At 58.3% G+C, this 101,593-nt stretch carries 86 protein-coding genes (1 of these 86 running past the window's edge); 39 read left to right on the forward strand and 47 right to left on the reverse strand.

All coding sequences use genetic code 11. The features are described 5' to 3' along the window. Together ACQR3R_RS11410 and ACQR3R_RS11415 are read left to right on the forward strand one after the other, a co-directional pair. Positions 1 to 563, forward strand: the 3' portion of a protein-coding gene (locus ACQR3R_RS11410; protein ID WP_428272257.1) for a LysE family transporter. The gene continues 49 nt to the left of window position 1, outside the view; 563 of the gene's 612 nt are visible here — the last part of the coding sequence; the start codon falls outside the window, past its left edge; its stop codon occupies positions 561 to 563. 54 nt (positions 564 to 617) lie between these two features. Continuing rightward, positions 618 to 1,181, forward strand: coding sequence for a hypothetical protein (locus ACQR3R_RS11415; protein ID WP_428272258.1), 564 nt, complete (start codon positions 618 to 620; stop codon positions 1,179 to 1,181). A 127-nt stretch (positions 1,182 to 1,308) separates the two neighbouring features. Here the strand turns inward: ACQR3R_RS11415 and ACQR3R_RS11420 are convergent, their stop codons facing one another. From ACQR3R_RS11420 to ACQR3R_RS11440, 5 genes are all read right to left on the reverse strand, one after another. Further along, positions 1,309 to 2,061 (reverse strand): COG4705 family protein, encoded by a 753-nt coding sequence (locus ACQR3R_RS11420; RefSeq protein WP_428272608.1) that lies wholly within the window; start codon positions 2,059 to 2,061, stop codon positions 1,309 to 1,311. A 455-nt stretch (positions 2,062 to 2,516) separates the two neighbouring features. Further along, positions 2,517 to 3,872 (reverse strand): ATP-binding protein, encoded by a 1,356-nt coding sequence (locus ACQR3R_RS11425; protein WP_428272259.1) that lies wholly within the window; start codon positions 3,870 to 3,872, stop codon positions 2,517 to 2,519. Next, positions 3,848 to 4,513 carry a response regulator gene (locus ACQR3R_RS11430; RefSeq protein WP_428272260.1) on the reverse strand — a complete coding sequence of 222 codons (666 nt, stop codon included), beginning with the start codon at positions 4,511 to 4,513 and terminating at the stop codon, positions 3,848 to 3,850. The genes ACQR3R_RS11425 and ACQR3R_RS11430 overlap by 25 nt, the downstream gene beginning before the upstream one ends. 96 nt (positions 4,514 to 4,609) lie before the next feature. Next, positions 4,610 to 5,047, reverse strand: coding sequence for a hypothetical protein (locus tag ACQR3R_RS11435; protein ID WP_428272261.1), 438 nt, complete (start codon positions 5,045 to 5,047; stop codon positions 4,610 to 4,612). 28 nt (positions 5,048 to 5,075) lie between these two features. Then, positions 5,076 to 5,840 carry a COG4705 family protein gene (locus ACQR3R_RS11440; protein ID WP_428272263.1) on the reverse strand — a complete coding sequence of 255 codons (765 nt, stop codon included), beginning with the start codon at positions 5,838 to 5,840 and terminating at the stop codon, positions 5,076 to 5,078. Positions 5,841 to 6,103: 263 nt separating this feature from the next. On the opposite strand from ACQR3R_RS11440, the gene ACQR3R_RS11445 reads away from it, so the two are divergent. The 6 genes from ACQR3R_RS11445 to ACQR3R_RS11470 all read left to right on the forward strand — a co-directional run bounded on the left by ACQR3R_RS11445 (position 6,104) and on the right by ACQR3R_RS11470 (position 14,558). After that, a complete protein-coding gene (locus ACQR3R_RS11445; RefSeq protein WP_428272264.1) occupies positions 6,104 to 6,622 on the forward strand; it encodes a sigma-70 family RNA polymerase sigma factor in 519 nt (172 codons plus the stop codon). Further along, on the forward strand, positions 6,619 to 7,602 hold the full coding sequence (locus tag ACQR3R_RS11450; RefSeq protein WP_428272265.1) for a DUF4880 domain-containing protein: 984 nt from the start codon (positions 6,619 to 6,621) through the stop codon (positions 7,600 to 7,602). Before ACQR3R_RS11445 ends, ACQR3R_RS11450 begins: the two co-directional genes overlap by 4 nt. A gap of 98 nt (positions 7,603 to 7,700) precedes the next feature. After that, complete coding sequence (locus tag ACQR3R_RS11455) at positions 7,701 to 10,160, forward strand: TonB-dependent siderophore receptor (RefSeq protein WP_428272266.1); 2,460 nt, start codon at positions 7,701 to 7,703, stop codon at positions 10,158 to 10,160. A 385-nt stretch (positions 10,161 to 10,545) separates the two neighbouring features. After that, the gene (locus ACQR3R_RS11460) at positions 10,546 to 11,052 is read left to right on the forward strand and encodes a sigma-70 family RNA polymerase sigma factor (RefSeq protein ID WP_428272267.1); all 507 of its coding nucleotides are present in this window, start codon (positions 10,546 to 10,548) and stop codon (positions 11,050 to 11,052) included. Then, complete coding sequence (locus ACQR3R_RS11465; protein ID WP_428272268.1) at positions 11,049 to 12,020, forward strand: FecR domain-containing protein; 972 nt, start codon at positions 11,049 to 11,051, stop codon at positions 12,018 to 12,020. The genes ACQR3R_RS11460 and ACQR3R_RS11465 overlap by 4 nt, the downstream gene beginning before the upstream one ends. A gap of 102 nt (positions 12,021 to 12,122) precedes the next feature. Continuing rightward, positions 12,123 to 14,558: a TonB-dependent siderophore receptor gene (locus ACQR3R_RS11470; protein WP_428272269.1), complete on the forward strand. Its 2,436-nt coding sequence runs from the start codon at positions 12,123 to 12,125 to the stop codon at positions 14,556 to 14,558. Positions 14,559 to 14,703: 145 nt separating this feature from the next. Here the strand turns inward: ACQR3R_RS11470 and ACQR3R_RS11475 are convergent, their stop codons facing one another. The 17 genes from ACQR3R_RS11475 to ACQR3R_RS11555 form a co-directional block, all read right to left on the reverse strand. Further along, entirely contained in the window at positions 14,704 to 15,414 is a 711-nt protein-coding gene (locus ACQR3R_RS11475) for an FCD domain-containing protein (protein WP_428272271.1), read from the reverse strand. A gap of 71 nt (positions 15,415 to 15,485) precedes the next feature. Continuing rightward, positions 15,486 to 16,508: a proline racemase family protein gene (locus ACQR3R_RS11480; RefSeq protein WP_428272272.1), complete on the reverse strand. Its 1,023-nt coding sequence runs from the start codon at positions 16,506 to 16,508 to the stop codon at positions 15,486 to 15,488. Between the two features lie 10 nt (positions 16,509 to 16,518). Further along, the gene (locus ACQR3R_RS11485) at positions 16,519 to 18,000 is read right to left on the reverse strand and encodes an aldehyde dehydrogenase family protein (RefSeq protein WP_428272273.1); all 1,482 of its coding nucleotides are present in this window, start codon (positions 17,998 to 18,000) and stop codon (positions 16,519 to 16,521) included. Further along, positions 17,997 to 19,295 carry an FAD-dependent oxidoreductase gene (locus ACQR3R_RS11490; protein ID WP_428272274.1) on the reverse strand — a complete coding sequence of 433 codons (1,299 nt, stop codon included), beginning with the start codon at positions 19,293 to 19,295 and terminating at the stop codon, positions 17,997 to 17,999. The genes ACQR3R_RS11485 and ACQR3R_RS11490 overlap by 4 nt, the downstream gene beginning before the upstream one ends. Beyond that, a complete protein-coding gene (locus ACQR3R_RS11495; RefSeq protein WP_428272275.1) occupies positions 19,292 to 20,335 on the reverse strand; it encodes a 4-hydroxyproline epimerase in 1,044 nt (347 codons plus the stop codon). The genes ACQR3R_RS11490 and ACQR3R_RS11495 overlap by 4 nt, the downstream gene beginning before the upstream one ends. A gap of 57 nt (positions 20,336 to 20,392) precedes the next feature. Beyond that, positions 20,393 to 21,274, reverse strand: coding sequence for a dihydrodipicolinate synthase family protein (locus ACQR3R_RS11500; RefSeq protein WP_428272276.1), 882 nt, complete (start codon positions 21,272 to 21,274; stop codon positions 20,393 to 20,395). Between the two features lie 36 nt (positions 21,275 to 21,310). Beyond that, entirely contained in the window at positions 21,311 to 21,976 is a 666-nt protein-coding gene (locus tag ACQR3R_RS11505; RefSeq protein ID WP_428272277.1) for an ABC transporter permease subunit, read from the reverse strand. Between the two features lie 10 nt (positions 21,977 to 21,986). Beyond that, on the reverse strand, positions 21,987 to 22,658 hold the full coding sequence (locus ACQR3R_RS11510; protein WP_428272278.1) for an ABC transporter permease subunit: 672 nt from the start codon (positions 22,656 to 22,658) through the stop codon (positions 21,987 to 21,989). 11 nt (positions 22,659 to 22,669) lie between these two features. Next, positions 22,670 to 23,491 carry an ATP-binding cassette domain-containing protein gene (locus ACQR3R_RS11515; RefSeq protein ID WP_428272279.1) on the reverse strand — a complete coding sequence of 274 codons (822 nt, stop codon included), beginning with the start codon at positions 23,489 to 23,491 and terminating at the stop codon, positions 22,670 to 22,672. A gap of 52 nt (positions 23,492 to 23,543) precedes the next feature. After that, on the reverse strand, positions 23,544 to 24,386 hold the full coding sequence (locus ACQR3R_RS11520) for a transporter substrate-binding domain-containing protein (protein ID WP_428272280.1): 843 nt from the start codon (positions 24,384 to 24,386) through the stop codon (positions 23,544 to 23,546). A 283-nt stretch (positions 24,387 to 24,669) separates the two neighbouring features. Beyond that, the gene (locus ACQR3R_RS11525) at positions 24,670 to 25,437 is read right to left on the reverse strand and encodes a class II aldolase/adducin family protein (RefSeq protein WP_428272281.1); all 768 of its coding nucleotides are present in this window, start codon (positions 25,435 to 25,437) and stop codon (positions 24,670 to 24,672) included. A 114-nt stretch (positions 25,438 to 25,551) separates the two neighbouring features. After that, positions 25,552 to 26,256, reverse strand: a complete 705-nt coding sequence (locus tag ACQR3R_RS11530) for an FCD domain-containing protein (protein ID WP_428272282.1) — start codon at positions 26,254 to 26,256, stop codon at positions 25,552 to 25,554. Positions 26,257 to 26,434: 178 nt separating this feature from the next. Then, complete coding sequence (locus ACQR3R_RS11535) at positions 26,435 to 27,772, reverse strand: purine-cytosine permease family protein (RefSeq protein ID WP_428272283.1); 1,338 nt, start codon at positions 27,770 to 27,772, stop codon at positions 26,435 to 26,437. A gap of 102 nt (positions 27,773 to 27,874) precedes the next feature. Next, positions 27,875 to 28,432 carry an HD domain-containing protein gene (locus ACQR3R_RS11540; protein ID WP_428272284.1) on the reverse strand — a complete coding sequence of 186 codons (558 nt, stop codon included), beginning with the start codon at positions 28,430 to 28,432 and terminating at the stop codon, positions 27,875 to 27,877. A 51-nt stretch (positions 28,433 to 28,483) separates the two neighbouring features. Further along, on the reverse strand, positions 28,484 to 28,660 hold the full coding sequence (locus tag ACQR3R_RS11545) for a hypothetical protein (protein ID WP_428272285.1): 177 nt from the start codon (positions 28,658 to 28,660) through the stop codon (positions 28,484 to 28,486). Between the two features lie 2 nt (positions 28,661 to 28,662). Further along, positions 28,663 to 30,345 (reverse strand): hydantoinase B/oxoprolinase family protein, encoded by a 1,683-nt coding sequence (locus ACQR3R_RS11550; protein ID WP_428272286.1) that lies wholly within the window; start codon positions 30,343 to 30,345, stop codon positions 28,663 to 28,665. Positions 30,346 to 30,359: 14 nt separating this feature from the next. Further along, a complete protein-coding gene (locus tag ACQR3R_RS11555) occupies positions 30,360 to 32,408 on the reverse strand; it encodes a hydantoinase/oxoprolinase family protein (RefSeq protein ID WP_428272287.1) in 2,049 nt (682 codons plus the stop codon). Between the two features lie 411 nt (positions 32,409 to 32,819). Here ACQR3R_RS11555 and tspO point away from each other — a divergent pair, with 411 nt between their 5' ends. Further along, positions 32,820 to 33,260, forward strand: coding sequence for a tryptophan-rich sensory protein TspO (gene tspO, locus ACQR3R_RS11560; RefSeq protein ID WP_428272288.1), 441 nt, complete (start codon positions 32,820 to 32,822; stop codon positions 33,258 to 33,260). Then, entirely contained in the window at positions 33,260 to 34,234 is a 975-nt protein-coding gene (locus ACQR3R_RS11565) for an alpha/beta hydrolase fold domain-containing protein (RefSeq protein ID WP_428272290.1), read from the forward strand. The genes tspO and ACQR3R_RS11565 overlap by 1 nt, the downstream gene beginning before the upstream one ends. Before the next feature lie 14 nt (positions 34,235 to 34,248). Here ACQR3R_RS11565 and ACQR3R_RS11570 read toward each other — a convergent pair whose 3' ends face one another. From ACQR3R_RS11570 to ACQR3R_RS11590, 5 genes are all read right to left on the reverse strand, one after another. Then, a complete protein-coding gene (locus ACQR3R_RS11570; RefSeq protein WP_428272291.1) occupies positions 34,249 to 35,247 on the reverse strand; it encodes a 3-hydroxybutyryl-CoA dehydrogenase in 999 nt (332 codons plus the stop codon). Beyond that, a complete protein-coding gene (locus tag ACQR3R_RS11575; protein WP_428272292.1) occupies positions 35,247 to 36,353 on the reverse strand; it encodes an NAD/NADP octopine/nopaline dehydrogenase family protein in 1,107 nt (368 codons plus the stop codon). Before ACQR3R_RS11575 ends, ACQR3R_RS11570 begins: the two co-directional genes overlap by 1 nt. Before the next feature lie 95 nt (positions 36,354 to 36,448). Continuing rightward, on the reverse strand, positions 36,449 to 37,423 hold the full coding sequence (locus tag ACQR3R_RS11580; protein WP_428272293.1) for an AraC-like ligand-binding domain-containing protein: 975 nt from the start codon (positions 37,421 to 37,423) through the stop codon (positions 36,449 to 36,451). An 85-nt stretch (positions 37,424 to 37,508) separates the two neighbouring features. After that, the gene (locus ACQR3R_RS11585) at positions 37,509 to 38,864 is read right to left on the reverse strand and encodes an MFS transporter (RefSeq protein WP_428272294.1); all 1,356 of its coding nucleotides are present in this window, start codon (positions 38,862 to 38,864) and stop codon (positions 37,509 to 37,511) included. A gap of 281 nt (positions 38,865 to 39,145) precedes the next feature. Continuing rightward, on the reverse strand, positions 39,146 to 39,289 hold the full coding sequence (locus ACQR3R_RS11590; RefSeq protein ID WP_428272296.1) for a hypothetical protein: 144 nt from the start codon (positions 39,287 to 39,289) through the stop codon (positions 39,146 to 39,148). A 43-nt stretch (positions 39,290 to 39,332) separates the two neighbouring features. On the opposite strand from ACQR3R_RS11590, the gene ACQR3R_RS11595 reads away from it, so the two are divergent. Beyond that, the gene (locus ACQR3R_RS11595; protein ID WP_428272297.1) at positions 39,333 to 40,607 is read left to right on the forward strand and encodes an MFS transporter; all 1,275 of its coding nucleotides are present in this window, start codon (positions 39,333 to 39,335) and stop codon (positions 40,605 to 40,607) included. 39 nt (positions 40,608 to 40,646) lie between these two features. On the opposite strand, the gene ACQR3R_RS11600 is transcribed toward ACQR3R_RS11595, so the two are convergent. The 3 genes from ACQR3R_RS11600 to ACQR3R_RS11610 form a co-directional block, all read right to left on the reverse strand. Beyond that, entirely contained in the window at positions 40,647 to 42,848 is a 2,202-nt protein-coding gene (locus tag ACQR3R_RS11600; protein ID WP_428272298.1) for an OsmC domain/YcaO domain-containing protein, read from the reverse strand. Positions 42,849 to 43,026: 178 nt separating this feature from the next. Continuing rightward, entirely contained in the window at positions 43,027 to 45,315 is a 2,289-nt protein-coding gene (metE, locus tag ACQR3R_RS11605; RefSeq protein ID WP_428272299.1) for a 5-methyltetrahydropteroyltriglutamate--homocysteine S-methyltransferase, read from the reverse strand. 260 nt (positions 45,316 to 45,575) lie between these two features. After that, positions 45,576 to 46,460, reverse strand: a complete 885-nt coding sequence (locus ACQR3R_RS11610) for a LysR substrate-binding domain-containing protein (RefSeq protein WP_428272300.1) — start codon at positions 46,458 to 46,460, stop codon at positions 45,576 to 45,578. 150 nt (positions 46,461 to 46,610) lie between these two features. On the opposite strand from ACQR3R_RS11610, the gene ACQR3R_RS11615 reads away from it, so the two are divergent. From ACQR3R_RS11615 to ACQR3R_RS11640, 6 genes are all read left to right on the forward strand, one after another. Beyond that, on the forward strand, positions 46,611 to 48,062 hold the full coding sequence (locus ACQR3R_RS11615; protein WP_428272301.1) for an aldehyde dehydrogenase family protein: 1,452 nt from the start codon (positions 46,611 to 46,613) through the stop codon (positions 48,060 to 48,062). Beyond that, positions 48,059 to 49,141, forward strand: coding sequence for a membrane dipeptidase (locus tag ACQR3R_RS11620; protein WP_428272302.1), 1,083 nt, complete (start codon positions 48,059 to 48,061; stop codon positions 49,139 to 49,141). The genes ACQR3R_RS11615 and ACQR3R_RS11620 overlap by 4 nt, the downstream gene beginning before the upstream one ends. Before the next feature lie 88 nt (positions 49,142 to 49,229). After that, on the forward strand, positions 49,230 to 50,789 hold the full coding sequence (locus ACQR3R_RS11625) for a BCCT family transporter (protein ID WP_428272304.1): 1,560 nt from the start codon (positions 49,230 to 49,232) through the stop codon (positions 50,787 to 50,789). Continuing rightward, positions 50,790 to 52,484: a hypothetical protein gene (locus tag ACQR3R_RS11630; RefSeq protein ID WP_428272305.1), complete on the forward strand. Its 1,695-nt coding sequence runs from the start codon at positions 50,790 to 50,792 to the stop codon at positions 52,482 to 52,484. Then, positions 52,465 to 53,118 carry a DUF3726 domain-containing protein gene (locus tag ACQR3R_RS11635; RefSeq protein ID WP_428272306.1) on the forward strand — a complete coding sequence of 218 codons (654 nt, stop codon included), beginning with the start codon at positions 52,465 to 52,467 and terminating at the stop codon, positions 53,116 to 53,118. Before ACQR3R_RS11630 ends, ACQR3R_RS11635 begins: the two co-directional genes overlap by 20 nt. Positions 53,119 to 53,150: 32 nt before the next feature. Beyond that, on the forward strand, positions 53,151 to 53,510 hold the full coding sequence (locus tag ACQR3R_RS11640; protein WP_428272307.1) for a Rid family hydrolase: 360 nt from the start codon (positions 53,151 to 53,153) through the stop codon (positions 53,508 to 53,510). Positions 53,511 to 53,577: 67 nt separating this feature from the next. Here the strand turns inward: ACQR3R_RS11640 and ACQR3R_RS11645 are convergent, their stop codons facing one another. Next, positions 53,578 to 53,853 carry a hypothetical protein gene (locus tag ACQR3R_RS11645; protein ID WP_428272308.1) on the reverse strand — a complete coding sequence of 92 codons (276 nt, stop codon included), beginning with the start codon at positions 53,851 to 53,853 and terminating at the stop codon, positions 53,578 to 53,580. Between the two features lie 242 nt (positions 53,854 to 54,095). On the opposite strand from ACQR3R_RS11645, the gene ACQR3R_RS11650 reads away from it, so the two are divergent. Further along, positions 54,096 to 54,626 (forward strand): glyoxalase superfamily protein, encoded by a 531-nt coding sequence (locus ACQR3R_RS11650; protein ID WP_428272309.1) that lies wholly within the window; start codon positions 54,096 to 54,098, stop codon positions 54,624 to 54,626. 276 nt (positions 54,627 to 54,902) lie between these two features. Here ACQR3R_RS11650 and ACQR3R_RS11655 read toward each other — a convergent pair whose 3' ends face one another. The 4 genes from ACQR3R_RS11655 to ACQR3R_RS11670 all read right to left on the reverse strand — a co-directional run bounded on the left by ACQR3R_RS11655 (position 54,903) and on the right by ACQR3R_RS11670 (position 61,391). Then, on the reverse strand, positions 54,903 to 56,054 hold the full coding sequence (locus ACQR3R_RS11655) for a porin (protein WP_428272310.1): 1,152 nt from the start codon (positions 56,052 to 56,054) through the stop codon (positions 54,903 to 54,905). Positions 56,055 to 56,152: 98 nt separating this feature from the next. Further along, positions 56,153 to 58,891: a glycoside hydrolase family 3 C-terminal domain-containing protein gene (locus tag ACQR3R_RS11660; RefSeq protein WP_428272311.1), complete on the reverse strand. Its 2,739-nt coding sequence runs from the start codon at positions 58,889 to 58,891 to the stop codon at positions 56,153 to 56,155. Positions 58,892 to 58,913: 22 nt separating this feature from the next. Then, entirely contained in the window at positions 58,914 to 60,200 is a 1,287-nt protein-coding gene (locus ACQR3R_RS11665) for an MFS transporter (RefSeq protein WP_428272312.1), read from the reverse strand. A 12-nt stretch (positions 60,201 to 60,212) separates the two neighbouring features. Further along, complete coding sequence (locus tag ACQR3R_RS11670; protein ID WP_428272314.1) at positions 60,213 to 61,391, reverse strand: amidohydrolase; 1,179 nt, start codon at positions 61,389 to 61,391, stop codon at positions 60,213 to 60,215. Positions 61,392 to 61,500: 109 nt separating this feature from the next. On the opposite strand from ACQR3R_RS11670, the gene ACQR3R_RS11675 reads away from it, so the two are divergent. Further along, positions 61,501 to 62,454, forward strand: a complete 954-nt coding sequence (locus tag ACQR3R_RS11675; protein ID WP_428272316.1) for a LysR substrate-binding domain-containing protein — start codon at positions 61,501 to 61,503, stop codon at positions 62,452 to 62,454. 116 nt (positions 62,455 to 62,570) lie between these two features. On the opposite strand, the gene ACQR3R_RS11680 is transcribed toward ACQR3R_RS11675, so the two are convergent. The 5 genes from ACQR3R_RS11680 to ACQR3R_RS11700 all read right to left on the reverse strand — a co-directional run bounded on the left by ACQR3R_RS11680 (position 62,571) and on the right by ACQR3R_RS11700 (position 67,330). After that, positions 62,571 to 63,053, reverse strand: a complete 483-nt coding sequence (locus ACQR3R_RS11680; RefSeq protein ID WP_428272318.1) for an AAA family ATPase — start codon at positions 63,051 to 63,053, stop codon at positions 62,571 to 62,573. A gap of 22 nt (positions 63,054 to 63,075) precedes the next feature. Beyond that, the gene (locus tag ACQR3R_RS11685) at positions 63,076 to 63,546 is read right to left on the reverse strand and encodes a YfcE family phosphodiesterase (RefSeq protein ID WP_428272320.1); all 471 of its coding nucleotides are present in this window, start codon (positions 63,544 to 63,546) and stop codon (positions 63,076 to 63,078) included. A 32-nt stretch (positions 63,547 to 63,578) separates the two neighbouring features. Beyond that, positions 63,579 to 64,286, reverse strand: a complete 708-nt coding sequence (locus ACQR3R_RS11690; RefSeq protein ID WP_428272322.1) for a glycosyltransferase — start codon at positions 64,284 to 64,286, stop codon at positions 63,579 to 63,581. Positions 64,287 to 64,481: 195 nt separating this feature from the next. Next, entirely contained in the window at positions 64,482 to 66,719 is a 2,238-nt protein-coding gene (locus ACQR3R_RS11695) for an ATP-binding protein (protein WP_428272324.1), read from the reverse strand. Beyond that, positions 66,716 to 67,330, reverse strand: coding sequence for a biliverdin-producing heme oxygenase (locus ACQR3R_RS11700; protein WP_428272326.1), 615 nt, complete (start codon positions 67,328 to 67,330; stop codon positions 66,716 to 66,718). Before ACQR3R_RS11700 ends, ACQR3R_RS11695 begins: the two co-directional genes overlap by 4 nt. Positions 67,331 to 67,685: 355 nt before the next feature. Here ACQR3R_RS11700 and ACQR3R_RS11705 point away from each other — a divergent pair, with 355 nt between their 5' ends. The 5 genes from ACQR3R_RS11705 to ACQR3R_RS11725 all read left to right on the forward strand — a co-directional run bounded on the left by ACQR3R_RS11705 (position 67,686) and on the right by ACQR3R_RS11725 (position 73,593). Further along, entirely contained in the window at positions 67,686 to 68,864 is a 1,179-nt protein-coding gene (locus ACQR3R_RS11705; RefSeq protein ID WP_428272328.1) for a diguanylate cyclase domain-containing protein, read from the forward strand. A 124-nt stretch (positions 68,865 to 68,988) separates the two neighbouring features. After that, positions 68,989 to 69,447, forward strand: a complete 459-nt coding sequence (locus tag ACQR3R_RS11710) for a hypothetical protein (protein ID WP_428272329.1) — start codon at positions 68,989 to 68,991, stop codon at positions 69,445 to 69,447. Positions 69,448 to 69,565: 118 nt separating this feature from the next. After that, positions 69,566 to 70,102, forward strand: a complete 537-nt coding sequence (locus ACQR3R_RS11715; RefSeq protein WP_428272330.1) for a sigma-70 family RNA polymerase sigma factor — start codon at positions 69,566 to 69,568, stop codon at positions 70,100 to 70,102. Then, a complete protein-coding gene (locus ACQR3R_RS11720; protein WP_428272332.1) occupies positions 70,099 to 71,058 on the forward strand; it encodes a FecR domain-containing protein in 960 nt (319 codons plus the stop codon). Before ACQR3R_RS11715 ends, ACQR3R_RS11720 begins: the two co-directional genes overlap by 4 nt. A gap of 99 nt (positions 71,059 to 71,157) precedes the next feature. Beyond that, positions 71,158 to 73,593, forward strand: a complete 2,436-nt coding sequence (locus ACQR3R_RS11725) for a TonB-dependent siderophore receptor (RefSeq protein ID WP_428272333.1) — start codon at positions 71,158 to 71,160, stop codon at positions 73,591 to 73,593. Between the two features lie 14 nt (positions 73,594 to 73,607). Here ACQR3R_RS11725 and ACQR3R_RS11730 read toward each other — a convergent pair whose 3' ends face one another. After that, positions 73,608 to 74,462 carry a LysR substrate-binding domain-containing protein gene (locus tag ACQR3R_RS11730; protein ID WP_428272334.1) on the reverse strand — a complete coding sequence of 285 codons (855 nt, stop codon included), beginning with the start codon at positions 74,460 to 74,462 and terminating at the stop codon, positions 73,608 to 73,610. 74 nt (positions 74,463 to 74,536) lie between these two features. On the opposite strand from ACQR3R_RS11730, the gene ACQR3R_RS11735 reads away from it, so the two are divergent. Both ACQR3R_RS11735 and ACQR3R_RS11740 read left to right on the forward strand, forming a co-directional pair. Next, on the forward strand, positions 74,537 to 75,472 hold the full coding sequence (locus ACQR3R_RS11735) for an EamA family transporter (protein WP_428272335.1): 936 nt from the start codon (positions 74,537 to 74,539) through the stop codon (positions 75,470 to 75,472). Positions 75,473 to 75,610: 138 nt separating this feature from the next. Then, the gene (locus ACQR3R_RS11740; protein WP_428272336.1) at positions 75,611 to 76,582 is read left to right on the forward strand and encodes a helix-turn-helix domain-containing protein; all 972 of its coding nucleotides are present in this window, start codon (positions 75,611 to 75,613) and stop codon (positions 76,580 to 76,582) included. Between the two features lie 167 nt (positions 76,583 to 76,749). Here ACQR3R_RS11740 and ACQR3R_RS11745 read toward each other — a convergent pair whose 3' ends face one another. Then, complete coding sequence (locus ACQR3R_RS11745) at positions 76,750 to 78,669, reverse strand: tyrosine-protein phosphatase (RefSeq protein ID WP_428272337.1); 1,920 nt, start codon at positions 78,667 to 78,669, stop codon at positions 76,750 to 76,752. A 165-nt stretch (positions 78,670 to 78,834) separates the two neighbouring features. Here ACQR3R_RS11745 and ACQR3R_RS11750 point away from each other — a divergent pair, with 165 nt between their 5' ends. Both ACQR3R_RS11750 and ACQR3R_RS11755 read left to right on the forward strand, forming a co-directional pair. Then, positions 78,835 to 79,311, forward strand: a complete 477-nt coding sequence (locus ACQR3R_RS11750; protein WP_428272338.1) for a GNAT family N-acetyltransferase — start codon at positions 78,835 to 78,837, stop codon at positions 79,309 to 79,311. A gap of 16 nt (positions 79,312 to 79,327) precedes the next feature. Then, positions 79,328 to 79,798: a GNAT family N-acetyltransferase gene (locus ACQR3R_RS11755; protein WP_428272340.1), complete on the forward strand. Its 471-nt coding sequence runs from the start codon at positions 79,328 to 79,330 to the stop codon at positions 79,796 to 79,798. 22 nt (positions 79,799 to 79,820) lie between these two features. On the opposite strand, the gene ACQR3R_RS11760 is transcribed toward ACQR3R_RS11755, so the two are convergent. Beyond that, entirely contained in the window at positions 79,821 to 80,453 is a 633-nt protein-coding gene (locus tag ACQR3R_RS11760; RefSeq protein ID WP_428272341.1) for a TetR family transcriptional regulator, read from the reverse strand. A gap of 71 nt (positions 80,454 to 80,524) precedes the next feature. On the opposite strand from ACQR3R_RS11760, the gene ACQR3R_RS11765 reads away from it, so the two are divergent. The 4 genes from ACQR3R_RS11765 to yghU all read left to right on the forward strand — a co-directional run bounded on the left by ACQR3R_RS11765 (position 80,525) and on the right by yghU (position 86,245). After that, a complete protein-coding gene (locus ACQR3R_RS11765; RefSeq protein ID WP_428272342.1) occupies positions 80,525 to 81,391 on the forward strand; it encodes an oxidoreductase in 867 nt (288 codons plus the stop codon). A gap of 273 nt (positions 81,392 to 81,664) precedes the next feature. Further along, the gene (locus tag ACQR3R_RS11770) at positions 81,665 to 84,637 is read left to right on the forward strand and encodes a PAS domain-containing protein (RefSeq protein WP_428272344.1); all 2,973 of its coding nucleotides are present in this window, start codon (positions 81,665 to 81,667) and stop codon (positions 84,635 to 84,637) included. A gap of 62 nt (positions 84,638 to 84,699) precedes the next feature. Further along, on the forward strand, positions 84,700 to 85,320 hold the full coding sequence (locus ACQR3R_RS11775; protein ID WP_428272346.1) for a LysE family transporter: 621 nt from the start codon (positions 84,700 to 84,702) through the stop codon (positions 85,318 to 85,320). Positions 85,321 to 85,405: 85 nt separating this feature from the next. Continuing rightward, positions 85,406 to 86,245, forward strand: coding sequence for a glutathione-dependent disulfide-bond oxidoreductase (yghU, locus tag ACQR3R_RS11780; protein WP_428272347.1), 840 nt, complete (start codon positions 85,406 to 85,408; stop codon positions 86,243 to 86,245). Positions 86,246 to 86,345: 100 nt separating this feature from the next. Here yghU and treS read toward each other — a convergent pair whose 3' ends face one another. The 3 genes from treS to ACQR3R_RS11795 form a co-directional block, all read right to left on the reverse strand. After that, entirely contained in the window at positions 86,346 to 88,412 is a 2,067-nt protein-coding gene (gene treS / locus ACQR3R_RS11785) for a maltose alpha-D-glucosyltransferase (RefSeq protein WP_428272348.1), read from the reverse strand. Positions 88,413 to 88,517: 105 nt separating this feature from the next. After that, the gene (locus tag ACQR3R_RS11790; RefSeq protein ID WP_428272349.1) at positions 88,518 to 88,751 is read right to left on the reverse strand and encodes a hypothetical protein; all 234 of its coding nucleotides are present in this window, start codon (positions 88,749 to 88,751) and stop codon (positions 88,518 to 88,520) included. A 193-nt stretch (positions 88,752 to 88,944) separates the two neighbouring features. Further along, on the reverse strand, positions 88,945 to 89,853 hold the full coding sequence (locus ACQR3R_RS11795; protein WP_428272350.1) for a LysR substrate-binding domain-containing protein: 909 nt from the start codon (positions 89,851 to 89,853) through the stop codon (positions 88,945 to 88,947). 94 nt (positions 89,854 to 89,947) lie between these two features. Here ACQR3R_RS11795 and ACQR3R_RS11800 point away from each other — a divergent pair, with 94 nt between their 5' ends. From ACQR3R_RS11800 to mug, 5 genes are all read left to right on the forward strand, one after another. After that, positions 89,948 to 90,934, forward strand: a complete 987-nt coding sequence (locus ACQR3R_RS11800) for a DMT family transporter (RefSeq protein WP_428272351.1) — start codon at positions 89,948 to 89,950, stop codon at positions 90,932 to 90,934. A 66-nt stretch (positions 90,935 to 91,000) separates the two neighbouring features. Next, positions 91,001 to 92,749, forward strand: a complete 1,749-nt coding sequence (locus ACQR3R_RS11805) for a caprolactamase subunit beta (RefSeq protein WP_428272352.1) — start codon at positions 91,001 to 91,003, stop codon at positions 92,747 to 92,749. A gap of 36 nt (positions 92,750 to 92,785) precedes the next feature. Next, a complete protein-coding gene (locus ACQR3R_RS11810) occupies positions 92,786 to 94,876 on the forward strand; it encodes a caprolactamase subunit alpha (protein WP_428272353.1) in 2,091 nt (696 codons plus the stop codon). Between the two features lie 221 nt (positions 94,877 to 95,097). Beyond that, complete coding sequence (locus ACQR3R_RS11815; protein WP_428272354.1) at positions 95,098 to 96,060, forward strand: AraC-like ligand-binding domain-containing protein; 963 nt, start codon at positions 95,098 to 95,100, stop codon at positions 96,058 to 96,060. A gap of 21 nt (positions 96,061 to 96,081) precedes the next feature. Further along, a complete protein-coding gene (mug, locus tag ACQR3R_RS11820; RefSeq protein WP_428272355.1) occupies positions 96,082 to 96,615 on the forward strand; it encodes a G/U mismatch-specific DNA glycosylase in 534 nt (177 codons plus the stop codon). Positions 96,616 to 96,730: 115 nt separating this feature from the next. Here mug and ACQR3R_RS11825 read toward each other — a convergent pair whose 3' ends face one another. Further along, positions 96,731 to 97,888 carry an MFS transporter gene (locus ACQR3R_RS11825; protein WP_428272356.1) on the reverse strand — a complete coding sequence of 386 codons (1,158 nt, stop codon included), beginning with the start codon at positions 97,886 to 97,888 and terminating at the stop codon, positions 96,731 to 96,733. Between the two features lie 53 nt (positions 97,889 to 97,941). On the opposite strand from ACQR3R_RS11825, the gene ACQR3R_RS11830 reads away from it, so the two are divergent. Together ACQR3R_RS11830 and ACQR3R_RS11835 are read left to right on the forward strand one after the other, a co-directional pair. Then, positions 97,942 to 98,856 carry a LysR substrate-binding domain-containing protein gene (locus ACQR3R_RS11830; protein ID WP_428272357.1) on the forward strand — a complete coding sequence of 305 codons (915 nt, stop codon included), beginning with the start codon at positions 97,942 to 97,944 and terminating at the stop codon, positions 98,854 to 98,856. A gap of 141 nt (positions 98,857 to 98,997) precedes the next feature. Further along, positions 98,998 to 100,713 carry an amidase gene (locus tag ACQR3R_RS11835; protein WP_428272358.1) on the forward strand — a complete coding sequence of 572 codons (1,716 nt, stop codon included), beginning with the start codon at positions 98,998 to 99,000 and terminating at the stop codon, positions 100,711 to 100,713. The last annotated feature ends 880 nt before the right edge of the window (positions 100,714 to 101,593 follow it).

The following is a 101,593-nucleotide window of genomic DNA, read 5'->3' on the forward strand; positions in this document are numbered from 1 at the left end:
CGGCAGCCATTCCCGGCCCTGCTCAGGGCGCTCTTCTGGGGCAAGTGGTGTCACGCGGCGCTAGGTCTACCCTGCCCTTCATCGCGGGTATGGTTCTGGGCAATGCTGTGTGGCTGTTGGTCGCCACACTGGGTCTTGCGGCATTGGCACTGCAGTTCGAATATGTGTTCATCGCGGTGAAATGGCTTGGTGTTGCCTTTATTTTATTCATCGCGTGGAGCCTGTGGTCGAAGAGCACTGAGCACGCTCCAGCGCTGCCCGAACGCTCGGCCAGTCGTGGGATTCTTTCAGGCGCCGTTCTGACCCTGAGTAATCCGAAGGCTGTTGTGTTTTTCGGTGCGGTATTGCCCCAGGCATTTGATCTGACAGCCTTGTCCTGGTCCGAAATCATCTTTATTACCGCACTCGGCGTCGGGATCGACCTTTGCATCCAGTTGGCTTATCTCGTGACTGCATCGCGAATCAAACTCGCCATCCAGTCACCCAAGGCAATGAAGCGTCTTAACAGAACGTCGGCGGGCGTAATGACGGGCTGTGCGGGCTGGATGGCCGTTTCGCACTGACCGCATGAGACAAGGCGTAGTATTCAACACCGTTTTATATTCATGGAGAGAACATTGCGGATCTACATTACGGGCGCTTCGTGTGCGGGCGTGACGACGTTGGGTCACACCCTGGCAACTTTGCTTGGCGTACAACATGTCGATGTTGACGACTTTTACTGGCTGCCCACGAATCCACCCTATACGACCAAGCGATCCCCCGATGAACGCGTTTGTTTGATCAATCAAACACTCGATGACGAAGGCTGGATACTGACCGGGTCTTTTGATGGCTGGGGCGATGCGCTGATAAGCAATGCCGACCTGATCATGTTCGTGACGACCACAACGCCTGTTCGCCTTGAGCGGTTAGCCAAAAGAGAAGCTCAGCGTTTTGGAGATCGCTTAGCACCCAGTGGCGACATGCATGACATACACATGGCGTTTCGTGAATGGGCCTCGCAGTATGACAACCCGCATTTTTCCGGACGCAACAGACAGCGGCACGAAGCCTGGCTTTCAGAGCAGACGGCGACAGTGTTGCGAATTGACGGGGAAAGCACCGCTGAAATAATGGCTGCAGATGCCATCCAGGGGATATCACAGATGCAGCGACGGATTGAGGCCGGGACGGCATGAGTCGTTCGTAACGCGATGCTGGAGATCGGGCGGAACCCGATAACTGAAGATCGAAACCCTTTATGTCGATAACGATTGGCTTGAGTCTGCCAAAATACAAAGCCCGCGTGTGCGGGCTTTGTGCGCGTTAGCCGTACACTTTTTCCACTCGGTGTTCTTTTGCGGCAAAGGCCACCAGAACGACCAAGATCGCGCCAAGCACTAACGAAGCACCGACGGTGCCAAAGTCCAGGCCACCTTTTTCAAGCGGTTTGGTCAGGAAGTCACCGAGGGTTGCACCGAATGGCCGGGTGAGAACAAACGCCACCCAGAACAACAACACCCCGGAAATACGAGTGTAAATCCTGGTAACTACCACAGCCATAATCGCCGAACCAATTAGCAGTGCACCACCGGCAAAGCCCAAGCCGGAATCATCCGCCAAATAGTCACCTAGCGCAGTGCCCAAGGTATTGGAGATCAGAATAGCGACCCAGTAGAACAGCTCGCCCTTAGTAGTATGGATATTGTTAACTGACAGGCTTTTTTCGCTAACACGCCAGATAGCGAACACCGTAATCAGCAGACTGATCAGAACCAGAGAACCCGAGGCATAACCAAGGCCGAGAGTGCGGTCCATGAAATCCGAGATTGTTGTGCCTGCGGTACTGGTGGAGAGAATTACGATCCAGTAAAGCACCGGGTTATAACGCTTGGAAAACAGCTGCAAGACGAGCGTCACCAGAAAGGCGCTGATCAAAATCAGCGAACTCATGGCATACCCCACATTCAGGGTCATAGACAGCAGGTCACCTGCGGTTTCGCCAAGGGTGGTGGCACAAATTTTCATCACCCAGAAAGCCAGGGTTATTTCTGGCAATTTGTTTAGTTTGACAGGCATGTTCATGAAGAAGACGCGTTCCTGATCAGGTAAAAGTGTGTGGGCATCGCGCTGAATAAACAGCAACGGGTCATGTATGAAAATAGCCAGCGAGCTAAGCCCCCCTATTGCGGGCGGTCGCAGCTTGCACAGCGGAAGGTCAAAAAACCGTTAAAACGAAATCAAAACTCTATTGAGTAAGCATGACTGCGAGGGCTGAGCACGCATGATTATTTAATTGAAGTTAAACCTAAACTTTAAAAACCATGTCGCGTAACTATTTATTCCACGCATTACCTCGCCCAACACCTCGACAGATAATGCGCAAATACCTTTCGGCAGCTCATATTTAATGGCAGTGCAACGCTGATAGCGCCCCTAAAACTTCCTGTCGAGCGCGCAACTTACACCTCAGCATCATCCCTGATATCAATAATTATCTTGTTATTACCGATACCATCCTTCGGTTACCAAACTTAAATTGCATGCTTTTTCAACAAGACCGAAACACACAATCCACGTTGGTTCATCTCGTCCGAAAAACTCAATCGGATACTTGCCCCGGTACGATCCGCTATCGCAGTAACGATCGACAAACCGAGCCCGGAACCTGCCTCATTAGTTCCCAGAGTGCGGTAAAACGGATCAAACACCAGAGGTTGCTCTTGCACGCTGATACCAGGGCCCGAGTCCTTGATTTCCAAAATCACCGTCTCCCGATCCAACTCGACCCTCAAGTCGACTCGTCCGCCCGCGGGGGTATACCGGATCGCGTTGTCCACCAGATTTTTGACCAGGATAAACAAGTCCATTTCGTTGAGGGTGACTTGCACGTCTTCGGTACTTTCAACACCGATGTCGATACCCTTGTGCTCCGCCAATGGCAACAAATCTTCCAGCACCCGACGAAAAACTTCATGGACTGACACGGATGTCTGCGATCGCTGAGCGATCGATTGTGCAGCCGCCAGGGTCAACAATTGCTCGATCAGTTTTCTGCTGCGCTCGATGCCCTCGGATAACGGCAAAAAGCATTCGTGGGCCGATGCCGACATTTCTTTGGACGACAACCGCTCTGCTTGCAATGACAGAGCCGTCATGGGAGAGCGCAGTTCATGAGCAGCATCGGCGATGAAACGTCGCTGCGTTTCCATGGCTTGCGCGACGCGCTTGAGCAACCGATTGATGGCCACGACGAAAGGCCGGATTTCGGTCGGCAAGTGATTTTCGTCGATTGGATGCAGCGCCTGCTGATCGCGTTGATCGATTTCGGCCGAGAGAGTCGCTATGGGGCGGAACAGCTTACGCACCAGATCACCCACCACCAGCAGCAGTACCGGAAACAGGATCAGAAAAGGCAACAGGCTGCGCCAAGCGCTTTCGCGCGCTTCTTTGTCACGCACGTCTGCCTCTTGAGCGACAACGATACGCTCGCCCCCAGCCAACGTTCTGACGAGTGCCCGGTACTGTTCACCAGCGATATTCACCGTGGACAAACCATCGGCCAGGGTTGAGGGAAAGGGAAACGGTAGTGTTATGTCGTCATTGCCAGTCGCTTTCCCACTATCAGCCAGGTATTGCACGATGACCCTGGATTCTTCATCGTCGCCAACCAGGCGTTCCTCAGTGGGATAACGCAGGGACATCTGCTGTCGATCAAACAACACCGCGACTTGACGCAGGGTGTCGTCCTGCATTTCGTGCACCTCGTTGAGTGAGGACACGAAAGCGAATACTCCAGCCACTAACGCGACGATCAGGATGGCCAGCGACAGCGTTACAGAAAGCCTTGACTGGACCGAGTCGCTCAAGCGCCCTTTGAAACCATCCATCCCATCCCCCTGACGTTTTTGATGACATGACTCCCCAGTTTTCGCCGTAGTGCATGGATCAGAAATTCCACCGCGTTGCTTTCCACTTCATTGCCCCAGCCGTAAATACGATCTTCAAGTTCGCTACGCGAGAGAATGGCGCCAGGGCGCATCAACAAAGCTTGCAACAGCGCGAACTCGCGACTGGAAAGCTGGATGTCAACGGTGTGCGTGGTCGAGGCTTGCTTAGAGAGCAGGTCCAACGATACCTCACCGTTATCCAGTACCGATTGGGCATTGCCGCCGCGACGGCGCAGTACGGCCCGCATGCGTGCCAGCAATTCCGCCATGACGAAGGGCTTGAGCAGGAAGTCATCGGCGCCGCCATCGAGGCCACGCAGGCGATCATCGAGGCCATCGCGTGCGGTGATGATCAGTAACGGCACCGGGTTGTTGCGAGCGCGAATGGCATCAAGCACATCGAGTCCGTCTTTCCCCGGCAGCCCGAGGTCCAACAACAGCAAGTCATAAGCCTGGGTGTCCACTGCCGCCAAGGCAGTGAGGCCATTTTTCACCCAATCGGTGGCGTAACTCGCATCGTTCAGCGCACTTTGAATGGCATCACCAATCATCAGGTCATCTTCGACCAGCAGAATCCGCATTTTGCGCTCCGGTTGAAAAGGCACGACGGTCATGACTGTCGTGCTTGCATTGAAACACCGGAATCGGAGTTTGTCCGCCGTCGACACCATGCCGATTCACTGTTTGCCTTTCATCGCATCGAAAGCGCTGAGCAAGTCGCCCATCGCCGCCTTGCATTCATCCTGCTTTGGCGAGCTGGCTCGAAGCGCGTCGAGCGCCCGGTCGATGGCCTTGTCCAGCACATGCCAGTCACTGGCGGCACGAGGTTTGATGCCCGCTTCGGCGGAGTCCCAAGAGGTTTCGAGATCCTTGATACGGGTCTTCGCCCCGGGCAGATCGTTTTTGTCGACGAGTACAGCCACCTCTGCAGCAATGGTCCGGAACTCACTCAGATCGCCTAGCTTAGAACCAGACTGAGCGGGCGCACTGATCGAGGTGGCGGTCTTGCCCGCGCCGGGTTTGTCCAAAGGTTTCGAGCAACCCGCTATGCTGCCGAACAGCATGAGGGACAAGACGATGGCGACGTGACGGAGTGCGGGTTGAAATAAACGCATGTGGATTCCTTGATAGGTTGCTGAAAGGTTACTGAGTGACAGCTTTACGGCTGCCAACGCTGAATTGAGCGACTGCCACCAACAGCACGATGACAATCAGGAAGATCGCGCTGGTCCAGGCAGCGCCCATGCCCAAGCCACCGTAAGTCTTCGCCTGGGTCAGCAAGTCACCGAGAGAGGCGCCAAACGGGCGGGTCAGGATGTAGGCGATCCAGAACGTCAACACCACATTGGCGCCCAGACGCCAGGCCAGCAGTGTTGCGGCAATCAGCACGCCGAAAATAATCGCACCGACGGTGAATCCCAGACCCAGCGCTTCAGTCGCCAAATCACCGGCGGCTGTGCCTAGGGCAAAGGTGCAGAGCACGGTTGACCAGTAAAAAAGCTCGCGGCGCGGTGTGTCGATTTCACGGATCGACAGGTTGCGTTCCACTCGATACCAGAGCAAAAAATTGATCGACAGCAGAACGGAGAACACCGCAGTGCTGACATACAGACTGATATCGAGCATGTCGGTCATGATGTCGGTGATCTGTGTGCCCACGATGCTTACCAGCACCACGTTCAACCAGTAGATCGAGGGTGAGCAAGCTGTTTTGCGCAGTTGAAAGAACAGCGCACACGCCAGTAACAGCGCCATGCCGATGCTGGTCCAGCCTGCACCGAAACCCGCATCTACCGCTAGAAAGTCGGCACCGGTTTCACCCACAGTTGTCGATAGAATCTTGATCACCCAAAAGGACAGTGTCACTTGCGGCACTTTATTGAGCCATTCGGCTCTTTCGGGATTCATGTTCGGTAACCTCTTATAAGCGACGCTGAACTGCGTAAATCGAAAGATACAGCGCAATACTTAGCGCAGACTGAGGGCTACCGATGTGCCTGCCAAAGGCGCCTTGCGGGATACAACGGCGACGTTGAGATCGATTCAACCGCTTGCTGATGCCCGGATGCGCAGTAGCAGCGCAAGCCACAGGCAATTAGCCATCCTCGCCACTTGCAAACCCCGACACACTTATTGAGAATGCGAATAGTTAATATTCATATGGCTGTCGCATGCCGAATCACAGCACCACCTCACGAGACAGCTTTCAACGACTCTACGTTGACCACCATCGCTGGCTTCAATCCTGGCTGCTGAGGCGTTTGGGGTGTCATGCCAACGCCGCCGACCTTGCTCAGGACACGTTCGTGCGCACGCTCAAATCGCCGCATCTGGGTGAGATTGATGAGCCAAGGGCATTCCTGTGCCTGATCGCCAAGCGTGTGCTGTGTTCCTTCTGGCGTGGCAATGAACTGGAGCGTGCTTACCTCGAAGCGCTTGCTGGCCTGCCCTGTTCGGTGGTGCCATCGGAGGAAGAATTTGCCCTTCTGCGCGAGGCCATCGAGGCGGTAGCCCTGATGCTCGAGGGCTTACCGGATAACGTTCGTCACGCCTTTGTGCTCAATCGGCTGGAGGGTATGACTCACCCCGAGATAGCCCGTGAACTGGGGGTTTCTGTTGCCACCATCGAGCGCTGGATCAGGCGCGCGGTCACCCAGTGCTACCTCGCCACCCTGAGGCTGGAAGGATGACGTCCTCTAGCGCCTCGCAACTGACCCCGGCGATACAAGCGGCCATCGACTGGGTGGTTCGGCTCGACTCCGGCACCGCAACGCCTGCTGACCGCGAGGCTTTCCAGAACTGGCTGGCATCGGCCGAAGAACATCGCGCGGCCTGGCAGTCGTTGAACAGCGTGATTGGCCTGCCGTTCAATCAGCTGACCGATGCCCAGCGGCATGTTCCGGGCAGCGCGCGAATCGCCACCCAGGTGTTACGTCAATCGGCGACAACCTTGAACAGACGCAGACTGCTGCGCGGCAGCGCGTTACTGATGCTTGGTGGCCTGATCAGCGCCTTCATGCTTGAGCGGCGCATGCCGCTGGAAGGTCTGTTCACCGATCTGTACAGCGCAACCGGTGAACGAAAACGTGTGTCGCTGGCTGACGGTAGCGTGCTGACACTCAACGCCCGCACCACCGTGGACGTGCAATTGAGCGCCGAAAAACGCCTGCTCCGGCTGCATCAGGGCGAGGTGTGCGTGCAGGTAGCTGCCGAGACCCGCAGGCCTTTCGAGATCATCACCGCTCAAGGCAGCGTCCATGCATTGGCGGCGAGTGTTGTGGTGTGGCAGCAGCCCGAGCAGAGTCTGGTCAGTGTTCAACAACAGAGTGTGCAAGTGCGCTCTCGAAACGCTCAGACCGTGGCGCTGCTCACCGGGCAGACGCTGCTTCTACGCAGTGATGCGCTGCACATGGTGACCGGTCAGACACGCAAGGTCGACGCCTGGATGGACGGCCTGCTGGACGTTACGGACGAATCCCTGGGCGCCGTCGTCGACGCTCTGCGCCCCTATCGTTACGGCATGCTGCGAATCTCGCCGGCAGCGGCTCGGCTGCGGGTATTTGGTGTATTCCCTCTCGACGACAGCGATCAGACGCTGCAATCGCTCGCGCAAGTCTTGCCGATTCGAGTGGAGCGTTATGGCCCGGTGACCTTGATCGATGTGAGCTGAAAATAATCGAAAAAATCCATGAGGTGAGTGAGGGGTTTTTCGCGCTCGTTGGACATAGCAGGAAACACTCAACCGATCCTGCAAGGAAAACCTCCCCAATGCGCGCAAAACTATCGCCTTCCGCGAACCTGGCCGTGGCCATCACCACGGCGCTCACCTGCGGCCTGACATCACTCTGGGCCCTCCCCGCGCTGGCGGCAGATGCCATCCAACACTACGAGGTGGCCTCGATTTCTCTCGAACAGGCACTGCGCCAGATCGCCCGGCAAAGTGGACGCAGCATCGTCGCCGACCCGGTATTGGTTCGCGGACGTACCAGCGGTCCGGTGAGCGGCGACTTCAGCGCTGAAGTTGCCGCGCAACGAGCATTGGACGGCAGTGGCCTGTCATTGCGCATTACTGAAAACGGTACGCTGACGGTCGAAAAAATCGAGGTACCGCCCGGTGCCGTGCAACTCGGCACCACTAACGTCAATGGCACGGGCCTGGGGGTCAATACCGAATACACCCGTTCCTACACCACAGGTGCGGTGACCATTGGCAAGAGCGAGCGCAGCCTCAAGGAAATCCCGCAGACAATCACGGTGCTGACCGCGCAACGGCTCAAGGACCAGAACATCACCACCCTGAACGACGTCTACAACAACGTTCAAGGGGTCGTCACCTACGGCGCGCTCAATGGCGACAACCAGCCTTACGCCCGAGGGTTCGAGATCGACAACTTCCAGATCAACAGTATTCCGATCCCGGCGGGCACCAACACCGGGATCACCTCGCTGAATTGGTCGGATCTGATTGCCTATGAACGGGTGGAAGTGCTCAAAGGCTCCGCAGGCCTGTATCAAGGGGCGGGCTCGCCGGGCGGAGCAATCAACCTGGTGCGAAAACGCGCCGGCGCCGACTTCAAGATCGACACCACCACTCAGGCCGGAACGTGGGACAACTACCGACAGGAAGTCGATATCCAGGGAGCGCTGAACGAGGAGAAAAGCGTGCGTGGCAGGCTGGCGACGTCATACGGCTCTCGTCATTACTTCTATGATGGGGGTAAAAGTGAACGGGCCTCGACCTTCGGCGTACTCGAGTTCGATTTGTCTCCCGACACCTTGCTCAGCACTGGCTTCACCTATCAAAACGCCGATAACCGCTCGACGATGGACTGGGGCCTGCCCAGCTACAGCAACGGCTCGAAGATCGACTTCAAGCGTTCCACCAACCTCAGTTCGCCGTCGGACTACAACGACGTCGAGTCAACACAGTACTTCGTCGACCTCAAGCATCAACTCAACGACGACTGGAAGATCACCCTCGCCGGCAACTACACGCGTTTCAACCTGGATGCGCTGTACAGCAACACCGGTGGTTTGATCGACCCGGTCGACAACTCCGGCGCCTACAACTGGGCCGAGGGCCGGGGCGAAAACAACTATCAGTACGACACCGACCTGTTCCTCAACGGTAATTTCGAACTGCTCGGGCGACGCAGCGAAACCATCCTGGGCGGCAACATTTCCCACAGCAAACGGATTGCGGGGCGCTACGACGTGACGAATTACGACGGGGCGTACGACTTCATTCCCGACATCCTGACGTTCGTCCCGCCCAAGTACGACCGGACCGACAAATATCGCACCACCACCTCGACGCTCGATCAGCGTGGCCTGTATGGATCGCTGCGCGTCAATGTGTTCGACCCGCTCGATGTGATCATCGGTGCGCGCGTCAGTTGGTGGGATTACGACCAGGACCAGCTCAACGAACTGAATGGCGTGCACAGCAAAACAAGCCAACAGACCAACGCGAAGGTCGTGCCCTTCTATGGGCTGGTCTACGCGCTCAACCAGGACTGGTCGGCCTATGCGAGCTACGCGGAAATCTTCACCCCTCAACTCAACTATGAAACCGCCTCGGGGAGCACGCTCACGCCTCGCTCGGGCGAGACGTACGAATTGGGCCTCAAGGGCGAGTTCTACGAGGGCACTCTCAACACCAATTTCGCGATCTATCGCACCCTTTACTCCGGCCGCGCCCAGACTGACCAAACACAACCTGCCACCTGCCGTTGCTACGTCGCCGGCGGCAAAGTGCGCACCGAAGGCTTTGAGGCAGAAATTTCCGGCAGGGTCATGACGGGGCTGGAGCTGAGCGCCGGTTACACCTACAACCGCAGCAAGTACCTCAAGAACCCGGATAACGTCGATCTGGAAGGCACCGCATTCCTGACGTCCATGCCAGAACACATGCTGCGCCTGTGGGCCAATTATCAACTGCCGGGCGAGTTGTCGAACTGGCAGGTGGGTGCAGGCAGCAATATCCAGAGCGGGGTTTACGGCCGCTACGTGGGGACGGCGCCAAGTGCGGGCATCAAGAACGAAACCGGCGGCTACGCAATCTACAACGCGCGCCTGGGTTACGACTTGAACAAGAACGTCAACCTGTCGGTCAACGTCGAAAACCTCTTCAACCGCGTGTACTACTCGCAGACCGGCACCCTCGAAAACAGCACCTACTACGGCAACCCGCGAAACCTGATGTTCACGATGCGTACCCGTTTCTGAGGCCGCTGATAAACGGCCCGACACCGACCAGTCAAGGGCACCTCTGGAGTTGTAGAGCTGAAGAACTGTAGAACTGTAGAACTGTAGAGCTGTAGAGCTGTAGAGCTGTAGAGCTGTAGAGCTGCAAAACTGTAGAGCTGAGGAGCTGTGAAGCCATAGAACTGTGGCGAGGGAGCTTGCTCCCGCTGGGCAGCGCAGCGGCCCTAAAATCAGGCCTGCGATGCAGTCCAACGCGAGCAAGCTCCCTCGCCACGGATTATTCGTCCGGGGGCGTTCAGCCTCTCCAGACTCGAGGCGGTCTGATCTGTGCCAGACACGATTGCACTGTCGCTCATCGCAAAGGTATTATTGAGAACGATTCACACTAAGATCTGGAAAACCGACAGTGCAATCTTCTCCGTCCAGCAAGCTGGGATTCTTCTTCAGCGATCATCACCGTTGGCTGCTGCAGCATGTTCATCGACATCTGCGCAATCACGCGGACGCAGAAGACACCGCCGCCGATACGTTTTGCCAGATGTTGGCGGCCAGTGTCGATCCCGACACCATCGAACAACCTCGTGCTTACCTTTCGACCATCGCTCGCCGACTGATCTTTGACCGTCATCGCCGGCGCAAGCTGGAACTCGCCTACCTTGAACGCTTGTCCATTCTGCCCGAGGCGCTGGCACCCTCCCCGGAAGAACAATTGCAGCTGATTGAAGCCCTGGTGGCCATCGACCGGGCTATCGACGGCTTGCCGATGGTCGTCAAGGCAACGTTCCTGTACAGCCAACTGGACGGCATGAGCTATGTGGCGATTGCGCAGAAACTTGGGCTGTCGGAACGCACCGTCAGTCGCTACATGAAACAGGCTTTGCGCCAGTGCTACCTGTGCGAAGTATCGCCATGAGCAAGTCGCGCCTGGACCCTGTCAGTGAGCAGGCCATCGACTGGATGGTAAAACTTCGCGCCGGCACGCCCGACGCTGCATTGCAGGAACGTTTCAACGCGTGGCTGGCGAAGGACCGCGCCCACAGCCAGGCCTGGGCAACGTTGCAGGACCGTCTCGGCGATTCGTTCAACACGGTCCGTGCGCTGGATCGACGCCTTCCCGGTCACGCCAACGAAGCTCGCCAAGTGCTCTTGCAGCCTCATCATGGCTCGCGCCGCGATGTCCTGCGGGCAATCGCAGGTTTGGGTCTGCTCGGAGGTGGCCTGTGGCTGGGCGCCGGGAGTCAGTTGGGTGATTGGCTACTGACTGATCTGCACACCGGGCGCGGCGAGCGTCAAAACTTCAATCTGGCAGACGGCAGCACGTTGAGTTTGAACGCCAACAGTGCGGTGGATCTGCGCTTTGACGACACGCAGCGGCTGGTGATCCTGCGCCACGGTGAACTGGTGATCGATGTCGCGCCAGACCCTCGCCGTCCGCTACGCGTGCGCACGGCCCAAGGCGAAATGCGCGCACTGGGCACACGATTCCTCGTCGCCCAAGAACAAGATGCCAGCCGATTGGTGGTGTTAAAGCATTCGGTTGAAGCACGACTGTTCGACGGCACGGTGCAGGTTGTGCAGGAAGGCCAGTCGGCTGTGCTGCACGCCGGGCAAATTGCCCTGGTCAGCGGCGATCAACGCCAGCGCGCTGACTGGCTGAATGGACGGTTGAACGTGCTGGACGAATCCCTCGAGCACGTCATCGACAGCCTGCGTCCGTACAACCGTGGTTTTGTGCGCGTGGCTCCCGAAGTTCGAGGTTTGCGCGTTCAGGGCGTGTTCCCGCTTGACGATCCGGATCGAGCCTTCCGTGCTTTGGCGGAAACCCTGCCGATACGCGTGGATCGCTACAGTCCCTGGGTGACACTGATTGGCTCGAAGTAAAACGCTGAACGTCTATTTTTTGATAAATAATCTTATTTGTGTCTGGTTTTCATTTCTCATCCCACCTATCTCCTGACACTTCCACACAATCAGGAGAATGTTGTGTTCAACCCTTGGCCTCATGCCCTTTGCGTCACCGCTGCCCTGGCAACTCTTTCGAGCCCTGCCATGGCGCAAAACCTGACCTTCAACCTGGCGGCCGCGCCTCTCGCCAGCACGCTCAATGCGATCGCGGGCCAAAGTGGGCACATCATTTCGCTGCAGCCATCGCTGGTACAGGGCAAACAGGCACCCTCGGTGATCGGCTCGATGGCGGTCGAGGAAGCGATGCGCAGGGCATTGTCGGGCAGCGGCCTGCAATTACGCGTGACCGACCAAGGTAACTTCAGCGTAGAGCCGATCACGGATGGCAACACGGCCATGCAACTGACTGCCACCCACATCGTTGAACGCAGCAACGAAGCCACTACAGAAGGCTCGGGTTCCTATACTGCCCGAGCAGTGACCCTCGGCAAGGGCACGCACACGCTCAAGGAAATTCCCCAATCGGTCACCGTGATGACCCGCAAGCAGATGGACGACCAGGATCTGGTCGACCTCAAGGACGCGGTCAACCAAACCACTGGCCTGGTGGGCCTGCAGGGTGTCGGCAAGGGCATGATCCTGTCTTCGCGCGGTTTCCAGATCGACGACTGGCAGTACGACGGCGTTCCCATCCCGCGTAACACCTACGCGCTGGGCAACTGGGCGACCCAGGACCTGATTTTCTTTGATCGCCTGGAAATTTTGCGCGGCGCCTCTGGCCTGCTGCAAGGCGTGGGCAGCCCGGGCGGCGCGATCAACCTGGTGCGCAAACGCGGGCAGACTGCACCGACCGTGACCGTGACCGGCAAGGCCGGCTCCTGGGATCACTACGGTCTGCAGGTGGACGCGGGCGGCCCGCTGAACCAGGCCGGCAACATCCGCGGCCGCTTCGTCGCTGACCAGGACCAGAGCAACTCCTTCATCGACCACGACTGGAGCAAGACGCTCTCGCTGTACGGTGCGCTGGACTTCGACCTGAACGAGGACACCACACTCGGGGTGGCGATCAGTCAATCCGATGGCGATTCGCGTCCGATGATCCGCGGCCTGCCACGTTACGCAGACGGTTCGATGCCCGACGTCTCGCGTTCGACCTTCACTGGCGCGCGCTGGAACCGTTCAGACATCGATGTCACTACCCTCTACACCGATCTTGAGCACCGCTTCAACGACGACTGGGCTTTCAAGGCCGGTGCCGTGCGCATGACCGAAACCAACACGTCGAAAAACCAACGTGTGCAAAGCAGCGGCGACGGTCTAGAGCCAGATGGCAGCGGTGTGCAATACGCCAACTTCGTCACCGATTTCGACTCCACCAAGGTCGGTCTCGACATGAACCTGACCGGCAAGTTTGAAGCGCTGTCGATGCAGCAGGAAGTCATGCTGGGTGGCAACTATTCCCAGCTGACCACGGACGACAGCCTCGCCCGGACCTTCACTAACAACGACGACACGATCTTCGGCGTGAATTACGACCGTCCCAAAGTCAACTATGACACCTTGATCAACACCGCAGGCGGGCGCGGCACCCTCAGCAAATACGACATTCGTCAGAAGGGTCTGTACGGCACCTGGCGGGTCAAGCCTGTCGATGACCTGACATTGATCGTGGGCTCACGGGTCAGTTGGTACGACTACAACTACAAATCCAAGACCCAATTCGCCTTCAGTGACACCGCGACTCCCGATGATCCAAGCACCGCGAAGGAAACCGGTGAGGTCACGCCCTACGCCGGTATCGTCTACGACCTGAGCCGCGAATGGGCGGTGTACGCCAGCTACACCGACGTATTCCAGCCACAGACCGTGCGTGACACAAGTGGCTCGATACTCAAGCCGGTGATTGGCAGCAACTACGAAATCGGCCTCAAGGGCGAGCTGATGGAAGGTCGGGTCAATACGTCCCTGGCGGTGTTCCGCTATGACCAGAAAAACCGTGCGGTGAATGATATTGCCGGAGGCATGGAGTGTGACGGTTGGTACTGCTCCACGGCCGCGGGCAAAGTGCGTAGCCAGGGCATTGATGCGGAAATCAGCGGTGAACTCGTCGACAATCTGCAATTGTTCGCCGGCTACACCTACAACACCACCCAATACCTTGATGACCCGGTCAACGAGGGCAAGGTGTTCAGTACCTGGACGCCAAAACACATGCTGCGGGTGTGGGGCAACTATCAGTTCAGCGGTGACTGGAGTCGTGTCAGCACGGGCCTGGGCTTTACCACGCAAAGCCATACGCTTGGTTATGAACACACCTACGATGTGCCGGGTTATACCGTATGGAATGCGCGTGTCGGCTATCAGTTGACCCCGGAGATCGGTTTGGCCGTAAACGCCAACAACCTGTTCGACAAGCAGTACATCACGGCGGCCTACAATCAGCTCAGCGGCAATAACAATTTCGGTGACCCGCGCAACCTGATGTTCACCGTGAAGTACACCCCGTCGTTCTAATCCTCAACAACGGGATTCGCTCACGATCGTTTGGGCTAACACTGCCGGAATTCGTTTCCGGCAAGTGGGGCATTAGTGTCGACAATCAAGCCCCTTCCACCACCCACCTTCGATAGCGTCAGCGTGTCTTCATCCGCAAGAACGTTCAGCCTACAGACATCTTCGCCGTCAGGTTCTGTTGCAGGTACGCCAGGAACCGGCGCTGGAACAGCATCGTGTGTTCGTGCGCTGCGTTCTCCGCTTCATCGGCATTGCGCGCCTGTATGGCGTTGACGATTTCATCGTGGTCTCGACCGATGGGTGAAGCGGTGCTGGCCGTACTGATGATGTAGTCGAAGTGCAGGTGCAGCAGACGCTGGCCTTCACCCAGCAGCTTCTCGTAGTAGCTGATGAAGTACGGATTTTTCCCAGCCTCGGCAATGGCCATGTGCAGTGCCTTGTTGGTTTCGGACATTGCCTGGAAGTCCCCGGTGCTGACCGCGTCGAGGTAGGCCGCATCAGCACCACGAATGCGCACCAGGTCTTCATCGGTGCGGTGCAGGGCTGCCAGACGCGTCACTGCGCGCTGGATCAGGTCGAGGGCCGAGATGTAATTGGGGAATTCCTCGATTTCGAAAGGGGTCACCAATAGCGTGCGATTCGGCAGGATGGTGACCAGGCCTTCACTGATCAAACGAGCAAGCGCATCACGCACCGGCGAGCGGGAAAGACCGAACTGTGCAGCCAGGGACACTTCGTCCAGCGGCATGCCGGGCTTGAGCTTCAACGTCAGGATCTGCTTGCGCAATTCTTCGTAGATGTAGCGACCGCCATGGCGTTTGGCACCACTGGCAGGTTCAGTCGTTTCTTTGCTCATAGGGTCATGCTCTCGGCAGTGCAGGCCGGTCATCCGGCCAGCCCACAACTTTAACATCTGCCCGGGGATAGTTAAAAACCCTCACCCCAGGTATCACTCAGCATGAAACCGGCCGCCAAAGGATCATCCGGGTCGACCCCGATCTGGTGCAGCCCATAGACCCACGCGCGCCCGGTAACCCTGGGCAGCACCGCCGGTTTGCCGGCTCCTTCCGTCAGCCCCAGCAACTCGACCTTAAACTCGCCGCCAATGGTCGAGCGCGAGGTGAGTTTGTCCCCCACCTTCACCAGATTGCGTGCACTCAAGGTCGCCAGATTCGCTGAACTGCCAGTGCCGCAGGGCGAGCGGTCGACCCGACCTGGTGGCAGCGTGGTGCATGTCTGGTAGGTGTACTGATCGACACGGTGGCGGAACATCACATACGCCACCTCGTTGAGCTCCTTGAACAACGGGTGGCACACCTTCACCTGTTGGTTGATCAGGCCTTTGAGGCGAACACCCAGAGTGGCCAGTTGCCGCGCATTCTCTGGAGCGATGGCCAAGCCAACCTGGTCAACATCGACCAAAGCGTAATACACACCGCCAAAGGCAATGTCTGCCTTGATCATTCCGAAGTCCGCGGTATCGATCGGTGCGTCCAGTTGCTCGACGAAGGACGGCACCATGTCCAGCGAAACGCTCACGCAGCGCCCCTCCGCACACTGGGCCCGGGCGGTCACCAGACCTGCCGGTGTATCCAGCACCACCGTGGTCAGGGGCTCGACCATTTCCAGCATGCCAAGCTCCAGCAATGCGGTGACCACACAGATGCAGTTGCTGCCGGACATGGGGTGAGCCTTGTCCGCCTGCAACACGATGAACCCGGCCTGAGCCTCGGGCCGCGTGGGCGGCACCAGCAGGTTCACCGACATTTGCAGGCAACCGCGTGGCTCCAGAATCACCAGGCGCCTCAGGCTGTCGTCGACTTCGTTGATGTAATTCATCTTGTCGAGCAAGGTCTTGCCGGGGATATCAATCACTCCGCCGATGATGACCTTGCCGATCTCACCTTCACAGTGCACATCAACCATTTGCAGCGTCTTTTTCCAGCGCATGACCGGCCCCTTATTTGATGTACCAGGCCCAAGGCTGATCACTGTCGTAGCGGGTGATCTGCTTGGTTTCCAGGTAATTGTTCAAGCCCCAGACGCCCAGTTCACGCCCGATACCACTTTGCTTGTAGCCGCCCCAAGGGGCTTCGGTGAAAGTCGGTTGCGAGCAATTGATCCAGACGATGCCTGCACGCAATCGACGGGCGACGCGTTCGGCACGGGCAACGTCTCGGGACATCACCGCCGCTGCGAGCCCGAAGCGTGAGTCATTGGCGCTGCGCACAGCATCGGCTTCGTCATCGAACGGGCGTACACACACCACCGGACCGAAAATCTCTTCCTGCCAGATCCAGCTGTGCTCCGGCACATCGGCAAAAATCGCCGGCGTCATGAAATAGCCTTTGTCACAATGAACCGGACGCGTACCGCCAGAGAGCAGTGTCGCGCCCTCCTCCTGACCACGGGCGATGGCCGCCAGTACTTTGTCGTATTGGCCGCGACTGACCAATGGGCCGAGCAGCACGCCGTGGTCCATGCCATTGCCGATGCTCACGCGTTGCGTCTGTTCCACCAGCCGCTTCAGCAGGGGTTCATACAAGTCACGCTGTACCAGCACCCTTGAGGTTGCCGAACACACCTGGCCCTGGTTCCAGAAAATGCCGAACATGATCCATTCAACCGCAGCATCGATATCGCTGTCGTCGAAGATAATGAAAGGCGACTTCCCCCCCAACTCCAAGCTGATGTTTTTAATGTCACGAGCGGCGGCCTGCATGATCCGCGTGCCGGTTGGCACGCTGCCGGTGAAGGCCAGTTTATCGATACCGGGATGCTCGCTCAGTGGTGCGCCAGCCTGCGGGCCGAGGCCGGTCACCACATTGAGTACGCCCGCCGGCAAACCGGCCTGATGCGCGATGTCCGCCAGTTCCAGTGCAGTCAACGAAGTCAGTTCTGACGGTTTGAGCACCATGCAGCAACCGGCGGCCAATGCCGGGGCGACTTTCCAGGCCGCCATCAACATCGGGAAGTTCCAGGGAATGATCGCCCCGGCGACGCCCACCGGCTCCTTGCGCGCAATGGACGTGAAACGTTCGTCGCCGAGGACGATGGTCTGCTCACGATGGCCGTCCAGCTCATCGGCAAGGGTGGCGTAATAGTCGAAGCAACCTGCGGTATCGGCGATGTCCCACTGCGCTTCCGGCAACGGCTTGCCGTTGTCGCGCACCTCAAGCTCGGCCAGCATATCCTGACGCTCGCGGATGCCATTGGCGATGGCCCGCAGCACAATCGCGCGTTCGGCGCCGCTCATCTGTGGCCAGGGGCCCTGATCAAATGCACGGCGTGCAGCGCTGACAGCCAGGTCTATATCAGGCGCCGTGGCGGCAGCTACCTGGGTGATGACCGATTCATTGCTGGGGTCAATCGTGTCAAAAGTGCCGCCATTTTTCGGGCGAACCCATTGGCCGTCGATGTACAGCTGGTCATAGGATTTCATGCGTGGCCTCCAATAAGGGCGAAGCGCTGAGCGCTAAAAGGGGTCAGGTCCTGAGCGGGTGTTCGCCCCACAACCAGGTCTGTGATGAGTCGTCCAGTGGTCGCACCCAATGTCAGGCCGAGCTGGCCGTGGCCGAATGCCAAAAACACATTCGACAATCGGGTGCTTCGGTCAATGACCGGTTTGGTGTCAGGTAAGAACGGCCGATAGCCGACGCCGTACTCAACATTTTCCAGCTGCAACCGGGGAAGAATTTTTCGTGCTTTTTCGAGAATGATGTCGGCACGCTTGAAGTTCGGTTCGGCATTCGGGCCGGCGAATTCGATGGTGCCGCCAATCTGCAAACCACGCGTCATCGGGCTGAAGCAGAAACCTCCATCGGCATAAATCACCGAGTGACGAATCTCCACGCCGGGATTGGGCAGCAACACCTGATAACCGGCGATCCCGGCCAGTGGAACCTGCGCGCCCAACTGTTGGAAAAACTGTCGCGAGCCTGTGCCTGCGGCGATCACCACATGTTCTGCCGGGTAACGTTGGCCATCGCCAAGCGTGACGCCACTGGCACGGTCAGCCACTTCGTCGATGCGCTTGACCTGGCCGCGCACACGAATGCCGCCCTGATCAAGAAAACTGTGGGTCAACGCTGCGATAAACCCCTCGGTATCGCTGACCGAGCGCCAGTCTGAAAACAGCAAGCCATGCTTGAATCTGCCCGCCAGCGACGGTTCAAGGTCCGCGATTGCAGCGGTGTCCAGCACCTCGGACTTGAAACCCAGCGCCTGGCGCAGCGCCAGATGCTCACGTTCGTGTTCAACGCCCGAGGGTGTGTCGAACACGTCGATAATCGGCCGTTCACCCATCAATGCCTTGTCCGGGCACGCCGCCAACAACGGCGCGTAGTCTTCATAGACATGATGCGTCAGGGTCGCCAGGTCTTCGGCGATTTCAACGATTTTCGAGTGCCGGGCACACGCCAAAAACCGAAGGAACCACGGCAGGATACCGGGCAACGCTCCCGGCCTGAGCGCGAGCGGCCCCTTCTGATCGAGCAGCCATCCAGGGATTTTTTTCAGGATGCCCGGTTTGGACAGCGGAATGACTTCGCTGATTGCCATTTGCCCGCAACTCCATTTAGCGGTGCTATCGCCCGCAGCCGCCGGGTCGATCAGGGTCACCGCATAACCTTCGCGTTGCAGATAAAGGGCACAGCACACGCCGACGATACCGCCGCCGACCACGATTGCCTTCTCTGCGCGAGCAGGTGTTTGTGCAGCGGATGGCGCAGGTGTCATAGGGAAGTCTCTTGAGTAGAGGCGCAAGCGGCGTAATTTTCCAGACTGAAGCCGTCCCACCAGGGTTGGGTATCGTCGACAATAAACTCGGCGCGTCCGGTGATCCATGCCCGGCCTTCAATACTGGGGCGAATCGCGGGGCTGCCGTCCTCCAATTGCAGCGTTTGCGCCACGCGACCGACGAAAAAGCTACCGATCAGGCTTTCGTGACGATAAGCACCCGCCTCAGTCAACCAACCACGAGCAAACCGCTGGGCCACGCGGGCGGAACTGCCGGTGCCGCACGGCGAACGATCTATCAGGCTGGAACCTGCGATCACTACCGCCCGCCCCTGTGATTCCATTGATAACGGCGCGCCGGTCCACATGCAATGTTTGACGCCCCTGATGGCCGGATTTTCCGGATGCACCACGTCTAGCGTGCGGTTGACCAAGGCTTGTATTTCCCGGCCCCATTCCAGCAGTTGCTGTGGGCTGAAATGCTCGCACCCCGGGAAGTTGTCTTGCACCTCGATGATCGGATAAAAGTTGCCACCGTAGGCAATGTCGATCTTGAGCAAGCCCAATGGCGCAAAATTTAGAATCAGGTCACGGTGCAGCAAGAAAGAGGCAACGTTGGTGAAACGTACCGAGCTGACTTTGTCGCCATCGCGTTCGTACGTCGCATGGATCTGCCCCGCCGGCACATCCACCACTACGAGGCCAGGCACTTTCGGCTCGATCAAACCAGCCTCCAGCGCAAAAGTAATCGAACCCAGCGTGGCATGGCCGCACATTGGCAAACAACCGGACGTCTCGATAAACAACAGGCTGAAGTCACTGTCATCACGTATCGGCGGGTAAAAAATAGTGCCCGACATGTGCGAATGCCCACGGGGTTCAAGCATCAGGCTACGGCGAATCCAGTCGAAATCAGCCATGAAGTGTTCACGCCGCTCGCTCATGGTTTTGCCTTTGAGCAGGGGTGCTCCGGCAATCACCATGCGTACGGGCATGCCTTCGGTATGGCCTTCGATAGTGTTGAAAACGTGTCGGGTCATCTCATTCACTCCGTCATGCTGCATCGGCCACGGCGGCGACCGATGCAGCCAATGCCTTTAGCCCAGCGCCACTTCAAAAGCCTTGCGGAAACTGGCCTTCTCCTCGGTCGTCAACGGTTGCAGCGGCATGCGCGCGGCGCCCGCATCGAAACCTGCCAGCTCACAACCATATTTGACCTTCTGGATAAACTTGCCGGACTCCATGTCCGCGAGTACCGGGAATAACGACCGGACGATGGCCTGTGCACCACTCAGATCGCCTGCGGTGTATTTGGAGTAAAAGTCACAGACCTGCTGCGTCAGGCAGTTGGCCGGACCGCAAATCCAGCTGCTGGCGCCCCACAGGAAGAAATCCAATGCCTGGTCGTCCGAACCGCACGAGAGCTGATAGTTGTCCTTGTAGGTGTTGCCGATTTCGATGGCTCGCAGCAGGTTGCCACTGCTTTCCTTGATCGCGATCACGCGGGCGTTGTCCTTGAAGGCATCAAGCACCCCAAAACCGACTTCGACGTTGGTGCGTACCGGGTAGTTGTACAACACCAGACTGATGTCCGGTACGGCGTCGAGAATCGCCTGGTAATGCCCTATCAGCTCATCCTGGGACGGCAGCGCATAGTAAGGCGGCGCGATCAGCAGGTTGGTATAGCCGGCATCGCGGGTCTGTTTGACTTGCTCGATAACCTCGCGGGTACAAGAGCCATTCGCACCGGCAATCAACACACCACGGTCGCCTACAATCTCTCGCACAGCAGCCAGAACCTGCCGGCGTTCTTCGTTGGTCAGTGCGTAGTACTCACCGGTCGAACCCAGCGGCACAAAACCGGTGACACCAGCCTTCAGTTGATACTCGATGATATTGCCGAGCATGTCGTAATTGACCTTGCCGGCCTTGTCGAACGGTGTGACCAGAGCAGGCAGGATGCCCTTGAGTTGAGTCATTGCAGACACTCCACGGAGTTGAATACGAGGGTTGGGTTAGTACGCATAACGACGCAGCATCCGCGTCTCGACCACGCCAACCAGTCGGGTCAGCGGGAACGCCACGAGGAAATAAATGACCGCCACCGCTGACAGAAACTCGACCGGGCGTGCGGTGCTGTTGGAGATGTTCTGGCCGACGAACATCAGGTCGGCGATGCCTACCGAAGAAATCAGCGCGCTTTCCTTGAACAGTGAAACCACGTTGGAAAGCAGCGGCGGAATGCCCCGCAGCAGGGCCTGGGGAAACACCACGAACACCGTTTTATTCCACGAGGCCAGACCCAGTGCGACGCAGGCGTCATGCTGCTCGCCGGGTATCGATTTGAGCGCGCCACGGAAGGTTTCACTGGTGATCGCGGTCATGTACAGGGTCAATGCCAGCAACACCGACATGTACGGCGGGATGTCGATGCCGAACACCACCGGAAAACAGAAAAACACCCAGAACAGCTGGATCAGTAGCGGCGTACCACGGAAAAGCTCCACGTACAGACCAGCAGGTACGCTCAACCAGCGACTGCCCGAGGCCCGCAACAGGCTCAGCAGAAAACCGCACAAGCTTCCCAGGATCGCGCAGCCAACGGTAAATACCAGGGTCAACGCCAACCCTTGCAGCAGGGCTTGCCAATACGAAAACACCACGGTGAAATCAAGACTCATGACAACCTCCTCAGCGCGCGAGCGCGGTGTCCTGACGACGTTCCAGCCATTGCACGAACTGCGCGATGGGCAACGACAGCGCGAAGTAGATGAGCGCGATCAGCGAATAGGTTTCGAGCGGACGGTAGGTTTCGGTAGCGATGCTTTTGCCGACGTACATCAGGTCGCCCACAGCAACGATGGCCACCAGCGCACTTTGCTGAAGGATCGAGATGCCGTTGGTCATCAACACCGGAATGGCACTGCGCAGCGCTTGCGGAAGAATCACGTAGACCGTTCGCTGCCAGGGGCGCAGCCCCAAGGCGATGCTGGCATCCAGATGCTCACGGGGCACCGCTTGCACCCCCGCCCGATAGGCTTCGGCATTGAACGCCGTGAGGTTCAATCCCAACGCGAGCACGCCCATGGTGATCGGGTCGATGAACACGTCGAACAACATTGGCACGCAGTAGAAAAACCAGACGATCTGCAACAGCACCGGCGTGCAACGGAAGAACTCGATAAACAACTGCGCCGGCCAGCGCAGGAAAAACCAGCGACTCAAGGTCAGCAGGCACAGACCAAAACCGAGCACCAGGCCGACAACGTTCGACACCAGCGCCAGTTGCAGGGTGACTTTGAGCCCGTCCCACAACAGGCCGGCGTTGCCCTGGAGAAAGTTGAAATCGAATTGATAATTCATGATCAGGCTCCTCAGTCCAGGTGCAGCACTTTTTCCAGAAACTCGCGGGTGCGACGCTCCTTGGGTTGAGTGAACAACTGGTCTGGATGGCCCTCCTCGACCACTTTGCCGTTGGCGCAAAACACCACGCGGGTGGCGATATGACGGGCAAAGTGCATGTCGTGGGTGACGATGATCATTGCCATCTTCTGTTCGGCCAATTGCAACATGACGTTCTGCACCTCGATCACCATTTCAGGGTCAAGCGCCGAGGTGACCTCGTCGAACAGCATCAGCTTGGGCTCCAGCATCAGAGCCCGGGCGATCGCCACGCGCTGCTTCTGGCCGCCGGACAATTGGCTGGGATAGACGTTGATCTTGCTTTCCAGCCCGAGCCGGGCGAGCAACGTCCGCGCCTTTTCGGTGGCCTGGCCCCGGGACAGGCCGTGCACTTTCATCGGCGCCAGAATCAGGTTGCCCAGCACCGACAGGTGAGGAAACAAGGTGTAATGCTGGAACACCATGCCCACCTGGGTTTGCAACGAACTGTCCATTGGCTTGCCCTTGCCCCGGGCATTGCCGTCGATGTAAGGCTTGCCCTGGAAGCGGATAGTCCCGCCCTGAATGCATTCAAGTCCCATCATTACGCGCAGCAATGAGCTCTTGCCGCTGCCGCTTGGACCGATGATCACCAGGCGATCGTCGGCCCGCATATCCAGGTCCAGGTGGTCCATAACCACCAGGTTTTCGCCATAGGACTTGTAGACATCGCGCAGCTGAATGAACTCGCTGCTCTTCGTTTCGAGGGCGTGCAGAGGCCGTGACGGCACCGCCGCTAGACTGGAAGCTTTCATCGAACATTCTCCGGGAGCGCGCAGCCTGCTGCGCGCTCGACATCGGCGGGATTTACTGAGGGGTTTTTTCGGCGTTCGCCAGCTGCGAGGCTTTATCGACCAAGGCGTCGATTTCACCGGTCTCACGGCGTTGGGAGAGGTAAATGTTCAGGGTCTGCAAGTCGGCGGCGCTGACGTCACGGCGCACGCCAAATGCCACACCTTGTTTGGCTAACGCGGGTTTTGGCAGCACCTCTTTGGTCCATCCAGGGTTGGCCATTGCGAACAGATGATTGGTGTCACTGGCATCGACCAGAACGTCGGCACGCTTGGACATCACGGCCAGGCGCACCTCGTCCATACCCGGCAGGCGCATGATCTTGCCTTGTTTGATGACGGCCGAAATAGCCTTGTCCTGCGCAGTGCCAGACATGACGGCAAACGTCACTTCAGGCTTGTCGTAATCGCTGATCGAACTGCCGCCACTGGCGAATTTCGAGTTGTCCTTATTCACCAGCAGCGAGACCTGATAGTCGGTTGCCGGCACCGAAAAACTCACGGCCAGTGCTCGTTCAGGCGTCTGATTCAGCGCCATGGCCATGTCCCACTTGCCACCCTGCAACCCCGCCACGAGGTTGTCCCAGTTGGTGTCGACGAACTCGACCTTGACCTTCAGCACCTTCTCGCCGAAGTCACGGCACAGGTCCACAAAGTAGCCGCTGTATTCACCCGAGCGTGCATCACGCATGACGTAGGGCGCCGCGACGGCGGCCCCGCAGCGCAGAACGCCGGCCTTTTGAATGTCTTTCCACAGTGAAACATCAGCCGCCTGGGCTGGAACCTGGGTGAGCAACGCGCCGATGGCGGATGCGCAAACGAGCATGTTGCGGATGGTGCGAGGAAGGAACCGAGCCATTTTGACCTCTCCGATGATTTCGTTCTTGTAAGCAGGAAGGTACAAATCTACAACTATGTGCGCCATCATGTGTGCAGCGCTGTATGCAGATTAAAGTCGAACGAATTGAGCTGTCAACACGCGGTTCTAAAATTTATCGGGAATGGGATGAGACGCCCGGGCTAAAGGGGTCATCCGTAGAAAGGGAGGTTAGTGCGCAGAAGAGGTAACGGTCAGCGTGGAAGAAGCTAGGGGATTTCGAGCGTGCGACGAAGTGCTTTACCTGCTCGAAACCCACAATGATTCAGGCGCAATACTCAGCCTTTTGATCGTCAATCAGGCGCAGTGCAGATTCCCACGCCAACAGGTGCAGGTTGTCGCGGATCTCATCCGCCGACTGCTTGGCGGTCAGCTCACAGACTTCCCTGGAGGGAAAGCGCAGGCGTTGCCCGCCACTCAACGCAGCCACTTGGGCCTGACAGGCACGTTCAAGGAAATAGATCTGATTGAAAGCCTCGGCGATAGAACCACCGACAGCCAGCAATCCATGATTGCGCAGGATCATCGCCATGTTCGAGCCGAGGTCGGCCACCAGTCGCGGGCATTCGGCCGGGTTGAGCGCAATGCCTTCGTAATCGTGATAACTGAGGCAGCCGTAGAATTTCATGGCGTGTTGCGTGATCGCCAGCAAGCCTTCCTCTTGCGCAGACACCGCCATGCCCGCCGAGGTGTGCGTATGGACAATGCAAGCAGCATCATGGCGAGCGCTGTGAATGGCCGAGTGGATGTTGAAACCTGCCTTGTTCACCGCACCTGCAACGTGAAGCTCATCGTTGATAGTGCCGTTGATATCGATTTTCACCAGGTCCGATGCGCGCATTTCATGAAACAGCACACCGTAGCGATTGATCAGGAACAACTCTTTTGGGCCTGGTGCCCTTGCGGATATGTGTGTGTCGATCAGGTCGGTCATTCGAAAATGAGCGAGCAGTCGATAGAACGCTGCCAGTTCACAGCGAACACTCCACTCCGCGTCAGAGATGAAGGCATGCGGACTTTGGATATTGAACATAAGAGTCACCTGATGAAGAAAGAAAGCACAGCACCTATAAACAAACGCCAAATTTCAGGCAAAAAAAATCCCGGCGACTTCATTTGAAGTCGCCATAACTTGCTATTACTTACCTCAGAAGTTGTAGGCTTCTTTAATTCTCTTCCAGGAATCGCCTATGTGAAATCGCAGCGATTCAATAATCTTTTGTTCATCTTTGGTGCGAAACGCTTCAACGATTGGCCAGTGGTCTACGGCTGCATCTTCGAGGGTGGCAAATCGATGTTCAACCAAACTGATGGAAATCTGAATCTCTGCGTAAATATTCGAAAATGCGCGAATAGTCTGGGTATTTCTCGATAGCTCACAAATGCGCTGATGGAAAGCGATGTCGCGTTCGACGAGGTCCATTTCACGGCCTGTTTTTGCCGCTTCTTCCATTTGGCCGACGATTGCAGCCAGGCCTTCGATGTCCTCATCGGTGAGATGAGGAAATGCCTGCCGTACCGCAAACTCTTCCAACGCCAGGCGGAAGGAAAAAATATCCTGGATGTCGGTCTCCGAAAACGATCGTACAAACGTACCGCGCCGGGGACTGGAGATCAGCAAGCCGCGCTCCTCGAGCTTTCGGATTGCTTCGCGAATCGGGTTACGACTGATCTTCAACGTACGGGCCAGTTCGGCCTCGTTAACCCGTTGCCCCGCCTTCAAATGGCCACTGACCAGCAGCTTGTACAAATATTCGGTCACCTGTTCCGACAGGCTTTTACTGTCGACAAGTGGCGCCGGGAACGCCCCTGATTCAGCGTCGTTTGTTACTGAGGATGGAAATTGATTCATCTAACATTAGCCCGCGGTGTCTGCGATTCAGATAACTATCGTAGCCGAACAAAATCGCTGTACAGATTGCGCACTGTCGACTGTGGACAGAGAGTCTGCCCCTTCACCCCCGAGCCTGTCAATTCAGGTAGTTGTTAGCGCGCAGGCCCTTAACTATTAAAAACCTGCGCGCCGACACTTAACTAACTCTGCTGATACTGAGACTTCCCACGACTTTAAATTTTGAAGTTAAACGCATTATTGTATAGGCAACGATGGCGGTAGCGGGCGCGGACAAGGTGGCCAGGAAACCCGTGCAGTTCATTAGAACCACTCCCACCACCGAGGCTATCAACCACGCAGCCAATCCGCTGTAGTTAACCGTTTTGCAGGCTGTATTCGAGACTCCGCCATCGGCGACTTCTCGTACTTCAATGATCCGCGACAACGCAACGCCGACCCAGGCGACGACGATAATCCCCTGGTAAGCGAGCGCCTCCAGTAGATACTTGAAGACATCGGCCAACATCAGCAAAAACACCAGTGCGCCGACAACCACCGCCCACCAACCCCATTTCCAGTTGATGCCAAATGCCTGCCCTATTGTTTTCAAATTACTGGTGGCCACAAAGTAGTTGGCGGAATTGATTCGGGTCTGGGTGGCCCATACGAAAACGAGGCCCCAAAAACCGAGCAAACTCAATATCGCCAACACCACGGAGATTTCGCTGATCTTCTCGATGCTTGGCACAGAGCTGACCAGGTAAATACCGCACGCGCCGTTAACGACAATGGTGACGAAGTAGAACAAGTAGCTGAAATTCCATTTGGCGTGAAATTTCGTGTCTGCAGGCTTGCCAAATTTTGCGTACTCATAAGCAAAGAGCATGAGCACCCAGATGCCCATGTAGTACACAAAACAGTTCCACCAGCCATACGGGGACGGATCAGCCGGGCCGAATGTCATCCACTCGGTTGAATAGCCGTACTCAGAGATAGAGATGCAAACGGCGGCGATCAGGCCTATGACATACACCGGCAGCAGCACGCCATTGAGCTTGTCGAGCCAGACCTGAATTTTACCCAGAACCAGGGGAACGCTGTACGCCACGACAATCAGCGCCGCCACCGTGTGGGTGATCGAAGGGAACAGATGATTAATAGCCAACGCGATCACAGAGCCTTCGAACACCGCGTAATAAATAGCCGTGGCACCGAGGATGATCGCCGCGAGCACCGCCCCTTTCGAACCGAAAAGTTCTACTGAAAAGGAGGTGACCGAGTGACCTGTCTTGATCGCGTGCCGTGCCATCAAGGAAGTAATGACGCCATAGGAGATGACGGAAAGCAGCATTCCCGTGATCGCATTGAACGTTCCGAACTCCAACGCAAGTGCGCCGCCCACAATGATGTAAAACATTGCACTGCACACCGCCCACCACGCCATGGACAGCGATACTTTATTGATGCGCTCGTCTAATCCGACCACAGTTGCAGGTCGCCCTGCGTTGCCATTACTTTTAATTGGGCCCGCCATTTTTTATGACTCCAGTGATAGAAGGAGGTGTTTGAAAACACGTTTTTTGGGCAGAACAACGACTTGAAGTTATCTTCGGCAACGCTGAAGAATTAGGTATTGTTATAAGTGAGCGTACGGCTTGCGAGAGAAAATCTTTTCGATCAAGGGAATAAAGCTTTCAAGACTCAGCGTGTCGTAATCCGGATCGAAAGAGGGGCAATCCCACTCTCGGCAGAACGTGTCACACTCATCAAACCAGCGATGTCCTCGAAATTTCTCTCGCGTGTTTTTATCCCACCCAAGGTTCTCCCAGTAATAGAAGCCTTGGAAAACATCATGGTTAAGCACAATCCAATGGGTCTTTTCCGACACATAGGGTTTGATCATTGCAGCCGCCAATTCGGCATGGTTATACAACGCAAGGGTGTCACCAATATCGTGTACCAGCGCTGCGATCACCATCTCTTCATCGGCGCCAGCACGCTGTGCACGGGTGGCCGTCTGCAATGAATGTTGCAACCTGTCAATTTGATAAGGTTGTTCACCCTGCCCCAGTAATTGCAGGTTTTTAATGACCAACTCGGGCATATGTTTATGTTCATCGGTTTCGAAAGAGGAGATCAACTTCCAGTCTTCCGGCTGCATCCGGTCAATGCTTTTGAACGAGGCCTTTTCCATCTTTTTTCCTATCCATCGAACGGGGGCTGTATCAGCCCCGTCGTGTAATTTTTACTTGGAGGCGCGCCGCTGCTGACGCTCAGCGCTCCACTTAACACACCAGTCGGAACAGAATTCCTTACCGTCGACTTTGACTTTGGTCGGCGCATCCTGCTCATAGATCAACACGCCGCAGTTAGAGCACTTGATGTAACGTTCGATATAAAGCCCGTTTTCCGAGAATTTCATCTTCAGTTCCCCGTGTATCCGTAATTTGACCTTGCAGATTCGAGTGAGATGTAGCCATCGCGAAGATCACGCTCCACCGACTCCGGTGCCCGTTTTGCCGGGCTGCCAAAACCGCCTCCGCCAGGCGTGGTCAACTTGACGCGATCACCTTGCAGAATGTCGACGTTGGAATAACGGCTGGTAGAAATCTTGCCGTACGCGTCGCACATCGTTTGCCACTCATCCGAGCCTTTTTTCTGCACAAGGGTCGCACCGCAGCCGCCTTCAAGACCGCCATCCAGGCCCCAAGGCTTGGTGAAATGCCGGTCGGTCATTTGCGAAACAGTGATGGTTTCGTTAAGGCACAACATCTCTTTGGTGTAGCCCAAACCACCACGGAATTCGCCGGCACCGCCCGAGTCCGCATCCAGGGCCAGGCGTTCGACGCGCCACGGGAATCGGGTTTCGAACACCTCGACAGGCGTGGTGCGACAGTTGCCATTGATCGAGTCGACCGCGTCGTTGCCATCGGCAAACGCGCGCCCTCCCCAACCCACGGCTTCCAGGTCATAACAGGCGAAGTACTCGCCGCTGGCCGCGTCCACACCGCCGAAAACGAAGTTGCAATGTGTCGCGCCCTCGGCCGCCATTACCCGGTTGGGCACCGCGGTTGCCATTGCGCCCAGAATCGCGCCGGTAATCCGCGGGTGGGTTTCGGTATTGCCCCCCACTGAAGGGGCCGGGAAATCGACGTTGACGATAGTGCCCGGTGGCGAAAGCACCTTGATCGGGCGGAAGCATCCGCTGTTGCGCGGTATCGACGGATCCGTCATGTGCAACACGGCGTTGTAAGCAGCCGACGTTGATACGCCCAATGTTGCATTGATCGGTCCGCGCGCCTGCGGTGAAGATCCGGTGTAATCGATAATGATCTGATCACCCCGAACGTGAACCTCCACAGCGATGCAGTAGGTTTTGTTCGGCGTTACGCCGTCACTTTCAATTGAATCCTCGAAGGCGTAGATGCCATCGGGAATAGCCTCGATCTCGGCTTTCATACGGCGCTCGGCGTAGTCCAGCAGGTCACCAATGATCTGCTGAACCTCACTGACGCCATATTTCTCAAGCACCCCGAGCATCTGTTGTTCGCCCAGGTCTACCGCTGCAATCAGCGCACGCAGATCGCCGTAGTTGGTACGCGGTGTACGGACGTTGGCCAGCAGCAGCTTCCAGATATCGTTGTTGTCGACGCCTGCCGTTTTGATCTTCACCGGAGGCACCCGCACGCCTTCATGGAAGATCTCGGTGGCCTCGCCCGGAAAACCGCCCGGCACCATTCCGCCGACTTCAGCGATATGACCAATCGCAATCGACCAGCCTTGCAGTTCACCACGGAAAAAAATCGGTTTGAAGAAGGTGTGTTCAGGGGTGTGCAGACCGCCACGGTACGGGTCGTTGTGCAGGATGATGTCACCCTCCTTGAGCGACACCGTGTCGATTTCCTTCAAGCACGACTTCACCAGCAGCGGGATACCACCGATCATTGCCGGGCAAAAGTCGGCGACGGCAATCAGGTTGCCCTGCTTGTCGGCCAGGCCACAGGTGAAGTCCAGCGCCTCGTTGAAGATCGTCGAGTAAGAGGTTTTCTGCAGGGTGATGCCCATCTCTCGACAGATCGACACCATCGTCGAATCGAGAACACTCATTGCGACCATGTCCATTATTTGCCCTCCGCGGATTTTGCAGTCACGAGCATGTAGCCGTATTCGTTTACGCGAATTTGCTGGTCGGGTCGCAGGATCGTTACCGAGGCGCTTTCCTCGATAATCGCCGGCCCGGAAATAAGGTGGTTTTGCAGCAGCTGTTCACGGTCGTAAACGGGTGTATCGATCCAGCCTTGTTCAAATCGAACCTTGCGACTGGCATTGGGCCTGGCAGGCTGTTCGGCCAGCGCCAGCGTCGGGATATCGGGCTTTTCGCTGGTAGCAATGGCCACCGCTTTGATGGTCACCAGTTCAATGGTTTCGCCGGGGGTTGCGAAGCCAAAACGTGCCTTGTGAATCTCATGAAATTTTTGCCACAGCTGCGCGGCAGACTCGGCATTGATCGTTGCCACATCGATCGGCAACTCCAGCCCATGATTCTGGCCCAGGTAACGCGCCTCGATGGAGCGTTGCACTTGAATGTTGGTGACGTAACCCTGCTCGGTCAGTTCGCCCACCGCACTGTTCACAAGAAGGGTCAGCGCATCATCGACAGCCACCGCGTCAAACCGTGTGGAAACCTGTTGAATCGTCCGCTGTTTGTCCACGCGAGCGTTGGTCATGATGAAGCCGAACGCCGAGAACTGGCCGGGATAATTCGGTACCAATCCTTGAGGGATGCCGCTGATGTCCAGCAGGTCGCAGATGTGCACCGGGCCGGCTCCGCCTGACGACAACAGGGTGAAGTCACGCGGGTCCAGACCGCGTTGCAACAACACTGTGCGCAACGCACCGAGCATGTTGTTGTTGGCAATTTGCAGCATGGCCATGGCCGCTTCATCTACGCCCATTTGCAGCGTGTCGGCAATACGCGCAACGGCGCTGTAAGCCGCTTCGGCGTCGAGTTTCATCCGGCCACCGAGGAAGAAATCAGGGTTGATGCGCCCCAGCACCACGTTTGCATCGGTCACGGTAGCCTCAAGCCCACCACGCCCATAGCAGGCAGGCCCGGGAACGGAGGTCGCAGACTGCGGCCCCATTCTCAGCAAGCCTCCTTTATCGATCCACGCCAGCGAGCCACCGCCAGCACCGATGGTGTGAACGTCGATCATTGGCACCTGAATCGGAATACCCCACTCAATTTCAAAATCGGTGGTGATATTTTCCTGGCCGTTAACCACGGTTGCACAGTCGGTTGAGGTGCCGCCCATATCAAAAACCACCAGGTTTTTGATTCCGGTAAGTTCAGCGACGGTACGGGTAGCGACGACCGCGCCAGTGGGCCCCGACAACGCCATCTGCACAGGGGTTGCCGCAGCGCCCCAGATGCTTGACTCACCGCCATTGGATTTGATGACACCGACTTTATCGCCGATACCCAAATCATCGAGACAGCTTTTTATACGGGCGAAGCTTTCTTGAACGATCGGCTTGAGAAAAGCATCCGCGATCGTCGTCGAGGCACGGTCGTACTCTTTCCACTTTGGCAGCACGTGAAACGAAGACGAGATGGGGATATCTGGCAATTCTTCAGCCAGGATCTGCGCGATGCGGTCTTCATGCTCCGGGTTGACGTAAGAGAACAAGGTGCACACGGCGATGGCTTCTATGGTGCCATCGTCACGAATCGCCTGGGCCACCTTGCGCACCGAGGCTTCATCCAGAGGCAGGACTTCTTCTCCCTGGGCGCTGATGCGTTCGGCCACTTCATAGCAGTCGGCCCGGCTGACAAATGCCTTGGTTTTGATCCAGGTAATGTCGTAGTGGCTGCGGCGGTCGCCGCGCTGAATGAACGGCACATCTTTGAAACCGGTGGTTGTGACGTACGCAACCTTCGCGCCTTTGCGCGTCAGCAGCGCATTGGTCGCAATGGTCGTACCGAGACGAACCTTGTTGACGGTCGCCATCGACTCGATTCTGGACAGCCCTTCCAGCACGCCATCGATTGGATTGGCTGGCGTGGTCAGGTTCTTCCAGTTTTCAATTTTGCCGGTCGTGGCGTCGTATGACACGAAGTCGGTAAACGTACCGCCAATGTCGACACCAACAATATTGTCCTCACGCATAAGGCGCTCCACTTTTTTATAAATCTGAAATTATCGGGGGCAGTTCTCAAAACAGTTTTGTACGCAGCGTTTGCCATGAGCGTCGCGACTGGCGCGGGTTCTCGAAAAATCACGGCAAGGCATTTTTATTATTCAAGGACGCTATTTTTACATTCGCACATCCAACCTGTGGACTGAAGACTGTGGACAGTTTGCCCATGAGGTTATTTGCTGTCAACCGGTCGAATGCCGGCTCTCGGCCAAAAAAAGCACCGTTCGACGGTTTTTTCGCCTGTTTTTTCGGAGCTGTCCGCCCCGCCCAGAGAAAATGTGAGGCCCGCATCCAAACTTTTCCCGTTACAGGACGTCCTCTCTTTATCACTGCCAACATGGCAATGCCCCTGGACAGCTGACTTCAGCTAAGGACGGACGATGACCTTTTTTATTTTTCTTCTAGCCTGCGGTGCGGCAGCGAGCACCGGGATTATTTTCAAGCCCGGCGCGTGGTATGAATCGCTGATCAAACCGAGCTTCACGCCACCCAACTGGCTGTTTCCGGTTGCCTGGACGATCATTTATCTGTTGCTGGCGTGGGCCGGATACCGGTTGACCCTGATCCCTGGCAGTCAGGCAGTGCTGGCGTTATGGGCGGCGCAAATTGCGCTTAACACGCTGTGGACACCGGTGTTCTTCGGCGCACACCGCATGCTGGCGAGCATGGTGATTCTCGCGCTGTTGTGGCTGGTGGTGGCAACCATGGTGGTGATGGCCTTGCAGCTGGATGTGATTACCGGGTTGATCCTGTTCCCTTACCTTGTGTGGCTTTGTGTGGCCGGCGCATTGAATTTTTCCATCCTGGTCAATAACCGTTGATGGTGAACACCAAGCAAAGTCGTGCAGCCCCATGGCGTGCCAGCGAGCATGAGTTGCAGCAAGTGCGTGACTTCAACAAAAAAATCGCCTGGTTACCGCGCTTCCGAATTCGCAATCGCATCACGCCACGGCTCATTCAGGCGCTGCTGCGTGCCAGTCAAATCGGTGGCACACGTAAACTGCGCAAGCACGGGCTTAACGCACAGACAATAGTGATGGGCATTGACGGTGCCACGGTACCGGTACGCATCATCAGGCCAAAAGGCCAGGCTAAGGGCGTGGTGCTCGACTTCCATGGCGGTGGATGGGTGATCGGCAATGCCCGGATGAACGACGACTTCAACGTTGCCATCGTCAACGCATGCCAAGTCACGGTGGTCTCGGTGGATTATCGACTGGCCCTCTCCACCCCGATTGAAGACATCATGCAGGATTGCCTCGGCGCCGCTCGCGGGTTTCTCAATGACCCAGAGTTTGCTGACCTGCCGGTTATCGTCGTCGGTGAATCGGCAGGCGCTCATCTTGCTGCAGCGACCTTGCTGGCGCTCAAACAATGGCCCGACTTGCTGCAGCGGGTGAGCGGCGCGCTGTTGTATTACGGCGTTTACGATTTGACCGGTACCGCCAGCGTGCGCGCAGCGACTGAGCAAACGTTGGTGCTGGATGGGCCGGGCATGGTTGAGGCGTTTCGTAGGCTGACGCCGGGTTTGAATGACCAGCAACGCCGACAGCCTCCGTTGTCGCCGCTGTATGGCGACTTTAGCGGTTTGCCGCCAGCGCTGATGTTTGCCGGCGAGCTGGACCCGTTGCAAGACGACACGCTCGACATCGCTCAACGCTGGGAGCAAGCGGCGCCGGTCGAAGTGCACCTGTTGCCGTCCTGCCCGCACGGGTTTATTCACTTTCCGACGGCCGTCGCCGCTCGCGTGCTGGAGTACAGCCGCGAGTGGATAACGGCGCAAATCACCGCATGACGGGCTGAAGACGTTCAGCCCTCCTTCAAGGCGCCATCGAACGCGGGTGTCAGCCCAGACATCTCAAGCTTGCGCACAAACTCGCCGAGACGCTGTTGCTTGTAGGCGTCTACGTCGACTTCGCGGTAGTCGTAGAAGCCCTTTCCATCGCGCAGGCCATTGCGCCCGTTTTGCATGTTGTCGGCGATGACCTGCGGCGTTTCGAAACGCGGCGACAGCGCGCCACTCAGGTAGCGCGAGGCGTAGTAGAGGATGTCGCCTCCGCCCCAGTCGATGAACTCCAGCAGGCCCAACACCGAGAACCGCAGGCCAAAGCCAACACGCACGGCGGTGTCGATGTCTTCTGCGCTGGCAACGCCCTCCTCTACCATTCGCGCGGCTTCGTTCATCGCCAGCGCCTGGATGCGCGGCACGATATAGCCAGCCACCGGATTGCACACCACCGGGACCTTGCCGATGCGCTTGAGCAGTTGCAGCAGGCGCTCGACCACTTGCGGACAGGTCGCTTCGCTGCGGCTGACTTCCACCAGCGGCATCAAGTGCGCCGGATTCAGCCAGTGTGCGTTCACGAAGCGCTTGGGTTCACTGACCATCTCGGCTAACTCGGTGACTAAAAAAGTCGAGGTAGTCGACGCGATAATGGTCGACGCCGAAACATGCTCGCTGACCCAGGCGAAGGTCTCCTGCTTGACCGCGATGACTTCCGGCACGGCTTCGAATATCAGGTCGCACCCGCGCAACGTCACCGCTGCCTGGGATTTGGCCTGCAGGGTCAACCGCGATATCGCGATGTCTGCCTGATCTGGCTGGAGCAAGCCGAGGCGGACCAACATCTGCAGTTCGCTGCGAATATTGTTGCGCACGCGGTCGAAATATTGATGCCGATCGGCTTCTGCGCGGTCCTTGATATCAATCAGGGTGACGGGTAAACCCGCGTGGATGAACGCCAGCACAATGCCCTCGCCCATCCGGCCGGCGCCGACCACGCTGATCTGCGGCAGCGCAGCGTTCATCAGTTAAAGCCCTCGGTCAGGAGTTGCGTCATCTGCGCCCGATCAAGCGTGGCAAGGCCGAGGTTTTCCAGGGTGCGGCCTTCAGCATAAAGGTCACGCGCAGCCACCACCGAGGCAATGCTCAGCAGGCCTTGCGCTACCGGCGTCGGCACACCGGCCCAGCGACCGACGGACACCAGGAAGGACAGGCCCAAACGGGTGTCTTCGAGCATGTAGCGATGCGTTTGCAGATCGATGTCTTCGCGCCAGTCGCCGCTGTCGGTCAACTTGCCGTGAGCACCGCGACCGTACATCCACTCCTCGCCTTCGGTGGTGTTGTAGTGATCGCTCAGCGGAAAATGCGGCGCGCCGTAGGTCAGGCTTTCACGTACCGCCATGCGCTCGGCATCCAGTTGATTGGTCACGCGGCGAATCGCGGGCTGGGTGCCCTCATTGTGAATGTCCCAGGATTCGAAATGCTCCAGGGGACCGGCGTTCATCATGATCAACGGCGGGTGAATGATCGGGCCGGCGTTCATCAGCGCACCGCTCAAGGCATCTTCGATCGGCTCGACACTCGGGTAGGCCTCGCGCAGCACAGCGAAAGCGTGTTCGCAAAGATTGCTGGGGAATACGCCGGTCGGCAAACGCGTGGCGTAACCGCTGATTACCAGGTCGCTGGCGCCGTGTTTGCGCACCAGATACGGCAGCGTACCCGTTTCAGCGAAGGCGACCTTGCTCGGGTTGCCCGCATCGGCCATGGCTTTGGCGAACACATAACTGCCGAAGGTACCCGGTGGCAGGAATACCACCTGACCGTCATGCAAATGCGGCGCAACGTGCCTGGCCAGGTCTTCGTGGGAAGTCGAGGGCAACGGGATGATGACCAATTGTGCATCGCCCAGCGCCTCGCGCAGGTCGTCGGTCAGCGACAGGTTGTCGCCCGGCTGGCCGACTGACAATTGGCGTGTGCCCCGATAGTCTTTGATGGTCAGGCTGCCGATGGCCAGCAGTTCCTTGAGCGCTGCACTGTCACGACGCCACAGGCGGGTTTGATGCCCCATTTCAGCCATTTCGACAGCAGCGGCGTAACAGCCGTGACCGCCACCCAGCACGGTAATTTTCATGCAGATGCTCCTCTTGTAAGAGACTCGATGCTATCGAGCTGCACCACCATGAACTTATCCGATTGCGCAAACGACTTACCGATTGCGCAGAAGTATCAGTGCTTTTGCCGGCGCAGGGTGTCGGACGGCAGGCAGCCGTAGCGTTGCCGGTAGGCGCTGGAAAAATGCCCGAAGCTGTTGATGCCATGACGCAACAGGATGTCCGTCACCGTTTCACCGGCCCGGGCCTGCTTCAACGATTCGTGGATCACCGCCAGACGACGGTCGCGGATGTACTCCACCGGCGCCTGCTGCAGAAACTGGTTGAAGCCGTTCTGCAAGGTGCGCACCGAGACGCTACAGAGTTCGCTCAAAGTCGCCAGGCTGATCGGTTCGTCGAGGTGCGCCTCGATGTAGTCCCGGGCCTTTTTCACGTGATGCGGCAGCGGCGCGCGGGAGTCGATCAAAAGATCGGCGGAATAGTTGTGCGGCAACTGCGTGAGCAGCAATTGCATCAGGTAATCGGACAGGCTGTTGGCGATATTCGAACCGTCGACACCGCTGCCGTATAACCGGCAGATATAGTCCAGCGTGTGATAGAGACTGACGACACCGGCGCCCAAGTGGTCGACCTTGACGTCGAAGATCACCGATTTGCGCAGGCTGCGCCCCAGCAGGCGTTGCAGTTGGGTCTCCAGGGCATCGCGGTCGACACGCAGGATCAGGTTGCGACATTGGCCGTCGGTAATGATGCTGCTTTGAGCGAACGGCGACGAAACGCTGAGGTAGCCCGACTGCATCGCAGCGCTGCGCCGGCCATGGGCCACCTCGCAATGCCCTTGCAAGGTAATGCGAAACAGGTACTGATCGGCAATGTCGCCAATGGTGATTTTTACCGGTGCGCCGTAGCACAGGTCGAGCAACGCCGAATCGCCGAAAAACACACCATTGAGCCGAGTGTGAATGGGCTCGTCACGCAGCACGTTGAAGCTGTGCGGGCACAGGTAATGGCTGACCTTGTCCTGAATCTCACGATAATCGGCGGAGCTGAGCAGGCTGTGTTTTTCCAGCAAATGGACGTCATTCAACATCAAGGGCTCTCCTGATCTGAAGCACCTCGGCCCCGCTCCATCGAAATCGGAGCGAGGCCGGGGCGCCGAACCTGCACATCGTATATCAAGCCTGGGTCGGGTACTCACGGGCATAACTTTCCCGGAAACGGCGGCAACCCTGCCATAACAGCAGCACCGTCAACGCCGATGCAGCACAGATCACCAGCGACATCGATGAACCCACCGCCGCCGGCGAACCGAAGTAACGGTCGGTCAACAGTGCAACCAGCGTGGTGCCCAAACCCAGTCCCAGCAGGTTACTGATCAGCAGGAACATGGCCGAGACCTGAGCACGCACCTGATTCGGCGCGAGGATCTGCATCGCGGCCGTAGACGCCGGCATCGGGAACGAGGCAAAAAACATCGCCGGTACCAACAGAGTCACCGACAGCCACAGTTGATCGACTTGCGCGAACATCACGGCCGGCACCGCCATGCCGAGGGCGCCGATTACACCGGTGCGCATCGCCGCATCCTGATGCCCGCGCTTGGCCAACAAGTCTGTAAGCCAGCCACCGAACAACACGCCGGTGGTATTGGCCAGCAACATGACAGTGCCGAGCATGTAGCCCGCCTCTACCGGGGTCATGCCGAACTTGCGGATGTACAGTGCCGGGCTCCAGCTCATCATGCAGAACAGGGCCATGGCGTAGAACGAAAAGCCCAGGTAATGGCAGGTGAAAGTGGCGCGGTGACGGCCGAGAAAACGCCAGCCATCGCTCAGAGCAACCTTCTTCGGTCGCCCCTGCGCATCGACCTGCAAGCCTTTGCGCGCCGGGTCGCGCACCGTCAGCCAAATCAGCAAGCCGACCAGAATACCGGGCAAGCCGACAATGAAAAACGCCAGTTGCCAGGCTTTCATGGCGCCGAGAACGGCGACCTCGATGGTGTTCATGTCCTTGAGCAGCGCAATCACGTAGCCGCCCACCAGGAATGCCAACCCGCCTCCGACGAACGAGCCGATCGAGTAGATGCCCACTGCGCGGCCGAGCTTCTCCTTGGGGAACATGTCGCTGAACATCGAATAGGCCGAAGGCGACAAGGCTGCTTCACCGACGCCCACGCCAATTCGGGCAAGGAACATGTGCAGGAAGTTCTTGCTCAAGCCGCACGCGGCAGTCGTCAGGCTCCAGAACACCACGCCGATGGCGATGATTTTTGGCCGGGAAAAGCGGTCGGCCAAATAGGCGATGGGCATGCCCATGAACGCGTAGAACAATGAAAAGGCCAGCCCGTGCAGCAAGCTGAACTGAGTATCGCTGATCTGCAGGTCGGCTTTGATCGGTTCGATCATCAGCGCGAGGATTTGCCTGTCCACAAATGAAAAAATGTAGGCAACCATGCACAACCCCACCACGTACCACTCGTAGAGGTAGGTCTTTTTCTGCTGCAAAACCGCGTTATCAACCTGGATATTCAAGAGTGCTTGCTCCTTTTGTAAAACCGGGTGGCAGGCGGGATACAAAGGATGAGGGGTTTGAGCATGAGCCTTCCTATAGCAAGGTCTTGTTTTTGGATGCGCCTAACCTAGCCATTGCCTGGCCCGGCGACCTCCCCGATTGCGCAGTCGATTCTCCAATTGCGCAGTGCGATGCGGGCAATCGTGAGAAAGCGGCTGGCATCGTAATCGACACGCAAAATCTGAGCCTGGCGTACCGGCGATGGCGATTTCTCGGGCGTCATCACCGGCAAGCCGGTTTCCTACAGGATGGTATTCACACCGTTGAAATGTCTGCGGCTCACAGAGATGTAGGAGCCCGGCGTGCTGGTGATGGCGGTTTCAATGACGTCATCGCTGGCGAGCATGTCTGCTACACGGATCGTGGTCGGCGCAGCTACAATCATGTCGTAAGCTCAACCCAACAGCTGGCAACCCCTTCGGAGTCTCGTGAGCAGCAGGGCAAGAGGCATCTTCCGCTCGTTGAAAAACCGCAACTACCGCATCTGGGCGGTCGGCGCGCTGATCTCCAATGTCGGCACATGGATGCAACGCACGGCTCAGGACTGGTTGGTGCTGACCCAACTCACACCGCACAACGCTGCGGCAGTGGGTACGGTCATGGCGCTTCAGTTCGGGCCACAACTCTTGCTACTGCCCTGGACCGGTTTCGCGGCTGATCACTACAACCAGCGCAAGCTTTTGATGGTGACGCAAGGGGTGATGGGCGTGCTGGCGTTAGCGCTGGGAATCCTTACCCTCACCGGCATCGTCCAGCTCTGGCAAGTGTATGTGTTCGCCTTCCTGTCCGGCAGCGCATCAGCCTTCGACGCGCCCGTGCGGCAAATATTCGTGGCAGAACTGGTGGGTGAGGCGGACCTGTCAAACGCTATCGCGCTTAACTCGACCTCGTTCAACACGGCACGAATGATAGGCCCCGCAGTCGCCGGCCTGACGATCGCGTCGGTGGGCACTGGCTGGGCATTCCTGCTCAATGGCGTCAGTTTTTTCGCGGTGCTGGCCTCGTTATTCGCGCTGCGGGTTTCGGGTTTGCAGATGAACAGGCGGGCACACAAAGCCAAGGGCAGCCTCACCGAGGGCTTGCGTTACGTGTGGGCCCGACCGGACCTGAAGGCGATTCTGGTCATGCTGTTTTTGATCGGTACGTTTGGTATGAACTTCCCGATCTTCATTTCAACCATGGCCACCCGGGTTTTTGATACCGATGCTCGCGGCTATGGCCTGTTGTCGTCAGTTCTGGCCATCGGCACCGTCGGCGGCGCGCTGCTCGCCGCCGGACGTGATCGACCACGGTTCAAGTCCCTGTTGATTGGCGCCATGGTTTTCGGGGTGGGCTGCACGCTTGCCGCCCTCGCCCCCAACTACTGGCTATTCGCGGCTGCGCTGGTGGTTATTGGCGTGGGCGCATTGACCTTCAGCAACACCTCCAACAGTTTGATGCAGCTCTCAACCGCACCTGCCATGCGCGGACGGGTGATGGCGTTGCGCGTAGGCATCGCCCTCGGAGGCACGCCCATCGGCGCGCCGATAGTGGGTTGGGTGGCCGACCATCTCGGCCCTCGCTGGGCACTCGCGGTGGGTGCGGCATCGGGGGTCATTGCCGCAGGCGTTGGCCTCTACACCATGACACGCCAATTGCATCGGCCCCGGCAGGAAACATCTGCCGAGGGGGATAGCGCAATCGTGAAGCCGCCGAGCCAATAGACTGCCAGGCCAACAAGGGCCTGGCATTACCGGAGGTGATCAGCCGCGGGGTTGAAAAGCGGCCCGTGCCGTGTGCAGTTTTTTGTAGCTGTCGATCAGGCGCAGATGCCGGTCGAGACCTTCAAGTTTCAGGCTGGTAGGCGTCAAACCGTGGAAGCGTACAGTGCCCTCCACCGATCCGATGGCCGCATCGGTGCGCTCGGCGCCAAACATCCGACGGAAATTGGCCTCGTAGTCTTGCAGCTCCAGGTCTTCGTCCAGTTTCATCTCCAACACCACATTGACGGCTTGGTAGAACAAGCCACGCTCAACCGTGTTGTCGTTGTACTGCAGGAACATTTCGACTGCCTCTTTCGCCTCTTCAAATTGCTGGAGAGCGAGATAAATCAGCAGTTTCAACTCCAGAATCGTCAGCTGACCCCACGCCGTATTGTCGTCAAATTCGATGCCGATCAACGAGGTGATGTCGGTGTAGTCGTCCAGCTCACTTTCCACCAGACGCTCAACCAGCGCTTGCAGTTCGTCATCGTCCAGGCGATGCAGGTTCAGAATATCGGCTCGGAAGAATAGCGCTTTGTTGGTGTTATCCCAGATCAGATCATCTGCGGGATAAATCTCCGAATAGTCCGGCACCAGGATGCGGCAGGCCTTGGCGCCGATATGCTCGTAGACAGCCATGTACACTTCCTTGCCCATGCCTTCGAGAATGCCGAACAGGGTCGCGGCTTCCTCGGCATTCGAGTTTTCACCCTGGCCGGAGAAGTCCCACTCGACGAATTCGTAATCCGATTTGGCACTGAAGAAGCGCCACGACACCACACCGCTGGAGTCGATGAAATGCTCGACAAAGTTGTTCGGCTCAGTCACCGCATGGCCTTCGAACGTCGGCTGAGGCAGGTCGTTAAGGCCTTCGAAACTGCGGCCTTGAAGCAATTCGGTCAGGCTGCGTTCCAGCGCCACTTCCAGGCTCGGGTGCGCGCCGAACGAGGCGAACACACCCCCAGTACGCGGGTTCATCAAGGTGACGCACATCACCGGGAATTCACCACCCAACGATGCATCCTTCACCAGCACCGGAAAACCCTGCTCTTCCAGTGCCTGAATACCGGCGAGTATCCCGGGGTACTTTGCCAACACCTCGGCCGGCACATCCGGCAGGGCGAATTCTCCTTCGATGATTTCGCGTTTTACCGCGCGCTCGAAGATCTCCGACAGGCACTGCACCTGCGCTTCAGCCAGCGTGTTGCCGGCACTCATGCCGTTACTGAGGAACAGGTTCTCGATCAGGTTGGACGGGAAGTACACCACCTCGCCGTCCGACTGGCGCACGTACGGCAGCGAGCAGATACCGCGCTCTTCGTTGCCCGAGTTGGTATCAATCAGGTGCGAGCCACGCAGCTCGCCGTCGCGGTTGTAAATCTTCAGGCAGTATTCGTCGAGGATTTCGGTCGGCAGCGCATCTTTGCGGCCAGGCTTGAACCAACGTTCGTCGGGGTAATGCACAAATTCTGCGTTGGCAATGTCTTCCCCCCAGAACTGATCGTTGTAGAAGAAATTGCAATTGAGTCGCTCGATGAACTCGCCCAGCGCTGACGCCAACGCACCTTCCTTGGTCGCGCCCTTGCCGTTGGTAAAACACATCGGCGAATGCGCATCGCGAATGTGCAACGACCAGACATTGGGCACGATATTGCGCCACGACGCGATTTCAATCTTCATGCCCAGGCCAGCCAGGATGGCCGACATATTGGCGATGGTTTGCTCCAGCGGCAGGTCCTTGCCCGCAATATAGGTGCCCGCCTGCGACACCGAATTTGGCATCAGCAACGCCTGGGCATCGGCGTCCAGATTCTCCACTTCTTCAATCACAAACTCAGGCCCGGCCTGCACGACTTTTTTCACGGTGCAACGATCGATCGAGCGCAAGATGCCCTGGCGATCCTTGGCAGAGATATCGGCCGGCAACTCGACCTGAATCTTGAAAATCTGGTTGTAGCGATTTTCCGGATCAACAATGTTGTTTTGCGAGAGGCGAATATTTTCAGTGGGGATATTACGAGTCTCGCAGTACAACTTCACAAAATAAGCCGCACACAAAGCCGATGAAGCCAGGAAATAGTCGAACGGACCGGGGGCCGAACCATCGCCCTTGTAACGAATAGGCTGATCGGCCACCACAGTGAAGTCATCAAACTTGGCTTCAAGCCGAAGGTTGTCGAGAAAGTTGACCTTGATTTCCATGCGGTTTTACCAAAATAACGTAATAAATTGGCGGCTATTATCCGATGTTTCGGCCGAAAGTCTTGTGCTTTCAGCCATGGCCGCTGGCCGGTACTTGCGAGCTCGCGGATGTTTCGCCGCAAATGAAAAAAACCGGAGCACAGTGAAGTGCTCCGGTTGCAGGGGTGCGGGTACAGCGTTAAGCCAGTTCTTTACGCAACTGACGGGCCGCGTTGACCATGTGCACCAGCGCCGCTTCGGTTTCTGGCCAGCCACGGGTTTTGAGGCCGCAATCCGGGTTCACCCACAGCCGCTCGGCCGGGATTCGCTTGGCAGCCTTACGCAGCAGGTTGGCCATTTCCGAAGCGTCCGGCACGCGTGGCGAGTGAATGTCATAGACGCCCGGACCAATATCGTTCGGGTAGTCAAACGCTTCAAAGGCGTCGAGCAATTCCATGTCCGAACGCGAGGTTTCGATGGTAATCACATCGGCGTCCATGTCCGCGATGGACTTGATGACGTCATTGAACTCGCTGTAGCACATGTGAGTATGGATCTGCGTTTCGTCACGCACGCCGCTGGCTGTCAGACGGAAGGCTTGCACTGCCCAGTCCAGGTATTCCTGCCACTGCGCCTGACGCAACGGCAGGCCTTCGCGGAATGCAGCCTCGTCGATCTGTACGATCTGGATGCCAGCGGTTTCCAGGTCGACCACTTCGTCGCGCAGGGCGAGGGCCAATTGTTGGGCCTGCACTTTGCGCGATACGTCCTCACGCGGGAACGACCACATCAGCATGGTCACAGGCCCCGTCAGCATGCCTTTCATGACCTTGTCGGTCAGGCCTTGAGCGTAGCGGATCCACTCCACGGTCATGGCTTTCGGACGACTCAGGTCACCGAAAATCACCGCCGGTTTAACGCAACGCGAACCGTAGCTCTGGACCCAACCGAAACGGCTGAACACATAGCCATCGAGTTGCTCGGCGAAGTACTCGACCATGTCGTTACGCTCGGCTTCACCGTGCACCAGCACGTCCAGGCCCAGGCGTTCCTGTACGAGAACCGCATGCCGGATTTCACTTTGCATGGCTTCGGTGTATTCAGCCTCGGTCAGTTTGTTCTGCTTGAACGATTGACGAGCGAGACGGATAGATGCGGTCTGCGGGAATGAGCCAATAGTGGTGGTTGGGAACAATGGCAGGTTCAAACGGGAGCGCTGTTTCTCGATACGCCGGGCAAACAGCGAGTGACGCTGACTGTCCTCGGCAGTGATCGCGGCAACACGCGCCTGCACCGCCGGTTTGTGAATGCGTGGCGAGGCGGCGCGGCTGGCCTGCACGGCGCGGCTTTGCTTGAGCGCTTCGAGCACTTTGGGCGCTTCAGGTTCGTTGACGGCCTGAGCCAGCACGGCCACTTCCTCGCACTTTTGCACGGCAAACGCCAGCCAGCTTTTTAGCTCAGTATCGAGCTTGTCTTCGCGATCCAGATCGACCGGGCTGTGCAGCAACGAGCAGGAAGGCGCGACCCACAGACGATCACCCAAACGCTCGTTGGCGTGTTGCAGGGTAGCCAAGGCTTTTTCCAGATCGCAACGCCAGACGTTACGACCGTTAACCACACCCAGCGACAGCACTTTGTAGGCTGGCAGACGATCCAGAATGGTCGGGTACTGGTCTGGCGCACGCACCAGATCAATGTGCAAACCGTCCACCGGCAGGTTGGCTGCCAGGCCCAGGTTTTCCTCCAGGCCACCGAAGTACGTGGCGACCAGTTTTTTCAACGGGTCGCGCTGAATCTGGTTATAGGCGCGCTCAAACGCGGTTTTCCATTCTTGCGGCAGGTCGAGCACCAGAATCGGCTCGTCGATTTGTACCCACTCAACACCTTGCTCCGCCAGGCGCTGGAAGATCTGACCGTACAGTGGCAGCAAGCGATCCAGCAGATCGAGCTTGTTGAAATCACCACCCTTGGCCTTGCCCAGCCACAGATAAGTCAGCGGACCGATGATCACCGGCTTCACGTTATGACCGAGTTCACGGGCTTCTGCGACTTCTTCGAACAGTTGATCCCAGCCGAGCTGGAACTGCTGATCGGCACTGAATTCGGGTACCAGGTAGTGGTAGTTGGTGTCGAACCACTTGGTCATTTCCTGGGCGTGTGCCCCGCCACAGCAACTGTCGCTGACACCACGCGCCATGCCGAACAAGGTCTGCAGAGTCGCCTTGCCATCGTGTGGACGAAAACGCTCAGGGATCACACCGAACATCAACGAATGGGTCAGAACCTGGTCGTACCAAGCGAAGTCGCCCACCGGCAACAGCTCAATCCCGGCCTTCTTCTGCAACTCCCAGTGGGTCTTGCGCAAGTCACGGCCGACGGCACGCAGGCCGGCTTCATTCAGCTCGCCTTTCCAGAACGCCTCTTGTGCTTTTTTCAGCTCACGGTCGCGACCAATGCGCGGAAATCCAAGGGAATGGGCCACAGCCATGTCAGAAAACTCCAATGTGTTTGATGGCCGCTATTGTCGATAAAGGAGCGCGAGTGAGACAAACTCATTTTAATCTTGATGATCACAAGTTCTCCTCATGATCATAGGCTTGGTATTCACGAGGCAATAGAGGCGCAAGAAGCGGTGGTTTTTACGCCAAGGTGCAACCAAGGCGTTGCTTGCCTGGGACCCATTACCAAAATCGAAAGCTGCCTGACGCAAAACCGCATGGGTGCCGTGGGACGCGAGTTAATTCAATCTCAACTCATCGTCGAAAAGTGACTGGCCTTCAATGCCTTCAGAAAGGTGTACGAAGCGTGATTGAGTGAGTCTTTGGGCGGCGTGATCACGCTCACCGTGCGCATGATTCGCTTGTCTTCCAGGGATAGGAAACTCAGCTGGGCACTGTTCGCCGATCGGCTGAGCAACTCGGGTAACAGGGTGACGCCCATGCCTTGCGCAACGAGGGCCAAGAGCGAGGTGGTATTACGCACACTCAGCGTGGATTGGTCCCTGATGTGACGAAATTCAGCAGCATTGATCGCCGAGCCCATGCCGCTGTTGATGAACGTCTGGCCCTCCAGATCGCTCCAGCGCAACGGGCGATCCAGTTCACACAGCGGATTACTGGCTGCGCACACGACGCAAAATGCATCCGAAAACAGGAAATCCTGAGTGAGGTTCGGAATACTCGCCGGCACCGTCGCGATGCCGATGTCCACTTCTGCGTTCAAGACTGCCTGCACCACCCTTTCAGAATCCATGTCGCGGATATCAAGGTGAAATTGCGGGTGCTCTTCATGAAATTGTTTGAGCAACGGCGGCAACAGCGTGATTGCGAAGGATGGCACGGCAGCAACGCGCACCAGCCCCGTTTCAGCCTTGGCGTAAGTCTTGATGGTGCTGATGGTGCGCTCGAAATGCGTCAACTCGCGTTGTGCTTCCTGCAACACAAACCTTCCCAACGGGCTCAGTTGGTTCTTGCGCTCACCTTCAAACAGCGCGCCTCCCAACTCCTCCTCCAATTGCTTCAACGAGAGTGAAACGGCGGCTGGCGTTCGGTGTACTCGCTGTGCGGCCTGAGTGAGGTTCTGGCTGGTGGCAACGGCCACGAAGAACTGCAAATTGGTGATTTTTATGGTCATGGCTGTCAGTCCGCGGGCAGAGGCTCGGCTTAAATAATACTTAAGGAAGCTTAAGATTTACTAGATTTACTTAACCTGTGGCTTGCTCATAATCACCTCAGAGCACGTAAAGGCAATGCCTTATTTCGGCATGCCGTTCAGGAGGATTTCATGAAGCACAGCAATTCGAACTACATCGCCGGTGAATGGCTGACAGGCGTCAGTGAAGTCGAGAACCGCAACCCGTCGGACACCCGCGAACTGATCGGTCTGTACGCTCAAGCTTCCTCGGCGCAATTGGAATCAGCTATCGAGGCGGCAACGCATGCCCAGAAACTGTGGGCGCGTACCGGTATCGAGCAACGCTACAAAGTGTTGATGGCGATTGGTCAGGAACTGATGAACCGCTCGGGCGAAATTGGCCTGATGCTGTCTCGTGAAGAAGGCAAACCTCAGGCCGAAGGCGTTGGCGAGGTTTACCGGGCCGGCCAGTTCTTCACCTACTACGCAGCAGAAACCCTGCGTCAGTTGGGTGACACCGCGGATTCGGTGCGTGACGGCGTTGAAATCGACGTGCGCCGCGAACCGATAGGCGTGGTCGCGATCATCTCGCCGTGGAATTTCCCGATGGCCACAGCCTGCTGGAAGATTGCCCCGGCGCTGGCCTTCGGCAATGCCGTGGTCTGGAAACCGGCCAACCTGACCCCCGCATGCGCGGTCATTCTCAGCGAAATAATATCCCGCCAGGACATCCCCAAAGGCCTGTTCAACCTGGTGATGGGAGCCGGTGCCGCCATCGGCCAGGCGCTCATTGAACACCCCGGCATCAGCGCCATCTCGTTTACCGGATCGGTCGAGGTTGGCAAAGGTATTGCCGTTGCAGCAGTGGCCAACCTGACCAAGGTGCAACTGGAAATGGGCTCCAAAAACGCGCTCGCGGTCATGGACGACGCCGACCTGGACCTGGCAGTGGCCTGCGCGGTGAACGGCGCCTTTGGCGGCACCGGCCAAAAATGCACCGCCTCCTCCCGGCTGATCGTGCATGAAAGCATTCATGACGCCTTCGTCGAAAAACTTGTCGCCGCCACTCAGGCGCTGAAAGTCGGCCACGCGCTGGAAGCTGGCACGCAAATCGGTCCGGTTGCCAGCGCCTCGCAACTGGCGTCCAACCTGGCTTATGTCGAGCTCGGCCGACAAGAAGGCGCTGAGCTGGTAACCGGTGGCAATCGCCTCGAACTGGCGACCCCTGGCCACTTCATGGCACCAGCACTGTTCGTCGGCACGCACAACGCCATGCGCGTCAACCGCGAGGAACTGTTCGCGCCGATTGCCTGCGTGATCAAGGCCGGCAGTTATGACGAAGCACTGTCGCTGGTGAATGACACGCGTTTTGGCCTGACTGCCGGGATCATGACCCGCTCGCTGGCCCGAGCCAGCCATTTTCGGCGCAATGCACGTGTGGGCTGCGTGATGGTCAACCTGCCCACCGCCGGCACCGACTACCACGTTCCATTCGGTGGCCGTGGAGACTCAAGCTATGGCCCTCGCGAACAGGGGCGTTCGGCGGTCGAGTTCTACACCCACGTGAAAACCGGCTATATCGCAGCAGGTGCCCCGCTATGAGTTCAGTCGCTCAATTCAATGCGCGCGGCCCCTACGTAGACTGCATGCAATACGGCAACTGGTCCGAGAAGATCTTTATGCAGATGCGCGCAGGTGGCGTCGATGCCGTGCATGTCACCATTGCCTACCACGAAACCTTTCGCGAAATGGTCGCCAACATCGAGGCCTGGAACCTGTTGTTCCAACGCTTCCCCCACCTGATTTTTCACGGCAAGTGGGCCAGCGACATTGCGTTGGCACGGCAGACCGGCCGCACCGCGATCTTCTTTGGTTTCCAGAACCCTTCGCCCATCGAAGACGACATCGGGCTGGTTGAAGTCGTGCATACACTGGGCGCTCGCTTCATGCAGCTCACTTACAACAACCAGTCGTTGCTGGCGACCGGATGTTATGAAAAAGAAGACACCGGCCTGACCCGTATGGGCCGCGAAGTGGTCCGTGAGATGAACCGCGTCGGCCTGGTGGTGGACATGTCGCACTCCTCCGACCGCTCCACGCTGGAAGCCATCGAGCATTCACAGCGACCGATTGCAATCACGCATGCCAACCCCTCGTTCTGGCACCCGGCCTTGCGCAACAAGTCTGACGAAGTGCTGAAAGCGCTGGGCCAAAGCGGCGGCATGTTCGGTTTTTCCATGTACCCCCATCATCTCAAAGACAAGAGCGCCTGCACCCTGCAGAGCTTTTGCGAGATGGTCGCGCGCACCGCCGACCTCGTGGGTATCGACCACTTGGGTCTGGGTTCCGACCTTTGCCAGGACCAGCCCAACAGCGTCGTGGAATGGATGCGGGTCGGACGCTGGACCAAGGAAATCGACTACGGCGAAGGCTCTGCCGCACAACCCGGATTCCCTGAGCAACCGACCTGGTTCCGTGACAACCGGGATTTCCAGAACATCGAATCGGGGTTGCGCGCCACAGGCTTTGCCAGCGCCGACATAACGGCCGTGATGGGCGGCAACTGGCTGAAATTTTTCGAGTCCAGTTTTGTACCGGACGCGGCACGGAACGGCGTCACCGATCACCTTTCGGAGGTCGCTGTCGAGGTTGCACCCGCACGCCTGAACTCCAGCGTGTAAGACCTGAAAAGGGTCATCGCTCAAACACAATAAAAACAATTCAACCAATAACAATTATTAGCGATCGACAACGCTCTACGGAGGCACGATGGAAATTCCAACCGAAGCCCAAGCGGGGACCGAAGTGTATCCGCTTCGCAAAAGCAGCCCAGGAAAACTCGACTGGTCGACGTTCTGGATCAGTGGTGGTTTCTTCCTGCTGTTCCTGGTGATTGCCTTGATTGACTTGAAAACACTGTCAAGTCTGATCAGCAGTGCATTTGCCTGGAGCACGCATTACTTCGGCTTGTATTGGCAAGTGCTGATGCTCCTGACATTTGCCTCCAGTCTCTACATCGGTTTCACCCGGATCGGCCGTGTGCGTCTGGGCGGCATCAATCATAAACCGACCATCAGCACCTTTAACTGGGTGTCGATGATCATGTGTGCGCTGTTGGCGGGTGGCGGCGCTTTTTGGGCCGCCGCAGAACCTCTGATGCACTTCGTGACGCCGCCGCCTTACTTCAATGCGGTGGCGCACACCGACTCGGCAGCTGTGGCGGCGCTCTCCCAGTCATTTCTGCACTGGGGATTCATGGCCTGGGCAGTGCTCGGCAGCCTGTTGACAGTGGTGTACATGTATTTGCACTACGAGAAAAAACTGCCGCTGATGCCGCGCACCCTGCTCTACCCGTTGCTGGGTGAAAGAGCACTCAAAGGGCCTATCGCGGTGCTGGCCGACGCGTCGGCGATTATCGCCGTGGTTGCGGGCACCATAGGACCCGTAGGTTTTCTTGGGCTGCAAATCGCATTTGTGCTGCATTCGGTATGGGGCGTGCCTGACACCATCACCACACAAGCCATGGTGATCCTGGCGGTGACCACCATCTACACCCTGTCGTGCGTGGTCGGGCTCGGTGGTTTGCGCCTGGTCAGCAAGGTGCATGTCTGGCTGATGCTGGGGTTGGCTGCATTTCTGTTCATCTTCGGACCAACGCTGTTTCTCAGCGAGAGTTTTGTGCAAGGCCTGGCACTGCACGTCACTAGCTTTTTCCAAACGGCGCTGTACCGCGACGACAGCAAATGGCTCAACGGCTGGACGCTGTTCTATTGGGGCTGGTTCATCGGCTATGCGCCCATGATGGGCATCTACGTCGCCAAGGTTTCGCGTGGCCGCAGCATACGTGAGGTGGTTTGCCTGCTGTCGGTAGCGGCACCCATCATCACCATGGTGTGGTTCACTTTGGTTGGTGGCACCGGGATTGGCCTGGAGCTGAACGCACCGGGCAGCGTCATCAGCCATGGGGTTCAACCCGAGGCGCTGCTGCTGGGGGTTGCCCAGGCGATGCCCTTGCCGAATGTGATTTCTGCGTTGTTTCTGTTCTTGAGTTTTTTCTCGGTAGTCACCAGCGCAGGGTCGATGTCATACACCGTGGCCATGGCCATCAGCACCGACCACGGTGAGTCGCCAACCTGGTTGCGAGTGTTCTGGGCAGCCGGCATGGGCCTGGTCGGCGCCACATTGATTACCCTCGGCGAAGGCGGAATCACTGCGTTGCAGTCGTTCATCGTAATCACCGCCGTGCCGGTGTCGATACTGATTTTGCCCTCCATCTGGGATGCCGTGCGCATCGCACGCCAGATGGCACGCGACCAAGGGGTGATTTGAATGGAACTGCGACAACCTGCAACCGTCATGAAAGCGGCGCGCCTGGGCGCTTTCCATCAATCGCGACTGTCGTTCATGCGCCAACTGCTGCGCCGTTTGAAGCGTGAGCAATGGCAATTCCAGCGCCCGGTATGGACCATCAACGGCCAAGGTGTCGGCCGCGCCGTCTATGTGGCGAAGGGGCCTGCGCGCTCGTACAGCCTCGTCGCCTTCGCCCATGACCTCGATCCGGCGATGCGCTCCGACCGGGTCATCGCCACCGCGTGGGATGCCACCTTCGCCTTGTTCGACGGTATTCCTGACGCTGCCGACCTGGATCGCCTGGAAGCGAATGTCCCCAAGCAGGAAGCAGGACGCGTGTCGTCCCGAGAGCTGTGCCTGGCCCGGGCCAATCGCTCGGTTCGCCTGTTCGACCACGTGGTGCAGGAACTGGCTGCGGGTCGTCAGCCAAACCGGGCAGCCATTGATGAAGTGGGTTACTTGATGCGCACCACTGCGGTCTATGGCAGCGGCAAGTTTGGTGCGGCGGACAGGGAATGCATTGCGCAACGCCCTGAGTTGTCTGCGCCGTTTCAGGCGGAAATGCTCACGGTATTTCTGATCAGGGCGTTTACCGTCGACCTAGTGGAACACCTGGCGCGTGCCCGAGCGCCAGACACTTGCGTGATGCTGGAACCCGGCATTCGTCGACGCTTCGGAATGGGCAATTCAACGGGATTGGGCATGGCGCCCTTTCTGCTGAATCACCCGGTGCTGTTGAACAACTGGGTGCTGGCCAGGGAAACCGCACTGCAACGAGTACGGGCGGTGCGCCTTCCCTCGCAGGCGGAGCGCGCCACGTTTGTAGATTTCATGCGCCGAGCCCGGGCCGATGCACAGCAATGGCACTCGGAGCACACATTGCAGGGGCAGCGCGTCAGCCAGTTGCAACAGGACCTGGCGCAGGTGGAACAGCGTATCGCCGACGGCATCCTGCAAGGCGATTATCCTTGGGACGCACTGTACCGCTGGGCCCAAGACGCATTATCGCTGGAGGCACAAGAACAGTTGGTGTCGTTGCTGATGGAGCCCTACGGTCACCTGATCGATGAGCTCGGCGAAACGATGCAGGCCGACGAACAGCTCACGTTCACCCTGGACGGTAGCCTGCGCGTGGGAGCGCTTCGTTCCATTCTTGCCACTCATTATCGCTGGGTCAGCGACATCGATTTTTCCACTGAGCAGAGCCGTTCGCTGTTCTGGTACGTCTCGCAGGAAAAACTCGAACCGCGTATCGGCCAGCGCTTTGCCGAGCCTGGCGAAGCGCTCGAACAGCCCTTGGCCGTGGCACGTGACATCGCTGATTTGCAACAGGCCCTGGCCGGTTTCTCCGATGACACCCGTGTGGCGACGTTTTTGCTGGCGCACCCCGAAACCCGGCATGTGGTGCGGCGCGTGCAGTTGGCGCCGACCTGCCCTTACGCCGATATTCAAGACAACCTGATCGCCCAGACACTGCTGCCGATCGACTTGCTGCGCTGCAAGCTCTCGTTCTTCGGCGCCACCAAGTTCGACCCACGCTCTGATCGTTGGGTACGCATCAACATGTACCAGAACGCGCCCTTCCCCCATGAGTTGAACCAGGTGCCGGCAGACGACTGGTCTTATCCGAGCCTCGACAGTCAGGAGCACACCCGTGAATGCCTCGTTGAATGAAATCGAAAGCCTGTGCAGGAAAGCAGCTCGCGGTGCAGGAATGTCCTGGGGCCTGGCGGAAGAAGCCGGTCAGGCCGCGAAATGGCTTTCAGCCCATGGGCTGAATGGGCCGCAAATACTTGCCGCGCAGCTTCAACGCGATGACGCCATTGCCTACAGCGAGCTGGCGCCGGTGGTTTGCGACAGTGCCTGGCACGGGTCAACCTCGCCACTGTGCCCGTTGATCACTGGCGCGACGCTCAGTGACCACGCCCACTTGCTGCGCACCCACGGTCAGATTCTGCTGAACGACGTCTCGTTTCCGCAGCTTCTGATTCCCTTTGTCAGCGCCATGGCGAGAACGCTCGACAGCGCAATCGAACTCGGCTGGTCGGGGTGCACGTTGCGCTGTGACAGCGCGGGCCACGTGTTCTTGAGCAGCACAGAAAACCTCGGTGAGGAACGTGTCGCACAGGTGAGTTGCACGCTGACCTCCATCGTTGACGACATAACGAACGCGCTCCGAGGGCCGATTTCGGCTATCGCCGAACCAGACCTGACCTATCTGGAAGCGCTGGCCTATCGCACGTACGTCCCTAGCTCCGAATCATCGCGCCTGTCAGGCGCCGGAGCCGGGCTGAGCGACAACAACTGAATCATTCACTTTGACATTCAAACGGATCGACCATGACCTCTTCCATTAAACGAATCGGCACCACCGCGCGCTTCAGCCAGGTTGTGATTCATCACGACACGGCGTACCTGGCGGGCCAGGTTTCTCAATTGACCGAAGGCGATATCACCGAGCAGGCACGGGACGTATTTGGCAAGATTGACGCGTTGCTCGCCAGCATCGCCTCAGACAAGGGCCAATTGCTCTCGGCACAGATCTGGCTGGCTGACATGACGGACTACGACGCCATGAATCAGGCGTGGGACACCTGGCTGGCCGGCGTCGAGACCCCGGTGCGCGTTTGCGTGGAGGCGCCGATGGCCAAGAAGCATTACCGCATCGAAGTGCAGGTGATTGCCGCAGTGGCGGCGTAATCGACTGCGTTTTTCAAGGCTCATTGCCGCTGGCGAGGGTGTTCAAGCCAACGGCAATTCAGACGTCCTACGGCAGTACGCGTTGACGCCTGAGACTGTCCAGCGCATCGGGCAGCGAAGCTTTCGAGTCGGCCCTCTCAGTAAATCCATACCGGTAGATTTTGTTGGTATCGGAAATGATGTCGGTCTCGGTATGGAAAATGAAATCACCGAATGCCCATCCGACCAGCTTCGCCAGATCAGGCTGGATCAAGTTGTGGCGTTCGGCAATTTCCCGCCACAATGCAGCCTTGTCAGGCATGTGCCGCGCAAGCGTCAATGGGATCGGCGAGGCGGTTTGCATGCCCAGGTGACTGGTCGACTGACAGTGATGCCATCACCCTGCGACGCCGCCAGCGCTGCAACGCCTGAAAACTTTCGCACCGAAGAGCGCCTGTGTATCATCGGCGCGGGCCGATGCTGCCCGCCGCTCGCATCCGAAAGGACAGGTGAAAGCATTTCTGCATACCCCACATCCTGTCGCATCTCTTGACAGTCGAGGTTTGGCAACGCGAGCACCAACGTATCTCGACCACAGGAGAAACGATGTTTTCAATCGAACAAGCCAAGCAGATGGCCAAGAAGCTGCGTGTGTCGCTGGAGGCGCGCAACCTGGAGGCGTCTCACTCGACCGCACTGGAACTGGTAGCACAGCAACTGGGCTACAAGGACTGGAATACCGCGGCAGCACTGCTTCCCGACGAAGCGTCCAAATCTGCCATTTCGTTCGACAAGGCGATTCCAATATTGCGCATGTTCGACGAAACCAAGGCGCGTGAGTTTTACCTTGATTTCCTGGGTTTCAGTGTCGAATTCGAACATCGATTCGAAGCCGATCTCCCGCTGTACCTGGGCATCGTCCGCAATGGCCTGCAGCTTCATCTTTCCGAACACCATGGCGACGCCAGCCCGGGCTCAACGGTATTTGTACCCATGCAAAATATCGAGTTGTTGCGCGATGAATTGCTGAGCAAGCGCTACGGTTATGGACGCCCGGAGATCGTTCAGCAGGGCTGGGGTCGGATACTGGAAGTGTATGACCCGTTCGGTAACCGGATTCGGTTCTGCCAGGACTGATCCTGATGTGCGGACCGGGTTTGACCCGGTCCGCGCTGGATCAAGGGACACCGGTAGCCAAGACGTTCGCTCGCACACCCCCGACTTCAGGCATGGATGCGCCGTTGGTCTCGCCAACCAGAACTGTTCGCGCCACGGCATGCGCCTCCAATGTTGACACGAACGCTACAGGACGCTGGGTCCAGAGCAGGCTACTCCCCACAAACGGCGGTCGATATAACCACTGCAGTTTGAAAAAATCATCATTTTAGAAAGCATGGATTTGATGATTGCCAGCTAAAAGTAATACTTGGCCACCAGCTCATATTCATCTTCGCCCGTACTTTCGCCTCGCTTGTTCTTGGCCATGTCGAACTTGCGTTCCAGGCCGATAGCCAGATGGTCATGTAAGGTGATCAAGGCAAAACCAGCCACCGAATAGCCGCTGCGACCGGGACTGTTCTTGTCTGAAAACAGGTTTATCCCGCCATAGGCCTTGAAGAACCCCAACTCACCCATTTCTGGAAATGAATAGCTGCTGTACGACTCCAGCGCTTTTGCTTCGCGATAACCGCTGGCCGTGGCGGCGGACGCGTTCAGGTTGCGGTATTCGCCGTAAACCAGCGCGTGATACCAAGGCGCGTTGGTGTAGGTCAGGCCTGACAACCAACCTTCGACATTCGGGTGACGGGTGTCGAGTTCGCCTTGCGGGTCCACTGTGCGCTCGCTCATTTGAGTACTGCCGTACGCCAGGCGCAACGACCAGTGAGATGAGGGGTACCATACGGTCCCGAGTTGGTAGAGGGCATCACGCGAGCTGTCGACAAAATCGCCTGAACCCACGCTGCCGGGATTGACCGCGTTGTGTACCCGGCCGCTCCCCAAGCCATACATCAGCCCATATTCGAAATCTTGGTTTTTTACCCGGTAGTAGATCGTTTTGTTCGGCCGCGAAAAGCCCAACAACTGGTTGCCACCATAACCGTTGAAAGTGCCTTGGCCTTTAGTGCCGTACCCCAGATACCAATCAGTGATTGAGCCGACCATATCGAACGTCAGTGATTTCTGCTGCCCGACGCTCAACTGCCCCCAGCGTGCGTTGCGTACGAACACGTATTGAAACCGCTTGGTATGAGCGTCGGTATGGTCGTAATAGAACGGATCATAGGACCATTCCTGGCGCATGCCCACGGCCCACTCGGCATTGAGGCGATGGGTGTAGATCATGTTGATACGGTGGCCGATGCTACCGGTGTGACGGCCCTGAATGTAAACCTTGTCATTGGAAGCAAAGATGCCCTGCGCGTGCAACTCCAGACGATCACTGTCGGTGTTGACCAGGTCGATGGCCATGGCCGGCTGAGCAATTCCCAGCACCAGAAGCCATGGCAAAATAAAACGATGACGCACGCAAAAGCCTTGTCCAACACGACTGACGTAGGAAACCATGAGTGAAAGCTCCCGCTGCGCCACCAGGCAATGGCGCAGACGTTCAAGAGAGGTGCGAAGTTAATGCCCGGATATTTTTGTTTTTATGGGTGCAACAATCAGAACGAGACGGCGGTGGTTAACCTCACGTTGTCTGACGCACTGGCGAGCCTTACGCTGCGCTCGCCCCGAGGCAACTCCCACGCCTGAGACTTGACTGCCCAATACTGAAGCTTGCGCAGCGGCACGGTGATGGACACGTCTTTGGTTTCCCCGGCCTTGAGACTCACCCGATCGAAGCCAACCAACGTCTGCGGCGCGAACTCGGCGTCCTTGACCTTCGTTTGCGGTGCGCCCAGATAAAGTTGCGGTACTTCATCACCGGCCACCCGCCCGCTGTTAGTCAGTTTGAAATCGACCTTGAGGTCGCCATTGCCCAGGCGACTGGCTTTCAATGCGCTGTAATCGAAGTGGCTGTAGGACAGCCCGTAACCGAAGGCGAACAGTGGCGCCTTGTGCTGCGACTCGAACCAGCGGTAGCCGATGTTGACGCCTTCGGTGTAACTGACCACACCGTCCAGTTGCTGGCCACGCTCGGGATAACGTGCGTCGGTGGCTGGATAATCCTGCAAGCTGCGCGCCCAGGTAAACGGCAGGCGACCGGCCGGATTGCTGCGCCCGGTAAGGATATTCGCTGTCGCCGGGCCGCCTTCGTCGCCCGTCCACCACATTTGCACGAGTCCTTTGACGTTGCCCAGCCATGGCATGGCGACCGGCGTGCTGGTATTGAGTACTACCACGACGTTGGGATTGATCGCGGCAATTTCCTCGATCAATGCGTCCTGGTCTCCCGGCAAACCGAACTGCGGATCGGTGCGCGCCCAAGCGAAAAAGATCACTTTTTTCGCTTGGCGAGCGGCCGCCAGTGCCTGCGCACGATTGGCTTCGCGCATGGCCGGCGTGACCCACGCCAAGCGCACTTGAATCGGTGCTCCGGAGGTATCGTTATAAGTGCTGACTTCTATCAAGTGTTCACCGCGACTCAGCTTGACCCTGCGCCGCACGTTGTTCAGGCCATCGGTGGTCGGCATCAAGGCATCCTGGCCTGGGTGAACGACGTCGCCGTGCAACGCGTTCTTCAATGAACTGCTTTCACCAATGACTTTCCCGTCCACTTTCAATACGGCGCCAACGCCGAGCATCTGCAGGTTGAGGTCGTAATCACCTTCCTGCTCGATGCTCAGTTGGGTCTTCCAGGTTGGCAAGCTGCCGGCTGGCAAGGCATTGGCGGTCGCGGCGGTGAACGCCAATTGGCCGTCTCGTTGAACTTGCCCGTTCTCGACTCGGACCCAACCGGGCTTGCCCTCAAACGATACGCGGTCTGTGGCAATGGCAACGCCGGTCATGTCGTTGGCCACTGCCACGTTGATATCGGCATTCGGTTCGAGGCTGCGCAATGCATTGGCCGGGCCGACCTGCAACTGCGGCATGCCGATCGCATGCTCGGCAGAAACCCCCAACGCCACAGGCTGCAAAGCTCCGGGACCGATCATGGCCAGGCCTTTGAGATCGTCCTTGGTCAGCGGCAGCACTGTGTCCTGGTTTTTCAGCAGCACCGCCGAATGCTCGCTGGTCCTGCGCACAATCTGTGACAGCCCGGCGACCATCGGCGTCGACTGGGGTTGATGGCTGCCCTTGTCCAATAGACCGAAACGCTCGATTTGCCCCAGAACACGTCTGGCAGCCTTGTCGACGTCCTGTTCCCTGACGGTTTTATCGCGCAACGCTTCAAACAGGTTGCTTGGTTTTTCGTCATTGGGAAACTGACCGAGCAGCACGTTCGGCCGCTGGCCTACCATCCACTCTTCCGGCATCGGGCGCGCGAACACCTTTTTCATACTGCCCATGGAGGTGTGCAGCGCCGGTTGCTGTTGCTCGGTGTTGTCGTAATAGGAGCGCATGATGTCCCAGAATGGGTGTTTCTCGTCGATGCGCCCGGGCATTTCCATGTCCATGCCCCTCTTGATGTACTGGGCACTGTGCACGCCGCCCCAGTCAGACGTGACGAAGCCTTTGAAACCCATCTGGTCACGCAAGGCGTGCTCAAGCAATTGTTCGTTGCCGCAGGCGAACTCACCGTTGAGTTTGTTGTAGGAGCACATGATCGAAGCCACGCCGGCATCGATCGCGTCCTGGAATGGCGCCAGGTAAATTTCATGCAGCGCCTGCTGCGGGATGCTGACATCAAAACCGGTCATGTCGTAGCCAACCAAATGCTTGGCCTGCGCCATGACGCCCTGGCCCTGGATGCCCTTGATGACTGCGGCGCCCATGCTGCCGGTCAGCAGCGGGTCTTCGCCATAAGTGTTCCAGCCACGACGAAAGCCTGAATCGCGGAACATGTTGATGAAAGGCTCAAGCGCTACATCAATGCCCAGGCGATTGGCCTCCTCGCCAATCACCACGCCGTTATCAAAGGCGTCCTGCTTACTGAAGGTGGCCGCAAGGCCCATGGTCGACGTCGGAATGATCGACGCCTTGCGGGTCAGAATGCCCGGCGGACCATCCGCCAGGCGCAAGGCCGGTATTCCAAGACGCGGAACACCGGGCAGGTAACCAGCCTGGCCCTGGTTGGTGCTGTCATCTTCGGTCATGCCGCGGATGAGGTTGAATTTTTCGTCAAGGGTCATCTTTTTCAGCAGCGCATCCACCCGGGCCTGGTCGGCCTCGGGGCGAACCTCAGCGGCCATAGCCATGGCTTGGCCCGCCAAGGTTGAACACAACACAGCCGCCGCCACTATCGACAGTCGGAAAAAGCCTGGGCGAACACGCCCGCACCGCGCAAACGAGGTAGTCATGAATAGCTCCGTCACTTCTGGGTTAACGTTGAGTAGGCTCGTTGACGAGCATCAGGCCGAGCAGGGAAACCAGCCCGCAAACGATCAGGTAAAACGCTGGCGCGCTGGGGTTGCCGGTGAGTGAGATCAGCAGCGTGCAAAAGAACTGCGCAAAGCCACCAAACAGGATGCTGGCCGTGGCATAGGTCACCGAGAGACCGGTCGCACGAACCTGGGCCGGGAATATTTCTGCCAACAACACCAGCGAAGGCACGGTGTTGCACACCAGCAGCGCGGCCAGGATGCCCGCCACCGTCACCAGCATCGGCAACGTCGGTGAGTGTTGCAGCAGTACGAACGCGGGGTAGATCAACAGCAACAACGCCACCCGTGACCAGACGATCATTCGCTTGCGTCCCCATCGGTCACAGGCACGTCCGGACACCACCGCCAACGCCACTTGCACTGCTCCCGCCATGCACCCGGTCCAGATCCCTGCCGACAGCGGCAGGTGCAATTGCGCCACGGCGAAGTTGGAAAGGTAATGCAGAATCACGTAGGAACCCGAGGTGCCACCGATGGCGATCAAGATGCCGGCCACCAGCGCACGTTTATGCTCTCGCCAGCTCAAGCGGTGACTGACGTCACGCTTCACCTGATCACTTTCCTCAAGATGCCGGCGCATGTACGAACCTACCGGGATCACCAGCAACCCGATCACAAAGGGCAGCCGCCAACCCCAAGCCATGACCTGTTCTTCGCTCAGCGCGTAGTTCACGCTCAAGCCAACGACTGCACCGAGCAACACGCTCAGCCCCTGGCTGAAGAATTGCCAACTGGTGAAGTAACCACGTTCGTGGCTGCAGGCCTTCTCCATGAGGTAGGTCGTCGACGCTCCCACTTCACCGCCAATCGCGAAGCCTTGCAACAGCCGAGCGAAGACGATCATCAGCGGCGCCGCTATACCGATTTGGGAATAGGTAGGCGTCAATACAAAAATCAGCGAACCCATAGCCATCAGCCAAAGGGTCAGCACCATGGCTGCCTTGCGCCCTACCCGATCGGCATACTGACCGAGCAGGATGCTGCCCAGCGGGCGCATGAAAAAACCGATGCCATAAGTGGCGAAGGCCAACAGCAGTTGGTTGGAACCCTCCATGGGGAAAAATTGCTTGCCTATTACCGTGGCAAAGAAGCTGTAGACGGTGAAGTCATAGAACTCCAGGCCGTTGCCGAGGGTGACGGCAGCGATATTCTTTCTGCGCCCGGGTTGCGGGCGAGCCGTTAAGCGCCCGGACACGGCAGGCGCTGCAGATGAGGTATGTTCCATTGAGTCCGGGCCTCAAACAACAGGAGTTGGATGCTTGAGCATTTTTTCCACCAGTTTCACCCAGTAGGACGCGCCCACCAGTAGGCACTGATCGTTGAAATCGAACTGAGGATGGTGACACATGACGCTCTCGGCACTGTCGCCATTGCCGATGATCAAGTAGGAGCCAGGGCATTTAGCCAACATGAAGGCGAAGTCTTCACTGCCCGTAAGTGGACGCATATTGTCGATCAGACCCTCCTCCCCGACCCATTCCAGGGCAGCACTGCGAGCGAGTTCGGTTTCCTGCTCATCATTCACCAGTACCGGATAACGCCGGTTGTAATGGACCTCTGCGTCACCGCCATAACTCTGTGCAATGTGCTGCGCCAGGGTCGTGATGCGCGATTGCAGGAGGTCGCGGGTGTCGGCTCGCAACGAGCGCACGCTGACTTGCAGCCTGGCCGACGCGGGTATCACATTGGCTGCAGAACCTGCATGAAGGGAGCCAACACTGACGATTGCCGTATCCAGTGGGTCGATGTTGCGCGACACGATACTTTGCAGGCACAGGGTCAAGGTGGCAGCAATCACCACCGGGTCCACCGTTTTGTGGGGCACCGCGCCGTGCCCGCCCACACCTGTCACGGTAATCGTCGCTGTGTCGGATGAGGCCATGAACGGGCCCGAGAGAAAGCCCAGTTTGCCCAACGGGAATCCTGGCATGTTGTGCATGGCGAAAATCGCGTCGCACGGGAATAGCTCGAACAAACCTTGCTCGACCATTTCACGAGCGCCGCCCAAGCCCTCTTCGGCGGGCTGAAAGATAACATTCAAGGTGCCGCTGAAGCGTCGAGTGCTTGCCAGTACCTTGGCCGCTGCCAATAACGTTGCAGTATGGCCGTCATGCCCACAGGCGTGCATCTTGCCTTGCTGAGTGCTGGCGTATGCCAGGCCGGTCTCCTCCACGATTGGCAGCGCATCCATGTCCGCGCGCAAACCGATGCGAGGCCCGTCACCGTTCCGCAGTTGCCCGACTACGCCGGTCCCCGCCAAACCTCTGTGCACCTGAAAGCCCCAAGCCTCCAGTTTTTGCGCCACCAGATCACTCGTTGCAAACTCTTCGAAGCCCAACTCCGGGTGCGCATGAATAGCGTGCCTGATCGCTATCATCTCATCCTGAATCTGTTCGATCTCTGCGAGAATCGCCATTTTTATTGTCTCCTCAGACTGGATATGGATCTGATTCTGACCCGTATTGACAGGATGAAAAGACAACGTTTAGGCTCGATGACAACTTTTAGTTGTCATCAGAGGCGGCATGAAGACCAATCAATTTTCAGCGTTGGTGGCGGTAGCGGAAACCGGGAGCATACGCAGTGCGGCCAAATCGGTAGGCCTGACTCAGGCTGCAATTACCCGAACCTTGCGTGAACTTGAACAGCAGCAAGGTGTGGAACTGCTGGAGCGCACTCATACGGGCGTGCGTTTCACCGAAGCCGGCAAAAGCCTGCTACACCATGCACGATTGATTCTCAGCGAAATCGAAAAAGCCAAGAGCGATTTGAACCTGATCCGCAGTGGCCAAGCCGAACGCTTGCGCATGGCCATTTCGCCGTTTATCAACTTCACTTTCTTGCCGGAGTGCCTAAGCCTTTATCAGCAACGCTACCCACATGTATTCCTTGAAGTGTTCGAAGGCCTGCATGGTATTTCGTTACCCCAACTTCGAGACGGCTATCTGGATTTCGCGGTGATCCAGGCCAGTAATTTCATCGTCGAGAACGAGTTTTCGATTGAACCGCTGTTTTCCTATCAGGCTCACGTCGTGGGGCGTAAAAACCATCCACTGCACCATTCCACCTCCATCGACGAACTCAATTCGATGAAGTGGCTGGCCAACTACCCGCCGTCGCTGCACAGTAATTTCATCAGCGATCTGCACCGGGAGTTTCGCCTGTCACCACCACCAAGCCATGTGGTGAGCGTGCACTCAGCAGGGATTTTGTTGCCGGTGCTGTCGCAAACAGACTCGCTGACCGTACTGCCCGATCTGCTGCTTGAATCCGAATGTTTTGCGACAGCAGTGGCGCCCTTGAGCGGGTTCAAAGACTCCAAATCCAGGATCCTCGGCGTGGTCAGCCGACGGAGTAACGTGCGAAGCAAGGCCGCCAATGCCTTCATCGAGATCTTGCAGCAGGTGATCAAGCAACACGCCAGGAACCCTAACTCCTCGTACAGCAAAATGCTCTCGCCAAAAGACCTGTTTTTTTGACCCATTGCCTTAGACAGCGAGCGCAACAACTACTACGCGAGGGGCTCTACTACGGCGACCCTCGCAATGTGATGCTCACGACGCGCTGGGATTTCTGACACGTTGATGGTCGTTGATCACCCATGAACAACAACCACCAACCCCTCTTCCGCAGCTGGCACCTGGAAGTAGCGGGTGATCAGATCGAACTCGGCATCGGTCGCGGCGAAATCGTGATCGCCCGCAGCGTTGCGCGCATGCAATCTGGCTCGGCAAGTGTCGTCATCCACCACCAGGTAATGCAGGCAATGCTGCGCATCGGCGCTGTCTGCAAGGCTGCGCAGCCACTCGCGGTCCGCGACGGTATTCGCCGGAAAATCCAGCACCACAACAACACCTGCGCGCAGCATGCCAGTCACTAGCGGCCCAAAGACTTCGCGAATGCGCCGCGCGCATCGAAGGTAATCGGTCACCGAATGGATCTCTTGCGGATAGAGCTTCGACAGCCATTGATCTTCGCTGAGAATAATGGCGCCGTGCTGCTCGGCGAGCGCTTTTGCCAGCGTCGATTTACCCGAGGCGATCTTGCCGCACAGTAGGTGCAGGGTCGTTGCAGTCATTGGATTCCTTCCTTTTGGCGAGTCATGGACGCTGTTCATCCACCAGCGAAATCAGACGCGGCGCCATTGAGGTCGCAAGGACGTCAATCACCGCCAGCGTGACCGGCAGTTTAAAACGCCGCCGCCCCGCGCTGCCAGGATTGAGATACAGCTGATCGCCGCGCCATTCGATACGCGGTGTATGCGAGTGGCCGGTAATCACCAGTTTTACCGGCGTATCGACCAGGTCCGGTACATCCGCGATGTCATGCACCAGCAGTGCCTGCCATCCATTTAGGTTGAAACGAAGAAGGTCCGGAAGATTTTCCGCCCACGGTGCTTCAAGGTCATTATTGCCCCGCACCACATGCAGCGGCGCAATGGCCGCCAGTTGCTCCAGAATGTCCGGGCTGCCGATATCGCCGGCGTGAATAATCCGCTCACACCCCTGCAAGGCAGCCAGAGCCTCGGGGCGCAGCAAACCGTGAGTATCGGAAATCACGCCAACTTTCATGCAGTGCTCCACAGCAAATCTTAACGCTTCGTTCAGTGGGTCTGGAGTGTCTCGGCACTGGGTTGCGATCCAGGGCCGGAGGCGTCAGCGGTGCCGGCCAATAATTCCAGGTATTCGCCAAAACCGCCTCGGCATTTGTAATCCTTACGGGCACTGGTGACCACAGGATTTGTCGCCGTCCAGACGATACGGGCACGGGTGCGCTCCAGCGCTGCCACCAGATGAACATCCTCGTGAGCGGTCAGGTGCTGGAACCCGCCAGCATTGGTGTAGGCCGTGGCGCTCATTCCCAGGTTTGCGCCATGGATATGCCGATGATCCTCGGTAAACCTGTAGTGCTCCAGGTACCTGGATCTGACCGTTTCACCATGCTCACCCCAATTGTCGACCTCGACCGTGCCGCACACGGCATCGGCCATGAAGCCAACCTGACGCGCGAGCCAATCATGAGGCACTACGGTGTCTGCATCGGTAAAAGCCAACCACTCGACGCCTGAGTCCAACAGGTGCGCGGCACCGATTGCCCGGGCCTGGCCGACATTCTGGAACGACACCTGAAGAGCATCGACCTCTTTGGCCGACACCAGGTGAGCGGTGTTATCCGAACAGTCGTCGAGCACCACCAACACGCGAACCGGACGCCCTTCAAGCGCCGGATGGGCTGAGGCAAGCAGGATCGAGGTCAGGCACTCGGCGATGTGCTGTTGTTCATTGTGGGCGGGTATCACGACACCAATCATTGATGCCTCCTCAGGCTGCCAGAGTTAACGACTCGAGCAGTCGACACCCACGTTCAGCATAAGGTTTAAAGAATCTTCATGGCGCCGTGAAGCATCAAGACGCCAGGCTCAGCGCACGATGCCGTGGCCTTGAGAAAATCGTCAGGTGGGCACGGTATCTGTCGCACCCTCGGCATCGGTTTTCATGGCTGTCGATCAATCGGCCCTGGGAACAGTGAACCGAAATTCGGTGCCACACCCTACTTCACTTTGCGCCTCGATACGTCCGCCATGCGCTTCAACGATACCTTGCGTGATGTAAAGACCCAGCCCGGACCCCGTCGGATTACCTTCCTTGACCGTCCAGTAGCGATCAAACACGTGCGGCAATTGATCCTGTGGAATCCCCTCACCGGTATCACGCACGCTGAACACAATGTCATCGCCTGCGGACATGGCGACTACGCCGATCTTGCCGCTGCGAGGCGTGAACTTGATGGCGTTGCCCACCAGGTTCGACAGCACTTGGAACAACCGCTCGGGGTCGGCGTGGATGGTGAGTTGCGGCTCGGCATGGAAGGAAATTTCGATGTCCTTGTCCAGCGCCAATGGCGAAAGCAACGATTGCGCCTCCTCGAACATCTCGACCACCTCAAGGCGCTGGGGCGAAATGCTGTAGCGCCCGGCGTCAATCTTCGAGGTGTCGAGTAAATCCTCGAGCAGCGTATTCATGCGCCCGGCAGCCTGCTGCATGGTATCGATGGCGGTGGAGATACGTCGGGAAGTGTGCGGCCCTTCAGAGCTGAACGCCTTCTGCATCATCCCGCAGAGCATTGAAATGACCGTCATCGGGTTGCGCAAATCGTGAGAGACCACCGCCACCAGGTCATCCCGGGCCTGCACTGCGCGCTGCTCGCGCAATACCTGACGCGCCAGGTCACTTTCCAGCGCCGAACGTCGCAGGTCATTAGCCGCAAACAGATCGCCATGGCTCCACTTACTGGAAATCCCGGCCATTTCCACTTTCCATATCTCGAACGACGTGCGTGGGCGCAGGCGCATTCCGGTGTCGGAGTCTTCAAGATTCAGTGGTTTGTTGGGGTCACCGCTCCAGTTGATGTTCTCTTTAACCTCGGGACGAAACCACAGCACACCGTTATCGACCGGTTTGGGCAGGCTCATCGCAAGTACACCGCTGGCGACGTGAGTGAAGTGTTCGGCAGGCGGGTAAACCTGCGACAACTGATGACTGGCAAAGACCGTCTGCGAAGATTCCTGCAGCCATTTGTGCAGCGCACGAATTTCGTCAGCTTCGGGGCAATTGCCGTAGCGATGCAGTTGCTTGTCTTCGATGATCGCCACGCCTGTGGCATTGGCCAGCGCCATCAGCAACTCAGGTTGCTGTGCCAAACCGTCAAACACATTTTCCTGAGAGTCGATCATCGCTTGATTTAGCAGGGCAAGCGTCTCGACCTTTTCTTCACGCTGACGACTGACCTCCAACGCTTCCATCGCACTGATCTGCAGCGACAACACTTGGCCGATGGTTTGGCAGGCGCTGCGTAGTTCATGCGGAACATGCAGTGGCTGGCGGTTGCCACAACTGATCAACCCCCACAATTTGTCACCCTTGAGCAACGAAATGCTCATGGACGACAACACGCCCATGTTCTTCATGTACTGGCAGTGAATCGGCGACACGCTGCGCAAGCTGGCGAAGCTCAAATCCAGTGGTTGCCCGGTATCGGGACGCAGCTTGGGCACCAGGGGCACCGGCTGATAATCGGCATCGGGAATAATCCGCAGCCAATTGGTGCGATACAGCTCCCGCGCTTGCTCGGGAATGTCCGACGCCGGGAAAAACAGGCCTTGGAACACTTCCATCGAAGGCGACGTGGCTTCGGCAATGACTTGCCCGTGACCTTCCTCCTCGAAACGATAGATCAGTACCCGGTCATAGCCGGTGATCGACTGGATCTCCTGGACGCTGATTTCATAGAGGGCCTGCAGGGTTTTCGCCGCTTGCAGGCGCTGCAGCATGCGTCCCAGATTGTTGGTTTTGGCGTTTTCGCCAAGCGCGCCATGGCTGTCTGCCTGAACCTCCAGTTCCAGTACCAACACGCCCTGATGCCGATGGACAAACGCTTCGAACGTAGAGCCGTTGAGCTTGAAATACATCGCCGCGATATCCAGCGGATTATCCTGTTGCGCAGCCTCTTTGACCTGAAGCACATAGGCGTCGCCGATCAACACCTGCAACTGCGCGCCAACGATGTCCATCGGCAGCCGACCCAGCAACGTTTCAACGTTGGCGCTGATCTGCAGGATGCGCAAATCAGGCTCGGACAAGGTCAGCAAGACTCCGTGGGGCTGGATGGCGCCGGGCGTACGAATCGGTTCATCGTCACAATTGGCCAGCAGTTCTTCAAAGGCGTCTTTGTCTAACGGATTCATAGCAGTACCTCGGTCTTTTCCAGCCAGCGTTCAAAGCAGGCAAATGTGTGTTGGGCGGCGCTCACGACGGTGTTTCGCGCTGTTTCATCAAGTTCGCACGTGGCCAGGTAGTCAGTGAATTCTCGCCAGCGCCTGCCGGTGGCAGCGCCATAGAAATCAAGAAAAGCCGCGCCATTGTGAGCATCAAGCTGTAATCGGCCCGCGATCTCGCGACGCAGGATTTGCCCGCCGAGCGTGGCGCCTTCCAGCACGTACAACACGCCGAGGCAGGCTTGCGCAGAATCGGCAGCAGGCAGCGATTGGCACAGCGGTAAATCGGCAATGTCGCGCTCGCTCAGCCCCAGCGCCTGCAGGTCGCGGCACAACGTGGGAGTCTTGAATCGCTTGGCCAAATCAACGTCGTGCGCAAGCGTGCCGCTCGTTCGCAGACGCTGTTCCAACGGTTGATAAAAGCCGTAATACGCCTGGATAAGACGCCGGTAGTGAGCGTGGTCCAGTAATGGCGAGAAGAATGGCAGACGTTTCTCAAGCGCAATGTGCAACTGCGCCGTTCCAGCCCGCAGGTTCTGAAGCAGTAAGGAGACGCCGACAGGGCGGTCGTTTGATTGCATGTATAGGCTCTAGCGGTCGGGCCTCATCACGGCCATTGGGCGAACGAAAATTATCCGCCAAGGGTACACCGAACGGGTTATTGGCAAAAAGTGCCCTGCCGGATGGGTACCCCTGACGAATTTTTTTACAGCTTTGCCCTCCGATTCATGCGCCTCGGAAAAATTCAAAAAATCTCCGAAAAACACGGCTTGGTCTCCACAACGGCGAATAATCAGAGACGTAGACGGCAATGCTTCTCATTGATTTCGGAGTGGGATTTTATTGCTCACCACTCGGCATGCGCGTATGGGAGCCGTCACATCAAACGCTTACAATTGCGGCTCATCACCGCATATCAGGCAGGCCTCACCGTAAATGGCGCTCGACCCTCCAACCATTCTGGTTCTAAGTATTGCCCTCGCAGCGGCTGCCGCACTTTACCTGGCGGTCGAATGGGGCAGCGTCCGGGAACCGTCGCTGCTGTTCTGGAGCGCCGGTTTTGCCACCATCTCCGTGGGTTCCACCCTCGCTTTGCTGCGCGGGGCCGGCCTGCTGCTGATCGGTATCTGGTTCGCCAACGGCCTGCTGGTAGTGGCCCATTGGCTATTCCTGCTGGGCGTCGCACGTTTTACCCAGGCACGCCTGTCGCCTGCCTGGTACCTGATTTTTGTCGTGTGGCTGGCAATGTTGTTATTGCCAAGCGAATTGCCGTGGTCAAAGGTCATGCTGCTGGTCAACTCATCGCTGGTTGCCTTGACCTCCCTTAGAGCCAGTTTTCTGCTGCGCCCGCATGGCAGGTCATTGAGCGTGGGTGCGGTGCAGTTGCGTTATGTGCTGTTGCTGCACGGGATTTTTTATGTGGCCAAGGCAATCACGGTGATCATCCCCGGCACCCTGATCGACCTCGCGGCCTTTCGTGGCGAGATCATTCAGGTCTCTTTGGTGGAGGGCACAATAGCGATCATGCTGATCGCACTGTCGATGACCGGCTCCGAGCGCTACCGACGCGAGAAGCGCATCGCGCGGCTGGCGGCACGAGACCCGTTGACCACGCTGTACAACCGCCGCGCGCTTGAGGTCCGGGCACCGCGCCTATTGCATGAAGTTTCCAGTGTTCGCCCAGGCGCCCTGCTGCTGATCGATATCGACAACTTCAAACTGGTCAACGACCTATACGGGCATACCGCTGGCGACCAACTGCTGGTCGCACTCAGCGAAATCATCCGTTCGGTACTGCCCAACGGTGCGCTGGCAGCGCGACTGGGCGGCGACGAGTTCGTCATCCTGTTGAACCACGCATCGACTGCGCACGTCGTGGAGTTGGCCAAGACCTTGCGCGAGCAGTTTGGAAAGACTGCCGCCCAGACATTTGCCACGCCCGTGGCGGTCACCCTGAGCATCGGCGCCAACGTGTTCGACCGCCCGCCTGCAAGCCTCGCGGCATTGATCGAACAAGGCGATGCGGCGCTTTACGAATCCAAGCGCGGTGGACGCGACAGTGTTCGTCTGGTCGATCGGACAGTCGCGAGTGGCGAGCCGCAGCGCACGCCCTGACACGCCGCGCTGAATGCCTCGCCGTAACGCCATTGGCGCGACAGCAGGCGGGAACACCGCAGGTTAAATCAGCCAAATCAGCTAATCTCAATAAGCAGTTCCACTGTGCAGGAGGTTGGCAATAATGAAGCTCAAACCCTCACTTGCAGCCCTGATGATGACTACCAGCCTGTTCGGTTGCGCCTCTTCATCTAACCCCAGCGTGTACGTGCCGTTGGTCGCTACTAAACAGAACACCGGTCAAATCGGCAATGTCACGTTAGCCAGTTGGGACGACAAAACCGGATTCAGTTTTTTCGTCAGCGGTGCTCCAAGCGGCAGTTCACTGCCCTTGCGTCTTTACGCCTTCATTAACAAGGGCAGTTGCCAGCAACCCGGCCCGGTCGCTTACGCAATGAACGATCAGGTCATCACTGAACGCCAGGCCATTCGCGGCTGGACCTTCTCCAGAAGCGCCCCGGTGCAACTGTCGGTGCTGTTGTCCGGCGAATACTCGGTGGTCGTGCGCAATGCTCCGGACAGTGGCAGCATCGATATTTTTTGCGGGGATATTGCGCGTCAGGCAGCGAAACAAAGCGGATAGCTGACCCGGCTCTGCGCATACGCAATGCAAAAAACGCCCAAACGCCCAAGAGACTTGCAGAAAAAACCTCGCGCCTCATAAAATGATAATCAATCCCAATTACACTTTGAGCCGCGACATGCCCAGCAATAGCCCGTTGAACCAACAGGTGAAGTTTTTTTACCAAGCGCATCACCGTTGGCTGTTGGGCTGGTTGCGCCCACGCGTTGACTGTCGTGAATTGGCCGCCGACCTGGTACAGGACGTGTTCATCCGCATCCTCAGTGCCAAGGATGCGGATGCTCAACTGCAAGCGGTGCGGGAACCCAAGGGTTACCTGGCAACCATTGCTCGGCGGCTGATGATTGATCATTTTCGACGCGCACGCCTGGAACGTGCGTGGTTGCAAGCACTCGCCGAACAGGCCGATGCCGTCACCATCAGCGAAGAAACTCGCGCGATTCTGCTGGAAAGCCTGTGCGAACTCGATGCGATGCTGGCCGGCCTGGGGCCCAACGTGCGACGTGCGTTTTTGTTATCGCAACTGGACGGCATGACCTACAAGGCGATTGCCGCGCAACTGGACATCTCGGTGGTCACCGTCACCCGCTACATTGCCAAAGCTACCCAACATTGCCTGCTGTTCAGCCTGGGGCTTGCGGACTCATCACCATGACTGCGCTGGACGCCCGACAAAGACTGGCATTGGAACAGGCCGCGAACTGGTACAGCACGCTTCAAAACGAAGAAGTCACGGCCACCGAACAACGAGGCTGGGAAGCCTGGCTGCAAGACAGTGCAGAAAATCGCTGGGCCTGGGAACACGCTCAAGGTTTGCAACAACGCCTGCGCGGTCTTCCGGCAACGCTCACCGGGCGCGCCCTGAACCTGGCCGATCAGGCCGGACACAGCGGTCGACGCACGCTGCTCAAGGGTTTTGTCCTGGCGTTCGGCACGGGCGTGCTGGGTTATGGCGGTTACCGCCAGGCAAGCACCGCAGGCTGGATGGCCGATTATCAAACCGGAACCGGGGAGCAAAAGAAGGTCGTGCTCGCGGATGGCTCGCAGCTGCACATCAACACCGACAGCGCGGTAGACGTGAGGTACAACGCCGGCCAACGGCGCTTGACGCTGCACAAGGGCGAAATCTTGATCAGCACCGCTCCCGATCCTGAAGGCCGGCCGTTTTTCGTGGACACCGCACAAGGCCGCATCCAGGCGCTGGGGACACGGTTTTCTGTGCGTCGCGAAGACGGCGTTTCAAGCGTGGCGGTGTTCGAGCATCAGGTTCGCATCAGCCCCATCGCCGGCACACCGCTGATACTCGATGCCGCCAGCCAATGCACGTTCCAGGCTCATCATGTCGGCCCGCCTGAACCAGTGACGTCCGGCCAGGATGCCTGGACCCGAGGCGTGCTGGTGGCCAACGATCAACGACTGGACACCTTCCTGGCACAACTGGGCCGCTACCGCGCAGGCTGGCTGCGCTGTGATCCGGCGGTTGCAAGCCTGCGCATCAGCGGGGCCTTTGCGGTGCAAGACACCGACCAGGCGTTGCAAGCACTGACCACCAACCTGCCGGTGCGCCTCGAAAGAACCACTCGCTACTGGGTCACGGTGTTGGCGCGCTAAATTAATGTGATGTAAATGATAGGTTTTCTCGTTCTCGTTCGACTCATTGAACAGTGGCCAGACACGCCCGCTTTCCAACAACGACGAGAACATCACACCATGCGACCACCCTTCCAGACTCGCCCAATGACGGCGAACTTTCGCAGTGCCTTGCTCTGCGCCACATTCCTTGGGCTTGGCACGTTTGCACAGGCGCAGGCGCAGGCCGGCGAAAGTACCGCGCGCGAATACCATATCGGCGCCGGTGATCTGGGAACCGCCCTCACCCGTTTTGCGGCTGAAACCGGTGTGGTGCTGTCGTTCGATCCGACGCTCACCCGTGGTCAGTCCACCCATGGCCTGGACGGCACATTCACCCTGACCGAAGGGCTCGACCGTCTGCTGTCCAACTCAGGGTTGCAACCGGTGCGCGAAAGCGACGGGCGTTACTCGTTGCTGCCACGTGCCGGCGACGCGTCGGTGATGGAACTGGGCAGCACCGAGATTATTTCCAACGAATTGGGGACCGTCACCGAAGGCACCGGCTCCTACACGCCGGGCAACATCGCAACTGCCACGCGCCTGGTGCTTTCGCCGCGCGAAACGCCACAATCGGTCACCGTCGTCACGCGCCAGCACATGGATGACTTCGGGCTGAACAGCGTTGACGACGTGATGCGCCACACGCCAGGCATCACCGTGTCGGCCTTCGACACCGAGCGTAGCAACTACTACGCACGGGGCTTTTCAGTGAACAACTTCCAGTACGACGGCATTCCCTCGACGGCGCGTAACGTTGCTTATTCTGCTGGCAACACCTTGAGCGACATGGCCATTTATGACCGCGTCGAGGTGCTCAAGGGCGCCACAGGCCTGCTCACGGGTGCAGGCTCGCTGGGCGCCACCATCAACCTGGTGCGCAAGAAACCGACCGCCCAGTTCCAGGGCCACGTCAGCCTGGGCGCAGGTTCCTGGGACAACTACCGCAGCGAACTCGACGTCAGTGGCCCCTTGACCGAATCCGGCAACGTGCGAGGCCGGGCTGTTGCCGCGTATCAGGACAAGCAGTCGTTCATGGACCGCTACTCACGCAAGACTCCGGTCTACTACGGCATCATGGAATTCGATTTGTCGCCGGAGACGATGCTCACGGTCGGCGGCGACTATCAGGACAGTTTGCCGAAAGGCTCTTCATGGTCGGGAAGCTTCCCGCTGATCAACGCCAACGGCGATCGCAACCATGTCTCGCGCTCGTTCAACAACGGCGCCGACTGGAGCAGTTGGGAGCAGTACACCCGCACGGTCTTCGCGATTCTGGAGCACAACTTCAGCAACGGCTGGCTGGCGAAGCTGCAAATGGATCACAAGATCAACGGATACCACGCCCTCATGGGCTCGATTCAGGGCGACACACCGACAACCGATGGCAGCTCGTTCCTCACCCCTGGCAAGTACACCGGTGAAACCGTCAGCGACTCCGCCGACCTGTATGTCACCGGCCCTTTCAGCCTCTTGGGACGCGAACATGAACTGGTGCTGGGCGGCTCCATCGCCACCTCGAACTGGAAGGGCAAAGGTTACTGGAACTATACGCCTTACGGTCCTAACGCCTTGGACTTCAATAATTGGCACGGCAACTTTCGCGAACCTGACTGGGGCCCGTTGTCGCAACGGATCGACGATACCGTCCGCCAGACCGGCGCTTACGTCACCACCCGCCTCAACGTCAGTGATGACCTGAAAGTGTTGCTTGGCGGACGCGTGGTCGATTATCAACTGACCGGGCTGACGCCCTCCTATAAAGAAACCGGACGCTTCGTGCCCTACGTTGGCGCGGTGTATGACCTGAACGACACGTACTCGGTCTACGCCAGTTACACCGACATTTTCATGCCTCAGGAAAACTGGAATCGCGACCGCGACAACAAAATACTCGAACCGGATGAAGGCCAGAATTACGAACTGGGGCTCAAGGCCGAGTTTTACGAAGGACGCTTGAATGCCAGCGCGGCCTACTTCGAAATTCGCGAAGACAATCGCTCAGTGTCTGACGACGACTACAACAACCTCAAACCCACCCCGGCCAACTACGCGTTCAAAGGCACTAAAGCGGTGACCAAGGGCTACGAGATCGAAGCTTCTGGCGAGTTGATGCCGGGCTGGCAAGTACAGGCCGGATACACGCACAAGATCGTGCGCGACGATGACGACGTGAAAATCTCTACCTTCGAACCCGAAGATCAAGTCACGCTTTACACCACTTACAAGCTCGGCGGCGCCCTGGACAAAATGACTGTCGGCGGTGGCGCTCGCTGGCAGAGCGTCGGTTGGCAGGACATCTACAACTCACCGCATGGCCGCTATGAAGAATTCTCGCAGAAGGCGTATTGGCTGGTTGATGCCATGGCCAGCTACCGGTTTACCGAAAAGCTGTCGGCAACGTTGAACGTCAACAACCTTTTCGACAAGTCGTATTACACCAACATCGGCTTCTACAATTCCGCCGCTTACGGTGAGCCTCGCAACTTCATGCTAACCACTCGCCTGGACTTCTAAAACACGGGCTTAGACTAAAGCCTGAAGTGTTGCCGCATGGCCTGCGCGAGCACATTGACCGCCTCGTCGGCTGCTGATGCCGACGATTGCATGAACACGATTTCATGCTCCGGTATGACAGGAAACCCTTCGAGTATTTGCATGTTCTGCGTCACGCGGGCGCGGTCGATCAAACTGATCGCCAGTCCCGCCTCGACACAGGCCTTGATCGCCTGATTGGAAGGGCTTTCCAGCACCACGCGCGATTGGCGACCGCTGTGCTTGAGTGACTCCATCATCGCTTGCCGATAAGGGCACTGCGCCGCATGCACCGCCAGGGGCAGCGGATCGTGGGAGGCCACCACGCTGTTTACCGGCCCGACCCAGACCGGTGTGGTCGCCACCAGAACGTGCACCTGTGGGCTTAGTTGCCCGATGGGTTGGGTAACCACAGCGGCCTGCAACTTGCCTCGTTGTACCAGGTCGCGCAGGGTGTAGCTGGGGGCAGTTTTCAGTTCCAGCACCACATTGGGCCAGGCTTGCGCGAACGTCGGCAGGATGTGCCGGATGACATGCTCCGCGTACTCATCCGGCACGCCCAACGTGACGCGTCCCGCCAGATGAGTGCCGTGCAAGTCGGCCAATACCCGGTCATGAGTGCTCAGCAGTTCGGTGGTCGACACCAGCAATCGCTTGCCGAGCACGGTCAGGGAAACCGACTGATTGTCGCGGTTGAGCAATCGCCCGCCAGCGACCGCTTCCAGCCGCTGAATATGCACACTCACCGCCGCAGGGCTCTTGTGTAACTGCTCGGCCGCCGCACTGAATTTTCCGATGCGCGCCACGGCATGAAAAGTTCGCACCAGTTCGATGTCGAGGATTGCTGTCATTGTTTAATCTTCGTGAATGAGTGCTGCATTTAATTTTGATTTATTAGATTACACCGATCTCGTAGCGTGTGTTGATGAACCCGCCAACAGCACTTTCCCGTCAGCAACACGCCACGCCCCACTGGGGTCGAACGCTGCCATTGCCGTTACTTGAGGCCGCATTGATTTTGACCTGGAGTTCCGGCTTCGTCGGGGCGCGCTTTTCGATTGATTATGCACCGGCGCTGCTGGTGGTGTTTTGGCGGTGCGTGGCCGTCACGCTGATTCTGCTGCCCTTCGTTGCCCGGCAATTACGGCGAACGTCACCGGTTGCGCTGCTGAAAAATGCAGGTATCGGCCTGCTGGCCATGGCCGGCTATCTGGCCGGCGTCACCCAGGGCATTGCCTTGGGCGTGCCAGCAGGCCTTGCCGCGCTCTTCGCTGATCTGTTGCCGATGGGCATGGCTTTGCTCGCGGCTGCGGTGCTTGGGCAACGGCTGGTATGGCAGGTCTGGGCAGGACTGGTTATCGGCCTGATCGGTGTGATGCTGGTAACGCATGGCGCACTGGCGTGGGGTAACGCGCCGTTATGGGCGTACGGTCTGCCGCTACTCGGCATGCTGTCGCTGGCCGCTGCCACACTGTGGCAAAAGCAATTACCCGCTGCGGACTCCCTGGGTCTGCTGCCGAATCTGTGGCTGCAATGTGCGGTATCGAGCGTCGCATTCGCCTTCGTCGAGGGTGCGCAAGGCAGCCTCGCGCCGATCCCCAGCACAGGTTTTGCGCTGAGCGTTTTGTGGACGGTGGGCTTGTCGACGCTGGGCGGTTATGGGCTGTATTGGATTTGCCTGCGCCGCGCCACAGCCACGCGGGTCGCGAGCATTTTGTACCTGAGCCCACCCGTTACGATGCTGTGGGCCTGGGCCATGTTCGATGAACCGCTGTCATGGCAAATGGCGTCCGGCATGGCGGTGTCCGGGATCGGAATCTTGATGGTGGTGCGCTCAGAGGCCCCGCGGCAAAGCGACTGAGGCGAGGCGAAAGATGCGCGGTCATAAATCTGTCATTCACACCTGATAATGCTGTTGCGCCTTTGCGATCTGCTTCAGTTCAACCCCTGGTCGATAGTTTGCGTGCAAGGCTCGGCCGCTCTCAAGGCGATTTTCAAGGTGTACTCAAGCACGACACACACGCCCATCATCCTGCGATCCAGCGACTTGAACTGCGACGACTTCGGCGCGCTGTTCTCGAAGATGTTCGGCAACCGCTATGCCGACAGTCCGCCGCCACCTGACAACATCATTATCGGTGGTGTCTACGGCAGGCACGAAGGAGTCAGTTTTCGCCGCATGCATTACCGTGGCGACTTCACGGTGGTGTTCCCCGCTCCGCATGACGAGATCACGTTCGTCATCCCTACTGCGGGCAAGATCATTTTCAAGCACGTGACCGAGTCGGTGGGTTATGCCCACATCGGACTGGCTATCGACAAGGCCGATATTCGCTCGATGCAATTTGTCGACAATCACGCGCAGCACGGGATTTCCATTAATCGTGCGTTGCTGACCGAGCGACTATCGACACTGCTGGGCAAACCGATTCTGCAAAAGGTGCACTTCGAACCGGCAGTGGATTTGAACGCGACGGCTTTTCAGGGCATCCGGGCATTGGTTGAACTGGCCACCGGCGCCGAGTTCGACGTGTTGATGCACACGGGTTCGTTGATGCCTTCACGCCTGCGTGAAATGCTGGTGGATGCGGTGCTGGAAGCGTGGCCGCACAACTTCACCGAAGCCCTGCGCCGCCCTGCTCCGAACATTGCACCAAGGCATGTGAAACTTGCCATCGAGTACATTCAGGATCATCCCGAAAACAGCGTGAGCAGCACTGACCTTGCCGTATTGAGCAACGTCAGCCTGCGCGCATTACAAGATGGTTTTCGGCGTTTTGTGGGCACCTCGATCATTGGCTACCAGCGACAGGTTCGCTTACAGCGCGCCTATAAAGCACTCACCGACAGCGTGCCGCTTTCCGTGACAGAGGTGGCTTTGCAACACGGATTCAGCAACGTCGGTCGATTTTGCCGGTACTTCCAGAGTGCCTACGGCGTCAGCCCGGCCCACGTGCGAAAAGGCCTGTAGCAGCAAAGTGGAATGAGTGATCTGCTGTGTCAGGCACGACCATGTCGAACGTGAAATAGCGTTCGTCGGAACGCCGCCCGAAGCAAGCTCGCTACCACAGGTAAACACTGCAAAATCATTGTGGAAGTGAGCCTGCTCCGGGCGGCGGTAGCGGTGGTTCTGGATGATCAGAACAAGTAGCTGGCCTTGAGGCCGCCACTGAACCCGTGGCTGTCGCCGCCGCCACTGGCACCGACTTCGGCGCCCAGGCTCAGCGCGCCGAGGTTGGCCATGAGATTGACGCCACCGGTGAATTGGTCCCGGTTGTCGAAGGCTGCACGCTGCTCAATATCCAGCCCCAGCAACTGCCCTTCGCTATTAACCTGATGATCACCCAGTGCGTGCTCGTACCCCACTTGCAAACCTGGCACCAGTTTCCACTCGCCGGCGCTGACCGGAGCGAATGATGCGTTGAGATTGGCAAACGCGCTGCGGCGGGTCGCCTTGAGGTCATCGACCTGAAGCGCCAGCTCGCTGCCTTTCTCCTGGAACCCCGATACATCCAGGTGACTGATGCGCACGCCAAGGCTTGGCTCGACGATCATCGCATTGACCGGCAGGCGATACCCCAGCGCCAGGCTTGCCCCCGAGAGATTGCCATGGCTGTCACCCTTGGCCGTACCCAGGCCACCACCGAGTTCGCGTTTGCTGTCGTAGTCGAGCCAGCCCGCGTTGGCGTCGGCGCTCACAAACAGGCCGTGCTCCAGACTGCCCGGTGCGAAACGTGCACCCACGCTGAAGAAGGTCAGGTCGGTGTCCACCTCGCCGCCCGCGCCGCCCACATTGCCCCGGCTGTAACCAAAACCGGCATGAGCACTGAGTTGTTCGCTGAAACGTTGAGTCAGGCCGACCATCGTTCCCTGGCTGTGCTCGTTGCTGCTGGCAGCATGGGCCGAGCCATCAGTGCCCAGATAGCCCGCCAAAGCAGTCGTCCATAAACGGTATTGACCGATTTTCAGGTCTGCGCCGTGGGTATAGGGGGCAGCGGCCTGATCGATCAACGCACCTTGGCGCAGCAGGTAACTGGCAGCGTCGGCGTGCACCTGGCCGCCGACTGTGGAGTCGACGCCTCCCAGATTGCCGGCATCGATGGCCGACTGCAGGTAATAGTTATAGGCCGTGTAGGTGCCCGACAGGCTGCTGTTTTGCAGTTGTCGCAAAAGCTGCGCTCCGGCAGCGGCGTTACCGATCAGCCCTGCCTCGCCGGGCAGGCTGTTGTAATAAACCATCTTGGCTCGCAGCACGTAGAGGGTTTCTTGCGACAGGCCCAAACCTTGTTTGAGGTAGTTATCCATGCTGCCGTACTCCGCCGTCACCTGGTCCAGCCCGGCCTGCAGGTAACTCGCGTCCACACCCAACAGCGGCGCGTAGATGGCAGCCATACTCGCCGGCATCGCCGCCAGGGTCGCTTTCACTCGGGCGGCCGTGTAATCGTTGGTCGCCAGGTAGTTGCTCATGATGGTCGCGTTGTCGACCCCTGCGATGCTCTGCAATACCGCGGCGGTCCAGCCTGTACGGTCCTTGCCGGCCGTGCAGTGGAACAGTGCAGCGCCGTCGGCTGTGGCCAGTTCATTGAACAACTGGCTGAACTCGCTGCGCATTCCGGCGTTACGCACGAAATCGCGGTTGGTGTCTTGCATCATCGCGATGGCACTGGCCGCGCTGGTGATGGAAATGTTGGTGATGTTGGCACCCGACGTGCCGCCGCCGATGATATCGATGTGGGTGTACGTAGCCCCCTTCAGCATGGTGTCGGGCGTCGCGGCGATCTCGCTGGGCGTGCGCAGGTCATACACCGCTGTAATGCCAAGGCTGTTCAAGGTGGCCAGATCTACCGCCGACGGGGTCAGTGCATTGGAGCGGTAAAAAACTCCCGCACGCATCGTGCCGTCGTTGGCGGTGGAATACGCGCTGGTGATGCCAGCGACGTCGCGAAAGTTGTCGATGCTCGACAGACGAGGTGTATTGAGCTCAGAAGTATCGGCAGCATGAGCCGCTGCGACGGACAGGCTTAAAACGGACAGTGAACACAGAAGACGTTGAAACACGGTGCAGCCTCACGAAAAAAGCGTTGGGCTGGCTACTATCTTGTGCCGATGTGAAGCTGAATGTTACAAATCATCTGCGCAGGGAAATCGCTGCGCAATGGGTCCGTGACCTTCGTTTTTGGTCCGAAACACCTCATACATGGCGATTTATTTTTCAGGATGATCATGCAAGTACGATTGACGCAAACCAGGGATTGGCAGCATTTGAAGCACATCCGTCTCGCCGCGTTGCTGGACGCGCCCACGGCATTCGGTGTGAGTTACCAGACGGCGGCGGACTACAGCGACGAGCAGTGGCAACAGCGAGCGTCCTCCACCGGGACGCAATTCTGGTTGGCTTTCCAAGAAGATCAACCGGTAGGAATGATCGGCGCTGCTGTCGATCAAGCCAACCGCTACAACTTGATCGCGATGTGGATAGATCCCGCGCAGCGTGGCGCAGGCCTGGCCACTCAACTGGTCGATGCGGTGAAATCCGCTGCGTTGCGCAAAGGGCATGACCAGATTTTCCTGGACGTTTCCCCTGTCAATGAACGGGCGGCGAACTTCTACCTGAAACAAGGTTTCGTCTACATGGACGAATGGGAACCACTGGAAAGCCACCCGCATATCATGCTCCAAACCATGGTCTGGACGGTCTGAAATCAAGGAAGAGTTCATGCAAGACTTTAACCTGCGACCTGCCCAACCTGGCGATGGCCAAGCTGTTTTTGACGTCACCCGGCAATCGATCGCCGAGCTCTCCAACGGGCGCTATAGCCCGCAGCAACTCAATGGCTGGATGGGGGAACGAACCCCTGCGTTTTACGAGCAACTGCTCCAACGAGGGCTAATGGTCGTGGCTCTGCAACAGGAGCGGATCGTCGGATTTGTCGATTCAGAACCCGGTGAAGTCACGCGGCTGTTTCTGCTTCGCGAAGCCAGCGGCACCGGCCTTGGCGCACACCTGCTCAAGATCGGTATCGAAAATGCACGTGGACCAGGCATTCGCATGATCAAGGTTGAGTCGACGCTGAACGCGGAAGGCTTCTATGCAAAGCATGGTTTTGTCACACGCTCGCACGGGGTTTTCAGCCATGGCGTCGGTGGGCAACCGATAGACATCATTCACATGGAGCTGGCGTTGTAATGATGCGCAGCCGCGCTGTCGCTCAGGCAGGTTTGGGGTGTGATTGAAGGTAGGCCCTCAACAGCAAAGTAACCTGCTGTTCGAGGCCCGCTTCGAAGGCCGGTGATGCATTCCCTTCCAGCAAGGCTCGTACCGGGCCGACCACGGCACTGAGCGCGATGGCAGCGGTTAACACAGGGTCTTCAAAATGAGCATCGGCCGCCGTCGCCAACAAGGCTGCGGTTGCCGCAACCATTCGCGCGTTGATGCGAGCGACAAGTTCTGCCCCGCCCCGCTCCCCCGCGATGGCATATAGAGCTTTCGACACGGCCGGCTCACGCAGCTTGACCGCAAGAAAAGCTGCCACCAAACCTGATGCCATATCAGCAACCGACGTGCCCTGATACCGATCACAGGCCAACTCGACAGTTTCGGCAACTTCGACCAGATGCTTTTCCAGAACCGCCGCCAGCAACGCATCACGGTTCGGATAGTACTGATAGAGGCTGCCAACAGACATGCCGGCGCGCTCGGCCACGCGGGTGGTGGTGCATCGAATCAGCCCCTGCTGGGTCAAAACCTGAAGGGTGGCCGTGTGCAACGCCTCGACGGTTGCGGCGGAGCGGGCTTGAACCGCTGATTTTCTTGGCTTTAATGACGCTTTGAGGTTGCTCATGGAATGCGAATTCAAAACCTGAAGGATCCTTCATATTATAGTCGTCCTCACGTCAGGCAAAGGTGACAGACATGACCCCCTCGGAAAAAAGCAGCACCTTCAATCTCGGCAATCGCACGGTCAACCGCATGGGTTACGGAGCAATGCAGTTGGCGGGCCCTGGCGTGTTTGGACCGCCAAAGGATCGTGATGCGGCATTGGCGGTGCTGCGCGAGGCGGTCGCATCTGGCGTGAACCACATCGATACCAGCGACTATTACGGTCCGCATATCACCAATCAGATTATTCGCGAAGCACTGCATCCGTATAAGGACAACCTGACTATCGTCACCAAGATCGGCGCCCGGCGTGGCCCTGATGGCGGCTGGCTTGAGGCGTCGTCTAAGGATGACCTGACGCAGGCCGTGCATGACAACCTGCGCAACCTGGGACTGGACGTGCTCGACGTGGTCAATTTTCGCGCCATGCACAGCCCGATGGGGCCGGGCGAAGGCTCTATCGAAGCGGCGCTGACCGCCGTGGCAGCGTTGCAACAGCAAGGGCTGGTGCGCCATATCGGCATCAGCAATGTCACGCCAACACAGGTTGCCGAAGCGCGAAAGATCATCAACCTCGTCTGTGTCCAGAACCTGTACAACATCGCCCACCAACACGATAACGCCATGATCGACGAGTTGGCCAACGACGGCATTGCCTATGTGCCGTTCTTCCCGCTGGGCGGATTCACCCCGGTGCAGTCGTCTACGCTGAGCAGCGTTGCCCAACGGCTGAACGTTAAACCGATGCAGTTGGCGCTGGCGTGGCTGCTACGTCGCTCACCCAATATCCTGCTGATTCCGGGCACTTCTTCGGTGACCCATTTGCATGAAAACATGGCAGCGGGCGAACTGGAACTCTCGGACGCCGTAATGAAGGAGCTGAACGCTATCGCCGATTGAACCTGCGAAACGTGCGTTGGCCGCACGGTCTGTTCCAGCCAACTTCGTCCCGATTTTATCTGCTGCTGCCAGGCGACCACCGGTTAGCATGCCTCCTCACACAGGGAGGTATGCCCGATGCCGGACGCCACTCGTCTTTACCTGGTCATCGTTGCTGCCACACTGCCGCTTAATCACCCTTCCTGAAAAACGCTTTGAGCGTGAAACTTTCCCCCGTTTCTGATTTGATTGCACACAGCGAATTGAACGTCAGTTTGAGCAAAGAAACCAAGGGTGAGTGGCGTGGGGGAAAACCTGAAAAATCTTACCCGTGAGGCGCTTGAGTCAGAGGTCGTGCGTCTGCGCCTGGCACTCGGGAATGCCGCAATGGCAGCGCGCAATGCTGCCTGCGACGACATCGACATTCACCCTGAAACCGCACTAACGGCCAACCTCGAATACCAGGAAGCACGTCAGCGCGCGATCTTCGCCAGCGCCAAAGATTTTGCCATTGTGGTGACTGACCCGAACGGCAACATTACCGAGTGGAACGCCGGCGCCGCTTTTGTGATGGGTTGGACCGCCGAGGAAATGCGCGGCCAAAGCGCTGAACGGTTCTTCACCCCTGAAGATAGGGCCTGCGGCCGGATAGAACAGGAAATGCAGCGCGCCCTACGTGAAGGGCGCGCGTTGGACGATCGCTGGCACCTGCGCAAGGATGGCCAGCTGTTCTGGGCGTCAGGCGAGATGATGCCGCTCTACGCCGACGATGAGACCCACCTCGGTTTTGTCAAAATCCTGCGCGATCGTACCAGCGAGCATTTGGCGGCCCTTGCCGTAGCCGAAACTCAGGAACGTTATCGACTTGCGCTGAAGGCCACCAACGATGCCGTCTGGGACTGGGACCTGGCCACAAACCAGGTGATCTGGAATGACGCGCTGCAGCATGCTTACGGCCACGTCCTGGCCACCTTCGACTCAACCGGTGAAGGCTGGATAGCGCAAATCCATCCCGATGACCAAGCACGCATCCATGCCTCGATCCATCAGGTGATTGAGGGCAACGGCGTTGCCTGGACCGACGAATACCGCTTCCGACGCAGAGACGGCTCCTACGCCGAGGTGCTCGATCGCGGGCACGTGATCCGCACCGCCGATGGCCGCGCCGTGCGCATGATCGGCGCGATGCTCGACCTCACGCAGGCCCGAAGCGCTGAAACCGCGCTGCGCAAAAGCGAGGAGCGTTTCAGAACGATATTGGAAACGATCGAAGCGGCATTCGCCATCGTCCAGGTCAAATTCGATGCTGACGACCGGCCGGTGGATTACCGCTTCGTGGAGGCCAATCCGGCCTTCGAACGCCAGGCTGGCGTGAATCTGCGCGGTAAATGGGTCACCGAGTTCGCACCCGACCTGGAGAGCTTCTGGTTCGAAACATACGGGCACGTCGCCAAGACTGGCGAGCCCGCAAACTTCGAAAATTACGCCAATACCTTTGAACGCTGGTTTGACGTCCGGGCCGTGCGTGTGGGTGACCCCAGCGAGCGGCAGATCGCGATTTTCTTCAGTGACGTCACCGAAAGACGCGCCGCGCAGGAGCGCCTGCTGGTCAGCGAAGCGGTTGCGCGAGAAAACGTGGAGCGGGTTCAACTGGCCCTCGCCGCCGGTGCAATTATCGGCACCTGGCACTGGGATCTACCGACCGACCGTTTCACCGTGGACGAAGCCTTTGCACGGGTTTTCGATCTCGATCCGAAACTGGGTCGCGATGGCCTCAGCCTGGAGCAGGTGGTGGTCACCGTGCACCCCGATGACAGAGAGGGGCTGATAACCGCCATCAATGAAGTCATCACCCGGGGCGGCGCCTACTCTCACCAGTATCGGGTGCGCCGCGCGGACGGAAAGTACAACTGGATTGAAGCGAACGGCCGGGTCGACTGCGCTGAAGACGGCACCCCGCTACGCTTCCCCGGCGTGCTGATCGATGTCGAGGAACGACGTTCGGTTGAAGCCGAGCGCGACCGGGCGACGGCGCAATTGCGCTCGCTCAATGACACGCTCGAACAGCGGGTGACCGCGCGCACCACCGAGCTGATGCAGGCCGAGGAAAAGTTACGCCAATCACAAAAAATGGAAGCCGTCGGGCAATTGACCGGCGGGCTCGCCCACGATTTCAACAACCTGTTGGCTGGCATCTCCGGTGCACTGGAGTTAATGGGCACCCGGATCGCCCAAGGCCGGTTGGCTGATGTCGACAAGTACATGGTCACCGCCCAAGGCGCTGCAAAGCGGGCTGCGGCCCTGACACACCGGCTTCTGGCTTTCTCAAGGCGTCAGACGCTCGACCCGCGGCCGACCGATGTGAACACGTTGATGGCGGGCATGACCGAACTGATTCAACGCACGGTGGGTCCCAGCATCCTGGTCGAAACGGTGGGGGTCAAAGGTCTTTGGGCAACGCTGGTAGACGCGAGCCAACTGGAAAATTCACTGTTGAATCTTTGCATCAATGCGCGCGATGCGATGCCGGATGGTGGGCGCATTACCATCGAAACGGCTAACAAGTGGATGGACCGCGAGGCCGCCCGTTTGCACGATCTGCCTGAAGGTGAATACCTTTCCATCTGCGTCACGGACACCGGCACCGGCATGTCCGCCGATGTCATGACCAAGGCCTTTGATCCGTTCTTTACCACCAAGCCGATTGGCCAGGGCACTGGCCTCGGACTGTCAATGATCTATGGGTTCGCCAAGCAATCTGGCGGGCAGGTACGCATCTACTCGCAGGTTGGCCGAGGGACCACGATGTGCATTTACCTGCCGCGCTACTACGGTGATGCCGTGCAGGATCAGGTCGATGCACAGGACACGACCGCAACCATCACGCCGGCCGGCGAGACCATTCTGATCGTGGACGACGAGCCAAGCGTGCGCATGCTGTTGACCGACGTCCTGGGCGATCTGGGTTATACCTTGATAGAAGCTGCCGACAGCGTTGCCGGGCTCAAGCTATTGCGCTCCGACGTGCACATCGACCTGCTTATCACCGACGTCGGGCTGCCCGGTGGCATGAACGGCCGGCAGATGGCCGACGCGGGACGCGAAGTGCGCAGTGGCCTCCAAACCCTGTTCATCACCGGTTACGCGGAAAACGCCGCCATCGGCAATGGCCGCTTGGGACCGGGAATGCAGATACTGACCAAACCCTTTTCAGTCGACACATTGATCTGCCGTGTTCGTGAGCTGTTGTCGGCGAAGGCCGTTTGAAACGCAGTGAGGTCGTCGTGTGCTAACGTTCGGGCTCGGCCCCTTTTCGACGTCAAAAGCCCATGAGCATCGCTGACAATCTGATCGCCTTTACCTTCGCCGCCACGCTGCTGACACTCACGCCCGGTCTCGATACCGCGCTGATCTTGAGAACAGCAACGGTTGAAGGCAAACAACAGGCATTGCGTGCAGCGCTGGGTATCAATGCCGGTTGCTTGCTGTGGGGTGCAGCCGTTGCCTTTGGCCTGGGCGCCTTGATCGCGGTGTCCGAACTGGCTTACAACGTGTTGAAGTACTGTGGGGCGGCTTACCTGGCCTGGCTCGGACTGAACATGCTGTTGCGCCCTCGCCGCTCGCTCTCGCTGACGGAACCTGGCCAAAAACCACAGGCCAACTGGTTCCTCAAAGGCATGATGGGCAACCTCCTCAACCCTAAGATCGGCATTTTCTACGTCTCTTTTCTGCCGCAGTTCATTCCCCACGGACAACCACTGATTGCCTGGACATTTGGCCTGGTCGGCATTCACGTGATGATCGGTCTGCTATGGTCAGTGGCGCTGATTAGCGCGACCCAACCCCTTGCCGGTGTGCTGCGTCGTGGAAAAGTGATCACATGGATGGACCGCACGACAGGCATGATATTTGTGCTGTTTGCCGCTCGACTGGCCTTCAGCAAGCGCTAACGGCCCAATGATCGCACTACTCTTCGGCGCGGTTCGTGGTATCACGATCCAGGCGATTCCAAGCAACCCACGAGGTTCGTTTCTCATGAGCAATAAGCCCTATGTTCCGGCGAAGGTCTGGAAAAATAACGCCCCGTCCGGCGGCCAGTTCGCCAACATCAACCGCCCTACTGCAGGCCCGCCCCATGACCAGGCGTTGCCGGTGGGCAAACACCCGTTGCAGCTTTATTCGCTGGCCACGCCCAATGGCGTGAAGGTGACCATCCTGCTGGAGGAACTGTTGGCGCTGGGGCATACCGGCGCCGAGTACGACGCCTGGCTGATTCGCATTAACGAAGGCGACCAGTTTTCCAGCGGCTTTGTCGAGATCAACCCAAACTCAAAAATTCCGGCGTTGCTGGATCGCAGCGCAGAACCCGCGGTGCGCGTCTTCGAATCCGGTTCCATCTTGCTGTACCTCGCAGAAAAGTTTGGTGCCTTGTTACCCACCGATCACGCCGGCCGCACTGAAACCCTGAACTGGCTGTTCTGGCAGATGGGCGCAGCGCCGTACCTGGGCGGCGGCTTCGGGCATTTCTACGCTTATGCGCCGGACAAGCTCGAATACCCGATCAACCGCTTCACCATGGAAGCCAAGCGTCAACTGGACGTCCTGGATCGTCGACTGGCCGAAACTCAATACTTGGCCGGCGAGCACTACACCATCGCCGATATCGCGGTATGGCCCTGGTACGGACAACTGGTGCGCAACAATGTGTACTCGGCCGCCGAGTTTCTGTCGGCCCACGAATACACCCATTTGCAGCGCTGGGCCGAAGAGATCGCCAAACGCCCGGCGGTCATTCGGGGTCAAAGGGTCAACCGGACGTGGGGCGATGAGTCGAGCCAGGTGCCGGAGCGGCATCAGCCCAGCGATCTGGATTGAGCAGCCGTTTTTCACGCGTGATCGGCAAGGTGGCGCTGATACATCGCCACCGACAGCGCATGCCCATCATGCGAGAGAAAGATGCGATCGACCTTGGCCTTCAGATCATCGGCGAGCTGCTGACCACACGCAGTGCCAGTCCTTCATAGGCATCCAGCGTGATGGTGAATTCACCCTCGGGCGTCAGATCACCTTCCACCCGTTCGTTGATGATGTCGACCACCGGCCCCGGCGCGATATTGGGCAGGTGCAAGGTTTCGGTGATCGGCGTCGAGCCGAAATTCAGCGCAGTGATTTGCGTGCCTTTGCCGGCCGGTAGTTCATGAACCATGATCAGTAGCCCCGGATGCTGAACATCGGGAATCAGTATCTGCCGGCTCGCGGCGATGTCGTAGGAACGGCGTACCGCGAGAATTTTTTTCAGCTGCGAGGCAAACGAATCCGGGTCTTTCAACTGGCTGGTCAGGCTGCCGTACAAGGTTTTCGGACGCGGCATCTTGCCCGCCGAAAACTCCGCTTGCGGGTTAAGTTCGACCAGATCGTAGGCACCGCGATGAATCCACCGCGTGTCACCGTCGAGCATCAAATGCGCAACCTGCTCGGCCGGTAACGGCAGCGCACCCACCAGGTCCCAGCCCGACAGGGCAAACACGCCAGGCTGCATCGCGTTGTACATCACCAATAACAGGTGAATCTGGCGTATCCGCTGAATATCTTCGGCGGTGATTGCATCGAGGTCGCGGATGCCCAACGCGGCGGTGATGATGCTCGCCGTGGTGCAAGACACGCCATTGGTCACAAATTTCAGGTTGTAGGGCGCGTGTTCGCCAGCCAGGCGTTCGTACATTTGTTCGCGAATGTGCTCGCGCAAGATGCTGCCGGGGAACGTCTGGCCCTGATACAGGAAGGTGTCATGCGCGTGCAGCGTCCAGAAATGCACCAGTTCGAGGGTCAGTTCGTCGTGGTTCTGCAAGGCATGGATCAGCGAACCCGGGTCGATGCCTTGGGCGTGCATCTGACGCAGCATCAAACGCAGGAATTCCGTGTCGCCCATCAGCAGCGCATGTTGATAGGCCGGCCGAGTGATGAAATCGTACGAGAGATCGGCGCCGCCGTGAGACATCGCGGCGATATCGTCGACGGTCAGGTTCAACTCTTGAAAACTGAAACCGCCAGCCTTGCGAATCGCGCCGGCCAGCAACTGGTTGCCGGTGATCGATAACGGATGGCTTTCAGACCAGGCCGTGCCATCGAGTTTGCGCTCTACGCCAAGAAAGCCGTTGGCGTCCAGGCGCAGAATCTTTGCGCCCATGACGTCGATGGCATGCAGCGCATCACCGATGATCATCTGTTGGGCGGCGAAGGTCGGGTCCAGCCAGTTCAACGACGGCTGGCCCTCTTTGAAGTAATGCAAGTAAACCCAGCGTCGGGCCTTGCCATCAACGCCCATCACCACCGGTGTCGCACTCCAGTCGGTTTCCTTGACCCCGGGCTCGAAAAAGATCACCCGTTGCAATTGGCCAACGATGTAATGCTTGTCGCGCAGAAGATCTACCTGTACCGGACTGAGGTTTTGCGCATCGCGGCCCTCCGCAATGTCCGGCAGCAGCGGCCAGTCTTCCTCACGGATTTCGACCATGTGGTAGAGCCCCGGATAATCCTCATACGCCATCTCGGCCAAGCGAAAGTCAGCGCCCTTGCCGGTGTGCGACGGGATGACATCGTCGATGATGACCGCGTTGTGCGCGGCGGCCATACGGCTCAGCGACTGCAATTGCGCTTCGGTGCCCAGTTGCGGGTCGATATCGAAACTGATGCGGTCGAAATTGCCGTCAATCGTGGGGGTGTGTTCGGTGCCCGACAGCCCGCCGGAGCGTTTCAGCGGCCCGTTGTGAATGCCCTGGATACCAATTCTCGACAGCGCATGCCACAAGGTTTCATCGCCGAGCGCCTCAAGCACCGTGCCGTCTTCGCGGGTAATAATCGAATCCGGGTAGGCGGTAAACCACACGGAAGCGAGCGCGCAAGCATCACGAGGCCGGGTTTGTGCATAGGGCTGTTGCCACAATCGGCCCTGGCCCGAATAGAGTTTGGCCCGTTGCCTTGCGGCGTGAAGCATCGATTGCTCAACCAACCAGTCCACATGCTTTTTATCAGCCATCGTCATAAAAACAATCACCCGTGGTCATGAAAAAATTGCACTCGCCTCGCTGCATACCAGGCGTCGCTTGTTTTCATATGAGGGCATGACGTGGCATTCGTTGCATCGTGATCACGGCACCAGCAACACCTCATGAATCTCTATTAACGGTGTGACGCCCTGCCGCCGCTTGCTATCGAGCCAACTTCTGGTTTTGTTCACATCGAAAATCTGTCCCTGCGCCATCAGTGTCAGTAACAGCTTATCCGACACCCGATAGCGCCCGCAGTCTGGACAATCTCGTTCCTCCCAAGGACCTTCACACTGAATGCGTTTCGCAACACCGACACAAATCAGACAATTCATTATGCTCACCATTTTTTTTATTAGTGGGGCCCGAAAAGTCATGGGCCACTGACGATTTCTGGCACGCAAGCACGTGCCGAATGCGTTGACGATCCTGGTAGTTGATCGACTGACAACCGTTTGGGAAGTTCGTGAGCATGGCGCTTTCAGGACGAAGAGGTCGTATCTGTCGCGAATGCCAGTCTTGTGCCCCTCAGTTATCACTCTGCAATTGCTCTGCCAACCAGTTGATCAACGCGCGAACTTCTCTACGGTCATCCTCTCCCTGTTTTCGGAAAACCGATATCGCATCGGGTAAAAACACACTTTCTGCACAAGGCCTCGCCAATACACCGCTGTCAATCATCCTGCCTGCGGTACGGCGCCAGCCCATTGCAATGCCATGTCCTTCAACCGCGGCCTGAAGCATCAAGGGATAACTGTCAAACGCAGGTCCCTGTGAATGCGCTTCCAGCGTCTGACCTTGCGCCTGCAGCCAGCTGTCCCACTCCAGCAAATGAGGTGGTGTACTGCGATGGTGCAATAGAGTGTAGCGATGAAGATCGGTAATTTTCAGTGATTGTCTATCCGCCAGATAAGCGGGACTGCACACCGGAAAGACTTCATCGGAAGCGGTAAACGCCAGAACGTGCGAGCCGCTGGCACGGCCGGTACTTTGTAAGGCCACATCAAAGGTGTCACTGAATTCAGTCAGCGGACGAGTGGTGGTGGCGAGTTGAATCTCGATTTCCGGGTGTTGCTGATGAAAGGTCGACAAGCGCGGCATTAGCCAATAAAACGCTTCGCACAGTTGGCAGAGTAGAACCACCCGGTTTTGTCGGGGCGCTTCGCGAAGGGCTGCGGCGCTGTCACTGATGTTGTGCAGCGCCGCGCTCACCACGCGACCCAATTCAGCGCCCTCGCGCGTCAAAAACACCGCGCGGTTACGACGGGTAAAAAGGACTGCTCCAAGGTTTTCTTCCAGCGCGCGAATCTGCCGGCTGATGGCTGCCTGGGTGAGGTGTAACTCATCGGCAGCCTTTGAAAAACTGCCCAGCCTCGCCGCCGCTTCAAAGGGCAGCAAACTGGCGAGTGGCGGCAATGTCTTCCCGAGTTTATTCATAATCTGAGGTTATGCATCCAGGACCGAGAACTCGTTTGTAGCACACTGGCGATGCTGTGCAACATGAGCTGAATACTTCACGGATGACGCTCGAATGGCCACCGCTCAGACCAACATTATCATCGGCGTCATGCTGGCCGGGGTCGCGACCCTGAGCTGGGCGCTCAATTTCATCGCACCCTACGTCACGGGCAACTACAGCCTCTACGACTTGATGCTGGTGAAGTTTCTGATCGCCGGCGGCATGGGCGTAGCGGTTGTGGTGCTGTGCCGAAACCAGCTCAGGTTGGTTCGACACCAGCAGCGAATGCTGGCGGCGGGCCTCGGGGTGCTCGGTTACCTGGGGTACAGCGTTTGCATTGCTGCCGGGGTCATTTTCGGCGGGCCGGTGCTGACGGCCGCCTTCATCGGGATGGTGCCGGTGCTGCTCGCCCTGCTGGGCAACGCCACGAACAAAACCATCCTGTGGCGCAGTCTGGCGCTACCGCTGACGTTAATGACCGCAGGCCTGTTGCTGTCGAACATTGGCAGCCTCAATCAGCCCACAACCAGCAACAACTCGTGGCTATTGGCGGTGGCCTTCTCCGTCAGCGCCGTTGCCTTGTGGCTGGCTTTCAGTGTGATCAATCAACGAGCCCTGGAAAAACTGCCGGCCAATGCAACCGGGATCTGGACGGGCCTGATGATGGTCGGTGCGGGCTTAGGGACCGTATGCCTGCTGCCTATAGTGTGGGGGCTGGGCCTGCTCGAACTGCCGATATTGGGCACAGGCATTTCGCAGGCGGGGCCGCTGTACCTGTGGAGCTTGCTGATCGCGGTGATGTCATCGCTGGTCGGTGCCTGGGCCTGGAATGCAGCGTCCCGTCGCTTGCCCATGGTGCTGAGCGGGCAGTTGATATCGCTCGAATCGCTATTCGCCACCCTGCTCGGCCTGATGTTTCATGGGCGGCTGCCGACCGGCCTGGAAACCACAGGCTTGGGTGCGGTGCTGCTGGGTGTGGGAATGGCTGTACATGCTGTGCACCGGCAATCAAAAACCAGTGCACGGTGTGACAAGCCAGTCACTCATCCGAGCGCGTAGCGTTGTGCCGTGGGTTAGACGTCCGTCATGACCCTCACCTGATAACAACAAGATTTCTGGTGACCCATGAGCACAGTAGATCCGATCACTCTGGCAGTCGTGCGAGGCGCCCTCGAAACCGCGCAGCGCGAGATGACCATCACACTTGAAAAAACCGGTCGTTCGAGCGTTTTCAATCTGGCGCATGACTATTCAAACGCGCTTTTCGATCACCTTCCGGAAATGATCCTGCAAGGGCAAGACATCCCGATTCACTTGGGGTCGCTGATTCCGGCGATGAAATGCGTTGCCGGGTTCTTTGGCGATGACATCCTCGAAGGCGATGTGATTTACCACAACGACCCCGCGTACAAAGGCAGCCACATCCTCGATTGCTGCATGTACAAGCCGGTTTTCTACCAAGGCGAATTAGTATTCTGGGCGGTCTGCAAAGGCCACTTGACCGACATTGGCGGCCCGGTGCCAGCGGGCTACAACCCCGACGCCAAGGAAATCTACGCCGAAGGCCTGCGCATACCCCCTGTAAAACTCTGGTCCCAGGGCAAGCGTCGCGAAGACGTGATCAACCTGTTGCTGACCAACATGCGTGCTCGCGCCTACCAGGAAGGCGACCTCAACGCTCAATACGGCGCGTGCAATGTCGGCGAGCGCCATTTGCTCGAACTGCTGGACCGCTACGGCGTGGAACAGGTGCGAGCGTGTATCGCCGAGTTGAAGGACATGGCCGACCGGCACATGCGCGCCTTGATGCGAGAAGTGCCGGACGGTTTCTACACCGGCACCGCGGTGCTCGAAGACTCGGGCCATGGCCTGGGTGAATTGTCGATCACTGCACGGGTAGAAATTCGCGGCGATGAGGCCCACGTATTGATCGAAAGCCCACCGCAAGTGCCCTACTTCATCAATTCCTATGCCGGCAACTCGGTGTCCGGGGTTTACCTGGGGCTGATGATGTTTGCGCAGGTGCCGCCGCCGTACAACGAAGGGCTGTACCGCTGCGTCACGGTTGACCTCGGCCCACCGGGCACGTTGTGCAACGCGCAGGAACCGGCGCCGCACGTGAACAGCACCACCACGCCGATGGAAACCCTGGCCGACGCAGTGCGCCAGGCACTGGAACAAGCCGCACCCGAGCGTGTGACCGCGTCGTGGGGCCACGCCAGCGGCATCAACATCGCCGGCCACGACCCGCGCAACGGCAACGACGAATACGTGACCATGGTGCTCGCCTCAATCATCGCAGGCGCCGGTGCGAACAAAGCCATGGACGGTTGGCCGGCGTGCGGTCCGCTGTGTTGTTTCGGTGCGCTGATGTCTGGCGATATCGAACTGCTGGAGTATTCCTACCCCATCCTCATCCACCGCTACAGCCTGATGACCGACAGCGGTGGTGCCGGTGAATTTCGGGGCGGCTCCGGCACACGTATCGAAATCGAACCGTTGAATCACGCCATGACCGTGGTCGGTTTTGGTGAAGGTCGACAGCTGCCAACGGCCGGTGCGGCGGGCGCGAACAACGTGATGCTCGAACCCAAACTCGGGCGTCTGATTCATCGCCAGGCCAACGGTGAAGAACAACACTTCATTCACAACGCTCAACTGACCGCACAACCAGGCGAACGGGTGATCAACATCAACCCCGGTGGTGGCGGCTATGGCAACCCACTGCTGCGCTCCGTCGCCAGTGTGCAGAGCGATGTGCGCAACGGCCTGGTGTCTGTGCAAGGCGCACTCCAGGAGTACGCAGTAGTGATTGACGGCAATGGTCAGGTCGACGAAGCCGCAACCCTCGCCCGCCGCGCCGCGCATCAATAACGCCCGGCCCCATTGAGCAACCTGGAACCTTCTCTCATGAGCAAGCAACAATATCGTCTGGGCATCGACGCCGGCGGCACCTTCACCGATTTCATCCTGGCAGACCGTACCGGCAACGTGCAGCTGTTCAAGGCACCCTCGACCCCTCACGACGGCACCCTCGCGATTCGCAACGGGCTGGCGCAAATGGCCGATGCCCTTGGACGCACACCGGCCGAGATCATCGCGGACTGCGACTTGTGCATCAATGGCACCACCGTAGCGCTGAACGCGCTGATCGAAAAAACCGGGGTCAAGGTTGGCCTGCTGTGCACCGACGGGCATGAAGACAGCCTCGAAATCCGCCTCGGGCATAAAGAGGATGGGCATCGTTACGACGCCAGCTATCCACCCGCCTACATGCTGGTGCCGCGTCACCTGCGTCGCCCCATCGCTGGCCGGATGATCAGCGATGGCAGCGAATATTCGCCACTGGATGAAAAGGCGATTGTCGACGCCATCGAGTACTTCCGCGAACAGGAGGTCAAGGCCGTAGCGATTTCTTTTGTCTGGTCGGTGCGCAATCCGGCTCACGAAGAACGCGCCGCCGAAATGGTCCGGGCCGCGCTGCCGAATGTGTTCGTCTGCACTGGCAACGAAGTCTTCCCGCAGATCCGCGAATACACGCGCACGTCAACCACGGTGGTCAACGCCTACCTGAGCCCGATCATGGGTCGCTACATCGAACGCATCGACGCCTTGTTCGAAGAGCTCGGCGCGCAACAGCCCACGCGCTACTTTCAGTCCAACGGCGGGCTGGCACCCGGCATCGTGATGCGCGAACGTGCGGTGAATGCCATCAACTCAGGTCCGGCCTCTGCGCCGCAAGCCGGACTGTGCGTTGCGGCGCCGTTCGGCATCGATAACGTCATCACCGTAGACATGGGCGGCACGTCTTTCGACATTACGCTGAGCAAGGGTGGGCGAACTAATTTCAGCAAAGACACTGACTTTTTGCGCTATCGCATCGGCGTGCCGATGATTCAGGTTGAAACCCTTGGCGCGGGCGGTGGCTCCATCGCTTATCTGGATGACTTCGGCATGCTTCAAGTCGGCCCACGCAGTGCCGGCGCCAACCCTGGCCCGGTGTGTTACGGCAAGGGCGGCGTCGAGCCGACCGTTACCGACGCCAACCTGGCACTCGGGTACCTGGCTGACGGCGCAATGCTCGGCGGCAGCATACGACTTGACCGCAAGGCTGCGATCGAGGCTATCCGCATCAAAATCGCCGAGCCTTTGGGCATCAGCGTCGACCGTGCGGCGATAGGCATCATCACGCTGGTCAACCTGAACATGGTCAGTGGCATACGGCGGGTGTCGGTCGAGCGTGGTTATGACCCGCGAGACTTCGCCCTGATCGGCGCGGGGGGTGCGGCGGGCATGCACGTCATGCGCTTGGCGGAAGAGATCGGCAGCCAGGTGGTGTTGATCCCGAAAGTGGCGTCTGGCCTGTGCGCGTATGGGCAGATTCTGTCGGACATTCGCTACGATCAACTGACCACACTACCCATGCGCCTGGACGACGAATGGGTAAACCTGACGCTGCTCAACCAGACGTTGCGCGACCTGCGTGAGCGCGGCATGAACAACCTGCGCGACGACGGGTTCGGTGCCGACGGCAACGTCGAATGCCTGTACAACCTGGAGATCCGCTACCTGGGCCAGATCCACGAATGCGCCGTCGAATTGGCGTGCGATCAACTGGATAACGAGGGATTGGTTGGCCTGCGCAAGGCGTTCCATACGCGGCACAAGGCACTGTTTTCCTACAGCGAACCCGAGAGCCCGATAGAGCTGGTCAACCTTGAATGTTCGGTAATCGCCCGCCTGCAACGACCGCCGATGCCCGAACTGCCGGTGCCGACCGAGAAAGTCCCGGCCAAGGCTGTCGGCCACCGCCCGATGTTGTTCAGCGCGCAATCACCGTGGCAGGACACACCGGTGTACAACGGTGATCGCTTGCAACCGGAGCAAACCGTTCAAGGCCCTTGCGTCATTGAAGAGGCCACCACCAACATCGTTGTACCACCGGGCTGGCAGGCGACACTTGCCCCGTCGGCCACCTACCGATTGACGCCCAATGGTTGACCCTCTGTAAACATTGGCAAATGATGGCGAACAAACGGCGTCGAGGGCTACCCGATTCCCTCTTACCTGTAGGTGCAAGCTTGCTTGCGATGGACGTTGATGCAACGCGTTTATCCCGTAAATACGCGTTATCGTTAACTCCATTCGCGAGCAAGCCCGCTCCCATAGAGGGTTCAGCACTCGGCACCGTCCTCACAACAAGAAAGGTACGAGGGGAAGCCATGGCATTCAAACTTTCCACCCGATCGATACCCGACAGCGAGCGCCAGCCAATCTGGGCCCAAGCCATCGGGAGTGCCTACTTTCCCCTGTCACTGGAATTTGCTCCTGGCAACCTGTTCAGCGGCAACCTGCAAATCTGGGAAACCGGTAGCACGCCGCTGACCTTGTCGCGCCTGCGCTCAAGTCAACTCGGCTACTCGCGCAGCAAAGCCCAGGTCAGTGAGGACCGCGAAGCTTGCTACCTGGTCACCGTGCCACGGCGTAGCGAGGTGCATTTCGAGCAGGACGGCCGAGCCCTGCATTGCCAACCCGGCGGCTTCATCTTCGAACGCGGCGATGCGCCCTACCGTTTTCACTACGCCTGCGACAACGACCTGTGGGTGTTCAAACTTCCTGAACGCGCCCTGCACGGACAATTGCGCGGCGCCGAACGCTACACACGCTTTTGCTTCGATGCCAAACGCGGACTGGGCAGGATATTCGTCGACCAACTCGCGATGTGCGCCGCCCGCTTCGACGAATGCAACGAAGCCGCCCGCCACATGCTGCTGGAGCAAGCACTTTCAACATTGTTGATGGCCCTGCGCGATGATGATCGAGTGCTCAACAGCGAAAGTTCGAACCTTGCCGCACTGCATTTACAACGCATCGAACACTTCGTTGAACAGCATCTGGACAACCCCGACCTGACCCCGCAAGCGATTGCCGACGCCTGTGATTTGTCACTGCGCTACCTGCACAAGCTGTTCAGCAGCACGCCCTACAGCGTGAGTGAATGGGTTCGCCTGCGCCGCTTGGAAGCAGTGCATCGCGGCCTGCGAAACCCCAACTGTCACCTGTCCATCGGGGAGTTGGCGATGCGCTGGGGCTTTAACGATCAGGCGCAATTTACCCGCAGCTTTCGTCAGCACTTCGGATGCACAGCGCGGGATGTGCGCAGCGGCGTGGAACACTCGGCGTGATCTGCGGTTTAAGGTTTCACGGTGAGTGACGGACTGGACGACATTCTTGCCGAGCACCTTGCGGTGATTTTCTGCGGCATCAATCCCGGCATGATGGCTGCCGCTCAAGGGCATCACTTTGCTGGCAGGGGCAATCGATTCTGGCGCACGTTGCACCTCGCTGGCTTCACGCCCACACAGCTGCACCCGGAGGATGATCGGACACTCTTGCATTATCAGTGCGGGTTAACCGCAGTGGTGGAGCGACCGACGGCGCGCGCGGATGAGTTGAATATGAATGAATTTATCGCCGCCGCTGCCACGTTTGAACGAAAAATTGTGCAGTACTCGCCGCGCTGCGTGGCGTTTCTGGGCAAAGCTGCCTATAGCGCTTTATCCGGCGAAAAAAATCTTGCCTGGGGACTGCAACCGAACACCTTTGCTGACACGCCGGTGTGGGTTTTACCCAACCCCAGCGGACGAAATCTCGCGTTCTCGCAAGAGCAATTGGTCAGTGCGTACAGCGCTCTTTATCTGGCACTCGCCAAGCAGCCCCGAACAACAACAGCACAATAAATGACCAACACATTACAAGCCCCGTATTCCGTGGCTTGTAGATCGTTATCCACATGTATACCCACGACTTTTGTGGATAGTTTTGTTGATTTCACAACGTCCGGCAGCCGCGTTTTCAAGCCTCGGCTGGCGATTGCTCGACGGTCGTTGGCTGTTTTTCGCGCACCACTGCCAGGGCGGCGCAGGCCAGCAGTAACGCCGGTACGGTGTAAATCCAGAATGAAGGCACTATCGGCAACAACAATCCCGCCAGCACCGGGCCGGTGCCCGCACCGATATCGCGCCATACCGAGCGGGTCACCAGTGCATGAACGCGCTCCGGGCCAGGTGTGCGATGCGCGACAATCGGTGCCAGTAATGGCAGTTGCAGCGCTCTGAGGACGACGATAGCTGCAGCGCAACTCCACAGCCAGCCAGCGCCAAACCCTATCAGCGTTGCCGATGTCAGCAACGACAGGCACACCAATAACCGCTCAGCACCAAACATATCGGCCAACCGGCCTCCCATCGGGCTGAGGAGAATTTCACCCAGGTAGCGTACCGCCAGCAACACCCCGGCCATCATGACCGCACCACCCGGCAATACATCGCTTCCCAGATAAGCCAGGCCGATGATGAACAGGCCATCGAGGGTCAAGCCTTCAAGAAACGACCATATGTCCAGACTGTTCGGCAGCTTCAGGCCCCGACGCTTTTCGGGCAGTGGATGGGAGAGCGAGGGCAATCGGCGAGTCACCATCAACCCCAGTAACGCAGCAGCGGCCAAGCCCCAGAACACCGGGCGCGGGCCCCATGCTTGGGCCACTAGCGCGGCCAATGGCAGTGCGATAACCGGTCCCAAAGCGGTAAAGGCCCTGGACCGCCCTGAACGTCGCGCCGCACCGCCAGGATCGGCTGTTGATAGCGCTTGGGTCGAAAGATTCAATGCAGCGAACGCCAGCCCCCACAGCAAACGCAGCGGCAGCAATACCCAAAATCCGGACAGCGCGGCGTAGCCCATCGCGCAAATAACTGCAGCCACCACCGCCAGGGTGCACGTCAGTTGATCGCCGTGCCGGGCGTAAAAACGCGCGACAAAACCATACCCGACAATGCGGATCAAGCGGTTGGCGGCCAACAACAGCCCGACCTCGGCCAGCGTCACACCGAACTGTGAAGCGAACATCGGTAACAACAGGTACAGCACCACATCGCCCGGCAGCGCTAACGCCAATGCCAGCGCAGCGAGACGGGAATGACGGTCGACGATGTTGATCGGTTTTGGGCTATTCATAGGCAAATGCTGCACGGACTTTCAAGGAACGACAAACGAGATTATCGACGCTCATGTGTGAGATTATCGAACACATGATCAACACATTACCGCCCCTCAACGCTGTCCGCGCCTTTGTTGCTGCTGCCCGGCATCAGAGCTTTACGCTGGCCGCCAGCGAGCTGCACGTCACTCACAGCGCTGTCAGCCGTCAGGTCAAGGCGCTGGAAATGCACTTGGGTGTGTTCCTTTTTGAGCGACGTACTCGCCAGATAAGCCTGACGGTAGAAGGGCTGAGATTCTTCGCCCAGGCCGAAGCCGCGCTGACCCAGATCGCCCTGGCCGCAGAATCGGTAATGGGCCAGGCACCAGAACGCGTGGTCAAGATCAATGTAAGGCCCTCCTTCGCCGTACGCTGGCTGATCCCGCGACTGCCCGATTTCGTCGAGCGGTATCCCGGCATCGAACCGCATGTGCTCACCAGCACGTTGCGACCGGACAAAGCCACAGACAGCTTCGATATCGCCATCCGTCGTGGCCATTACGGCTGGCCGGCAACGATTGAACTTCGCCCGTTTCTGGAAGATGAAGTATGTGTCGTCGCCTCGCCTGCCCTGCTCAAGTCGCACCCGGTTATCGAGCCTCGTGCGTTGGCATCTTTGGTGCTGCTGTGGGCAAAAAGTCGCAAGGGCGATTGGGAAGACTGGTTGGCGCATACCGGCATCGAAAAAATAAAACCCGCCAGCAAGATGCAATTCGATCATGAACATTTTGTCTTGCAGGCCGCTATGGATGGTTTGGGATTCGCGGTGGTGCCCGTTTCTTTGGTCTCCAATGGACTGGCAACCGGGCAACTGCGTTGTTTGTTTCCGCAGTTGCGGATGCCGGTGCCTCGCTACTATTACGGCATCGCACCGAATGCCGTGCCTGAAGTACGATGCTTTGCCGAGTGGCTGGAGAGCGAACTCGCTCGACAAAATTCAGACTAAAATCCAGACCCTGCCGCGTGAGTGCAGTGCAACGAGAATTGATATGAAAACCCAGTTTGAGATGTGTGATGTCCTTGAGCCTAACCACCACTGTGATGCCTGCCTCGACGGCGTCGCCTGCCAGCAAACGGTGGTGACAGCATGATCGAAGTCACCGAGGTTTCCATTGCCGAACTGCGTGCTGCGCTCCAATCTGGCCGAACCACAGCGGTCGAGCTGGTGCAGGCTTATCTCGCCCGGATCGATGCCTACGATGGGCCAAATACGCCGACGGCGCTCAATGCCGTGGTCGTGCCCAACCCCGCCGCGCTCGAAGAAGCAAAGGCCTCCGATGCCCGACGGGCAAGAGGCGAAGCACTCGGCCCACTGGACGGCATTCCCTACACGGCCAAGGACAGCTACCTGGTCAAGGGCCTCACCGCCGCGTCGGGAAGCCCGGCCTTCAAGGACCTGATTGCCTATCGCGATGCGTTCACCATCGAGCGGCTGCGCGGCGCAGGTGCAATCTGCCTCGGCAAAACCAACATGCCGCCGATGGCCAATGGCGGCATGCAACGCGGGGTCTATGGCCGCGCAGAAAGCCCCTACAACGCGAGCTACCTGACGGCGCCCTTCGCATCGGGCTCATCAAACGGTGCAGGCACCGCAACGGCGGCCAGTTTCGCCGCATTCGGCCTCGCCGAAGAAACCTGGTCGAGTGGTCGTGGGCCAGCCTCGAACAATGGGTTGTGTGCCTACACGCCATCACGCGGCGTCATTTCGGTGCGCGGCAACTGGCCGCTGACACCGACAATGGACGTTGTGGTGCCGTTCGCCAGAACCATGGCCGATCTGCTTGAGGTGCTCGAGGTTGTCGTGGCCGAAGACCCCGACACCCGGGGTGATCTGTGGCGGCTGCAGCCTTGGATACCTATCCCGGATGTGGCCTCTGTACGTCCCGCGTCTTACGCCGAACTCGCCAGCAATACCGACGCCTTGGCCGGAAAGCGGCTTGGCGTGCCACGCATGTACATCAACGCCGACCCTGAAGCGGGCACTGCTGAATCGCCGGGTATCGGTGGCCCGACCGGGCAACGCATTAACACCCGCCCATCGGTGATCGCACTGTGGCAGGACGCTCGTAAAGCCCTCGAAGCGGCAGGTGCCGAAGTCATCGAAGTCGACTTCCCACTGGTCTCCAATTGCGAAGGCGATCGCCCGGGCGCACCCACAGTTTTCACCCGTGGCCTGGTGTCCAAAGAGTTTCTGCATCATGAATTGTGGGACCTGACGGCTTGGGCGTTTGATGATTTCCTGCAGGCCAACGGCGATCCGGCATTGCATCGGCTGGTGGACGTGGATGGCGCGCTGATTTTCCCGCACGACCCCGGCACGCTGCCTAACCGCGAAGGCGATCTGGTGGCTGGCATGGACGAATACGTACGCATGGCCGAGCGCGGCATCACGCCGTGGGACCAGATCAGCACCGTGCCGGACGGTCTGCGCGGGCTTGAAAAAACCCGTCGAATCGATCTTGAAGACTGGATGGATCGGTTGGGGCTGGATGCGGTGCTGTTTCCAACGGTGGCCGACGTGGCGCCGGCAAATGCCGACGTCGACCCAGCGTCTGCAGACATTGCGTGGAGCAACGGCGTATGGGTCGCCAATGGCAACCTGGCCATTCGGCACTTGGGCGTGCCAACCATTACCGTGCCGATGGGCGTGATGGCGGACATCGGCATGCCCGTAGGGCTGACGTTTGCCGGGCGCGCCTATGACGATTCTTCGCTACTGCGCCTGGCCTCGGCATTCGAAGCGAGCGGCTCAAAAAGACTGATCCCACCTCGGACTCCCCCGCTGCCGAAGGGTCAAAAATAGCAGCGCGAGGCACAACCATTTGAAGGGTTGTGCAAGGCGACATCAATCGTGAATGCCAGTCAGCAATCGCCAGCAGGCTGGCTCCCACCGTTGAATTTTTGCCGGACGCGGACTTAGTGTGCGACGCCGATCCAATGTGGGAGCGAGCCTGCTCGCGAAAGGGTTGTGCCAGGCGATATCAAGGGTGAATGCCAGGCTGGCTCCCACCGTTGGATTTTTGCCGAGCGCGGAATTGGTGTGCGACGCCGATCCAATGTGGGAGCGAGCCTGCTCGCGAAATGGGTTGTCCCAGGCGATATCAATCGTGAATGCCAGTCAGCCTTCGCCAGCAGGCTGGCTCCCACCGTTGGATTTTTGCCGGGCGCGGACTTAGTGTGCGACGCCGATCCAATGTGGGAGCGAGCCTGCTCGCGAAAGGGTTGTGCCAGGCGATATCAAGGGTGAATGCCAGTGAGCCTTCGCCAGCAGGCTGGCTCCCACCGTTGGATTTTTGCCGGACGCGGAATTGGTGTGCGACGCCGATCCAATGTGGGAGCGAGCCTGCTCGCGAAAGGGGTTGTGCCAGCCAATATCAATCGTGAATGCCAGTCAGCCTTCGCCAGCAGGCTGGCTCCCACCGTTGGATTTTTTGCCGGGCGCGGAATTGGTGTGCGACGCCGATCCAATGTGGATCGAGCTTGCTCGCGAAAGGGTTGTGCCAGCCAATATCAAGGGTGAATGCCAGTCAGCAATCGCCAGCAGGCTGGCTCCCACCGTTGGATTTTTGCCGAGCGCGGACTTAGTGTGCGACGCCGATCCAATGTGGGAGCGAGCCTGCTCGCGAAAGGGGTTGTGCCAGCCAATATCAATCGTGAATGCCAGTCAGCCTTCGCCAGCAGGC

This window comes from Gordonia sp. IEGM753 (assembly GCF_050321825.1).
In the GTDB taxonomy this organism is placed as follows: Bacteria; Pseudomonadota; Gammaproteobacteria; order Pseudomonadales; family Pseudomonadaceae; genus Aquipseudomonas.

Bases quoted from the DNA above. Each gene is read 5' to 3' on its own strand.
- ACQR3R_RS11420 (WP_428272608.1), bottom strand. From the start codon at position 2,061: ATGCCTGTCAAACTAAACAAATTGCCAGAAATAACCCTGGCTTTCTGG.
- ACQR3R_RS11425 (WP_428272259.1), bottom strand. From the start codon at position 3,872: ATGGATGGTTTCAAAGGGCGCTTGAGCGACTCGGTCCAGTCAAGGCTT.
- ACQR3R_RS11430 (WP_428272260.1), bottom strand. From the start codon at position 4,513: ATGCGGATTCTGCTGGTCGAAGATGACCTGATGATTGGTGATGCCATT.
- ACQR3R_RS11435 (WP_428272261.1), bottom strand. From the start codon at position 5,047: ATGCGTTTATTTCAACCCGCACTCCGTCACGTCGCCATCGTCTTGTCC.
- ACQR3R_RS11440 (WP_428272263.1), bottom strand. From the start codon at position 5,840: ATGAATCCCGAAAGAGCCGAATGGCTCAATAAAGTGCCGCAAGTGACA.
- ACQR3R_RS11445 (WP_428272264.1), top strand. From the start codon at position 6,104: ATGCCGAATCACAGCACCACCTCACGAGACAGCTTTCAACGACTCTAC.
- ACQR3R_RS11450 (WP_428272265.1), top strand. From the start codon at position 6,619: ATGACGTCCTCTAGCGCCTCGCAACTGACCCCGGCGATACAAGCGGCC.
- ACQR3R_RS11455 (WP_428272266.1), top strand. From the start codon at position 7,701: ATGCGCGCAAAACTATCGCCTTCCGCGAACCTGGCCGTGGCCATCACC.
- ACQR3R_RS11465 (WP_428272268.1), top strand. From the start codon at position 11,049: ATGAGCAAGTCGCGCCTGGACCCTGTCAGTGAGCAGGCCATCGACTGG.
- ACQR3R_RS11475 (WP_428272271.1), bottom strand. From the start codon at position 15,414: ATGAGCAAAGAAACGACTGAACCTGCCAGTGGTGCCAAACGCCATGGC.
- ACQR3R_RS11480 (WP_428272272.1), bottom strand. From the start codon at position 16,508: ATGCGCTGGAAAAAGACGCTGCAAATGGTTGATGTGCACTGTGAAGGT.
- ACQR3R_RS11485 (WP_428272273.1), bottom strand. From the start codon at position 18,000: ATGAAATCCTATGACCAGCTGTACATCGACGGCCAATGGGTTCGCCCG.
- ACQR3R_RS11490 (WP_428272274.1), bottom strand. From the start codon at position 19,295: ATGACACCTGCGCCATCCGCTGCACAAACACCTGCTCGCGCAGAGAAG.
- ACQR3R_RS11495 (WP_428272275.1), bottom strand. From the start codon at position 20,335: ATGACCCGACACGTTTTCAACACTATCGAAGGCCATACCGAAGGCATG.
- ACQR3R_RS11500 (WP_428272276.1), bottom strand. From the start codon at position 21,274: ATGACTCAACTCAAGGGCATCCTGCCTGCTCTGGTCACACCGTTCGAC.
- ACQR3R_RS11505 (WP_428272277.1), bottom strand. From the start codon at position 21,976: ATGAGTCTTGATTTCACCGTGGTGTTTTCGTATTGGCAAGCCCTGCTG.
- ACQR3R_RS11510 (WP_428272278.1), bottom strand. From the start codon at position 22,658: ATGAATTATCAATTCGATTTCAACTTTCTCCAGGGCAACGCCGGCCTG.
- ACQR3R_RS11515 (WP_428272279.1), bottom strand. From the start codon at position 23,491: ATGAAAGCTTCCAGTCTAGCGGCGGTGCCGTCACGGCCTCTGCACGCC.
- ACQR3R_RS11520 (WP_428272280.1), bottom strand. From the start codon at position 24,386: ATGGCTCGGTTCCTTCCTCGCACCATCCGCAACATGCTCGTTTGCGCA.
- ACQR3R_RS11525 (WP_428272281.1), bottom strand. From the start codon at position 25,437: ATGTTCAATATCCAAAGTCCGCATGCCTTCATCTCTGACGCGGAGTGG.
- ACQR3R_RS11530 (WP_428272282.1), bottom strand. From the start codon at position 26,256: ATGAATCAATTTCCATCCTCAGTAACAAACGACGCTGAATCAGGGGCG.
- ACQR3R_RS11535 (WP_428272283.1), bottom strand. From the start codon at position 27,772: ATGGCGGGCCCAATTAAAAGTAATGGCAACGCAGGGCGACCTGCAACT.
- ACQR3R_RS11540 (WP_428272284.1), bottom strand. From the start codon at position 28,432: ATGGAAAAGGCCTCGTTCAAAAGCATTGACCGGATGCAGCCGGAAGAC.
- ACQR3R_RS11545 (WP_428272285.1), bottom strand. From the start codon at position 28,660: ATGAAATTCTCGGAAAACGGGCTTTATATCGAACGTTACATCAAGTGC.
- ACQR3R_RS11550 (WP_428272286.1), bottom strand. From the start codon at position 30,345: ATGAGTGTTCTCGATTCGACGATGGTGTCGATCTGTCGAGAGATGGGC.
- ACQR3R_RS11555 (WP_428272287.1), bottom strand. From the start codon at position 32,408: ATGCGTGAGGACAATATTGTTGGTGTCGACATTGGCGGTACGTTTACC.
- tspO (WP_428272288.1), top strand. From the start codon at position 32,820: ATGACCTTTTTTATTTTTCTTCTAGCCTGCGGTGCGGCAGCGAGCACC.
- ACQR3R_RS11565 (WP_428272290.1), top strand. From the start codon at position 33,260: ATGGTGAACACCAAGCAAAGTCGTGCAGCCCCATGGCGTGCCAGCGAG.
- ACQR3R_RS11570 (WP_428272291.1), bottom strand. From the start codon at position 35,247: ATGAACGCTGCGCTGCCGCAGATCAGCGTGGTCGGCGCCGGCCGGATG.
- ACQR3R_RS11575 (WP_428272292.1), bottom strand. From the start codon at position 36,353: ATGAAAATTACCGTGCTGGGTGGCGGTCACGGCTGTTACGCCGCTGCT.
- ACQR3R_RS11580 (WP_428272293.1), bottom strand. From the start codon at position 37,423: ATGTTGAATGACGTCCATTTGCTGGAAAAACACAGCCTGCTCAGCTCC.
- ACQR3R_RS11590 (WP_428272296.1), bottom strand. From the start codon at position 39,289: ATGATTGTAGCTGCGCCGACCACGATCCGTGTAGCAGACATGCTCGCC.
- ACQR3R_RS11600 (WP_428272298.1), bottom strand. From the start codon at position 42,848: ATGGAAATCAAGGTCAACTTTCTCGACAACCTTCGGCTTGAAGCCAAG.
- metE (WP_428272299.1), bottom strand. From the start codon at position 45,315: ATGGCTGTGGCCCATTCCCTTGGATTTCCGCGCATTGGTCGCGACCGT.
- ACQR3R_RS11610 (WP_428272300.1), bottom strand. From the start codon at position 46,460: ATGACCATAAAAATCACCAATTTGCAGTTCTTCGTGGCCGTTGCCACC.
- ACQR3R_RS11615 (WP_428272301.1), top strand. From the start codon at position 46,611: ATGAAGCACAGCAATTCGAACTACATCGCCGGTGAATGGCTGACAGGC.
- ACQR3R_RS11620 (WP_428272302.1), top strand. From the start codon at position 48,059: ATGAGTTCAGTCGCTCAATTCAATGCGCGCGGCCCCTACGTAGACTGC.
- ACQR3R_RS11625 (WP_428272304.1), top strand. From the start codon at position 49,230: ATGGAAATTCCAACCGAAGCCCAAGCGGGGACCGAAGTGTATCCGCTT.
- ACQR3R_RS11630 (WP_428272305.1), top strand. From the start codon at position 50,790: ATGGAACTGCGACAACCTGCAACCGTCATGAAAGCGGCGCGCCTGGGC.
- ACQR3R_RS11640 (WP_428272307.1), top strand. From the start codon at position 53,151: ATGACCTCTTCCATTAAACGAATCGGCACCACCGCGCGCTTCAGCCAG.
- ACQR3R_RS11645 (WP_428272308.1), bottom strand. From the start codon at position 53,853: ATGCAAACCGCCTCGCCGATCCCATTGACGCTTGCGCGGCACATGCCT.
- ACQR3R_RS11650 (WP_428272309.1), top strand. From the start codon at position 54,096: ATGTTTTCAATCGAACAAGCCAAGCAGATGGCCAAGAAGCTGCGTGTG.
- ACQR3R_RS11655 (WP_428272310.1), bottom strand. From the start codon at position 56,054: ATGGTTTCCTACGTCAGTCGTGTTGGACAAGGCTTTTGCGTGCGTCAT.
- ACQR3R_RS11660 (WP_428272311.1), bottom strand. From the start codon at position 58,891: ATGACTACCTCGTTTGCGCGGTGCGGGCGTGTTCGCCCAGGCTTTTTC.
- ACQR3R_RS11665 (WP_428272312.1), bottom strand. From the start codon at position 60,200: ATGGAACATACCTCATCTGCAGCGCCTGCCGTGTCCGGGCGCTTAACG.
- ACQR3R_RS11670 (WP_428272314.1), bottom strand. From the start codon at position 61,391: ATGGCGATTCTCGCAGAGATCGAACAGATTCAGGATGAGATGATAGCG.
- ACQR3R_RS11675 (WP_428272316.1), top strand. From the start codon at position 61,501: ATGAAGACCAATCAATTTTCAGCGTTGGTGGCGGTAGCGGAAACCGGG.
- ACQR3R_RS11680 (WP_428272318.1), bottom strand. From the start codon at position 63,053: ATGACTGCAACGACCCTGCACCTACTGTGCGGCAAGATCGCCTCGGGT.
- ACQR3R_RS11685 (WP_428272320.1), bottom strand. From the start codon at position 63,546: ATGAAAGTTGGCGTGATTTCCGATACTCACGGTTTGCTGCGCCCCGAG.
- ACQR3R_RS11690 (WP_428272322.1), bottom strand. From the start codon at position 64,286: ATGATTGGTGTCGTGATACCCGCCCACAATGAACAACAGCACATCGCC.
- ACQR3R_RS11695 (WP_428272324.1), bottom strand. From the start codon at position 66,719: ATGAATCCGTTAGACAAAGACGCCTTTGAAGAACTGCTGGCCAATTGT.
- ACQR3R_RS11700 (WP_428272326.1), bottom strand. From the start codon at position 67,330: ATGCAATCAAACGACCGCCCTGTCGGCGTCTCCTTACTGCTTCAGAAC.
- ACQR3R_RS11705 (WP_428272328.1), top strand. From the start codon at position 67,686: ATGGCGCTCGACCCTCCAACCATTCTGGTTCTAAGTATTGCCCTCGCA.
- ACQR3R_RS11710 (WP_428272329.1), top strand. From the start codon at position 68,989: ATGAAGCTCAAACCCTCACTTGCAGCCCTGATGATGACTACCAGCCTG.
- ACQR3R_RS11715 (WP_428272330.1), top strand. From the start codon at position 69,566: ATGCCCAGCAATAGCCCGTTGAACCAACAGGTGAAGTTTTTTTACCAA.
- ACQR3R_RS11720 (WP_428272332.1), top strand. From the start codon at position 70,099: ATGACTGCGCTGGACGCCCGACAAAGACTGGCATTGGAACAGGCCGCG.
- ACQR3R_RS11725 (WP_428272333.1), top strand. From the start codon at position 71,158: ATGCGACCACCCTTCCAGACTCGCCCAATGACGGCGAACTTTCGCAGT.
- ACQR3R_RS11730 (WP_428272334.1), bottom strand. From the start codon at position 74,462: ATGACAGCAATCCTCGACATCGAACTGGTGCGAACTTTTCATGCCGTG.
- ACQR3R_RS11735 (WP_428272335.1), top strand. From the start codon at position 74,537: ATGAACCCGCCAACAGCACTTTCCCGTCAGCAACACGCCACGCCCCAC.
- ACQR3R_RS11750 (WP_428272338.1), top strand. From the start codon at position 78,835: ATGCAAGTACGATTGACGCAAACCAGGGATTGGCAGCATTTGAAGCAC.
- ACQR3R_RS11755 (WP_428272340.1), top strand. From the start codon at position 79,328: ATGCAAGACTTTAACCTGCGACCTGCCCAACCTGGCGATGGCCAAGCT.
- ACQR3R_RS11760 (WP_428272341.1), bottom strand. From the start codon at position 80,453: ATGAGCAACCTCAAAGCGTCATTAAAGCCAAGAAAATCAGCGGTTCAA.
- ACQR3R_RS11765 (WP_428272342.1), top strand. From the start codon at position 80,525: ATGACCCCCTCGGAAAAAAGCAGCACCTTCAATCTCGGCAATCGCACG.
- ACQR3R_RS11775 (WP_428272346.1), top strand. From the start codon at position 84,700: ATGAGCATCGCTGACAATCTGATCGCCTTTACCTTCGCCGCCACGCTG.
- yghU (WP_428272347.1), top strand. From the start codon at position 85,406: ATGAGCAATAAGCCCTATGTTCCGGCGAAGGTCTGGAAAAATAACGCC.
- treS (WP_428272348.1), bottom strand. From the start codon at position 88,412: ATGACGATGGCTGATAAAAAGCATGTGGACTGGTTGGTTGAGCAATCG.
- ACQR3R_RS11790 (WP_428272349.1), bottom strand. From the start codon at position 88,751: ATGAATTGTCTGATTTGTGTCGGTGTTGCGAAACGCATTCAGTGTGAA.
- ACQR3R_RS11795 (WP_428272350.1), bottom strand. From the start codon at position 89,853: ATGAATAAACTCGGGAAGACATTGCCGCCACTCGCCAGTTTGCTGCCC.
- ACQR3R_RS11800 (WP_428272351.1), top strand. From the start codon at position 89,948: ATGGCCACCGCTCAGACCAACATTATCATCGGCGTCATGCTGGCCGGG.
- ACQR3R_RS11805 (WP_428272352.1), top strand. From the start codon at position 91,001: ATGAGCACAGTAGATCCGATCACTCTGGCAGTCGTGCGAGGCGCCCTC.
- ACQR3R_RS11810 (WP_428272353.1), top strand. From the start codon at position 92,786: ATGAGCAAGCAACAATATCGTCTGGGCATCGACGCCGGCGGCACCTTC.
- ACQR3R_RS11815 (WP_428272354.1), top strand. From the start codon at position 95,098: ATGGCATTCAAACTTTCCACCCGATCGATACCCGACAGCGAGCGCCAG.
- ACQR3R_RS11825 (WP_428272356.1), bottom strand. From the start codon at position 97,888: ATGAATAGCCCAAAACCGATCAACATCGTCGACCGTCATTCCCGTCTC.
- ACQR3R_RS11830 (WP_428272357.1), top strand. From the start codon at position 97,942: ATGTGTGAGATTATCGAACACATGATCAACACATTACCGCCCCTCAAC.
- ACQR3R_RS11835 (WP_428272358.1), top strand. From the start codon at position 98,998: ATGATCGAAGTCACCGAGGTTTCCATTGCCGAACTGCGTGCTGCGCTC.